Here is a 103,159-nt window from a genome sequence, read left to right on the forward strand (position 1 = left end):
TTCCGCCTGGCGTTCGCTGAAAAGCGGCAATCTGAACATGGACGTGCTGATCTCCATGGGCTCGCTGCCGCCCTACCTGATCGGGCTGGTTGGTTTCGTCTATCCGATGACCTCGTTCATCGAGATGGCCGCGACCATCATGGCCTTCCACATGCTTGGGCGGTATCTGGAGTACCGCGCCAAGGGCGAGGCCTCCTCGGCGATCCGCAAGCTGCTGGATCTGGGTGCGAAGACCGCCCGGGTCGAGCGTGATGGCGAGGAGGTCGAGGTGTCGGTCAAGTCGCTCCAGGTGGGGGACGTGATGATCGTGCGCCCGGGCGAGAAGGTACCCACCGATGGCGAGGTGGTGGCGGGCGAGAGCACCGTGGACGAGTCTATTGCCACCGGCGAGTCGGTCCCGGTGGACAAAGGCGAGGGCGACACCGTGCTTGGCGCCACCCTGAACCAGCAGGGGCGCCTGAAGGTGCGCGCCACTCGGGTGGGGGCCGATACCTTCCTGTCGCAGGTGATCCGCCTGGTCAACGAGGCGCAGGGCTCGCGCGTGCCGGTGCAGGAACTGGCGGATCGCATCACCGCACGCTTCGTGCCGGCCGTACTGGTCATCGCGCTGGCCGCTTTCGCGGCCTGGCTGGCGTTCTCCGGGGCGTTGCAGCCGATCCTGATCTGGGGCGAGGGCTTTCTGCCCTGGGTCGATTCCGAACGTCCGCCGCTGGTGCTGGCGATCCTGGCGGCGATCGCCGTTCTGGTCATTGCCTGCCCCTGTGCGCTGGGGCTGGCCACGCCCACCGCGCTGATGGTCGGCTCCGGCATGGGGGCCGAGCGCGGCGTGCTGATCCGCTCGGGCTCCGCGATCCAGACGCTGAAGGACATTGCGGTGATCGTGCTCGACAAGACCGGCACCATCACCCGGGGGAAGCCCGCGCTGACCGACGTCATCGCGGCCGAGGGCTTTGATGAGTCCCGCGTGTTGCGGGCGGCGGCAGCCGTCGAGGCCGGTTCCGCGCACCCGCTGGCCGACGCCATCGTGCAGGGCGCGCGGGACCGGGAGCTGGAGGTCGCCGAGGTCGAGCAGTTCCAGTCGCATACCGCACGTGGAGTGGAGGCCCACCTGGACGGCGAGCGGGTGCTGGTGGGCAGCCAACGGCTACTGGAGGAGCAGGGGCTGGACCCGTCGTCTCTACTGGGTTCGTTGCGGGAACTGGAGGATGCCGGCAAGACCGCGATGCTGGTGGCCATTGGCGACCAGGCGGCCGGCATTGTCGCGGTGGCCGATACGCTCAAGGAAGAGTCGCAGGCCGCGATCGAACAACTGCATGCCCTCGGCATCCGCTGCGTGATGGTCACCGGCGACAACGAGCGCACCGCGAATGCCGTGGCCGCTCAGGTAGGGATCGACGAGGTGCGCGCCGGCGTGCTGCCGGAGGGCAAGGTCGAGGCCATCCGCGAGTTGCAAAAGGAGTACGGCGAGCACGTGGCAATGGTCGGCGACGGCATCAACGACGCCCCGGCCCTGCAGCAGGCGAATGTCGGGATTGCGATCGGGGCCGGCGCGGATGTGGCCATCGAGGCGGCCGACGTGACCCTGGTACGCGGAGAATTGACCAAGGTCGTGGAGGCCGTGCAACTGTCGCGGCTGACCTTCCGCAAGATCGTGCAGAACCTGTTCTGGGCCTGGGGCTACAACTCCGCCGCGATCCCGATCGCCGCGGCCGGGCTACTGCACCCGATGATCGGTGTGGTCGCGATGACCGCAAGCTCGCTCTCGGTGATCGGCAATTCCATTCTGCTGCGCCGGAGCATGCCGGCATCCCGTACTGGAGAAAAGCAATGATGAAACGACGTCAGTTTCTGGGGCTGGCCGCGGCGCTGCCCGTCATCACCACATTCGGCGGCTGGAGCCTGTTCAACCACGCGGTGTCCGCCCCCCGGTTCGACAACGCCCTGTTTCTGCCCGGCGCCGACGGCCCGTTTGCGGTGCTCGCACCCAACGAGCCGTTCACTCTGGTCGCGGAGCAGGGGTGGTTGCCGGTGCCGGGGCGCGAGGAGACCCCGTTCCTCTGGTACCGGACGCAGATGAACGGCCATGACTACCAGAATCCGATCCTCTTGTTGCGCACCGGCGATGAACTGGACGTGACCCTGGACAACCAGCTCGACGAGGGCACGATCATCCACTGGCATGGCCTGCATGTTCCGGGCCGGGTGGACGGCCATCCGATCCATACGGTCGACCCCGGTGAGCAGTACGAATACCGCTTTAAAGTGACCAACCGTGGCGGTACCTACTGGTATCACACCCATGCCCATCACCGGACTGCGCGCCAGGCCCACCAGGGGCTGGCGAGCTTCCTGCTGGTGAGCGATGACGACAACGACGCGCTGAACGAGGCGCTGGGGCTGGAACTCGGCACGACCGACCTGCCGCTGGTACTGCAGGACAAGCGCTTCGACCGGCTTGGCCATCTGGTGTACCAGCCGAACCCGATGCAGCGGATGATGGGCTATCTCGGCGACGAGGTGCTGGTGAACATGACACCGTCGGCGACCCATGAAGTGGCGCGGCGCCTGCATCGCCTGCGCCTGCTGAACGGATCGACCGCCAGGATCTACCGCCTGGCCCTGCGAGTGGACGGCGAGGCGGTCCCGTTCCGGGTGATTGGCACGGACGCGGGCCTGCTGGACTCGCCCCGGGAGGCCCACGAGGCCTTCCTGTCGCCGGGAGAACGCCTGGAGGTCCTGGTCGACTTCGCCGCGTTTGCCGGAGGCGACCGGGTCGAGCTGCACAGCATGGAATTCGACCCGATGGCCGGTGGCGGCATGATGGGAGGCGGTATGGGCCGCATGATGGGTGGCAATATGCACGACGGCGATCCGCTGGCGCTGCTCGAGTTCGTGGTTCAGGAGGGCGAGGCGGTCACCGCCGAGGTGCCCGAGCGTTTGTCGCGGATCGAGCCCATCGACGTGACGGATGCCGGCGAACGGGATATCCGTCTGGACATGGCGCCGATGCAGTGGCGCATCAACGGAGAGACATACGCTCCTGACCGGGTGCCGATCGAGGTGGATGCCAATACGCGGGAGGTGTGGACGATCCGCAATGCGGACCGCAGTATGCCGCATCCGATGCATATCCATGGCTTCTCGTTCCAGGTGCTGTCACGCTCGGGCGGTCCGGACTTTGTGCGCCAGCAGGCCGTGAACGATGAAGGCCTGACCGTCACGGACCTGGGCTGGAAGGACACGGTCCTGCTGTGGCCGGGCGAGACGGTGCGTATCGCGCTCGACTTCACCCATCACTACGCTGGCGATCAGCTCTACGTGTTCCACTGTCATAATCTGGAGCACGAGGACAACGACATGATGGTGAACGTGCGCGTCCGCGCCTGACCGTGCGTAGCGACAGAGGGATGCCATGAGCGAAAGACCGCGGCCGCACCCGGCCGTCTACCGCGCGGCCGAGGCCGCATTGCGCGAACGGGACCCGGAGACCAAGTGCGAGCGGGCGCTGGAGCTCATGCGCGGGTGGTGGGCGGACGAGCTGGAGGCCGGGAGTGCCCCGGCACCGGAACGCATGGAGGTGCCGGGGCGGCCCGAGCACCCCGTGCTGGTGCACCCGAAGGAACTGCCGCGGCGCGGGCTGCACACGACGGCCGGGCGGGTGGCGCTGGTGCACGCGGTCGCGCATATCGAGTTCAACGCGATCAACCTGGCGCTGGATGCCGTGTATCGCTTTCGCGACATGCCGGCGCCGTTCGTCAGCGACTGGTTGCAGGTCGCGGCGGAGGAGGCGCGGCACTTCCGGCTGCTGCGGGCGCGCCTGCACGAGCTGGGTGCGGACTACGGCGACCTGCCGGCCCATAACGGCCTGTGGGAGGCGGCGCTGGCGACCGATCACGACGTGATGGTGCGCATGGCGCTGGTTCCGCGCGTGCTGGAGGCGCGCGGGCTGGATGTGACGCCCGGCATGATCGAGCGCCTGACGGCGGCGGGCGATCACGCGACCGTGGCGCTGCTGGAGATCATCCAGCGCGAAGAGGTCGCGCACGTGGCGATCGGCACCCGCTGGTTCCGCGAGCTGGCGCATGCGCGAGGGTTCGATCCCGAGCCGCTGTTCCTGGCGCTGCTGGCCGAACATATGCCGGGGCGGGTCCGGCCGCCGTTCGCGCACGAGGCCCGCCTGGCGGCGGGGTTCACCGAGTCGGAGATGGGGGCGCTGGAGCAGCAGGGTCGGCGCTGAAGCAGCCCCGGGGTAACCCCGCGACAGTCTCAGGCGTGGAGCAGGTGTGCGGGGTAGGGCGTTTCGTCCAGCTGGCGCAGGACCGGGCCTTCCGGGCCGAGCTCCAGGAAGCCGGGGTGCTCGTCCCAGGCCGGCAGCACGCAGCGCTGACGCGGCTGGCCGGCGATCTCCAGGTCGTGGATCGCGGGGCGGTGGGTGTGTCCGTGGATCAGCAGCGGCACGTCGCCGTCGCGAAAGGTCGCGGCCACGGCTTCGCCATTCACGTCGGTGATCGCGGCGGCCTTCATCTGCCCGTTGTGACGGCTGGCCTCGCGCATGGTTTCGGCCCGCGCGATGCGCTGTTCCAGTGGCTGGCCGAGGAAATCCCGTTGCCAGGCCTCGCTGCGCACCATCTGGCGAAAGGCCATGTGTTCGCTGTCGTCGGTGCACAGGGAGTCGCCGTGCATCAGGAGGGCCGGGCCGCAGGGCAGCGTGGCGTGCAGCGGCTCGGGGGCGAGTGTCATGCCGGCGCGGGCGGCGTAGTCCGGGCCCACGAGGAAGTCGCGGTTGCCATGGATGAACATGACCGGCGCCTCCAGCGCGGAGAGCGCCGCCGCCAGTTGCTCTGCCGCCGGATGCGAGGCGTCGTCGCCGACCCAGTACTCGAACAGGTCGCCCAGGATGTACAGGGCCGAGGCGGCCCGCGCCGGGCCGTCGAGGAACGCCAGCGCGGCGTTCAGCGTCGGGCCGGGTTCGCGCTCCAGGTGCAGGTCGGAGATGACCAGGGCGGGCGCGGTCTCGCTCACGGGATCACTCGGCGCGGCGGGCGTTTTCCAGGACCACGGGTTCCTGCGGCACGTCCTGATGCATGCCGGAACGGCCGGTGGGCACGCCCTCGATGGTGCGCACGACGTCCATGCCCTCGACCACTTCGCCGAACACCGTGTAGCCCCAGCCCTGCGGGTTGGGTGCGGTGTGGTTGAGGAAGTCGTTGTCGTTGACGTTGACGAAGAACTGGGCGGTGGCCGAATGCGGGTCCTGGGTGCGGGCCATGGAGACCGCGCCGACCTTGTTCTTCAGGCCGTTGTCCGCTTCGTTGCGGATCGGGTCGCGCGTGGGCTTCTGGCGCATGTCCTTGTCCATGCCGCCGCCCTGGACCATGAAGCCGGGGATCACGCGATGGAACAGCGTGCCGTCGTAAAAGCCGTCGTCGACGTACTGCAGGAAGTTGGCGACGGTCTCCGGCGCGGCTTCGGCATCGAGTTGCAGGACGATGCGGCCGTGCGTGGTTTCAAGCGCGACCTTGGGGCTGGATTCGGCCATGAGGGCTCCCGGAAAGCTGAGGACGAGGATCAGGAGGGCCGCGGCGATGCCGGCCGGCAGAACAGGACGGGGCATGACGACACTCCGGAATCAGGAGCCGGCATGGTAACCGCGGGCCCCCGCCGGTTCCAGTCACCCGGATGCTCGGCTACCATGCGCGCCATGACGACAACCGTGACCCGCACCCGTTTCGCGCCCAGTCCCACCGGGCTTCTGCACCTTGGCAATCTGCGTACCGCGCTGTTCAGCGCCCTGCTGGCGCGGGCGCGCGGCGGGCATTTCCTGCTGCGTATCGAGGACACCGATGCGGAACGCTCGCGTGCGGAGTTCGTCGAGGCGCTGCAGCAGGATCTGCAGTGGCTGGGGCTGGACTGGGACGAGGGGTACGGCGCGGCCGCCGGCGACGCCGGCCCCTATGCCCAGTCACAGCGTACGGGGCTCTACCAGGCCTACTACGACCGGCTGATCGCGGCCGGCCTGGCGTATCCCTGTTTCTGCACGCCGGAAGAACTCGAGCGCGGGCGCAAGCGCATGCGTGCCCAGGGCAAGCCGCCGCGCTACCCCGGCACCTGTGCCGGACTGGACCCGGAGGAGGCGCGACGCCGCGAGGCCGAAGGGCAGCGCCCGACCCTGCGTTTTCGGGTGCCGCTGGGGCGTACGGTGCGCTTCGAGGACGGAGTGCGCGGCGCGGTGAAGTTCCGCACCGACGAGATCGGCGACTTCGTGATCCGGCGTTCGGACGGCACGCCGGCGTTCTTCTTCTCCAACGCGGTGGACGATGCCCTGATGGGGGTAACCGACGTGGTGCGCGGCGAGGATCACATCGCCAATACCCCGCGCCAGCTGCTGTTGCTGGAGGCGCTGGAACTGCCGGCGCCGGGGTATCACCACCTGCCGCTGGTCAACGGCGATGACGGGGCCCCGCTGTCCAAGCGCAACGGTTCGGCCAGCATCCGCGAGCTGCGCGAGGCCGGGGTGCTGCCGCTGGCGATCCTCAACCACCTCGCGCGGCTGGGTCATCGTTACGAGGAGGAGGGCCTGCTGTCGCTGGAGGGGCTGGCGCAGGGTTTCGACCCGGCACGCATCGGCCATTCGGCTGCGCGCCACGATCCGCGTCAGCTGGAGCACTGGCAGGCCGAGGCCCTGCGCGCGCTGTCGGACACGGATCTGCGGGCGCATCTCGCAGGGCTGGGCGTGCTGGAACCGCTGCCGGAGGCCGGGCGCGCGGAGTGGATTGCGCTGGCGCGCGACAACATCGCATCGGTCGAAGACGCGCGGTGCTGGGTGGCCGCCTTCGCCGAGGACCCGCCGCCGTTGAGCGAGGCGGCCCGCGGGGAGATCGAGGCCGCCGGGCCGGCGCTGTTCGAGGTCGCGCTGGAGGCGCTGGACACCAGCAGGGATTTCCCTGAAATGGCGAAGGCCGCGGGGGCGGCCACGGGTCGCAAGGGTCGCGGTCTGTTCATGCCGCTGCGCGCGGCGCTGTCCGGGCAGACCTTCGGGCCGGAGCTGCCGCGCATCCGCGAATATCTGGGCCCGGAGCGCACCCGTGTCCGGTTGCAGGCCGCGCGCGACGTGGCGGCCGCGGCCGCCGACTGATCCGCCGGGTCGGCGGGGTGGCCGTTCAGGCCGCCTCGTGGGTGCCGAACGCGCGCGCCCGCAGGGTGTTATCCAGCAGCATGGCGACCGTCATCGGGCCCACGCCGCCGGGCACCGGGGTAATCCAGTCCGCCTTTTCTGCCGCGCCGTCGAACTCCACGTCGCCGCACAGGGTGCCGTCGTCGCGCCGGTTGATGCCGATGTCGATGACCGTGGCCCCCGGTTTGACCCAGTCGGCCTTGACCAGCCCGGGCTTGCCAACCGCCGCCACCAGGATGTCGGACTGGCGGGCGATGGCCGCGGTATCCGGGGTGAACCGGTGACAGATGGTCGGCGTGGCGCCGGCCAGCAGCAGTTCCAGCGCCATTGGCCGGCCAACGATGTTGGAGGCGCCGATGATGCAGGCCGTGCGCCCCTTGAACGGCTCCTCGATATGGCGCAGCAGCTGGATGACGCCCCAGGGCGTGCAGGGCCGCAGACGCGGGATGCGCGCCACCAGTCGCCCGACGTTGTAGGGGTGGAAGCCGTCCACGTCCTTGGCCGGGGAGATGCGCTCGATGATGGTCTCCGGGTCGATGTGCTCCGGCAGCGGCAGCTGGACCAGGATCCCGTCGATGGTGCGGTCGGCGTTGAGCTGGTCGATCAGCGCCAGCAGATCGGTCTGCGGCGTGCCCGACGGCAGGTCATAGGAGTGCGAGACCACGCCCACCTGTTCACAGGCCTTGCGCTTGTTGCGCACGTACACCTGCGAAGCCGGATCGGCCCCCACCAGGACCACAGCGAGACCCGGCGGGCGCAGATCGCGCGAGGTCATGGATTCGATCTCGGTGGCGATGCGGGCGCGGTGGGTCTGCGCGATGGCGCGTCCGTCGATGATCTGGGCTGTCATTCGGTCTCGTCCGGCAGGAGGGCTGAACGTGATGATCCCACGGCACAGGCGGGTCCTCAAGGAAGGTCGGAGACGATTCACGGGGCTGCGACGCGGGCCATGGCTTGACCCGGGGGCCTCCCGGCGCTACGATTTCGCACTCGCTGTGCAGGACCCATTGCGGGAACGGCTCGACGGGGTATAGCGCAGTCTGGTAGCGCGCCTGCTTTGGGAGCAGGATGTCGGGGGTTCAAATCCCTCTACCCCGACCATGGCGGACGCAACCGGCTGGAACAACCCGGATGCCCGGCGGCAAACGCGCTCGTAGCTCAACCGGATAGAGCACCGGCCTTCTAAGCCGGCGGTTGCAGGTTCGAGTCCTGCCGGGCGCGCCAGAGCCCGGATCGGCAATGGCCGAAGCAGTGAAACAATACGGTGGTGACCGTAGCTCAGTTGGTAGAGTCCCGGATTGTGACTCCGGTTGTCGTGGGTTCGAGTCCCATCGGTCACCCCATCCCTCGCTTGTACTCGTCCGTACCGGGGGCCGTTAGCTCAATTGGTAGAGCAGTGGACTCTTAATCCATTGGTTGAAGGTTCGATTCCTTCACGGCCCACCATCCTTATCTTTCTTTCTGCATTTCCTCGGATCGCACGGGGTCCGGATTCCGTGTGCGCGCGCAGGGCCGTTACCGCTCCTCGCGGAATTCGCGCGCCGTGCGGCTGGCCGTCTCGCGCTTGTCCTCGATGCGCTGGCGGTCGCGCTCGCTGGCGTCTTCCGCCTCCAGCGCCACCTCGAACTGCCGCACGGCTTCTTCGTACTGGCCGCGATGGAAGAAATACTCGGCCATGGTTTCGTGGCGCAGGGCCTCGCGGCCGGCCTCGCTGGCGATGTCCGCCTGCAGGCGCAGCAGGGCCGGTTCCGGTGCTTCGGTCTCGCGGATCATGCGCGAGGTGATCCGCAGCGCCCGGTCGTAGTTTCCGATATCGCGCTGGACGCGGGCCATGCGCTCGCGCACCACCGGGTGGCCGGGGTAGACGGTGTCCAGGTCCTCGAGGCTGTTGAGGGCTGCTTCGTGTTCCCCGGTTGCGCGTTCCACGGCGATCCGCGCCAGTTCCAGGGTGAGTGTGGGGGCGTCGGGCGCGTCGATACGGTCCAGGAGCTGGCGGGCCTCGCGCGGATTGTCGCGTTCCAGCTGTGCGATCGCGCCCCCGTACAGCTCCGCGGCGGAGGCATCCTCGCCGATTCGGTCCAGTGCGCGCCGTGGATCGCTCAGCGCCCGGGCGCGGGCCTGCATCCAGGCGAATTCGGGGCCCTGGTTGCGCACGCCTTTGGGCTTGTCGCGTGCGCGGTTGCGCGTGTCGGTGATGCGGTCGAGCGTGACCGGGTGGGTGCGCAGATATTCGGGTACCGCGTCGCCCGCCCCCCGGGAAAGCTCCTGCATGCGCTCGAAGAAATCGGCCATCGCATCAGCGTCGAAATCGCTGGCGGCCAGAATGCGCATGCCGACCCGGTCGGCTTCCGCCTCGTTGGCGCGCGTGAAGTTGATCCGGGACTGCATGCCGCCGGCGACGCCGCCGGTGATCACCGCCTGACCGAGCTGCGGGTCGATCCCCGCTGCCAGGACCCCGGCGAGGATCGCCAGGCCGGTGCGGAAGTTGATCTCGCGGCCGCGGGCGAACATGCGTGCGAGATGGCGCTGGGTCACGTGGGCGATCTCGTGCGCCATGACCGCGGCGAGTTCCGCCTCGTCCCGCGTTTCCAGCATCAGCCCGGTGTGCACCCCGATGATGCCGCCCGGCATCGCGAAGGCGTTGACCTGATCGTTGTCGATCGGGATGAAGTGGAACGTGATGCGTTCGCCGTCACTGTGGCTGGCAAGCTGGCGGCCCAGCGATTCCACGTAGAAGCGGATTTCCGCATCGTCCACGACCGGCAGGGAGCGACGTACTTCGCGCAGCAGGGAGCGGCCGAGCTCGCTTTCTTCGGCGGGTGTCAGGACGCCGCCCGAGGCTTCGCCGAGGCGCGGGAGGGAGGTATCCGCAGAGGTGCTCGCCGGTGCCAGAAAGAGCACCAGAAGAAGCGGGATCAGGAACGTGAGGAGGGTCTTTTTCATGATACGGGGGCCGGTGGTGGGCCGACCCCCGCAGCGTGATGCTGCCGCTTGCGTATTACTTGCCCAGCCCGGGGGCCGAGGAGTAGGCCCGCATGCTGTCGCGGTCCTTCCACAGCTTCGGTTGCAGCACCGACTCCGGGACCATGAATTTCTTGCGGTCCAGGACCTTGTGGGTGCGAGCAATCTTCACCACGTTGTCGTACTTGAGCTTGAACAGCAGGCCCACGTCGCCGCCGGAGGTGTAGCGAACGATCATGTGATCGTCCTCCATGCGATGGACGTAGATGTTCGCCGGGCGCAGCTTGCCCTGGCCATCCTTCATCGTCACGGCGTAGTGGCCGTCTACCTGGAAATCACTCTTTTCCACCGGAAAATCCTCCGCAGGACTGTTTAGGCGGGCGTGACCTTACCACGTCTGACCGCCGCGGGCGAGACCGGTTCCCTCGGCCGGTGTTGCCGAATGGTAACGTCAGTCGCCCGCAACCATTTGCAATTGTGCGCGGTTTCGATATGCTCCGCGCCCACCGTGTGCGTGGCCTTTATGCATGGGTAGCGCGCACCTGCTACACCGCCCGGAAATCAACCGGAAACTGGAGCTGGCCGTGTACGGATTCTCGGAAATCACCCCGGATGAACTGGAGCAGTGGCGCACTGAGGGTCGGGATTTCCGGCTGGTGGATGTGCGTCAGCCGGCCGAGACCGGCCGCGGGGTGATCCCGGACGCCGAACTCGTGCCCCTGGCGGCCGTGCCGCCGCGCAAGGACGAGTTCAGCGGAGATGAGACCCCCGTGGTGTTCTATTGCCAGAGCGGGGCGCGTTCGGCCCAGGCCTGCGCCTTCATGTCCCAGCAGGGCGTGGAGGGCGTGTATAACCTGCGGGGCGGCATCATGGGCTGGGCGCAGTCCGGCCGCTCGATTGTCACGCCCGATTAGCATCTGGTTGTATTCCGATTCCGTTTCCCCTATAAGGGGGAGTTCGGCGGATCCACGACCGGTAACGGTCAACCATTACGAAGACTCACAAAGAAGAGAAAGCCATGGCCAACTTCGATCAAGAGCTCGACGCCTCCGGCCTGAACTGCCCGCTGCCCATCCTGCGTGCCAAGAAGGCGCTGGCCTCCATGGATGCCGGTCAGGTGCTGCACATCATCGCCACCGACCCGGGCGCGGTGAAGGACTTCCAGGCGTTCGCCAAGCAGACCGGCAACGAACTGATGGAGCACAAGGAAGAGGGCGGCAAGTTCTACTTCCTGGTCAAGAAGGCCTGAGGTCTCCTGACGCATCGAAGCCCGGGGCCGGTCTCGCGAACGGCCCCGGGCTGCCGGTAGACGCGGTTACCGTGAGGTAACTGGATTGATGCCTGGACCCGATCTAGGCTGGCTGCAAGGTCCGTACAAAAGAGGCCTGCTCGCCCACAGCGAAGAGGTGACATATGGCGACATATGCTGAGATGCAGCAAATCTTCGACGACATCCGCGGAGATTTTCGCTACGACCATGATCTCAACGGCTGCCTGAACTGCGGGATCTGCACGGCGACGTGCCCTTCCGCCCAGTTCTACGACTACTCCCCGCGCGAGATCGTCCAGCTGCTCTGGACCGAGAACGTCGAGCAGATCTACGACGCGATGCAGGAAAAGATCTGGGCCTGCGCCCAGTGCATGACCTGCGCCGCCCGCTGCCCGTTCAAGAACTCCCCCGGCGGTCTCGTCGCGATCATGCGCGAGGTGGCCATCAAGCACGAGATGCAGTCGGCCAAGGACGTTCTTCGTCCGTTCGGGCGCGTGATGCTCAAGCTGATCACGACGGGTAACCAGCTTTCGCCCGACATGATCCAGCCCGATCACTTCCCGGACTGGGGTCCCAATATCCAGAAGGTGGAAGGCGATCTCCAGGTGCTGCGCAAGGCCATCCCGGTGAAGACCCTGCAGACCGTGGAAACGGCCTGGGAGGTCTCGCTCAAGACTTCGGTCGAGATGTACACCATCTGGGAAATGACCGGCGTTCTGAAGTCCCTCGAACTGATGGATGAAAACCTCTTTGACGTGATCGAGGACTTCATCGACGAGAAGCGCGAGGATTACGAAGACTGGCTCGAGGAGCAGGAAGAGGAAGACGACGAGTAATCGTCGGCGTCCCTCCGGTTCCGCGACATCAGGAGAAGCGTTATGAGTGAACAGACCCCAGGCAATCACAACCAGAACGGTGAGGGTGCCGGCGCCGGCGCCATGAAGCCGGGCTATCACAACACCGACGGCCAGGGTGTTGCCGGTCACGGCTCCTTCTTCCAGGCGACCGATCTGTCGCAGGAAGAGGCGGTCAAGGCCACCGACTGGGTGCGCAAGCATGTCGACCGCCGCACCATCGACCTCGGCGACCGCATGGATGACGTCCGCGAGCACATGTACGAGCTCGAGAAGGACGGCCAGATCATTATCCACCGGATCAAGGACGAGCATGATCCCAAGACCGTGCAAACCCTGTTCGGCTGGGACAAGCAGATCCCGACCAAGCAGCTCTGGCACCACAAGTCCTGCGGCCAGTGCGGCAACATCCCGGGCTATCCGACCTCGCTGCTGTGGTTCATGAACCAGTTCGGTTTCGAGCCCGGCAAGGACTACCTCGACGAGACCGACCAGACGTCCTGCACCGCGTGGAACTACCACGGTTCCGGTATCGGCAACGTCGAGTCGCTGGCCGCGGTATTCCTGCGCAACTTCCATCAGGCCTATGTCTCCGGCAAGCAGCACGGCCACGAGCTCGGCCACTTCTACCCGCTGGTCCACTGCGGCACCTCCTTCGGCAACTACAAGGAGATCCGCAAGTTCCTGGTGGAGTCCGCGGAACTGCGCGAAAAGGTCACCAAGATCCTCGGCAAGCTGGGTCGCCTGGTCGACGGCAAGCTCGTGATTCCGGAAGAGATCATCCACTATTCCGAGTGGGTGCACGTGATGCGCAACCGTATCGCCTCCGAGCTGCAGACGATCGATGTGTCCAACATCCGGACTACCGCCCACGTGGCCTGCCATTACTACAAGATGGTCCACGAGGACGCGGTCTATGATCAGTCCGTGCTCGGTGGTAACCGTACCGCCATCATCACCTCCACCGCCCAGGCGCTGGGTGCCCAGGTGATCGACTACTCCACCTGGTACGACTGCTGCGGCTTCGGCTTCCGGCACATCATCTCCGAGCGCGAATTCACCCGCTCGTTCACGATGGACCGCAAGATCCGGGTGGCGCGCGAAGAGGCCAATGCCGACGTGATGCTGGCCAACGACACCGGGTGCGTCACGACCATGGACAAGAACCAGTGGATCGGCAAGGCGCATAACCAGAACTTCCAGATCCCGATCATGGCGGAAGTCCAGTTCGCGGCCCTGGCCTGCGGCGCGGATCCGTTCAAGATCGTCCAGCTGCAGTGGCACGCGTCGCCCTGCGAAGATCTGGTCGAGAAGATGGGCATGTCCTGGTCCGAAGCCAAGAAGACCTTCCAGGAGTACCTCAAGGAGGTCGAGGCCGGGAACATCGAATACCTCTACAATCCTGAACTCGCATACGGGGGCAAGGTGTGATGCAAGATACAGTACTGGTTGTTGGCGGAGGTCCGGCGGGCCTGTCCGCCGCCGCGAACGTGACCTCGGCCGGCTACAAGGCCGTCATGGTCGAAAAGGAAGACGTCCTGGGCGGTGCCCCGATCCTGTCGGGCTATGCCAAGCTGGTCCCCTCCGGCGAGTGGGCTTCCGAGGCGATTGGTCGCATGGTCAAACGCGTCGAGGATGACTCCAGCGTGGCCGTGCACAAGAGTGCCAAGGTCGAGAAGCTGGATGGCGAGGCGGGCAACTTCACCGCCACGCTGACCAACGGCGAGACCGTGCAGGCCGGCTCGGTCGTGCTGGCCACCGGCTTCACCCATTTCGACTCGATCAACAAGCCGGAGTGGGGCTTCGGCACCTACGAGGACGTGCTGACCACCACCCAGGTGGAACAGATGGTTGCCTCGGGCAACATCGCCTGCCCCTCCGACGGCCGTGTGCCCGAACGGGTCTGCATCCTGCTGTGCGTGGGTTCGCGTGACCGCCAGATCGGTCGCGAGTGGTGCTCCAAGATCTGCTGCACCGTGTCCGCGAACATGGCCATGGAGATCAAGGAACTGTCCCCCGAGACCGACGTGTTCATCTACTACATGGACATCCGTACCTTCGGTCTGTACGAGGACAAGTACTACTGGAAGTCCCAGGAAGAGTTCAAGACCAAGTTCGTCAAGGCGCGTATCGCCGAAGTGACGTCCTCCGGTGATGGCCGCCTGCTGGTCAAGGGCGAGGACACCCTGGTCAAGCGCCCGATCGTGATCCCGTTCGACATGGTGGTCCACGCGATCGGCATGGACCCCAACGCCGACAACCCGGAGATCTCCCAGGTGTTCGGCGTTGGTCTCGAGAAGCACGGCTTCCTCGAGAAGGCCGAGCAGTACACCAACACCTGCGGTACCACGCGCAAGGGCATCTATGCCTGCGGCGCGGCATACGGCCCCGAGACGATCGACGACTCGATCGCGCAGGGTGCGGCCGCGGGTGGCCGGGCCGTGGCGGACCTGCATGCGCTGGTTCAAAAAGCCGGCTGAGGTGGTCAAGGACGAGGCGGTGCCGGATCTGACGCCGGTACCGCCTCGTGTCACCTTTGACAGGGACATCCTTGCAACGAAGCTGAACACGCTGCAGGAGAACATCGCCGACGCCGGCGGGGTTCAGGGATTGCAGACCTTCATTGAGGCGCTGCAGTCCAAACACGAGGTGTTCGCCGGGGTCGTCGCCAGAGGTGACGAGATCGACGACACCGACGTGCGGACCCTGGGCGGGCTGGTGTTCTCGGTGCGGCGCAAGCTGGGGCCGCTGCTGGCGGAGCGTCAGGGCGCGGTGGTCGAAGGCGTACGCAGCCTGGTACGGCCGGATTTCCATCCGGATGAACGGCTGCAGTCCTTCGCCGATCTCGCCGGCGATGACCGTAAGCTGCGGCGCGGACTGTGGGACTTCGGTTCGGAGATCCTGCACTTCGCGGATCCGGAAGCGCTGCCACTGGCCAATCGCTGGGTTTGGGACTCCGGTACCACGGCCGGCGCGATGCGGGAATTCATCCGCGGGAACGACACCCTGCGGGAGATTCCGATCGACGATGGCTATGCAGCGTTGCTGGGCATGCGGCAATGGTTCTACGAGGCCCTGCACGATATGGGGTTCTATCGTGATCTCCATTTCGTCACGGATCTGCTCTGGGTGCAGGCGTATTCCGACTACGCCAAGTCGCTGTCGATGAGCCTGGGGCTGATCGATGCCCAGTTCGGGGCCCGCGAGGATCCGCTGGAGCTTGTGGTAAAACTGCTGGGGATCGATTCTCCCGAGGGGCGCCTGAAGGGCGAGCAGGCTTCGTTGCACTGAATAATAACTGAATCGAGTTTGAGCCTGGTTGGACAGGTTTTCGGAGAGACGTCATGGCAATACACGAGAAGGCACTGATCGAGGACGAGCGGCTCCAGCAGCACGACGAGCTGGTGGTCGACGGCGTGGACGTGTCCGGGCACTGGAACACCATGATTGCCCCGCGCACGGTCCGCGACTACGACGACGATTTCGAGACGAAGATCCAGAGCTACACCGGCGGCGAGTACGTGCACCGCTGCTGGCAGTGCGGGTCCTGCACCAACTCCTGCACCATGTATGCGCAGAACGTACAGTTCAATCCGCGCTACTGGATCTACCTGACCCGGCTGGGCATGAAGGAAGAGCTGGTCAAGGACAAGGACATCATCTGGCAGTGCGTGTCCTGCAACAAGTGCACCAATATCTGCCCGAAGGACGTGAAGCCCGAGGGCGTGATGAAGGCGCTGGCGCACTGGATGGAGGAAGAGGGGATCACCGAGAAGGCCCCGTCCACCATCTTTGACGAAGAGTTCGCGGACCAGATCTACAAGACCGGGCGCATCGAGGACGGCAAGGTCATGCAGAACTTCTTCAAGAAGACCGGCCAGCCGTTGCTGCAGGAATGGCTGAAAGTGTTCGTCTTCCGCATGATGAAGCACCTGCCGGTGAAGCACCTCATGGCGATGGGCTTCAATACCGTTCATACGCCGCGCACCAAGTCCTGGGGCAAGACCGGGGATGTGCTGAAGAACTACGTGCGCGAACAGAAGGAGGCCGCTCATGGCTAAGGTTGCTTACTATCCCGGGTGCGCACTCGAGGGTTCCGGCGGTCCGTATGACCGGTCGACCCGCGTGCTGGTCAAGGCGCTGGGCCTGGAGATGGAAAACCTGCGTGACTGGAACTGCTGTGGCGCGATGGAGGTGAAGAACGTTCACCCCATGCTGCAGACCTACCTCTCGGCCCGGAACATGGCCATCGCCTCCGAGCAGATGGGCATGGATACGGTGATGGCGCCGTGTAACGGTTGCTATCACAACCTGAAGAAGGCCGAGTACGAGACCGCGACCTCCGACGACGCCATGAATACCGTTCAGGATCTGGCTCGCCAGTCGGATGACCCGGTGTATTCCGGCGACGTGCGCACCCTTCACCTGCTGGAATGGCTGATGGAGGAACTGGGCCCCGAGGGCATCAAGCAGAAGATGACCAAGAGCCTGAACGGCCTGAAGATCGCCAACTACTACGGGTGCATGTACACCCGTCCCCGGCAGATCTTCCCGGAGAAGGACAACGGCCCGGGTTCGGAGTCCAGTTATCAGCCGCACTTCATGGACGATCTGCTGGGCGCTGCGGGCGGCGTGAACGTGGACTTCCCGCTGAAGACCTCCTGCTGCGGCGGTGCCCATACGCTGTCCGACTCGGATACCTCGACCCAGCTGGTGCTGAACCTGCTGCAGTCGGCCGAGGACTCCGGCGCCGAGGTGATCGCGACTGAATGCCCGACGTGCCACTCCGGTCTGGAGATGCACCAGGTGCGTGCCGAAACCGAGTTCGGCATCAAGACCGACGTGAAGGTGCTTTACTTCACGCAGCTGCTGGGCCTGGCCATGGGTCTGTCGCCGCGCAAGCTGGGCATTCACGAGAACGTGAGTGACTCGATCGGCCTGCTGAAGGAGAAGGGGGTCCTCTGATCCCCTTCTTTCGGCATTCAGGCTTGATACGACAAGACGGGCGCGCTGCGCCCGTTTTTTTGTGGAGCACGGGCGCGCGGGCGTCCGGGAACGAGGCGAATCATGGATTGCAACGGCTGCGAGTTCCATCCTGAACTGTTCTACGATGACGAATACCAGATCTGGCTTCGGCGCGAGGACGACGACACCCTCACAGTGGGGATGACTGACCTGTCACAGACGATCGCCGGCAAGATCATCCATGTGCGGGTGCGCCGGCCGGGGACGCGGCGGCCGCCGGGCAAGCCGGTGGCCACCATCGAAAGCGGCAAGTGGGCCGGTCCGATCCCCAACTTCATCGACTGCAAGATCGTCGAGGGGAACGAGGAGGTGCTGGAGAATCCGGTGCTGCTGAACTCGGACCCCTACAATGCGTGGATCGCGCGGGTCGAGGCGACCAACGGCGCTGATGCGGCACTGGCGGAATTCGTCACCGGCGACAAGGCGCACGAAGGTTACTGCCGGCGGGCGCGTGAAGATGATATCGAGTGCCAGCGCAAGCTGCGCTGAGGGGTAAAGATGGCCGATCTCGACGACGACTACTATCTGGACAACGACGAGCAGACCGTCGTGTTCGTGATGACCTCGGGGCCGTCCACCCCTGGCCGCTGCGCCACGCCGTTCTATCTCGGCGCGGTGATGGCGTCGATGGACGTGGACGTGTACATCTTTTTCACCATGGAAGGGGTGAAGCTGATGGAGCAGGGTGTCGCAGAGAATCTGCGGGCAATGGAAGGCGGCAAGCTCATCAGCGAATTCATTCAGGACGCCAAGCGTGCGGGCGTGCGTCTGCACGTTTGCCAGCCCGCTTTGCCGGGGTATAGAATCGACCCGTCTTCCGATCTCGTTGCCGAGGTCGATGAAGTCAATCGGGCCAGCGAGCTCGCTGACCTGATCCTGCGTAGTGATAAAACGATAACTTTCTAGTCTTTCCCGCTTTTTTATCCAGGAGGTATTTATGGGCGCTGTTCGGGGTTGTGATATTCCGGAAGATCTGATGTACAACGTTGAAAACAACGTCTGGGTGCGCAAGGAGAGCGATGGTACCGCCACCGTCGGCCTGACCTCCTACGCCTGCTCGCTGGCCGGCACGATCGTGTCGTACACCCCCAAGAAGGTGGGAAAGTCGGTCAAGAAGGACAAGTCCTGCACGACGGTTGAATCCGGCAAATGGGTCGGTCCGGCCAAGACTCCGGTCACCGGCGAAGTCACCGAGACCAACGACAAGGTCGCCGCGAACCCGGGCCTGATCAACGAAGATCCCTACGGTGAAGGCTGGCTGATCAAGCTGAAGCCGGAAGACTGGGACGGTGAAAGCGCCGAACTCAAGACCGGTTCCGACGCCCTGGCGGCGTTCGAAGCCAAGATGGAAGCGGACGGCTTCGGCGGCTGCTGAAGGTCTTTCGCGAAGAGGCCGTCGTTCCCGAGGGATCGGCGGCCTCTTTTTTGTCACTAATACCGCAGTAAAACGTTCAACAAATTGCGCGCACCCGGAGAGAGCCGATGACGAGCTGGAACGATGTGATCCGGCGGGTTGAACCCCTGGAAGACGTCCCCGTGGATCCGTTGCTGGTGGAGGATCTTCAGGCCCGGGGAGGCGGCGCGACTGCGGGCAGTGACTCGGTCCATTTCTACACCCCGACGTTCAAGTCCTACCAGACGAGCGAGATCGCCGACTGCGGCAAGAGTGCCTGGCCGGCCATGTCGATCACTGGCGGGGACTGCAAGCTGGCCTGCGACCACTGCAAGGCCAGGATCCTGGAACCCATGATCCCGGTGCGCAGCCCCGAAGACCTGTGGCGGGAGGTCAATCAGGTGATCGAATCCGGCGCCCAGGGGATGTTGCTGACTGGCGGCTCGAACCACCGCAACGAGGTGGAGTACGGGCCCTATTACTCGACCATCCGCCGGATCAAGGACGAGTTCCCGGATTTCCGTATCGCGATGCACACCGCCCTGGTCGACGACGACATCGCGCTGTCCATGGAGCAGGCCGGGATCGACGCGGCGATGATGGACGTGATCGGTGCGCAGGACACCATCACGCAGGTCTACCATCTGCGCCGTAGCGTCGACGATTTCGAGCAGACCCTGGAAAGCCTGGTGAAGACCAACATGAAGGTGGTGCCGCACATCGTGGTGGGCCTGCATTACGGCAAGTTGCTGGGCGAGTGGAACGCGCTCGAGATGCTGGCCCGGCATCTGCCCGATGCGGTGGTGCTGGTGGTGGTCATGCCGTTCTACGCGCCGGCCAGTCGGCCGTTCGAAACCCCGGACGTGCACGCGGTGGGCCGGTTCTTCCATGACGCCCGCGAACGCCTGGGCGACACCCCGCTGCTGCTCGGGTGCGCCCGGCCGCCGGGCGAGGCCAAGAGCCAGATCGACAGCTATGCCGTGATGGCCGGGCTGTCGGGGATCGCTCATCCGGCCGAGGGCGTGGTCGAGCTGGCCGCACGCCTGGGCAAAAACGTCCGCGTCACGCCCGCATGCTGTTCCATCGCGGTGGGCGACGAGGTGATGGCCGAGGCCGCGGACAACGCCAGCGGGGTTGAACTGGATCTGGACACCATCGTTGCCGAAGAGGCCCGCCGGCGCGAACAGGAGCGCAAGGCGCGCGAGGGCCTGGGTGGCATTCGCATCGTGACCGAAGGCGGGGCCGTAGCCTCGGGGGGTGGCTGTCATGCCTGAACGTGATCAGAAGACGCTGCGCATCCTGGATACCGGACTGCGCCCGGCCGCAGAGAACATGGCGTTCAACCGCGCCCTGCTGGAGTGCCACCAGGAGGGCCATTCGCCGCATACCCTGCGCTTTCTTCAGTTCGAGCCCTGCGCGCTGGTGGGCTTCCACCAGAACGTGGATCAGGAGATCCACGCCGATTACTGCCGCGAGCAAGGGATCGCGATCCAGCGCCGGATCACCGGCGGTGGCGCGATCTACTTCGACAGCACCCAGCTGGGCTGGGAGCTTTACCTCGACAAGCAGTTCCTCGGCACCGCCGACATGGGCCGGATCGCCGAACGGATCTGCACTGCAGCGGCCGAGGGCATGCAGAAGCTGGGCGTGGATGCCCGCTTCCGCCCGCGCAACGACATCGAGGTGGACGGGCGCAAGATCTCCGGTACCGGCGGCGCCTTCGACGGCGAGTCCATCCTCTATCAGGGCACGCTGCTGATCGAGTTCGACGTCGAGGATATGCTGCGCATCCTGCGCATCCCGGCGGAGAAGCTCTCCGACAAGGCGATCGAGTCGGCGCGTGATCGCGTGGCCAACATGGCGACCCTGCTGGGCGAGACCCCGGATCTGGACCACGTGAAACGCACCATCGCCGAGGCGATCGCGCGCGAGTTCGCGGTGGAGGCGGCACCGGCCGACCTGCTGGCGGAAGAAGACGCCGCGTTCCGCGAGGCGCTGGCCGAAATCGACAATGACGAATGGGTCTACCAGCGCAACCGTCCCGCGACCGATGCCCCGCTGCACGAAGCGGTGTATCGCTGCGACGGCGGCCTGATGCGCGTGGGCGCGGCGGTGGACCCCGAGCGCAGCCATCTCAAGCAGGTCTGGATCACCGGCGATGTCTTCGTCAAGCCGACCCGCACCATCGCGGATCTGGAGGCCAGCCTGAAGGATACTCCCGTCACCGAGATGGAGGACCGCGTGCGCGCCTTCTTCGCCGAGCGCGAGGTGGAGATGCTGCAGCTGACGCCGGAAGACTTCATCGCCGCCCTGCGCGAGGCCCTGGCGCAGGCGGAAACCGACGAGGCCGCCGAATAATGAACGGTATCCCCAACCCGGCGGGGTGTGCCTGATGCTGCCCGCTTCGGTCGACGTACTGGTGGTCGGGCTGGGGCCCGGCGGGGCCTCCGCCGCCCGCGTGGCGGCCGAAGCGGGGCTGTCGGTGCTGGCGGTGGAACGCAACCGCGCACGCGGCGAGCCGGTGCAATGCGCCGAGTTCATCCCCAACCCCATGGGCGCCTATGCGAAGCCGGACGGCGTGCTGCATCAGCGCATCGATTCCATGCAGAGCTTTCTGCCCTCCGGCGCGGTAGAGCAGTCCGACTTCCCCGGGCTGATGGTGGATCGCGGCGAATTTGACCGCGCAATTATCCGCGCCGCGGAGGCCGCCGGGGCGCAGGTGGCGATGTCCTCTCCGCTGACCGACGTGGATGCGGACCGACGTGTGGCGCGGGTGAAACACGCGGGTGAGGCGGTCGAGGTCGGCTTTCGCTTCCTGGTGGCCGGCGACGGCCCGCATTCCCCCGTGGCCGCGGCCCTGGGCCTGGATCCGCTGCCGGTGGTGCAGACCCGTCAGTACACCGTGCCGCTGCTGCGGCCGTACACCGCGACCGACGTCTGGCTGTCGGATGATTTCCCCGGCGGGTACGCCTGGCTGTTCCCCAAGGGCGAATGGGCGAACCTGGGCCTGGGCGCCGACAAGCGTCTGGAGCGTGACATGAAGACCCCGCTGGAGACGCTGCATGCGCAGCTGGTGGAGCAGGGGCTGCTGGGCACCGAGATCGTGCATCGCACCGGCGGTGCCATCCCGGTGGGCGGTCTGCGCGAGCAGCTGGTCCACGGGCCGGTGCTGTTCGTGGGCGATGCCGCCGGGCTGACCCACCCGATCACCGGCGCCGGGATCGCCGCGGCGGTGGTCTCCGGCGAGGCCGCCGCGCAGGCGATCGTGGATGATCTGGGCGGCGATGATGAGGCCCTGGAGGACTACGACGACGAGATGCGCAGCCAGTATGGCCCGGCGCTGGAGCGCGCCTGCCGCCGGCGTGCGTTTCTCAATCAGCACTGGCGCACGCCGCGCGCGAACGACGACGCAACGCAGCGCCGTGGATGGATTGCATTTTCCGAGTATTTCGACGATGGTGATCGGGCCGCGTAATCGGGCCCGGTCGATGGATGCCCTGCATCCCCGAGACAACGCTGGAGGAAAACAATGAGTGCAAGTGCAGAGGAGATGGTCGCGCCGGTAAACTTCTATCGGCCGGACTATCACATCAAGACCCCGGACATGCGTTCGCCGGAGTACGTGCAGATGTCCACGGCGGCCGCGATCACGCTGGGCCTGGTGCCGGGGACTATGCATCGCACGTCCTGCACCCACTGCCTGAACCTGCTGGTTACCTATCCGGAAGGCTGCCGCGCCAACTGCTCCTACTGCGGGCTGGCGCGCCACCGCGAGGAATCGCGTGACTACGCCGACCGCAACTTCATCCGCGTCGACTGGCCCACCGCCAAATACGACGAGGTGATCGAGCGCGTGAAGAACAACGCCGACGCCGGCCAGTTCGAGCGCATGTGCATCTCCATGATCACCCATCCCAACTCCGATGCCGACACCGTCGAGCTGCTGGAGAAGTGGGTCGCCGAGGTCAATCACATCCCGGTGTCGATCCTGTCCAACCCGACCACCATGAGCTATGAAGACCTCCAGCTTCTGCGGGACAAAGGCGCGGACATCTTCACCGTCGCGCTGGACGCGGTGACCCCGGAGATCTTCGAGCGCACCCGCGGCAAGTCGGTCGAGAGCCCGCATACCTGGGACAAGTACTGGCAGTCCATCGAGTGGGCCGCCGAGATCTTCGGCCCGGAGAAGTTCGGCGCCCATCTGATCTGCGGCATGGGCGAGACCGAGGAAGAGATCCTGCAGGTCTGCCAGCGCATCCGCGATCTGGGTGGCCACAACCACATGTTCGCGTTCTTCCCCGAGGAAGGCTCGCTGATGGAGGACTGGAAGCCGGTCCCGCGCGACCAGTGGCGCCGCGTACAGCTGGGCCGCTTCATCATCGATTACGCCGGCGGCCGCATCGACGACATGAAGTTCAACGACGACGGCCAGGTGGTGGACTTCGGTCTGCCGCAGTCCGAGGTTGAGGAACTGATCGCCTCCGGCAAGCCGTTCCAGACCTCCGGGTGCCCCGGCAAGTCGGACGAGGAGGTCTCGGCCTGCAATCGCCCCTATGGTGATTCCAGCCCGACGGACATCCTGTCGTTCCCGTTCGCGCTGAACAGCAGCGACGTCGGATTCGTGAAGCGGCAGATGGATGGCGAAGACGTGGGCACCTTCGACTTCGACGCCGACGATGAGGCCGAGGACGAGACATCGGTCCGGTAAGCAATAACCATCAAGTCCCCGACGAAAGCCCCGCCCTGCGGGGCTTTCGCACGTCAGGGCGCCGATAAGCGGTTTTGAATATTCAGGTTTCGAGCGGCAGGGGGGCCGCCGAAATTTCGCGCGGCAGGGGGCCGCCGAAAAAGATGCCCGTCCGTATGGTCAGCGGTGCGGGTATCCCGAGCCGATGGGGGAGCCAATCCGCCCCCGGCTACAACAAGAAGACCACCAAAGGAGACAACAATGAAAGCACGCTTCATTCGCCGCAGCGCGATCACGATGGCGGTCGGCCTGGCCCTGGGCGCCGCCGGTACCGCACAGGCCACCAACGGCTACTTTGCCCATGGCTACGGCATCAAGGCCAAGGGCATGGGTGGCGTCGGCATGGCTATCTCGCAGGACAGCTACGCCCCGGGCATCAACCCGGCCGGCCTCGCTGGCATGGAAACCCGCTTCGACGGGGCTCTGACTTACTTTCGGCCCGAACGTTCTTATGAGGCGGGCCAGCCCGGGCAGGCGGGTACCTTCCCTCTGGCCCCGGGCGAGGTCGAGAGTGACAGCAAGAACTTCTTCATCCCGTCGCTGGGCTTTGTCCAGCAGATCGATGAAGACCGCTCCTGGGGCATCGCCTTCCTCGGCAACGGTGGCATGAACACGAATTATCCGGGGTTCGAGAACAGCCAGTTCTGTCAGATGCCCGAGATGGATCCGAACACCGGGCAGCCCACCGGTAACATGCTGCCCATCGGTAGCCAGACCGGTGTGTTCTGCGATGGATCCGCCGGCGTCGACCTCGAACAACTGGCGATCATTCCGACCTACGCGCAAAAGTTCGCTGACGGCCGGGTGAGCGTGGGCTTCAGCCCGATCATCTCCTATCAGCGGTTCGAGGCGAAAGGGATCCAGACCTTTGCCGATTTCGGGGCGTCCGACGATTCGGAGAATTTCAGCGGCAACGGCACGGACGATTCCTGGGGCTACGGCGCGCAGATCGGCATCCAGGCCCAGGTGGCCGAAGGGGTGCGGCTGGGTGCCAACTACCGCTCCAAGATCCGCAACTCCGACTTCGACGACTATGCCGGGCTGTTCGCCGAGAGCGGGTCATTCGACATCCCGTCGACCTGGGGCATGGGGGTGGCCTGGGAGGTGACGCCCACCGTGACTCTGGTGGCCGACTACCAGCGCATCAACTACTCCGACGTGGACGCGATCTCCAACTCGGGCCCCGATGCACAGGACCTGCAGGCCGCCATGGGTGCGCAGATGCAGGGAGGGTCGGCTCCGTTCTTCGGCACCTCCGACGGTCGCGGCTTCGGCTGGGACGACATCAACGTCTACAAGATCGGTGCCCAGTTCGAGCTGCCGAACGACTGGCAGGTGCGCGTGGGCTACAACCGCGGCGACAACCCGATCGATTCGGACGAGGTGACCATGAACATCCTCGCCCCGGGGGTGATGAAGCATCACTACACCGCGGGCTTCACCAAGTCCTTCGGCGACCAGCACGAGCTGAGCTTCGCGGCGATGTACGCGCCCAGCAATTCGGTCTCCGGATCGAACGCGTTTGATGAGGACCAGGACATCGAGATCGAGATGAAGCAGTACGAGCTGGAGCTGGGCTACAGCTATCGCTTCTGAGGCCGGTCCGTCGATCCCCCGGCGCCGGGGTTGCGGCCCCGGCCGGGGTCGACGGCGATGTCCCGCTTCCCAATGATCGAAGGAGCAGTATCCATGTCATTGTTTCATCGCAAGCCGCTGCAAGCCGGCGGCTCGACCGGGATCGTCCGGTCACTGACGGCCGGGCTGGCGGCCGTGACCCTGATGGCCGCGGCGGCGTCCGCCACCGCGGACGAGTATCGCCCGTTCGTGCTGGCCTGGACCGACGGCGGGGCCGGCGTCTCCGAGGTGGCCGACGAGGCGCGCGAGCGTCTGGAGGGCGCGGATTTCGAGATCCTCGGTGAGTACGACGTCACCGACTCGGCCCGTGTGCTGGTGGCGACCAGCGACGACCTGCTGGAGGCGGCCGCCTCGCATGACCGTGCGGCTTATATCGCGCCGATGCGTGTCGGCATCACCGAGGTCGACGGCGAAGTGCAGGTCAGCTACACGCATCCGGTTTACTTCCAGCACGCCTACCGTGTCGAGGTCCCGCTGGACGGTGTCGCGGCGTCGCTGGAAGAGGCCCTCGGGGCCGAGGAGACCTTCGGCCACGAGGATGGCAAGAGCCAGCGCGACCTCAACCGGTATCGCTATGCGTTCGGCATGGAACGTTTCGACGCGCCCTACGAGCTGGGCAGCCGGGGTTCGCGTGCGGAAGCGCTCGAGGCGCTTGGCGCAGGTCTGGAGGAGCGGGCCGGCGGTGTCAGCGAGGTCTATCGCGTGGACATCCCGGGGCGCGACGCAACCCTGGTCGGCGTGGCGATCCGCGCCGTGGACGGGGCCGAGGAGGATGCGTCCGATCGCAACGCCCTGGAGACCGTGGACGTCAACGCACGCCGCCACACCGCCTACGTGCCCTACGAGGTCCTGGTCAATGGCGGCGACGTGGAGGCGCTCCACATGCGCTTTCGCATGGCGCTGCATTTCCCCGACCTGAGCATGCTGGGGTCGAACAGTTTCATCCAGCTGCGCAATGCCCCGGGAGCCGTGGAAGAGGCGCTGCAGGAGGCCGCCGGATTCGCGTCCTCCGGCTTCCAGTGGGACGACTGAACCCCGGCCCGGGAAAAAACCCCTGGTTGCACTCAAGAACCCCGGTCCGCCGGGGTTTCTTACGTACGGGGGCCGGGGTTGTTTATCCTCCCCGTTCACTCGCGGCAGGAAGCAGGCCATGAAATCAATGAAAATCGCCAACATGGGCGAGATCCGCAACGAACTCAACAAGTACAAGAAGGGTCGCAAGCTGGACATCCATCAGTTCAACCAGGTCGCGCGTCAGGCGTGGCTCGGCAAACTGGTGATGCAGCCGCTGGACCTCGAAGATCCCGAATGCAAGGCGTTCCTGGTGTTCGTGCAGGAGCCCGAGGAGCTGGCGCAGCATTTCCTCGACACCGACCAGGAGCTGCTGGGCGGCATGCACATCATCGACGGCCAGCAGGCCGAGGCGCTGGTGGATATCATGCGCACCGGAGTCGAAGAACGGGCCAAGTTGTACGAGGATCTGTCGCGCTCCGACTTCTATTTCCGTTACTTTTACAAGCCGGGGAACGATGACAAGGATCAGGAGCAGCAGGGCGACGCGGCCTCCGGCCAGCCGTCGGAGGAATAAGGCGCGATGACGACCCCGGCCGCTCCGGAATGGATCGATGCCGGGGAGCGGTCGGCGACGGAGCTGCATGCCCTGTATACCGGGCTGGCGGCGTCCACCCCGCCGGACGCTCCGCCCCGGGTGTTGTGGATGCGCTCGCGCGAGGCGCATGTCTCGGTGGGCGGCAGTCAGGATCCCGAAGCCGATCTGGATCTGGATCACTGTGCCGCGCGTGGCATCCCGGTGGTGCGGCGCCCGCTGGGCGGTGGTTCGGTATGGGTGGATGCCGACCAGGACTGCTTCTTCGTGATCCGGCCGAGTCGTGTCCTCACGCGTGGTCCCCGGCATCTGTTCGCGCAGGGCCTGGCCATGGCCGTGGACGTCTTGCGCGAGCTGGGCCTGCAGGGGGTGGAACCCCGCGGACAGGATGTCTGGGTGCAGGGCCGCAAGATCATGGGTACCGGTGCGGCCACCCTGAACGAGGGCTCGGTATTCGGCGCGAGCTTTCTCGGTCGTTTCCCGGTGGAGGATTTCCTCGCCTGTGTGCGGGCCCCCAGCGAGGGGTATCGGGAATGGCTGCGCCCGGTACTGGAGGCCGGCATGACCGACTGCGCCGGGGAGCTGGGGCGGGCGCCGGATTCCGCGGCTCTGCGCGACTCGCTGCGCCGGGTCACGGAACGCCGCTTCGAGGCGCCGCCGGTGGAGGTGACGCCGGACGCGGCGACCCTGGAAGCCTGGCTGGCGGCCGGCTACGAGGAACTGGACGATCTCGCGGACGGGGATGCGCGCCCGTCCGTGCCGGAGGGGATCCGGGTCAATCGTGACAATCACGTGTTCGAGACACGGGTGGCCTGCGGGCGCCTGCGCCTGCACGTGGAAGGACAGCATATCGCGCGGGTGTGGTGCGAGGACCCCGCGGTGGACCGCGTCCTCGGCGAGCGCGTGGCGGGCGAGCTGCCGGAGCGTCTGCATCTGCGTTCGCGCCTGGCCGGCTGCCTCGACCCGGCGGTGGCCGATGCGGTCAGCGCCCGCATCGATGCGCTATACCGTGGCATCGCCTGAATTTCCAAGGAGACACCGAGATGGCCGAACCGACGATCCAGCGCCGGCTGGAAAAGCGCATGATCCTGATGAGCCGGGACGGCGACATGATCGAGCGCCTGCGGGCGCCATTGCCCGACGATTGGCACATGGAAGCGACCACCGATCTGGAGGGTCTGGGAGACTGGAACGAGGTGCTGCTGTATCGCTTCCTGCTGCTGGACCTGGACGAGATCGAGGTGTTCGATCCGCTGGACGTGATCCGCACCCTGCGCATGGAATACCAGATCAACCTGCCGGTGTTCTGTTTCGGAGGGGATGCGGACATTCGTGACGAGATGCGTCTGGCGCGGGCGGATCGCTTTTTCGACCGGGACGAGATGGTCGAAAAGCTCCCCGAATTCATCCGCATGTACGACTGGGGCTGAGTGCCCCGTCAGAAAGGCCTCCAACAGAAAAGGCCCCGGGCTCAAGCCACGGGGCCTTTTCGATTCGCCGGCCGGGCGCGAGCCGCGGACCGGCAAATGGCGCGGCCTTCAGCCGATCCAGGCGTGCTCGAGGACGTCGATCCGGATCTTCTGGTGGTAGGTCTCGCCGTTGCCCTCGATCTCCAGGTCACCCATGCGGGTCCCCGCGGTGTCGTAGCTGAACTTGCAGTCGAAGCTGCCGGGCAGGGACACGCTGCTTTCGCAGAGGGTCTCGCCCTCCACGGTGAAGCGGCACTGCGCGGTGCCCGAGCCGTTCAGCATGGCCTGCAGGCGGAATTCCTCGTTCACCGGGCGACGGTACACTTCCGGGTCGCGGTTCGGGTTGTACTGCAGGTTGTTCAGCTTGACGAGTTTGACAAGTTTCATTGCGGGTCCTCTATTTACGCGCTGAATCCGAGTGAACTGGTTGGGTATAATCAAACCCGAAATCATACAACAATCCCCGCGCGATGACGATTCCGGGGGTGCGCCCCCCGGGAATGTGCCCGGAATCGTCATGCGACGCGACATACGAGGCGGCCTACAGGAGCCAGCATGAAGAACCTGATCAACCGCATGCGCGGAGTGGAACGCGACGTCATCGACAAGCCCGGCCAGGATGGCAGCCAGGGCGGCGCGCCCTTCTACAAGCCCCAGGCCGACGAGGTCGAGATCTTCCAGGCGGCCTATGCCAAGCGCCTGCCGGTGATGCTCAAGGGACCGACCGGCTGCGGCAAGACCCGGTTTCTGGAGCATGTTGCGCATACCATCGGCCAGCCGCTGGTCACCGTGTCCTGCCACGAGGACCTCACCAGCTCGGATCTGGTCGGGCGTTTCCTGCTCGAGGGTGAGGAGACCGTGTGGCAGGACGGGCCGCTGACCCGCTCGGTCAAGGAGGGGGCGATCTGCTATCTCGACGAGATCGTCGAGGCGCGCACCGACACCACCGTGGTCATCCACCCGCTGACCGACCACCGGCGCCAGCTGCCGCTGGACAAGAAGTCGCAGATCATCGATGCGCACGAGGACTTCATGCTGGTGATCTCCTACAACCCCGGTTATCAGACCGTGCTGAAGGACCTGAAGCCGTCCACCAAGCAGCGCTTCGTCGGCATCCATTTCGATTACCCCTCGGAAGAGGTCGAGCGGGAGATCGTGGCGAAGGAATCCGGCGGCCTGGACGCCGACCGGGTGGAGAAGCTGGTGGCCGCCGGGCGCAAGGCGCGCGCGCTGAAGGACCATGGCCTGGAGGAGGCGACCTCCACCCGCGCGCTGGCCTATGCCGGGGAGCTGATGCAGGCGGGTCTGAGCCCGCGCGTGGCCTGCCGCGCGGCGATGATCGCGCCGATCACCGATGACCCCGAGCTGATCCAGGCGCTGGAGGAGATCTTCGACGCCCACTTCCCCGAGTCGGAAGCCGCGTGAGCGAGCAGGTCCGCAACGACGGAGGCGCGGATACCGAGGCCGGGGATCTGGTCGAGATCGAGGAGATCCTCCAGCACCTCGAGGACATGAGCTTCGTCGCCCACCGCGACGCGAAGGAGGCCCTCCCGGCGATCCGCGAGTTCGGTGCCGGTCCCGCCCGGCGCTGGATCGAGACCGCGCGCGACCTGTTCTTCCACGACCGCGAGGCCGGCAAGAGCTTCATGCGTCATTCCGCGCGGATGGCCGAACACGTCGGCGGGGTGGAGCCCTGGCGCGCGCAGGCCGCCGAGTTCGCCCGCTGGGTGAATTCCGCGGATGCGCTCGAGGGGTTCATGAGCCAGGCCGACCGGGTGTTCGCCGCCTGGGGCGAGGAAGGCGAGCGCGAATGGTACGCAACCGGTCTGCGCTGGTGCGAGCGCAGCCTGCCGGACGCGCGGGCCTATTTCGAGACCGATTTCGACAAGCTCGCGGCCGGGCGTGGCATCGAGGGGCTGCGGGCCCTGATCGACCCGGCCGAGACCCTGTTCGACGAACGCGGCCTGACCCTGGACTGCTACCTCGAAGGGGCGCCCATCGCCCGCAACCTGGTCGGCGACGGCGGTCTGCTTTCCTGGGCGCGGCGCGGGGCCGACCTGCTGAAGGCCGGGCGCTCGCGCGGCGAGGCGTATTTCCGCCTGGAGAGCGACGAGAGTCTGAAGCTGCTGCTGGACGCCCTGCCGGGGTTCCGTCCGCGCATGCACGGGCGCTTCCTGCGGCTGGTGATGCTGGCCTGGCTGGACGCCGACATCCCGCTGGCGGATTCCAGCTGGAAGCCCGGCGAGGGCCGGCCGATGCTGGAGACCGACGGCCGCCGACTGTTCATGCCGGCGGTCATGGACTCGCGCGAGGAGGCCCTGGTGGCCACGCAGCATGCGGCGGCCCACCTGGCGTACGACACCTATGCCCTGCCCCGCGTGGAGCGCCTGTTCGAGCGCGCGGGCAGCGAGCACCCGCCGCTGGACGACCGCTCGCGCATCACCTGGCGGCCGCTGTTCGCCGCCTTCGGCGAGCGCATGTTCCGTTTCCAGATCCTGTTCGACCTGGCCGAGGACCTGCGGGTGAACGCCCGGGTCGCGCCGCGCATCCCGCGCTTTCTCGAACGGCTGGTGCGGCTGGCCGAGGCGTACGAGCGTCCGGCCGAACCGGCCGGCACCTACTTCGATTTCGCCCTGCGGGCGCACCGGGCGCTGCTGGAAGGACGCGAGCCGGAGGATCCTCGGCTCGCGCGCATGCTGGCGCCCGATGCCGACGTGGTGACCGCCTGGGAGGTGGCCGAGGAACTGTTCGCCGACGGGGCCTTTCCCGAGATCACCATCGAAGAACGCGCCGAGGCCTACCTGCCCGGGCTGTCGCTGAACGCGGCGCTGCCGGTCTATCCTCAGCGCGAGCGCAACGGCGAGCTGGCGGACTTCCGCGACCACGAGGCGCACGACGAGCACAAGTTCGAGCACGAGAAGCAGGAAGAGCAGCCGCAGCAGGCCCCGGAGGACGCGCAGAAGGACCCGGACGCCGACATCCAGACCCCGCAGCAGGAGACCTCCGGCACCGGCGGGCGGATCGGCACCGGGATCCCGCAGCCGGCCCAGGTAGCCAAGCGCGCGGCCCCGTACACGCCGAAGAAGGACGGCATCCTGTACCCCGAGTGGGATTATCGCGAGCAGCGCTACATCTCCGACTGGGTCAACCTCTACGAGCGCGTGCTGGACGACGAAGAGCCCGACCGCGCGGCGGAGATCCTCACCCGCCACGCCGACACCCTGAAGCGCCTGACCCGGGGGCTGGAGATGCAGCGCCCGATGCGTCCGGCTCCGCTGCGCAAACAGATGGACGGCGACGAGCTGGATACCGAGGCGGTGATCGATTATGTCGCCGACAAGAAGGCGGGGCTGTCGCCCAAGGCCTTCATCTACCGCCGTCGCGCGGTGCAGCACCGCGACACCTCGGTGCTGATGCTGGCGGACATGTCGACCTCCATCATGGCGCGGCATCCGGGCGGGCAGGGCAAGATCGTCGACCGCGTGCGCGAGGGCATGATGCTGTTCGCCGAGGCCATCGACCGGGTCGGCGATCCCTGTGCGATCGCCGGGTTCGCCTCCAAACAGCGCGATCAGGTCAACTACTACTGGCTGAAGGACTTCAACGAGGACCTGAGCGCCACCGTGCGCAACCGTATCGCCGGGGTCTCCGGGCGCCTGGCCTCGCGCATGGGCGCGGGCATCCGTCACTCGCTGGAGGCCTTCCGGCGCAGCTCGGCCCAGCGCCGCCTGCTGCTGATCCTGTCCGACGGCCGCCCGGCCGACTACGACGACGGCGGCGACCAGCGCTACCTGCACGAGGACACGCGCATGGCCATGAAAGAGGCGGTGGACGCCGGCGTGCACCCGTTCTGCGTCACCCTGGACCCGTCCGGCTCGGAATACCTGCCGGCGATCTTCGGCCCCGGCCACTACACCATCATCGACCACGTGGACGAGCTGCCGCGCCGTCTGCCCGAGATCTACCTGAGGCTGCGCCACCAGTGAATGCCACCCCCGAAGCCGCCCCCGTCGCTGCCCCGGACGCCGCATCCGGTCCGGCGCGCCGCCATGCGACGCTGCTGCACGCCCCGCGCTATCGCGGGCACAGCTACGGCGACAACCATCCGCTGGGGATCCCGCGGGTGTCGCTCACCCTCGACCTGATCGAGGCCTACGATGCCGTCACCCCCGGCGAGATGGCGGTGACCCGCAAGGCCATGCCCGCCGAGCTCGAGTGGCTGCATACCCGCGACTACGTGACCGCCATGCAGCGCGCCGAGGCGCTGGGCAAGGTGTTCCAGCGCTACCGCGACCGCCACAACATCGGCAACTTCGAGAACCCGTTCTTCGCCGGCTTCTTCTCTACCCCGGCTACCGCCACCTATGGTTCCATCCAGGGCGCCGAGGTCGTGCTGGAGGGCGGCATGGCCTTCAATCCGGCCGGGGGCATGCATCACGCCGCCCCCGACCAGGCGCGCGGCTTCTGCTACTTCAACGACTGCGCCCTGGGCATCATGCGCCTGCGCCAGAGCGGGGCACGGGTGCTGTACCTGGATATCGACGCCCATCATGGCGACGGCGTGGAAGCGGCATTCGCCGACGACCCGGACGTGCTTACCGTGTCCCTGCATATGGATACCGAATACGGCTATCCGTTCCAGGGCGGGCGCATCGAGGACACCGGCCGGCTGGGCAACGCGGTCAACCTGCCGCTGCCGAAAGAGACCAACGACACGGAATTCCGCAGCGCCTTCAGCCGCATCTGGGAGGCGGCGCGTACCCGCTGGCAGCCGGATTACGTGGTCGTGCAGGCCGGCACCGATGCGCTGCTGCCCGACCCGCTGGGCAAGTTCGGCATCTCCACCCAGTGTTTTCTCGCCTGCATCGACGACGTGATCGAGACCAGCCCCCGCCACGCCGACGGCACGCCGAAGCTGCTGGTGCTCGGGGGCGGCGGTTACCACCCGCTGGCGCTGGCCCGCTGCTGGACCGGCGTATGGGCGCAGCTTACCGGCCGCGAGCTGCCCGCCCGGCTGCCCGAGGCCGGGCAGGCCCTGCTGCGCGAGGTCGACTGGGACATGGACGAAGAAGAGGAGTGGTACGACAACCTGTTCGTATCCCGCCTCGATGCCGACCGCAGCGGCCCGGTGCGCGCCGAACTGGAACAGCGCCTGGAGCGGCTGTTCTGCACCCACCCCCTGCTGCGCAGTCCCGGCTGAGGGATGATAGCCCGCCGGCGCCGTTGATCGTGGCCCGTCATGGTATAAGCTCGAACAATGGCCCCGCGCAGGCGGGCATGGATCAGGTGCCCCGGATGGACGATGAATCCGAGTCGCAGCTGCGTGCGGCGCTTCCCTTTACCGATCTCCCCGAGGAGCCGATCCCGGTCGCCTGGCGACGGGTGCTCCGGGACGCGGCGGAACGTATCCGCGAGCTGGAGGAGTGCCGGGAGTACTACCGTCAGCTGACGGACGCCGGTCAGGTCCTGATCTGGGTCTCCGGGGCCGACGGGGGCGTGGAACATGTCAACGAGCCCTGGCTGCGTTTCACCGGGCGCAGCCAGGCGCAGGAGCAGGGCGACGGCTGGCTGGAGGGGGTCCATCCCGACGATCGCGCCGCCTGCATCGAGGGCTACCGGGCCGCCTTCTCCGCGCGCCGGCCCTTTACCCTGGAATACCGCCTGCGCCGCGCCGACGGCGAGTACCGCTGGATCCTCGACGAGGGCGGGCCGCGCCATGACCCGCACGGCGAGTTCCGGGGCTATGTCGGCTTCTGTTACGACATCACCGCGCGTCTGGCTGCGGAACAGGAGCTGCACCGTTCCCTGCACCATATCCAGGTGCTGCACGAGGCCCTGGACCGTGTGCCGGTCGCGGTCTACGTGAAGGATCGGCAGCGCCGTTATACCTATGGCAATCGCGAGACCCTGCGGGTGTTCGGTTGCACGGCAGACGAGCTCTACGGACGCGGCGACGAGGATTTCTTCCCGCCGGCCACGGTCGCCCGCCTGCACGAGGTGGACAGCCGGGTGCTCGCCGGCGAGGACAGCCGCGAGGAGATCGAGGCGGTCGAGGAGGACGGTGGCCACCGGGTCTACTGGGAGGTCAAGACCCCGGTCTACACGGACGCGTCCCGCACCCTTCCCGACAGTCTGCTGGGCATCTCCACCGACATTACCTGGCAGAAGGACCTGCTGCGCGAGTTCGAGCACGGTGCCCATTACGATGCCCTGACCGCATTGCCCAACCGGGTCCTGCTGCTCGATCGCCTGCATCAGGCCATGGTCCGGGCCCGGCGCCGGGACACGCAGCTGGCGGTGGTGTTCCTCGACCTCGACGGCTTCAAGGCGGTCAACGACGGCTACGGCCACGATGCGGGGGATCGTCTGCTGCGGACGGTCGCTGAACGCATGCGGGCCTGCCTGCGCGAGGGCGATACCTTCGCCCGGCTGGGGGGCGACGAATTCGTCGCGGTCCTCGAGGACGTGGACCCCGGACTGACCGTCCCGCTGCTGGAACGCCTGCTGGCGGCCGCCGCAGCGCCCGTGGAGGACGGTGAAAACGTGTTCCGGGTCAGTGCCAGTCTGGGGGTTGCATTCTACGTACACGACCCCGAACCGGGCCCGGAACAGCTGCTGCGCGAGGCCGATCAGGCGATGTACCGGGCCAAGGCGGCCGGGCGCAACCGCTACGTGATCTCGCGACCGCCCGGACCCTGAGGAAACACTGATCAGTGTTTCCTTAACGGACGTCGACTACGCGGCTGGCGCGCTGGAAGCGGACGTGCCAGCCCTGCCAGGCGGGCAGTTCCCAGCACTTCGGGTCGTCGCGGCGGTTGCCGTCGATCTTCTCCGCGGTGACGGTACGCCGGGCGACGTCATAATGGATGCGCATGTGCAGGCCCGAGAGCCGCACCTCGCGCGGATAGCGGCGATCGAAGCGTTCGCGTTCCCACTCGGGTACGCCCTCGAACGCCAGATCCTCCGGTTCCAGCAGGACCACGTCCTCGTCCGACTCCACGCCCAGGGTCTGCAGGCGGCGGGCCAGCCAGTCGCGGGCGTCCGGGATCTCGCCCTGGTCGAAACCCAGCGCGAGATACAGTGCCCAGGCGTCGAGGTCGTCGCGCAGGCGCGAGCCGGCGGGGGCGAGCAGCCGGTCGTCGAGGATCAGCGAGGCCAGTGCCTCGCGCGCCTGAGCGCCTGCGGGGCGGGTGTGGTCGCTGCGCAGTACGCGCCCGGCATGCCACCAGTCGCGGCGGACCACGAGTCCGTCCGCGGACCATTCGGGATCGGCGATGGCCGGCGTGGCCACCCCCGCGTCGATCAGGGCATTGGGTTCCAGCGGCGCGAGCACGGTAGCGATGGTGCGGGTGTCGCGGGTGCCCTTGCCGGGCAGGCTGTGGCTGTCGAGCACCACGGCTGCCTCGGCGTCCTCGGCCAGCAGCGAATCGCGACCGATCTCCGCTTCCTCGCCGCCGTTGCCCAGCGCGAAGCGGCGGCGCTCGCGGCGCACGAACGCCAGCTCGGGGGCGGCGGCGACTGCAGCGGTCAGCGCCCGCGGCGCGGTGGCCGCGAGCGGCTCCGACTCCGGTTCCTGCTGCGGTTCCCGGGCGGACAGGCCGGCCAGCTCGCGCACCTGACGGGCCAGATGGCGCGCCTCGCGGCGTTCCTCCCGGCGAATGCGGATCCCCTCGGGTGTGTGGCCGCGCACCGCGGCGACCCGCAGCGTCGCGTCGCAGGCCCGGCCGAGGGCGGTGAGTGCATCCTGCCGCTCGCGTTCGTCGTCGGGCGGCACCGCGACCGCCCGGCGGCTGCCGAGGGCGCCGGCGAGATCGGCCATGAACGCGGCCGTCGCCGCATCCGGCATGGCCAGCACCAGATGGGCCAGCGCGGTGTCCACCGGCAGCGCGAACAGGCGTCGGCCGTGCGCGGTGGCGCGACCATCCGCGTCGATCGCGTGCATCGCCCGCAGCCAGTTTTCGGCGCGCTCCAGGGCCTCCTCGCGCGGGGCATCGGGGAATGCGAGTTCGCGCGCCGGGCGGTCGCAGCAGGCGGCCGCCAGTACCGGTTCGGTGAGGTCCTCGCGCTGCAGCTCCGGCGGCGTGTTCGTGGCCAGCGGGGCATTGCGCCCCCACAGCCGCAGGCACAGACCCGGTGCGGTGCGGCCCGCGCGCCCGCGGCGCTGCTCCGCGCTGTCGGCAGCGATCGCCTGCAGCGCGAGCACGGTGCGGCCGTTGCGCCGTCCGGTGCGGCGTTCCAGGCCGCTGTCGACCACGGCGGTGACCCCGGGCACGGTCACCGAGCTTTCGGCGACGTTGGTGGCGAGGATCACCCGGCGTTCCTGCCCCGGTTGCAGGGCATGGCGCTGGGCCTCGGCGCTGGCACCGGCGTGCAGCTCGATACACGCCACCGGCTCGTTCGTCAGGGCCCGCGCCGCCGCGGCGATCTCGCCGCGCCCGGGCAGGAACGCGAGGACGTCGCCGTCGGTGCGCGCCAGTGCGGTGCGTACGCCTTCGGCCACGCGGGCGGCCAGGTCCTTCGCGTGGGGCATCGCCTGCGGGTCTGCGCCAAGGTGCTTCAGCGCGACCGGCCAGGAGCGGCCGGGGCTCTCGAGATGGGTGCCGCCGAGTTCGCGGGCGAGGCGCGCGCCGTCGATGGTGGCCGAGGTGATCACCAGGCGGTGGCGTCCGGCCTCGGTGAGCAGGGCGTAGAGGAGATCGGTGTCCCAGCGGCGTTCGTGGAACTCGTCGAGGACCACCACCGCGAAATCCGCGAGGCCGTTGTGCGCCAGCCACTGCAGGGCCATCCCGGGCGTGGCGAACACGATCTGCGTGTCGCGGTCGCAGCGCACCTCGCCGCGCACGGCGAAGCCCGCTTCGCGCCCCGGCTTTCCGCCGAGCAGGCCGGCCACCCAGTGCCCCAGGCTGGTGGCCGCCACTCGGCGGGGTTCCACCACCAGCACGCGCCCCTGGTCCCGCGCCCACACCGGCAGGCGCGTCGACTTGCCGGAACCGGTGGCCGCCGACACCACCACCGGCCCGTCGGCCAGCGCCGCGGCAAAGTCCCCGTGCAGGGCGTCGATGGGCATCTCCTCGCTCATGCGGCCGAAGTGTCCACACAGCGACCGACCTATCAAGAGGGCGCGCCGGGGTCAATGGCCCGGCGCCGGCATTCACTCTCGAGCCCTGGCCAGCGAGATCCCGGATCGGGGCTGGCTGCGCCCGGACCTCATGCGGGTGCCGGGCGCCGGGCGTGCGTCAGACGAACCCGGGTCGGGACCTCCAGCGGGCCCTCCAGGGCCTGGTGGATCGGGCACTGGGCCAGCATGCGTTCCAGGCTGGTCTGTTCGCCTTCGTCCAGACCGATCGCCAGGCGCAACTCGGCCTGAAGGGTGGAGACCCGGCAGCGCCGGGCATCGAAGGTCCAGGTGACCTCCAGTTCCGCGGCGCGCGGGTAGCCGCGCCGGCTCAGAAAACGGTCGGCGAATTCCAGCAGACAGGACGCGAGGCCGATGGCCAGGTGTTGCAGGGGGTCGTATCCCAGCACCCCCGGCTTGTCGCTGTGGTCGGCACTCCTCATCGCGAGGTTTCCGTCATGGTCGCGCGCGAGTATCACGCTGCGGGTCGAATCATTCGCCATGCTGTCTCCATGCAGTTGCGGGCGGAAGGATCACGGGACCGGGTCGTTCAGCCTGCACCGACCGGCAGCGGGTGGTCGAAGGCGGGGAGCGACGGGGGGTCCCTGCGGATGTGCCGGGCCGGTGCGGTTTCCTCGCTGCATGCGGCCAGCGCCTGGTTCACGCGCGCCAGGTTGCGCTGCAGTTCCGCGCGGCGTTTTTCCAGGGTCTGGCGGTCGGGTCGGGACGGGATGGTTTCAGTCTTCATGGTCTTTCTCCTGCTCGGGTGTCGGATGGGTTCCGAGGCCTCGAGAAAGACTCTAGAGGGAGATATATAGAATGGAAAAGAATAATAAATTCTGTTTTCATGTTAAAAGGGAATAAAAGGGTCGTGCTACCCGGCCCGCAACCGGTCGAGAGATCACACCCGGGCCATGAAACTGCAACAACTGCGCTGTCTGAAAGCGGTGGTGGAATCGGGCCTCAACGTGACCGAGGCCGCGGAGCGGCTGTTTACCTCCCAGCCCGGGGTGAGCCGGCAGATCCGCATGCTGGAAGACGAGCTGGGGGTGCTGATCTTCCAGCGCAGCGGCAAGCACCTGACCCACGTGACGCCGGAGGGACGCCAGATCCTGGCCCGCGCCGAACGGATCCTGGCCGAGGTCGACGGCATCCGCTCCCTGGCGGCGGATTTTTCCGATGAACGCCGCGGACTGCTGCGACTGGCGACGACCCATACCCAGGCGCGTTACTTCCTGCCACCCCGCATCGACGCCTTCCGTCACGATTACTCCGAGGTCAGGCTGCAGATCGAGCAGGGCGGCCCCGCGGACATCGCGCGGATGGCTGCGAGCGGCGAGGTCGATTTCGGCATCGCGACCGAGGGTGTCGCCCAGAACCGGGAGCGGGTGATGCTGCCGGCCTACCGCTGGCATCACTGCCTGGTGGTGCCCCGCGACCATCCTCTGGCCCGGACGCCTCCGGCGGATCTGGCGGCGGTGGCGGCCCACCCGCTGGTGACCTATGTGCACGGATTCACCGGGCGCGGTCAGCTGGAGCGGGATTTCCGGGCCGCTGACCTGGAGCCGGACGTCGTCCTGAGCGCGGCGGACTCCGATGTCATCAAGGCCTATGTCCGCCTCGGCCTGGGCGTGGGCCTCATCGCACGCATGGCCTACGAGCCGGACGAGGATGCCGACCTTGTCAGTATCGACGCCCGCCACCTGTTTACCGAGCAGGTAACCCGGGTCGGCTTCAACCGCGGGATGTTCATGCGCGGCTACATGTACGACTTTCTCGCCCTGCTGGCCCCCCATCTGACCCTGGAACGGGTCGATCGCGCCCTGCATGCCGCCGACCAGAAGGGGGTGGACGCCGTCTTTGCGGATGTGGCACTGCCGCGCTACTGACGGCGGCAGGGGGGCGGATGGAGCCAGGCCCGGGGAAGCACGGCACCGGCGGCTGACGCGCGAATCGATTGGGCGCTCAGCCTGTCGGTTGGCGCCGGCGCCAGCGGCGGATGCCGCGCCACAGCACGAAGGCCGCTCCGGCCGCCAGCAGGGCGGCGACGACCCATTCCCCGATGACGCGGGCCATGGAAGGTTCGCTCTGTTCGCTCAGATAGTCGACGATCGGACCGCGCTCGCCGAACCCGACCCCGGCGCCGTTGACCCAGTTCATCCGCGTGACCGTGGCGTGCCAGCCCAGGCGCCCGAACCCGGCCTCGCTGAGGGTGCGTTCGCCGTGGCAGTTGAGGCAGCGCTGTTCGACCAGTTGCCGGCCCTCGGGGGATTGCGGCGCATCATCGGCACGGGTGGTGGCTTGCGGGGTGTCGTTGTCCGCGCCGTCGGCTGCCGGGGCGGATCCGGCCGCGAGCAGGAGGATCAGGGCCGGCAGGGTCAGTGCCGCCCGCGGCCGGCTCGACGGCATGGGCGGCGGGCGGTCACTCACGCGACTTGCGGGCCAGGGCATCCTGCTGCTGCTCCAGTGACAGGTGCTGGTGGACGTAGTCGCGGGCGTCGGCGGCCGAGGGGTGTCCCTGGTCGGCCGCGCGCGAGAACCATACCCAGGCCTCGACCAGATCCTGTTCCACGCCATGGCCTTCGGCCAGGAAGATGCCCAGGTTGTACTGCGCCTGCATCTGCCCCTGGCGGGCCGCCAGCCGGTACCAGTGGGCGGCCTCGCGCTGGTCCCGGGCGATCCCGTGACCGCGGTCCAGCAGCACGCCCAGGTTGGTACGCGCCGCGGGATGGCCGTCATCGGCGGCGACGCGATACCAGTGCGCTGCCTGCGCCGGATCGCATTCCACTCCCTTGCCGTCGCGGTACAGGTTGCCGAGGCGGGCGGCGGCCTCGCCGTCGCCGTCCTCCGCGGCCTGGCGGTACCAGCGTACGGCCTCGGCCAGATCGGCGATCACGCCGTGCCCCTGTTCCAGCAGCTGGGCGAGGTTGCAGGCCGCCCGGGCATGACCGGCGCCGGCGGCCCGCGTATACAGCCGGCCGGCTTCGGCGGGGTCGGCAGCGCAGCCGCGGCCGGTTTCGTACGCCACGCCCAGACTGTTCAGGGCATCGGGGTCGCCCTGCTCGGCGGCTTTCTCCCACCAGGCGACGGCCTCCGCGGCGGCTTCCGGGCTGATCTCGCTGGCGAAGCGCAGCACGCCCAGGTTGTACTGGGCGTTCGCGTGCCCGGCCTCCGCCGCGCGGCGATACCAGGTCTCGGCCTCCTCTGCGGGATCACCCTCGGCGATCCCCTGTTCGGCCAGCAGGCCGAGGTTGAAGCAGGCATCCAGCAGGCCCAGCTCGGCCGCGCGTTTCCAGTGCTCGCGGGCCCGCTGCACGTCCGATTCGACGCCCAGGCCGCTGGCGTACAGCACGCCCAGGCCGAGATGGGCGCCGGCATACGGTCCGTCGGCGCGCTCGCTCCAGATTCGATGGGCTTCGGCAAAGTCGCCGCGTTCCAGGGCCTCGAAGCCGGCCTCGTCTTCCGGTTCGACGGTGGTCTGCGGGGCGTGTTCGGGGTCTTCGGGGGCGGTCATCTCGGGCGGTATTCCGGGCGGCACGATGGGTTTGCAAGCTTCGCAGCATTCCGGGGGTGGCCGCAAACGACCGGGGGACGCCGGACAGGCACCCTCCGTCTGTCGAGGGAAACGTGCACATCGAGCGGTGTTTCCCTAGGATTCGCATTCCCGATGCGATGCGCCGGAAGACCAGGATCCGGCGGTTGCCCTTGTTGCGGCGGTTCGAGAGAGGAATATGGAAGCTTCGCAGAAACTGATTCCCGGCTATGCCAACGCCAAGGCGACGCGCAAGTATGCCGAGTCGTTCCTCGCCGACGGGCGCGCGGCCGAGGGCCATTACAGCGAGTTCTCGCGCGCGCGCATGCGCCTGTCGAGTCTCGGCATCGGGACCTTCGGCGGGGCGGCTACCGCCGAGGTGGATGCCGCGATCTCCGCGATCGTTGCCCGCGGGCTGACCGAGGGCATCAACGTGGTGGATACCTCCGCGCATTACCGCTATGGCCGTTCGCTGGCGGCCGTGGGGGCGGGCGTGCGCACGGCGCTCGAGGCCGGGGTCCTGCGCGAGGCGATGTTCCTGATCTCCAAGGGAGGCTTCCTGACCCTGCGCGGCGGTCAGCCGGACGACATGGACGCCTGGTTCCAGCGCGAGATCGAGGCCCCGGGCATGGGCACGAAGGAGGACCTGGCCAAGGGCGCGCATCTGCTGACGCCGGAATACATCCACTACCAGATGGAGCTGTCGCGCTCGCTGATGGGCGTGGAGACCCTGGATGCGTTCATCATCGACCAGCCGGAGGTGCATATCCACGAGATCGGCAAGGAACGCACCAACTGGAAGCTGGAGCCGGTGTTCGAGATGCTGGAACGTGCGGTGCGCGACAAGAAGATCCGCGCCTACGGGATCTCGACCTTCGAGGGTTTTCGCGAGGAGACCGATGCCCCGGTGTTCCAGTCGCTGACCTCCATCCAGGGGCTGGCGCAGCGCGCGGCGCAGACCGTGACCGGGGACGATTTCGCGCGCGATCATTTCAAGATCGCCATGCTGCCGTTCAACCAGGTGATGCTGGAGGGGTTCACCCGCTTCAACACCGCGACCGGGCAGGGCAACGTGGCCAGCCCGCTGCAGGCGGCGCATCAGCTGGAGATCTACATGATGGCCTCGCACACGATGCTCAAGGGGCATCTGGCGCAGCAGTCGGTGGACGTGGTCGAGCGCGAACTGGCGGGGCTGGCCAGTCCGGCGCAGCGCGCGATGCAGTTCAATCGCTCCACGCCCGGTCTGGGGACCTCGCTGGTGGGCATGAGCACGCCGGAGCATCTGGACGACATGCTGGCGGTGATGCGCGAGCCGATGCTGGACAAGAAGGCCTACCTCGGCATGTTCAAGAAGGCCGAGGAGTAGGCCGGGCCATCGTTCCTTCCCTGTGGGAGCCGGTAGAGATTTCATGAACAAGGGGATGTCATGCAGGTCGATCTGAAGGCCCTCGAATTTCCCGCGATCCAGCGCCTGCTGGAGCGCCTGACTGCCACGCCCTACGGCGCCGACGCTGCGCGCGGGCTGGAGCCTGCGCCCAACCTGGAGGCCGCGCGCGCGCTGCAGAAGGCGGTGACGGTGGCCCGCCAGCGCCTGGACGCGGGCACGCTGCCGCGCCTGGGGCAGCTGCCGGACGTGCGGGCAGCGCTGCGCCAGGCGGGTAATCCGGGTTCGGCGCTGCCGGTGCAGGCGCTGCACAACCTGCAGACCATCATGCGCCATGCGCGCGAGCTGGCCGACCAGCTGAAAGACACCCCGGAAATCTACCCGGCGGACCTGAACAAGCTGTATCCGCCCGAGGGGCTGGAGCAGCGTCTTTCGGGCTGCCTCAATCCGGGCGGTTCGCTGCGCGAGGATGCCAGCGAGTCGCTGGTGGACTCCTTCGGCGAGCGCAATCGCCTGCGTGGCGAGGTCGAAGCCGTGGTGCAGAAGCGTCTGTCCGCGTCGGATGTCGCGCAGAAGGGCGACGAAACCCTGAAGGTGCAGTGGCATCAGGAGCGCGCGGTGATGGTGTTGCGCGGCGATGCCGCCGGGGCGGTCAAGGGCGTGCGCCGCGGCACCGCCATGGGCGGGCGCGATCACATCATCGAACCGATCGAGGCGGTGCCGCTGAACAATCAGCTGGATACCGTGAACGGGCAGATCAACAATGAGCAGCAGCGCCTGCTGCGCGAGCTGACCGACACCGTGCGCGAATACGGCGAACCGCTGGACCTCATGCTGACCGCGCTGACCTGGATCGACCTGGCCTCGGCCGCCGCGCAGCTCTCCGCGCAGATGAATGCCCATGCCCCGGCCCTGGAAGACCGCCCCGGGGTGGAACTGGACGAGGCCTACCACCCGCTGTTGCTGCTGCAGTTCGCGGAGGGCAACGGGCCGCAGCCGGTGCCGCTCTCGATCCGGCTGGATGACGAACAGCCGCTGCTGCTGATCACCGGCCCCAACACCGGCGGCAAGACCGTGGCCCTGAAGACCCTGGGCCTGCTGGTGACCATGGCCTGGTGCGGGCTGCACATCCCCGCGGAGCAGGATTGCCGCATCGGCCGTTTCGACCAGGTGATGGTGGACGTGGGCGACAACCAGAGCCTGCTGCACCACCTGTCGACCTTTGCCGGGCACGTGGCGGTGCTCAAGCGCATCCTGGATAACGCGGGTCCGGAGAGCCTGATCCTGCTGGACGAGCTGGGGACCGGTACCGACCCGGACGAGGGGGCCGCCCTGGCCATGGCGATGCTGGACGAGCTGCGCTCGCGGGGCACCCGCGGGATCGTCAACACTCATCTTGCGCCGTTGAAGGATTACGCCGCTCAGCAGGCGGGCATCGTTAACGCCTCGATGCAGTTCGATCCGGACACCCTGTCACCGACCTACCGCCTGCTGATCGGCGAGCCGGGGGTGTCCTTCGGGCTGACCATCGCGGAGAAGGAGGGACTGCCGGGGGATCTGGTGGCGCGGGCGCGCCAGCATTTCGCCGAACTGCCCACCGCCCAGGCCGGCGCCGAACCCGACTGACGATCGGCTCCGGGGTCGCCCCCGGAGATCGCCACGGCGCTGCGCGCCTCGCGATGACGGTGCTGGTTGCGTCCCGTCATCGCGAGGCCCCGCCAGTTGTCTTTCGCCCTTGCGGGGCCCCGCGGGTTGCTTCCTGTCATTGCGAGGCCCCGCCAGGGGCCGTGGCAATCTCCGGACGGGGCCTCCGGCGTTGGGTTCCGCCCGCCCCGGGAAGGGCGGGGGTGCCGTGGCGTTGCGCGCCTCGCGTGGACCGTGCTCGCTGGCGCGCCGTATGGCGTGAAGCGCGGGCGATTTCATATTAGTATGGTGGGCTATTTTGATTCGGCGTGTCCGCTCGGATCACGATCGCCCGACAGCCCCTGGTAAGGAACAACCGTCATGTCCGAGACCTCTGCATCGTCCACCGCCATCACCGGTGCCGAAATCTTCGTCCGCAGTCTGCAGGCTGAAGGCGTCGATCTGGTATTCGGCTATCCCGGCGGCGCGGTCCTGCACATCTACGATGCGCTGTATCAGCAGAGCGAGGTCTCGCACGTACTGGTCCGTCACGAGCAGGGCGCGGTGCACGCCGCCGAAGGGTATGCCAAGTCCTCCGACCGGCCCGGCGTGGCCCTGGTGACCTCCGGTCCGGGTGCGACCAACGCGATTACCGGCATCGCCGACGCCTACATGGATTCGGTGCCGCTGGTGGTGTTCACCGGCCAGGTGCCGACCAGCATGATCGGCAACGATGCCTTCCAGGAAGTGGACACCGTGGGCATCACGCGCCCCTGCGTGAAGCACAACTTCCTGGTCAAGGACGTGAAGGATCTGGCGACCACCATCAAGAAGGCCTTTTACATTGCCACCACCGGCCGGCCCGGCCCGGTGGTGGTGGACATCCCCAAGGATGTCACCGCCGACAGCTGCGAATTCGAGTACCCGGAGAGCATCCACATGCGCTCCTACAACCCGAAGGTCCGTGGCCATACCGGGCAGATCCGCCGTGCGGTGGAGCTGATCCTGTCGGCGAAGCAGCCGATGATCTATACCGGTGGCGGGGTGGTGCTGGGGCACGGCTCCGAAGCGCTGACGGAATTCACCCGCAAGCTGGGCTACCCCATCACCAACACCCTGATGGGCCTGGGCGCCTATCCGGCCTCGGACGATCAGTTCCTGGGCATGCTGGGCATGCACGGGACCTATGAGGCCAACATGGCCATGCACCATGCGGACGTGCTGATCGCGATCGGCGCGCGTTTCGACGACCGCGTGACGGGCAACATCGAGAAGTTCTGCCCCCATGCGAAGATCGTCCACGTGGACGTCGACCCGGCCTCCATCTCCAAGAACGTGAAGGTGGACGTGCCCATCGTCGGCGAGGTGGAGCCGGTGCTGCGCGAGCTGATCCGCGCGCTGGAGGAAAACGGCGGCCAGCCGGACGCCGATGCGCTGAAGGCCTGGTGGGACCAGATCCGCGAATGGCGCGGCCAGGACTGCCTCAAGTACGATCGCGATTCCGAGCTGATCAAGCCGCAGTACGTGGTGCAGAAGTTCTGGGAGCTGACCGGCGGCGACGCCTTCGTGACCTCCGACGTGGGCCAGCACCAGATGTGGGCGGCGCAGTTCTACGGTTTCGACAAGCCCAACCGCTGGATCAACTCCGGCGGCCTGGGAACCATGGGCGTGGGACTGCCGTTCGCGATGGGCGTGCAGTTCGCGCATCCGGACGCCACGGTGGGCTGCATTACCGGCGAGGCCAGCATCCAGATGTGCATGCAGGAGCTGTCCACCTGCTATCAGTACCAGCTGCCGCTGAAGATCCTGAACCTGAACAACCGCTATCTCGGGATGGTGCGGCAGTGGCAGGAGTTCTTCTATCAGGGCCGTTATGCGATGTCCTACATGGATGCGCTGCCCGACTTCGTGAAGCTGGCGGAGGCCTATGGTCACGTCGGCATGCGGATCGACAAGCCGGCCGACGTGGAAGGCGCGCTGAAGGAGGCCCTGGCACAGAAGGACCGCCTGGTGTTCCTGGACTTCATCACCGATCAGTCCGAGAACGTCTACCCGATGATTCCGGCCGGTGCCGGTCAGAACGAAATGATCCTGGTCTGACAGGGAAGGATTCCGTATGCGTCACATCATCAGTGTCCTGCTGGAGAACGAATCCGGCGCCCTGTCCCGGGTCGCGGGGCTGTTCTCCGCGCGCGGCTACAACATCGAATCGCTGACCGTCGCGCCCACCGACGATCCCACGCTGGCGCGCATGACCATCGTCACCAGCGGATCCGAGGAGATCGTCGAGCAGATTACCAAGCAGCTGAACAAGCTGATCGACGTCATCAAGCTGCTCGATCTGACCTCCTATCCTCACATCGAGCGCGAGATGGCGATGATCAAGGTCAGCGTGGACGAACCCGGCGATCGCGAGGAGGTGAAGCGCCTCGCCGACATCTTCCGCGGCCGCATCATCGACGTCACGCGCAAGACCTACGTCATCGAGATCACCGGGGAGGGCTCCAAGCTGGACGCCTTCCTCGAGGCCCTGGAGCCCTTCCCCGTGCAGGAAGTGGTGCGCTCCGGGGTCATGGGCATCGCGCGCGGGGACGTCGCGCTCCAGATCTGAACACCTTTCACCGATTGCCAAGGAAACCGCAATGAAGCTCTACTACGACAAAGACGCCGACCTCTCCATCATTCAGGGCATGAAGGTGGCCATCATTGGCTACGGCTCGCAGGGGCACGCCCATGCGAACAACCTGAAGGATTCCGGCGTGGACGTCACCGTCGGCCTGCGTGCCGGTTCCGGTTCGCGTGCCAAGGCCGAGGAAGCCGGCCTCAAGGTGGCCGACGTCTCCGACGCGGTGGCCGCCGCCGATCTGGTCATGGTGCTGGCCCCCGACGAATACCAGGCGAAGCTCTACAGCGAGGAGATCAAGCCCAACCTCAAGCAGGGCGGGACCCTGGCGTTCGCCCATGGCTTCACCATCCATTACAACCAGATCGAGCCGCGCGGCGACCTCGACGTGATCATGATCGCGCCCAAGGCGCCGGGTCACACCGTGCGCTCGGAATTCGCCCGCGGCGGCGGCATCCCCGACCTGATCGCCATCGAGCAGGACGCCTCCGGCAAGGCGCGTGACATCGCGCTGTCCTATGCCTCGGCGATCGGCGGCGGCCGCACCGGCATCATCGAGACCAGCTTCCAGGACGAGACCGAGACCGACCTGTTCGGCGAGCAGGCGGTGCTCTGCGGCGGCGCGGTGGAGCTGGTCAAGGCCGGCTTCGAGACCCTGACCGAGGCGGGCTACGCCCCGGAGATGGCCTACTTCGAGTGCCTGCACGAGCTCAAGCTGATCGTCGATCTGATGTACGAGGGCGGCATCGCCAACATGAACTACTCGATCTCCAACAACGCGGAGTACGGCGAGTACGTGACCGGCCCGAAGGTCATCAACGAGCAATCCCGTGCGGCCATGCGCGAGGCCCTGCACAACATCCAGACCGGCGAGTACGCCAAGCGCTTCATCCAGGAAGGGGACACCAACTATCCTTCCATGACCGCGAATCGCCGCCGCAACGCTGCCCACGAGATCGAGCAGGTGGGCGAGCGGCTGCGTGCGATGATGCCCTGGATCCAGGCCAACCAGCTGGTCGACAAGTCGCGCAACTGATCCGCGGCACCACCGGCCCCGGGTGCGGGCCGCGGAGGGGACATGCTGTTTCCGGTAGCGAAGGAAGGCCGCCTGTTCGTCATCGTCACCGCCTGGATGGCGGTGATTACGCTGCTGTCCGGGCTGGCGGATCTGGGCCTGTTCCTGGTCATCCTGATGCTGGCCCTGATGGCCCTGTTCCGCGACCTGCGGCGCCGGGCGCCGGCCCAGGCGCTGGGCCTGGTGGCCCCGGTCGACGGCGTGGTGGAATCGGTGGAGACCACCACCGACCCGTTCACCGGGCGCGAGGCCGAGCGCATCCGCATGCGCCAGCGCTATCTCGGCGAATACAATATCCATGCCCCGCAGGAGGTCGAGGTGCGCGAGCGCGTCTGGCCGGGGCAGGAATCGGATCGCGAGCCCGACCTGCAGCTCGCCGGTCGGCTTGCGTTCGCCCTGGCCACCGACGAGGATGACCGCATGACCCTGGCTCTCAGCGTGACGCACTGGCCGCGTTTCATCCGCATGGTGGAGGTGCTGCCCGGCAATCGGCTGGGGCGCGGCAAGCGCATCGGCTTTGCCGGCTTCGGCGGGCGTGCGGAGCTGTGGCTTCCGCGGGGATCGCACGTGATGGTGCGGCCGGGGCAGGTCGTGCTGGCGGGGACCACCCTGCTGGGCGGGCTCCCGCCGCGCGAGCCGGGCGATCAGGGCGGCGCCGTGGAGCTGGCCGAATGAATCCCGACGAAGACCCCGACATCATCCGTGGCGAGGACGAGCTGGACGACGATCGCCCGCGGTCGCGGCGGCGGCGCGGGGTGTTCCTTCTGCCCAACCTGTTCACTACCGGGGTCCTGTTCTCCGGATTCCTGGCGATCGTCTCCGCGATCGACGGGGAGTTCATTACCGCGGCCATCGCGGTCTTCGTGGCCATGGTGCTGGATACCCTGGACGGCCGCGTCGCGCGCATGACCGATACCCAGAGCGAGTTCGGCGCGCAGTTCGATTCGCTCTCGGATCTGGTCTCCTTCGGTCTGGCCCCGGCGCTGGTGGTGTACCTGTGGCAGCTGCAGGACCTGGGCAACTTCGGCTGGGTGGCCGCGTTCTTCTTTGCCACGGCGGCGGCGCTGCGCCTCGCGCGTTTCAACAGTCGCCTGGCGGTGACCGACAAGCGCTTCTTCCAGGGGTTGCCCAGTCCCGCCAGTGCGGCGCTGCTGGTGGGGACCGTCTGGGTGGTCGAGGACCTCGGCCTGGCCGCGGAGCTGGGGGACACCGGGGCGGTGGCGGTGCTGATCATCACCGTGCTCGCCGGGGCGGCAATGGTCAGTAACCTGACCTATTTCAGTTTCAAGGACATGGACTTCCGCCACCGGGTCCCGTTCCTGGCCATGCTGGGAGTGGTCGGGGCGCTGATGCTGGCGGCCCTGGATCCGCCCAAGATGCTGCTGGCCGGGTTCGTGGTGTACGCGCTGTCCGGGCCGCTGCTGACACTCGTGCGCTGGCAGCGCCATCGGCGCCGCGGCCGTGCCCCGCAAGCCTGAGCGGGGAGGCGGGCGTGGAACTCTCGCGGCGCAAGCGGCGCATCCTCGCCGACATGGGCATCCCGTTGTGGCGGGCGCGCCCGTCGGCGGATACCGGCGCCGCGCCGGAAGCGTCTCCGGAGCCACCACCTGAACCGGTGGCCGGCCTCACCGTGGAGCAGGAACCACGGGAGTCGTCCGTGCCGGCCACGGGCATCGACTGGCAGGCCCTGCGTGACGAAGTCGCGGGCTGCACTGCCTGCAGCGAGCTCGCGGCCAGCCGGCGGCAGACGGTCTTCGGGGTGGGCGATACTGGCGCCCGCTGGCTGTTCGTCGGCGAGGCCCCGGGTGCCGAGGAGGACCGTCGCGGCGAGCCCTTCGTCGGGCGGGCCGGGCAGCTGCTGGACAACATGCTGGCGGCGCTGGGACTGGATCGCGAGCACGATGTGTTCATCGCCAATATCCTGAAGTGCCGGCCGCCCGACAATCGGGATCCGAAGCCGGAGGAGGCACGGGCCTGCCGCGGATTCCTGGATCGCCAGATCGAGGCGCTCGCCCCGGAGGTCATCGTGGCGCTGGGGCGGGTCCCGGCGCACCAGCTGCTGGAGACCGAGACCGCGGTGGGGCGCCTGCGCGGGCGCGTCCACGAGTATCGCGGCATTCCGCTGGTCGTGACCTGGCACCCGGCCTATCTGTTGCGTTCGCCGCGGGAAAAGGCGCGGGCCTGGGAGGACCTGCAGCGGGCGCGTGCGTGCCTGCCGTCCGCGGCCACCGACTGAACCACCGGCTCCATCCGGGGGGCGACTCCTGCACGAGGGAAGATGACCGATGAGTGCCGAAGCCCGAACCCGACCTGAACTGCGGCGCATGCAGCTGGCCGACATCGATCGCGTGATGGTGATCGAGCGCCAGGCGTATGACTATCCCTGGACCGCGCGGATCTTTCAGGACTGCCTGAAGGTCGGTTACGACGGCTGGGTCCTCTCCGTGGATGGCCGCCAGGTGGGGCATGCGATCCTGACCGTGGCCGCCGGCGAGGCGCATCTGCTGAACCTGACGGTGGATCCGCGCTGGCAGGGCTACGGGCTGGGGCGTTTCATGTTGCGCCGTCTGCTGGGCTACGCATGCGGCGAGAGGGCCGAGGCGCTGTTCCTGGAAGTGCGCCCGTCCAATGCCGCGGCCGTGCAGCTCTACCGGTCGGAGGGCTTCGAGCACATCGGCACCCGACCGCGTTACTACCCGCTTCCCAGCGGCCGCGAGGATGCCTGGGTCCTGCGCCGCAGCTGCGAGGAACCGGCGGGGGCCTAGGGAAACGCTGATCAGCGTTTCCCTGGCGCATTCTGCGGTCAGGGTGCGCAAAAATGCATCGCCGGTTTTGCGGTTCCCCCAGCATGTGTCTATTCTCAGGGTCTTACGACTGACTCCGTATCGAGGCCGTGATGAAAAAGTCCCTTCTTGCCCTGGCCGCGGCCCTGCCGCTCGTGTTCACCGCCGGCCCCGCAGCGGCCACCGAATTCGGTTACGACGAAGCCGAACGTCAGCAGGAACTGCTGGGCGTCTGGTTCGGCATCCGTGAACGCAATGCGCAACGCGGCGACCGTGACGCGCAGTTCGACGTGGGCATGGCCCATTACACCGCGCGTGGCACCGAACAGGACGACGCGGCGGCGGCCGAATGGTTCGCGCGGGCCGCCGAGCAGGGGCATGCGCGCGCGCACTACTTCCTCGGCTACCTCCATGCCACCGGACGCGGGGTTCCCGTGGACGCGGAGAAAAGCGGCGAACACTACCGTCGCGCGGCGGAACTGGGCGACATGGATGCCCAGTATCACCTCGGGCGCGACCTGCTGGCGGATGAATCGGCCGATCCGGCCGAAGCCGCGGAATGGATCGAACGCGCCGCCGGTCAGGGGCTGGCCTCCGCCCAGTATCACTGGGGCTACCTGCTGGAGACCGGGCGCGGGGTCGAGCGTTCGGTGGACGACGCCGTCGAGTGGTACGTGCTCGCGGCGGAGCAGGGCAACGACCAGGCCCAGCGCGGGCTCGGGCGCCTGCACATGGCCGGCCGCGGCGTGAATCGTGACCGGATCCAGGCCTGGGTCTGGTACAGCCTCGGCGACGACGCCGAGCACGTGGAACGCCTGGAGTCCCGCATGAGCGAGGCCGAACTGGCGGCAGCGCGCGAGAGCCTCGCCGAACAGCGCACGGCCATGCGCACCGAGGCCGCCGTGCGCTGAACCGCTTGCGCGGTGGGCGAGGCCGCGCCGCCCAATGCGGCGGGCGGAATACGTTAGAATGTCGGGCTTTCTCCCCGTACGGGACCCGACCGATGTCCTTTGTCGACGAGACCGCCCGCCGCCGGACCTTTGCGATCATCTCGCATCCGGACGCGGGCAAGACCACCATGACCGAAAAGCTCCTGCTGTACGGCGGCGCGATCCAGCTCGCCGGTACGGTCAAGGGGCGCAAGTCCGCGCGCCACGCCACCTCCGACTGGATGGCGATGGAGCAGTCGCGCGGGATCTCGGTCACCTCCTCGGTGATGCAGTACCCCTACAAGGGGCGCATGGTGAACCTGCTGGATACCCCGGGGCATGCGGACTTTTCCGAGGATACCTACCGCACGCTGACCGCCGTGGATTCCGCGCTGATGGTCATCGACGCGGCCAAGGGCGTGGAGGACCGCACCATCAAGCTGATGGAGGTCTGCCGCCTGCGCGACACCCCGATCATGACCTTCGTCAACAAGATGGACCGCGAGGGGCGCGAACCGATCGAACTGCTGGACGAGGTCGAGGAGGTGCTGAAGATCCAGTGCGCCCCCGTCACCTGGCCGATCGGCAGCGGCAAGCGTTTCCGCGGCGTCTATCATATTCGCCGCGATGCGGTGCACTTGTACGACCCGGAGCAGGGCGGCAAGAAGTCCACCGGCGAGATCATCGAGGGCCTCGACAACCCGCGCCTCGACGAGGTCCTGGGGACCCAGGCCGAAGAGCTGCGCGAGGAACTGGAGCTGGTGCAGGGCGCCTCGCACGAGTTCGACCCGGACGCCTATCTGCGCGGTGAGCAGACCCCGGTATTCTTCGGCTCGGCGATCAACAACTTCGGCATCGAGGAGCTGCTGGACGACTTTGTCGAGTACGCCCCGGGGCCGTTGCCGCGTCCGACGTATTCGCGCAGGGTGGAACCCACCGAGGAGAAGTTCACCGGGTTCGTGTTCAAGATTCAGGCGAACATGGATCCCAATCACCGCGACCGCATCGCGTTCATGCGCATCTGTTCCGGCACCTTCGACAAGGGCGCGAAGCTGCGTCACGTGCGCATCGGGCGCGACGTGAAGGTTCCGGACGCGCTGACCTTCCTGGCCTCCGACCGCGAACACGTGGAGACCGCCTATCCCGGCGACATCATCGGCATCCACAACCACGGGACCATCCGCATCGGCGACACCTTTACCCAGGGCGAGGACCTGACGTTCAAGGGCATCCCCAACTTCGCGCCCGAGCTGTTCCGCCGTGCGCAGCTGAAGGATCCGCTGAAGATGAAGCAGCTGACCAAGGGGCTGCAGGAGCTGTGCGAGGAGGGCGCGACCCAGCTCTACCGCCCGCTGACGAACAACGACCTGATCCTGGGGGCGGTGGGGGTGCTGCAGTTCGACGTGGTCGCCGAACGCCTGCGCACCGAGTACAAGGTGGAGGCGCAGTTCGAGAACGTGAACGTGCAGACCGCGCGCTGGGTCGAAAGCGACGATCCGAAGAAACTGGCGGAGTTCAAGGAAAAGGCGGCGAACAACCTCGCCCTGGACCATGCCGGGGATCTGGTCTATATCGCTCCGACACGGGTCAATCTGCAGATGGCCGAGGAAAAATGGCCGGAGATCCGGTTCCTCGCCACCCGCGAGCACGGACAGCCGGGCGACTGACCCGCGCCGATCGCGGCGCGGCGCTGGAGGCAGCGATGATATTTCGACACCGGGCCGCACTGGCGGTCGTGATGGTTCTGGCCCTGGGGGGCTGCTCGCTGGAGACCGGGGAGCGCGGCGGCAACGGCTTCGAGCCGCGGCCGGGAACGGTCGAGGAGCTCGAGCCGTTCCATGCCTTCATCGACACCCGCCCGACCCCCGAGGAATTCCGGCGGGTCTATCCCGATGTGACGCTGGTGCTCCCGGGCGACATCGCCACGCACGAATACCGTACTGACAACAGCCGCTTTTTCGCCGAACTCGACGACGACGGCCGCATCGTCGACGGCGAGTTCCGCTGAGCCTCCCGATGCTGAAGATCTCCGGTAATGTGAGCATCCCCGACGCGGAGATCGAGCTGACGCCGATCCGCGCACAGGGCGCCGGCGGGCAGAACGTCAACAAGGTGGCCACCGCCATCCATCTCCGCTTCGACATCCATGCCTCCGCGAGCCTGCCCGAGGTCTATCGCGAACGCCTGCTGCGCCGGCGCGACCGGCGCATCACCCGTGACGGCGTGATCGTGATCAAGGCACAGCAGTACCGCACGCAGGAGGCCAATCGCGAGGATGCCCTGGAGCGCCTGGCCGAGCTGCTGCGCGAGGCCGGACAGCCGGTGAAGAAGCGGCGCCCGACGCGACCGCCCCGTGCCGCCAAACTGCGCCGGCTGGACGCCAAGACCCGCCGCGGGCGCAGGAAGGCCCTGCGCGGGCGCGTCGACCCCGGCGACTGAGCTCGTCAGGGCAGCAGCGCTTCCAGGCTTTGCGCGGGCATGGCGCGGTGGAACAGGAAGCCCTGGAAACGTCTGCAGCCGCGCTGTCCGAGGAAGTCCTGCTGGGCGGGCGTCTCGACCCCTTCGGCCACGACCTCCAGCCCCATGGTGCGAGCAATGGCGAGGATGGTGGTTACGATCTCGGCGTCGCCCGGATCGTGTTCGAGGTCGCGCACGAAGGAGCGGTCGATCTTCAGTTCGGTCACCGGCAACCTCTTGAGATAACCGAGCGACGAGTAGCCGGTGCCGAAATCGTCCAGTGCGAGGCCGATGCCCAGCGCCCGCAGCTCCTGCAGGTTGGTCATTAACTGTTCGGATTCGTCGGCCATCACGCTTTCGGTGATCTCCACGACCAGGCGTTGCGCCGGGGCACCGGTTTCGTCCAGCAGCTGGCGCACCTCGTCGAGCAGCCGGGCATCGCGCAGGTGCGGAGCGGAGAGATTGACCGCGAGCTGCAGGGCCTCGGCGCCGGGGATGTTGCGCCAGCGGGCCAGGTGCTCGCAGGCCTGGCGCAGGGCCACCCGGCCGATCGCGAGGATCTGACCGCTCTGCTCTGCCACGGGGATGAATTCGGCGGGTGAAACCTCCCGGGGATCGCCCGGGTTCCAGCGCATCAGGCCTTCGGCACCGATCAGGTGGCCGTCGGCGTCCACCTGCGGCTGCAGGTGAAGGAGCAGCTCATCGGCATCCAGTGCGTCCCGCAGGGCCCGTTCCAGTTCCGCCCGCCGCTGCAGCTGACGCTGCATCTCCGGGTCGTAGAAGCGCATTGTGTCGCGACCGTCATGCTTGGCCTGATACATCGCGAAATCCACCTGCTTGAGCAGTTCCTCGCTGGTGTCGCCGCCCTGCGGGAACACGGTGACGCCGATGCTGGCCTGGATGACATGCTGGATCCCGTCCAGTATCAGCGGCTCCCGAATATGGTCCAGCAATTTGGCGGCGAGCTTGCCGGCATCCGCGACCGCCTGATCCTGGTCGGGCTTGAGCTCTTCCAGCAGGACCACGAATTCGTCTCCACCGATGCGCGCCACCGTGTCCTGCAGGCGGACCTGTCCCTGCAGGCGCTGTGCGACCAGCGTCAGCAGCCGGTCGCCGACCGAATGGCCGCGAGTGTCGTTGAGGGTCTTGAAGTTGTCGAGGTCGATCAGCAGCAGGGCCGAGGGCCGCCCGGACTGTTCGGCGGCGCGGATGGCGTGGTCCAGGCGCTCGTGCAGCAGGCGGCGGTTGGCCAGGCCGGTCAGCGGATCGAGAAAGGCGAGGCGGGCGTCTTCTTCGACTTCCAGCATGCGCCGCAGCCGCTCCACCATGTCCAGAGTGGCGCCCTGGAGGGTGGCGACTTCCCGCAGCCGCGAATCGCGGCGGATGCGGGTGGTGAACCGTCCCTGGCCCACGTCCTCGAGAGTGGCCACCGCCTCGCGCAGCGGTCGCAGGGCGCGCCCCAGCCAGAAGTACAGCGCCCAGCCGATCAGGAGGAGGGCGACGATCGCCCCGGCGCGCGTGGCGTTGTTGATGAAGCGCTGGGTTGTAACCGAGTCGGTGATGTCGCGGATGACCACGATGTTGCCGGTGACGTCCTCGCCATCGAACGGGGTCAGCGGCAGGTGCACCGCGAGTTCATGACGTCCGGCGGCGGTCGTGCGTCGTGCCGCGGCCCGGTTCAGCATGGGGCCGGGGTTGGGCAGGGCCGCGGCGGGTGCGGTGTGTTCCACCCGCCCCCCGGCGTCCAGCAGCGCCGCGCGGGTATCCGCCTTGCCCGCCAGGGTGTCGAGGGCGGACCCGGCCAGCGATTGCAGCGGCACGACCACGCCGACCAGCTGCCCCTGGTCGTACAGCGGGATGGTCAGGCCGGCGAAATAACGCCCCTCCGGAGTGCGGTGCAGGCCCTGGTGGATGCGGCCGTCGTCCAGCGTGGCACGAGCCAGCGGACACTCGGTGGAATCCTCGAGAACGGAGGCAAAGCGGCGTTCGCCTTCGGCGTCATAAATGACCAGGCCGCTGGCGACGCCCGCGGCGGTCAGTCGGTTGTGCAGCGGGTCGGCATAGCCCGCCACCGGTTCGTCGCCGGCAAGCGCCTCGCGCAGCGCCCGGTTGCGGGTGACCGCGGTGGCTTCGCTGCGCAGCGCCTGCAGTTCGGCCCCCAGCACCTGTTGCCAGGCGGCTTCCTGGGTTTCCATGGCAAAGTGGTCGAGCCGCTGGTCCGCCTGCTGCAGGGCCAGGTGGGCGCCGGTAGCCAGCGCGGCAGCCAGCAGGGCCAGGCCGGTGAAAACAGCCAGAGCAATCGCTGTTCGCAGCCGAATCACCCGCGCCTCCGCTCCGGACTCCATCTCATTCGAAGGGGTAGTTCCGGCGGCTCCACTCGGGGTAGCCACCGGGGAAGTAGTGGAGGTCGTCGAAGCCCCATTCCAGTGCGCGGCGGATGGCGGCCTCGGTGCGCCAGCAGTCGAATTCGTTGCAGTAGAGGGCCACCGGCCGGTCCCGGCCTCCGGCGACTTCGAGCAGGGCCTCGCGGGTGAAGCGGTTCCGCGGGTCGTCGGCGTCGCGCATGATGGTCAGGTTGATGGCTCCGGGAATGCGGCCGGCGCGATAATCCGCGGCCAGCCGCACGTCCACGAACGGCACCTCTTCGCGAAACAGTCTCCAGGCGTCGTCCGCATCGATCCGGGTGGTGTCCGCGATGGATTCCGGGGCCCGGTAATCGTCATCGGCATCGGCGGTCGCAACCGTCAGGGCCAGCAGACACCAGAGCAGGAGGATCGGGGGGTTCATCGCCACCGCGGTTCACGAGTTTTGAGAAATGTATCACGAGTTGTCGGTGAATTCCGAGGCGTCACCGGCCTCGGACTGCTGGTGGTGCCACAGGCGGGCATAGGTGCCGTTGCGGGCGAGGAGTTCCCGGTGGGTGCCGGTTTCGACGACCCGCCCCTGGTCCAGGACCACGATGCGGTCGGCGTGTTTCACCGTGGAGAGGCGGTGGGCGATCACCAGTGTCGTGCGGCGCGCGGAGACCTCGTCCAGCGCCTGCAGGATGCCCTTCTCGGTGTCCGAGTCCAGCGAGGAGGTGGCTTCGTCGAACACCAGGATGGGCGGGTCCTTCAGCAGCATGCGGGCGATCGCGATGCGCTGTTTCTCGCCGCCGGACACCTTCAGGCCGCGTTCGCCGACCACCGTGTCCAGGCCATCGGGCAGACGCGCGATGAACCCTTCCAGATGCGCCAGGCGCGCCACCCGCTCGATCGCCGCGTCACTGGCGGACGGATCGCCGTAGGCGATGTTGTAACGGATGGTGTCGTTGAACAGCACGGTGTCCTGCGGAACCATGCCGATCGCCCGGCGCACGCTGGCCTGGGTCACGTCGCGCAGGTCCTGACCATCGATGGTGATGCGCCCGCCGGTAACGTCGTAGAAGCGGAACAGCAGGCGTGACAGGGTCGATTTGCCGGCCCCGCTGGGGCCGACCACCGCGACCCGTTTCCCGGCCGGCAGGTCGATGGTCACGTTCTCGAGGATCGGTCGGTCCGGCTGGTAGTGGAAATCCACGTGCTCGAAGCGCACGTGCCCGGCGCCGACCTCCAGGTCCGGGGCATCAGGCCGGTCCTCGACCTGCACGGGCTTCTCCAGTAGCCCGAACAGGCGCTCGATGTTGGCCAGCGACTGACGGATCTCGCGATAGACGAAACCGAGGAAATTCAGCGGAATGAACAGCTGGATCATGTAGGCGTTGACCATCACCAGGTCGCCCAGCGACATCGAGCCGTCGGCCACCCGCGCGGCGGCGAGCAGCATCATCACCGTGATGGCTACCGCGATGATCAGGGCCTGCCCGGAGTTCAGCAGCACCAGCGACAGCACGTTCTTCGTGCGTGCCTGCTCCCAGGCCGCCAGTCCGCGGTCGTAGCGTTCGGCCTCGTAATCTTCGTTACCGAAGTACTTGACCGTTTCGTAGTTGAGCAGGCTGTCGATCGCCCGGGTATTGGATTCGTTGTCGCGCTGGTTGGCCTCGCGCACGAAGCGCGTGCGCCACTCGGTGATCCAGATGGAGAAGGCTGCGTAGACCGCCACCGCGATCAGCACGGTGAACATGAACACCGGCCCCACGGCGAACAGCAGGATGACGGCCACCAGCAGGATCTCGATCAGCGTCGGCAGGATGTTGAACACCATGAAGCGCAGCAGGAAGCTCATGCCGCTGGTGCCGCGCTCGATGTCGCGGGCCAGGCCGCCGGTCTCGCGTGCCAGATGGAACCCCAGCTCCAGCCGGTGCAGGTGCTGGAAGACCCGCAGCGAGGCGCGCCGCATCGCGCGTTCGGCCACGCGCACAAAGACCGCGTCGCGCAGCTCGCCGAAGAAGGTCCCGCCAAAGCGCAGCAGACCGTAGCCCAGCACCAGCGCTACCGGCACGGTCACCAGGGCCTCCGCGCCGGCCTCCTCGAAATGCTCGACGATGTATTTCAGCGCGATCGGCACCGTCACGGTGGCCAGCTTGGCCAGCGCCATCAGCCCCAGCGCGAGGAACATCCGCCCGCGGAACTCGGACAGGTAGGGCAGCAGGCTGCGGACGATGCGCCAGTTGACCGCGTTGTCGGGGGCGTCGTGGACCGAAGAGCCGAAACCGCGCATGGAAAGTCACCCGGATGAAGGGAGCGCGTAGCCTACTATGCACACCGGGAAGCTGCCCGTTCTTGCGCCCGGCGCGGGGCCTGGGGCAGTCTGAACAGCTTCATGGCAACGCAGGTGGACCGTCCGGTGGAAGGGAATCAGACCGCAGCAACACCGGCGCAGGGAAGCGCCCCGGAAACCATCCTGCGCGAGACGTTTGGCTACCAGGCCTTTCGCGGACAGCAGCAGGCGGTGGTGGAGCATGTCGCCGGGGGCGGCGACGCCCTGGTGCTGATGCCCACCGGAGGGGGCAAGTCGCTCTGCTACCAGATCCCGGCACTGGCGCGGCGTGGCTGCGCCATCGTCATCTCGCCCCTGATCGCGCTGATGCAGGACCAGGTGCAGGCCCTGCGGCAGAACGGCGTGGCCGCGGCCGGGCTGGATTCGGGGCAGGACGAGGCCACCGCGCGCGGCGTGCTGGCGGCGCTGCATGCCGGGGAGCTGGATCTGCTTTATCTCTCTCCGGAACGGCTGTTCGCCCCCGGGATGCTGGATCGCCTGGAAGGGCTGGAGCTGGCGCTGTTCGCGATCGACGAGGCGCATTGCGTATCCCAGTGGGGGCACGATTTCCGTCCCGAGTACGGGCGCCTGGCGGTGCTGGCGGAGCGTTTCCCGTCGGTGCCGCGCATCGCCCTGACCGCCACCGCGGACGAACCCACGCGCGAGGAGATCCGCGAGCGCCTGCGCCTGGAGTCGGCGCGGATGTTTGTCAGTTCCTTCGATCGGCCCAACATCCGCTACCGGGTCGGGGCCGCCGACGGATCGTCCGGCCCGCCGCGCGAGCGCCTGCTGCGCTTCATCCGCGAGGAACACCCGGGCGAGGCGGGCATCGTTTACTGCCTGTCGCGGCGCAAGGTGGACGAAACCGCCGAATGGCTGGCGGCGCGCGGCGTGACCGCGCTTCCCTATCACGCCGGCTTGCCGGCGGCGACGCGCGCCGAGCACCAGCGTCGCTTCCTGCGCGAGGATGGCGTGGTGATGGTCGCGACCATTGCCTTCGGCATGGGCATCGACAAGCCGGACGTGCGCTTTGTCGCCCATCTGAGTCTTCCCAAGAGCCTGGAGGGCTACTACCAGGAGACCGGCCGTGCCGGACGCGACGGGCTGCCGGCCGATGCCTGGATGCTCTACGGGCTGCAGGACGTGGTCACGCTGCGGCAGATGCTGCAGGACTCGGATGCCGGCGAGGAGCGCCAGCGAATCGAGCAGCAGAAGCTGGAGGCGATGCTGGGCTTCAGCGAACTGACCACCTGCCGCCGTCAGGCCCTGCTCGCGTGGTTCGGCGAGACCCTGCCCGAGCCCTGCGGTTACTGCGACAACTGCCAGGACCCGCCGGCCACCTGGGATGCCACGGTGGCGGCGCAGAAGCTGCTTTCATGCATCTACCGCACCGGCGAGCGCTTCGGCGCCGGTCACGTGATTGCGGTCCTGCGCGGCAGCCGCAGCGAGCGGCTCACCCGCCTCGGCCACGACCGGCTGAGCACCTTCGGGATCGGGACCGAACTGGATGAGCGCCAGTGGCGCGGCATGGTGCGCCAGCTGCTGGCGCGCGGCCTGCTGCGTCTGGATCCCGAGGGTTACGGCGGGCTGCGGCTGGATCCCGCCTGCCGCGGCGTACTGCGTGGCGAGGAAGCCCTGCATCTGCGCCACGAGGCCGCCGCCGGGGGGCGTCCCGCGCCCGCCTCGCGCCGCGAGACGGCGCGTTCGGTCGCCGGTCTGGATGCGGAAGACCGGGCCTTGTGGGACACTCTGCGCAGGCTGCGTCAGAAACTCGCGGCGGACCAGGGCGTGCCGCCCTACGTGATCTTCAACGACGCCACCCTGCTGGAGATGGTGGCCGGCATGCCGCGTACCCCCGATGAGCTGCTGGGCATCTCCGGGGTCGGGCAGCACAAGCTGGATCGCTACGGCGAGGCCTTTCTGGCGGCGATCCGCGAACACCTGGGACTGGAAGTCCGGGAATAACGAGAACGAAGTTCGGGGAGAGTCGAGTGACCCGCATATCATTTCTGGAAGATTTCTACCGCTATCAGGACGGGCAGCTCGTGGTGACCCCGGAGCAGGGGAGCCGGTTTGCCAAGGCCGTGGCCGGGGACTTCAACCCCATCCATGACGCCGATTCGCGGCGGTTCTGCGTACCCGGTGATCTGCTTTTCGCCCTGGCGCTGGACGCCTGGGGCGCCAGTGCCTCGATGAACTTTCGCTTTACCGGCATGGTGGGTGGTAACGCCCCGGTATATTTCCCGGAGACGCCCGGCGAACAGGTGGCGATTACCGACGAAAACGGCAAGAGCGTGGTCGAGATCGAGCGTTCGGGAGCGGTGGTCGATGACCCGGCCGCGATCGAGTCGCTGATCCGCAGCTACGTGTCGTTCTCCGGGCAGAATTTTCCGCACGTGCTGGTGCCGCTGATGCGCGAGCATCAAGTGATGGTGAACCCCAAACGCCCGCTGGTGATGTACGAGCGCATGGGGTTCGAGCTGCCCGAACCGCTGGCGGCCGCGGACGCGCGGCCCGAACCGCGCCTGAAGGACGCGGTCATGACGGTCAATGGCAAGCGCGGCGAGATCCGGCTCGACTACGAACTGGTGACCGACGGTGCGGTGGTCGCCCGTGGCAGCAAGCACCTGGTCCTGAGTGGCCTGCGGCCGTTCGACGAGGCCGATGTCGAGCAGCTGGTCGCGGACTACGAGGGCTGGAAGGCGGCCTGGGCGCAGTCGGGGTCGGCGACCGCCTGAGAATCCGGGCGGCCGCCGGTGCCGCCTCAGGCGCGCACCGCCTCCGCGAACTGCTCTTCTTCCATCTCCCGGATCTTCCTCTCCAGCGCGTCGAGGTGGTGCACCACGCTGCGCGAGGCCTCCTCCAGTGCCTCCATGTGCATCCGGATCAGCGGTTCGTTCCGCTCGTGCTGGCGCCGGGCGAAACCCAGCAGTTTCGAAAACATCGAGGCGTTCTCTTCCTCGGTGACCAGCTTGAAGATCTCGGCGTACGCCTGATGCAGGTGGCGGTGGGCCTCGTCGATCGATTCGAACTCGGGAAAATCGTTGAGCGCCTGCCCGTCACTGAAATACCACTGCCCGAACGGGCAGTCGGTGTGCAGCACGGGGATCTGATCCTTTTCCACCGGTACGCCCTGGGTGAGAAGTTCGGCGCGGCCGACCCAGGCGAGGTGGGCACGTTTGGCCTGGTGCAGACGGTCCAGGACTTCCTGCTTTTCCATGTCGTTGTCCTCGTCAATGAGCACGATTCCGGGCGAAGGCCGGAAATTGATCCCACACTAGCAAAGTCCATTTGATTATTGAAGGAATAGGCGTGCATTCATGTTGCACGCGCCTGCATGTTCTCCGGGGGGCGGGACCCTCGGGCCCAAAAAAGCCCGGGTCCCCCAAGGGGAGCCCGGGCCGGAAGCTCGCCGGAATCCGGCCATCGCGGCCGGATCCGGTGAGGGGCTGCCTCAGTAGCGGTAGCCGAAGGCCTTCTCGAACTTGTCGGCGAATTCCTCGGCCGAGAAGTGGTGGTTCTGGGTGCCGGAGTGGGCGATCTTGATGGAGCCGATCAGCGACGCGATGCGGCCGGTCGTCTCCCAATCAAAGCCCTTCTCCAGGCCGAACAGCAGGCCGGCACGGTAGGCGTCGCCGCAGCCGGTCGGGTCCTTGATCGCGGCCGGTTCCACCGACGGGATGGTGATCTTCTTGCCGCCGGTGTAGATGTCGGAGCCGTCGCCGCCACGGGTGACGATCATCGCGTCCACCATCTCCGCCAGCTGCTCCATGCTCATGCCGGTGCGATCGGCGGTCAGCTGCGCCTCGTAGTCATTGAACGCGGCATAGGTGGCGTTCTCCATGAAGCGCTTCAGGTCGTCGCCGTCGAACATCGGCAGGCCCTGGCCCGGGTCGAACATGAACGGGATGCCGGCATCGGCGAACTGCTGGGCGTGCTCGATCATGCCGTCACGGCCGTCCGGCGAGACGATGCCGACCTTGATGCCGTCGGCGTCGGTGACCTTCTGCTGGTGTGAGAAGCCCATCGCGCCCGGATGGAAGGCGGTGATCTGGTTGTCGTCCTGGTCGGTGGTGATGAAGGCCTGACCGGTGTAGGTGTCCCGCAGCTCCTTCACGAACTTGCGCGAGATGCCGTGCTTGTCCATCCAGTCGGCGTAGGGGGCGAAATCGCCGCCCACGGTGGCCATCACGGTCGGATCGGCGCCCAGCAGCTTCATGTTGTAGGCGATGTTGCCGGCGCAGCCGCCGAACTCGCGACGCATGTCCGGGACCAGGAAGGACACATTCAGCATGTGCACCTTGTCCGGGAGGATGTGGTTCTTGAAGCGGTCGGGGAACACCATGATGGTGTCGTAGGCCATGGACCCACAGATCAGAGCGGACATGTTGACTCCTTGCGTTGTTGAAGCGGTTCGGATGATGCCGATGTGGCGTCAAAACGGCCCTGCGGCGCGCGATTGCGGGGTGCGCGGCGCGTCTGCGGCGGGCCGGACGGTGCGCACAGGGTAAATATTTGGGCGCAAAACAACAAATCGGGGTCTCGCGCAACTCGCGATGAGGGGGGCGGGGCGCCGCCATGTGGGGGCCTTTGTGGCAGCATTGGGGTATTGCCGCGAGCGAGGGCCTGTCCGATGAAACCACGCATCCTGATCCCGATCCTGATCCTCCTGCTGTTGCTGCTGAGCCTGTGGTCGGCGGGTCTGGACGGCAACGGCGGCGGTCTGCTGCCGGGTGCGCCGGACAGCGGGGCGGCCCCGGCGGCTGAACCTCCGGCCCCGGTGGCGCGGGTAACGTCGATTCAGAAGTGAACGCCATCGTGGCTCCGGCCGCCGGTTCCGGCCGGCGTGAGGTCATCTTCCATGCGAGCGGGGTGACCCGGGTCTATCTCATGGGCGAGGTCACCATCCGGGCGCTGCGTGGGGTGGACCTGGAGGTCTACGCCGGCGAGCTGGTAGTGATGCTGGGCGCGTCGGGCTCCGGCAAGTCGACGCTGCTGAACATCATGGGCGGGCTGGATACCGCGTCCGAGGGCGAGGTGCGCTACCGCGACCAGGATCTGGCGCAGGCCTCCGAGCGCACGCTGACGGCCTTTCGCCGCGACCATGTGGGCTTCGTGTTCCAGTTCTACAACCTGATCGCCAGTCTGACCGCGCGCGAGAACGTGGCCATCGTCACCGAGATCTCGCGCGATCCGATGCCGCCGGAGGAGGCGCTGGCGCTGGTGGGGCTGGAGGACCGCATGGACCACTTTCCGTCGCAGCTCTCCGGCGGCGAGCAGCAGCGTGTGGCCATCGCCCGCGCGATCGCCAAGCAGCCGGCGGTGCTGCTGTGCGACGAGCCCACCGGCGCGCTGGACTCGCAGACCGGGATCCGCGTGCTGGAGGTGCTGGCGCACATCAACGAGCGGCTGAACACCACGGTCGCGATCATCACCCACAACGCGGTCATCGGCGAGATGGCCGACCGGGTAATCCATCTGCGCGATGGCCGGGTCGATTCCATCGAGGAGAACCCGCAGCGCGCGGACCCGGCCACCCTGCGGTGGTGACGCGTACCCGTGCGCACCCTGCATCTCAAGGTCCTGCGCGATCTCGCCCGGCTGCGCGGACAGGCGGCGGCGATCGCGCTGGTCATCGCCAGCGGGGTGCTGACCCTGGTGTTCTCGGTGATGGGCCATGACGCACTGAGCCTGACGCAGGAACGTTTCTACGCCGAGCGCCACTTTGCCGATGTCTTCGCCGAGGTGAACCGGGCCCCGCGGCGGGTCGCCGATCCGCTGCGCGAGATCCCCGGGGTGGCCGAGGTGGAGCCGCGGGTGCGCGCGCCGGCGCGGCTGGAACTGGACGGCTTCGACGACCCGATCCGTGGCCAGGTGCTGTCGCTGCCGGACGGGCGCCAGCCGGCCCTCAACCAGCTGCACCTGCGCGAGGGACGCCTGCCGGAACGGGCCCGCTCCGACGAGGTGGTGGTCAGCGACGGCTTCGCCGAGGCCCACGGGCTGGTCGCCGGGGACGCGCTGCGGCTGATCATCGGGGGGCGGCTGGTGGAGGTGCGCGTCAGCGGCATCGCACTGTCGCCTGAGTTCATCTACCAGGTCTCGCCGGGGCATCTGATGCCGGACTACGAGCGCTACGCGATCCTGTGGATGAACGAAAGCGCGCTGGCTGCCGCCTGGGGCATGGAAGGGGCGTTCAACAGCCTGAGCGTGAGCCTGCAGCGCGATGCCGACCGCGCGGCGGTGATCGACGCGCTGGACGTTGCCCTCGCGCGCTATGGCAGCACCGGCGCCCATGGCCGCGACGAGCTGTTCTCGCACGAGTTCGTCACCCTGGAGATCCAGCAGCTGGGCATCATGGCGGTGGTGGTGCCGGCGATTTTCCTGCTGGTCTCGGCGTTTCTGCTGCACGTGGTGATGGGGCGCATCATCCGCGGGCAGCGCGACCAGATCGCGATCCTCAAGGCGTTCGGCTACGGCAACCTCGCGATCGCGTGGCATTACGTGCTGCTGACGGCGCTGATCGTGCTGGCGGGCAGTGTCGCGGGGATCGCCCTGGGGGCGTGGACCGCGCACGCCCTGGTCGATCTGTACATGGAGTACTTCCGTTTTCCGGAGCTGAGCTTTCGCCTGCAGGGCTGGCTGGTGCTGCTGGCGCTGGGGGTGGCGATGGTTGCGGCCCTGCTGGGCACCCTGCAGGCGGTGTGGCAGGCGGTGCGCATGCAGCCGGCGGAGGCGATGCGCCCGCCGGCACCCGAACGCTTCCGTCGCGGCTGGCTGGAGGGTTCGGCGCTGATGCGGGGGCTGGGGCAGTCCTCCCGCATCATCCTGCGCAATCTCGCGCGCCACCGGCTCAAGGCACTGGCGTCGGTGATCGGGATCGGCCTGTCCGGCGGGCTGCTGCTGATCGGGGCCTATCAGCTGCAGGCGGTCAGCCACATGATCGACCAGCAGTACCGCATGACGCTGCAGATGGATGTCGACGTGGCGTTTACCGATCCGGTGCCGCCGCGGGTGGCGGGGGAACTGCGCCACGAGCCGGGCGTGCTGGCGGTGGAGACCTGGCGCAGTGCGCCGGTGCGCCTGCATGCCGGGGCGCGCAGCGAACGCATCGGGCTGTTGGGGATGGACCCGGAGCCGCGCCTGCGCCGTTTGCCCTCCGCGCAGGCCGGGGAGACCGGTCTGCCCGCCGCGGGCGTGGTGCTGACCGACTATCTCGCCGACCAGCTGGGGCTGGAGGCCGGCGATGCGCTGGAGATCGAGTTCCTGGAAGGTCGCCGGCGCACGGTCACCACGCAGCTGGCCGGCGTGGTCGACGAGCCGATGGGTACCGGGGCCTATATCCGGCGCGATGCGCTGCATCGGCTGAAGGGCGAGGGTCCGGCGGTGACCGGCGCCTGGCTGCTGGTCGACTCCGAATACGAAGACGCGCTGTATGCCTCGCTGTCCGAACAACCCGAGGTGGCCAGCGTGGAGCGGGTGCGCGAGGCCGAGGCCAACGTGCGCGAATACATGGAGGAAACGGTGCTCGCGTTCGCGGCGGTATTCGTGCTGCTGGCCGGGTCGATCGCCTTCGCGGTGACCTACAACAACGCCCGCATCGCGTATGCCGAGCGCGAACGCGAGCTGGCCACGCTGGAGGTGCTGGGCTATTCGCGGGCGCAGGTCAGCTGGGTCCTGCTGGGCGAGATCGCGCTGGTCAGCCTGGCCGCCATCCCGGTGGCCTGGGCCAGCGGTACCGGGTTCGCCTGGCTGCTGAACCAGGCCCTGACGCTGGAATTCGTGCGCCTGCCGTTCATCATCACGCCGCAGCTGTACGGCTTCGCCGCGCTGGGGGTCATCGTGGCCTCCACGCTGTCCGGCCTGCTGATCCTGCGCCGGCTGCGCGGCCTGGACCGCGTGCAGGCCCTGAAGGCCGCGGAATGACCCGCGGTGTCCGGAACGCTCGTCTGCGGCGCGCGAGCGCGGGATCTGCGAGACTGAGGAAATGGCGTTGAAGAAGCGAATCACGGCGGGACTGGTGGTGCTGGCGGGGGCGGCCGCGCTGGTGTGGGCGCTGAGCCCGCGGCCGGTCGCGGTGGCGGTCAGCGAGGTGGAGTCCGGGCCGTTCACCGAGACCCTGCGCGAGGAGGGGCGCACGCGGCTGCGCGATACCTGGGAGGTGTCGGCGCCGATCGCGGGGTTCCTGCATCGCGTGCACCTGGAAGAGGGCGATGCGGTAGCCGCCGGCGATGAACTGTTCCGCATGGAGCCGCTGCCGGCGCCGGGGCTGGATGCGCGCTCGCGCGAGCAGGCCCGCGAGCACCTGGCCGCGGCACGCTCGCGTCTGCAGGGGGCGCGGGCCAGCCTCGAGGAACTGCGGGCCGAGGCGCGGCTGGCGGAATCGGAGTACCGGCGTCACCGCGAACTGTTCGAGGACGGGGCAGTGTCCGCCAGCGACCTGGAGCGGGTGGAGACCCGGCGTGATCGTGCCCGCTCGGCGGTGGAGGCGGGCGAGTCGGCGGTGGAGGTCGCACGCAGCGAGGTCGAGGCGGCGCGGGTGGTCCTCGACATCGCCACCGGCGAACGCAGCGAGGACGAAACCGAATCGCTGGCCGTGCGTGCGCCGGTCGGCGGCGTGGTGCTGCACCGGCATCGCTGCTGCGAAGGCTCGGTCGCGGCCGGCGAACCGGTACTCGAGCTCGGGGACCCGGCGGATCTGGAGGTGCAGGTGGACCTGCTGTCGATGGATGCGGTGCGGGTAACGCCGGACATGCGTGTGCGTCTGACCGACTGGGGCGGCGATGAGGCGCTGGAGGCCCGGGTGCGCCGGCTTGAGCCGGCCGGCTTCACGCGGACCTCGGCGCTGGGGGTGGACGAGCAGCGCGTGCCGGTCCTGCTCGAAGTGGATGCGGAAGAGGCCCGCAAGGCGGGGCTGGTGGTGGGCTACCACGTGGAGGCCGAGTTCCTGCTGTGGGAAGGCGAGGACGTGTTGCAGATCCCCACCAGTGCCCTGTTCCGCGAGGACGGGGAATGGGCGGTGTTCGTGGTGGAGGAAGGCCGGGCGCAGCCGCGCCGGGTCGAGGTCGGCCGCCGCAGCAACTTCACCACGCAGATCCGCGAGGGTCTGGAGGCCGGGGACCGGGTGGTGACCCGCCCCGGGGATCATGTGGAGGCGGGGGCCCGGGTGGCCCCCGACTGAATGCGGGTGTGCTGAGTCCGGGCGTGGCCGTCAGGCCTTGCCCTGCAGCTGCGGGATGACCGCCTCGTTCTCCAGGGTGGAGGTGTCCGAGGTGATCTCCTCGCCCTTGGCGATGGAGCGCAGCAGGCGCCGCATGATCTTGCCGGAACGGGTCTTGGGCAGGCCGTCGGCGAAGCGGATGTCGTCGGGCTTGGCGATCGGGCCGATCTGCTCGCCCACCCATTCGCGCAGTTCCTTGACCATCTTTTCGGCTTCCTCGCCGGTCAGGCGGTCACTCTGGAGGATGACGAAGGCGACGATGGCCTCGCCCTTCACATCGTGTGGACGGCCGACCACCGCGGCTTCGGCGACTTCCTGGTGGGCCACCAGTGCGGATTCGACTTCCATGGTCCCCATGCGGTGCCCGGAGACGTTGAGGACGTCGTCGATGCGGCCCATGATCCAGAAGTTGCCTTCCGCGTCGCGGCGCGCGGAGTCGCCGGCGAGGTAGTACTTGCCGCCGAACTTGGGCCAGTAGGTGTCCTTGTAGCGCTGGTCGTCGCCCCACACGGTGCGCAGCATGGACGGCCAGGGCTTCTTGATGACCAGGTAGCCGCCCTCGTCGGCGCCCAGGCTGTTGCCGTCCTCGTCCACTACGTCGGCGTCGATACCCGGAAGGGCGCGGGTGCAGGAGCCCGGGACCAGGGTGGTGGCGCCGGGGATCGGGGCGATCATGTTGGCGCCGGTCTCGGTCTGCCACCAGGTGTCCACGATGGGGCAGCGCTCGCCGCCGACCTCGCGGTAGTACCACATCCACGCCTCGGGGTTGATGGGTTCGCCCACGGTGCCCAGCAGGCGCAGTTTCGACAGGTCGTACTGCTCGGGCAGCTCGGGGCCGGCCTTCATCAGCGCGCGGATGGCGGTGGGGGCGGTATAGAACACGGTCACGCCGTGGTCCTGGCACATCTTCCACCAGCGCCCGGCGTCCGGAACGGTGGGCACGCCCTCGTAGACCACCTGCGTCGCGCCCACCGCCAGCGGGCCGTAGGCGACGTAGGTGTGGCCGGTGATCCAGCCGACGTCGGCAGTGCACCAGAAGATATCGTCGCCCTGCAGATCGAACACCCATTCGTTGGTGATGATCGCGCCCAGCAGGTAGCCGGCGCTGGAGTGCTGGATGCCCTTGGGCTTGCCGGTGGAGCCGGAGGTGTAGAGCAGGAACAGCGGGTGTTCGGATTCCACCCATTCCGGTTCGCAGTCGACCGATTCGCCGTCCACCGCCTCTTCCCACCAGACGTCGCGGCCTTCGTGCATGGTCACGTCGTTGCCGGCGCGCCGGCAGACGATGACCTTCTCGACCTCGGCGGGGTTGCTGGCCAGCGCCTTGTCCACGCCCGCCTTCAGGCCCACGACCTTGCCGCCGCGCTCGCCGCCGTCGGCGGTGATGATGACGGTGGCGCCGGAGTCCACCACGCGGTCGCGCAGCGCATCCGCGGAGAAGCCGCCGAACACCACCGAGTGGATCGCGCCGATGCGGGCGCAGGCCTGCATGGCGATCACGGCCTCGGCGTTCATGGGCATGTAGATGACCACGCGATCGCCCTTCTCCACGCCCATGCCCTTGAGGGCATTGGCCAGCTTGCCGACCTCGTTGTAGAGCTCGCGGTAGGTGAGGTTGCGGGTATCGCCGTTTTCGGCCTCGAAGCGGATCGCGGTCTTGTTGCCGCGGGCCTCCAGGTGGCGGTCGATGCAGTTGTAGGAGACGTTCATGCGCCCGTCGGCGAACCAGCGGAAATGCGGGGCGTTCGAGCTGTCCAGGCCCTCGGTGAAGTCGGTCTGCCAGTCGATCTTCTGCCGGGCCAGATCGCACCAGAACCCCTCGTAGTCGGCCCGCGCCTTGTTGTGCAGGGCCTCCACGTCCTCCGGCTTCAGCCGGGCGTTCGCGGTGAATGCCGCCGGCGGATCGAAATGGCGGGTCTCGGTCAGGGTGGACTCGATGGTGTCGCTCATGCGGGCCTCCATGTTCTGCGTGGTTCCAGCGGATTCGTCGGGGTTGGGTCTCACGGGCGCGAGGATAGCATGCCTGCCGGCCGTGTCCGGCCTACCAGAGCCGTCGCGGCCGGAACAGCACGCGTCCCAGCGGCAGCTCGCCCGTCGGATCGCGTTCGGCGATCAGCGCGGCGAACAGTTCGGCGGCCCCGAGTGCGTCCAGCAGGGCGTCGTGGGTGCGCCGGGCGGGCAGATTGTATTGGCCGCGCAGTACGTGCAGCCGCAGCCCCCGGGCCGGGATCGGGCGGCCGGCGCGCCGCCGCGAGGTTTCGGCCAGACGCAGGGTGTCGACCACCGCCAGTGGGGGGCGCGTGCCATAGTGACGTTCGCAGGCGCGGGCCAGAAAGCCCAGCTCCAGGGCTGCGTGATGGGCGATCAGAACGCGGCCGTCGAGGGCCCGGAACAGCGCATCCAGGGCCTCGCCGGGCGTGCCGCCGGTCGCTGCCCGGTGGTCGGTGATGCCATGGATCACCGCACTCTGTTCCGGTACCTCGCGTTGCGGTCGTACCAGTACGTGTCCGGCGGTCGCCAGGTCGATGCTGGTGCCATCCAGCGCCACCCAGCCAATGCTCAGGATGGCGTCGCGTTGCGGGTCCAGACCGGTGGTCTCGATGTCCACCGCGAGAAAGCGGGTGCGGGCTACCGGCTGTGCCGGGGCGGGCGGCGGCGTGCTCAGGCAGTCCCGCAGCGCCCCGGCGGGGGCCTGGCTCCGGGCGTGGTCTCGTGCACGGCAGAAGCGCCAGTAGCCCGGCGCCAGCCAGAACGCGGCGCGACCGGGGGCGCAGGCCTCGCGTTGCGGGGCGGCGGCGCGGGTCATACCTCGCCTTCGCCTCCCAGGGCCGCCCGGGTGGCTCGATCCACGCGCACGAAGGCGGCCTTCAGCCGGCTGCGTTCCAGCCCGGAGAGTTCCGTCGGGTCCACGTGGTTGTCCGGGGCTTCGCCGGCGGCGATCCGTCGCGCCTGATGGCGGGCCCGGACCCCGGCAATGAAGCGGAATGCCTCTTCCAGCTCCCGGGTACTGTCCGGGTCGAGGACCCCGGCGTGAGCGGCGGCGCGCAGGCGTTCCAGGGTCCCGCGGGCATCGGCTCCGGCGCGCAGGGCGCAGACCCGCGCCAGGGCCACCACCGGCAGCAGGCCGCGTTTCTTCAGGTCCAGGGCCGGAGTGTGCTCGCCATCGTGTTCGAGCACGAAGCGGCGGAAAAAACCCAGCGGGGGGCGTACTTCGCGGGCCTGCACCGCCATGGCCGTGTGCGCCGCCTCGTGGCGGCAGCCGTCGTCCAGCGCCTGCTCCCGCAGGGGCGTGAAGAGATCGCCACGGCCGTGGATTACCCGCAGGTCGAGGTAATGCGCGGCCAGGCGGGCCTCCTGCGCGTCCGGCCGGGTGAAGACGCGCCGGAAGGTTTCCTGCCAGGTGCTGGCGGGGCCGCGCCAGGCCGCGTGGGTGGGATCGACGCCGCCCGGGCAGCGCCGGATGCCGCAGGCGTCCAGCCCGTCGGTGACCTCGCGCGCCAGTTCGGCGAACCAGTCGTCGGCGTCGTTCGGGGCACCGTCGTCCCAGATGAGAGCCGTGTCCTGGTCGGTATGGGCCAGCTGTTCGTGGCGGCCCTGGCTGCCGCTGGCCAGCCAGGCCCATGCGGCCGGAGCGGGCCCCAGACGGGCTTCGGCCAGTTCGATCAGGCATCGGGTCAGGGTGTCGACCACCAGCGTGATTACCTGCGCGGTGCGCAGGGCGTCCACTCCGGCCTCGGTGAGCCGGACCTGAAGGCGGGCCAGGGCCTGCATGTGCTGGCACAGTTCTTCCTGCGAGCCGGCCCGGCGCAGGTCACGGATCAGATGCACCGCGCTGGTGCCCTGGTGCCGGATCAGGTCGGTCCCGGAGAGGATGCCGGCCAGACGGCCTCCGCCCGGTTCCACCACTGGCAGGTGATGGATGTCGCGGCGTGCCATCTCCAGCAGAGCCTCGAAGACCGGGGTTTCTCCGGTAACGGTGACCAGATGCCGGGCCATGCACTGATGCACCGGGGTGTCCGCGGGCAGGCCCTGCGCCAGGGCATGGCGCAGGTCGGTATCGGTGAGCAGGCCGGCGGGTCGGTCCGGGTCTTCGGCCGTGTGCAGGACCAGGGCCGAGACATCCGCGTCGGTCATGAGCCGGGCCGCCTCGCGCAGCGAGATGTCCGACTGCCCCTGCAGAACCTGCGGGCTCATCAGGGTGGAGACCGGCGTGGTCAGCAGGGCGTCCGGTCCGCCCTCGGTGGCGTGCATCACCGCGTTCTCGCCGTCCGGTGCCACCGGCGCGCCCGGGGTACGCAGGAAATCAGCCAGTTCCGGATGACGGGTCGCGAGGTCCTCGGCGCGGGGCCCGGGAAGGTGATAGACCAGTGCGTCCTCGGTCACGCGTCCGTGCTCACCGGCCACTCCGCTTCCCCAGGCGCCGTCGGCGACCCGGGCCACGTCGCCTTCGCCCAGCCGGTCGTGCAGCCGGTCGCCGGCGTCCAGCAGGTCGATGGCGCCGGTGTGCACGATCCACAGCCCGTCGCTGTCCCCTTCGGGCGGGAACGGCGCGCCGTGGCGCAGGTAGCGCAGGGTCAGGCGGCGCACCATCGCGGAGCGGGTCTCCGCGGACAGCTCCGCGAGATCCGGCGACTGATCGAGGAATTCGCGGATCTCGTCGAGTTCGGCGTTCATCCCGGTACTCCGTGGATGGCTGGCTGGGGTGTCGCGAGGATCGTCCGCAAGCCCACCCGCGTGGATTTGCGGACGATCCCCGAGAGAAATACCTCGGGGATCGTCCCGGGCCCGGCCTGGTGGCCGGCCCCGGAAGCGGATCCCAGGAACGGATCAGTCGGCGCGCGGCACGCGCACGCTTTCCACCAGGTCCTGGATGTCCTTCGGCGGCGGAGCGGTCATCTTCATCACGATGAAGGCGGTGATGAAGTTCAGGGCCGCACCGATGGGACCGAAGCTGGAGGGGTTGATCCCGAAGATCCAGCCCTCCGGCGTGTCCGGCAGCATGGCGGTCTCGGGGAAGAAGAACCAGCCCTTGTACATGAAGATGTACAGCAGGGTGCTCACCAGACCCACCAGCATGCCGGTGATCGCGCCTTCGCGGTTCATCTTCTTCATGAAGATGCCCATCATCAGGGTCGGGAACAGCGACGCGGCCGCGAGTCCGAAGGCCAGTGCCACCACCTCGGCCGCGAAGCCCGGTGGATTGAGCCCGAGATAGCCGGCGAACAGGATGGCGACGGCCATCGATATGCGTCCGGCCAGCAGCTCGCGCTTCTCGCTGATCTTCGGCGTGAAGACCCCCTTGAGCAGGTCATGCGAGATGGCCGAGGAGATCGCCAGCAACAGCCCGGCCGCGGTGGACAGGGCCGCCGCGATCCCCCCGGCCGCCACCAGGGCGATGACCCAGCCCGGCAGACCGGCGATCTCGGGGTTGGCCAGCACCATGATGTCGCGGTCCAGCTCGACGATCTCGCTGCCTTCCCAGCCGTATTCCTCCTCGGCCATGGCGGCGAATTCTTCGTTCTCGTCGTTGTAGTACTGGATCACGCCGTCGTCGTTCTTGTCCTCGAACTCCAGCAGGCCGGTCTGTTCCCAGCGCTCCATCCAGGCTGGCTTGTCCTCATAGGCCAGGTGGCCTTCCTCGGTGCCGATCTCGCCCGGATGCACGGTGTTGACCAGGTTCCAGATGGCCATCGCACCCACCGCCGGCGCGGTGGTGTAGAGGATGCCGATGAAGACCAGCGCCCAGCCGGCCGACTTGCGGGCATCCCGCACGCGCGGGACGGTGAAGAAACGGATGATGACGTGCGGCAGGCCCGCGGTACCGATCATCAGCGCCAGGGTCAGCAGGAACATGTTGAGCATGCTCATGCCGCCCTCGGTGGCGGTGTACTGGGTGAAGCCCAGCTCCACCATGGTGTTGTCCAGCGCTTCCAGCAGGTAGGTGTCGGAGCCCTGCAGGGTCGACCCCAGGCCCAGCTGCGGGAGCGGGTTGCCGGTCAGGGTGATCGCAATGAAGATCGCCGGCACCGTGTAGGCGAAGATCATGATCACGTACTGCGCGATCTGGGTGTAGGTGATGCCCTTCATCCCGCCGAGTACGGCGTAGATGAACACCACTGCCATCCCGGCGACCAGGCCCACTTCCAGCTGCACCTCGAGGATGTTGGAGAAGGCGATCCCGACGCCGCGCATCTGCCCGATCACGTAGGTGATGGACATCGCCAGCAGCGAGATCACGGCCACCACGCGGGCCGGCTTGGAGTAGAACCGGTCGCCGATGAATTCGGGCACCGTAAACTTGCCGAACTTGCGCAGATAGGGGGCCAGCAGCAGGGCCATCAGCACGTAGCCGCCGGTCCAGCCCATCAGATAGGCACCCCCGGTGAAGCCGAGGAAGGCGATCAGGCCGGCCATGGAGATGAAGCTGGCCGCGGACATCCAGTCGGCCGCCGTGGCCATGCCGTTGGCGACCGGGTGGACGCCCTTGCCCGCCACGTAGAATTCGCTGGTCGAGCCGGCGCGGGCCCAGATCGCGATCCCGATGTAGATCGCGAAGGTGATGCCGACCACGATCAGGCTGAGAGTCTGTTGATCCATGGCCGGATTACTCCTCGTCGACGTTGAACTTGCGGTCCAGCACGTTCATGCGCCAGGCATAAACGAAGATCAGGACGATGAAGGTGTAGATCGAGCCCTGCTGGGCGAACCAGAAGCCCAGCGGATACCCGCCCAGATGGATGTTGTTCAGTGGCGCGGCGAGCAGGATGCCGAGCACGAACGACACGAAGAACCAGATGCCGAGGCAGATCGCCAGAAGGCGAAGGTTCGCCTTCCAGTACGCCTCGCGACTGAGGTCTTGCGACATGGTGTTGCTCCTCTTTTCGTAGGTATGGCGCTGTGGTGGCCTCACAGCTGGTACTGCACCGCGAGCTGCCCCTGCAGCTTGCGGGCCTGGCGGAAGGATTCCTTGAGCACCCGTCCCTCCAGGGCGCCCAGTTCTTCCGGCCGGATGCGGCTGTCGTCCTCGCGGCCCTCGCGCAGGGCCTTCTGCTGCGCGCGCAGGCGCAGCATCTGCAGATAGCGCAGGGCCGCGTGATAGTCGGCGGCATCGCCGGGGCGCATGGCCTCGGCGCTGACCGCCTGATCCATGCGCTCGTGGCTGCCGGTGGCCGGCAGTTCGGCGGCCAGTGCGATCACCCGTGCGCCGTCGACGAACGGGGTCAGGCCCTGTTTCTTCACGTCGATGCCCTCGGCCCCGGCGCGGATCTCGCCGAACAGACCCAGCGGCGGGCGGAAGGCCTGCTGGTTGGCGGCCATCTGCCGGCGAAAGCGCGAGTTGTAGGCGGTCTTCTGCAGCAGGAAGGTGCGTAGCGCCTCCACCGGCGAGGCGTCGCCGTCCACCGCGCGCAGGTCGAAGAAGATGGTGCTCTTGAGCAGGTGTTCCGGGGTGCCCTGTTCGATCCAGCGGGTGAAACGGGCCTCCCATTCCGGGCCGCTGAGGCAGCACTCCGGATTGCCGGCCATAATGTTGCCGGGGCACAGGGTGAAACCGCACTCCGCCAGCGCCCGGTTGGCGGCCTGCGCCCAGGGCAGCAGGCGCGCGCGGACGGCGTCCTCCTCGCCCGGCTCGGCATCGAACAGGATGCCGTTGTCCTGGTCGGTGATCAGCGCCTGCTCCTCGCGCGCCTGCGAGCCGAACGCCAGCCAGGTGAAATCGATGCCCTCGATGTCGTACTGCGGGCGCAGCAGGGCCAGCACCCGGCGGGTCGCGTGTTCGTTCAGGCGAGTGATCAGGCGCAGGACCTGGTCCGCCTCGGCGCCCTGGGTGATCACCGCCTCCACCAGCCGCGGGACCTGGCGCAGGCGCGCGGCGATCTCGTCGACCGCGGTCGCCTGGCGGATCTCGCGCACCAGCCCGTCCAGGGTCAGCGGCTGGCGGGTGAGCAGGTCGCGTTCGCCCAGCACCCCGGTCAGGCGGCCGTCGCGGACCACGCACAGGTGGGTCATCCCGTGCTCGGTCATCGCCTCGATGCCCTCGAAGCCCGGGGCGTTCTCCTCCAGCGCGACCGGGTCCGGGGTCATCACCGCGCGCACCGGCGTATCCAGCCCGACCCCTTCCAGGGCCACTCGGTTGAGCAGGTCATGCAGGGTGAAGATGCCCACCGGTGCGGCCTGGTCGTCCACCGCGACGATCGATCCCACCCGCTGGTCGCGCATGGTGGTCAGGGCCTCGCGCAGCGGGGTGTCCGGGCGGCAGGTGACCGGTTCGCGCGCCAGGCGCAGTGCCAGCGGGGTGTTCAGCTGGCCGCCGCCGGCCGCGTCATGACTGGCGAGGCTGTCGAGGCCCTGATGCAGGCGGTCCAGCAGGTTGGCCAGACGCCGCGTGCAAAAGTCGTTGAATACCCGCGAGCGGGCCCGCAGGCGGTCGAAATCCTCAAGGCTCAGTTCCAGGCACAGGGTGTCCTCCGCCGCGCGATGCACGGTATGCACCGCGCGGCGGCCGAGCAGGGCCCCGATCGGGAAACACTCGCCGGGGATCAGCTCCCAGGCGTTCCCGGAGAGCTGTTCGTCCTCGCTCGGGCTCTCCCCGCGGATGCGTCCCTGACGGATGATGTGGAAGCGCTGCGCCGGGCCCGCTTCCGGGTCGGTGATGCGCGCCCCCTGTTCGTAGAAGCGCGTCTGCAGACGCGGCAACAGGAATTCCAGCGCCTCGGCCTCGAGCTGGTCGAAGGGCGCGTGGGCGCTGAGGAACTCGCGGGTGCTGTCGAGGGCGTCGGACATCGTGTCGGCTGCGGGAATCGGCGTCCCGCGCCCGATGCAAGTCGCGGGCCAGTGATTCCGGGCTTGTAAAAACAGTGGCTTGTGAAGCAGAAGGGGGTTACGGGTGTTACGCCACGTAACACCCGTCGTTACGCCGCGTAACGGCCCGTAACGGCCCGGCGTAACACCCCGGTTGACCCCCTCGCGGGGGGTATCGATGATGGGAGCCCGTCCCACAGCCACCGGAAGGTCCCCATGCGCCGCTTCGTGCTGGACACCAGCGTCTTCACCAACCCGCACGTCTCGGCGCAGTTCGGCGAGACCCCCGAGGCGGTCCTGCAGCAGTTTCTCCGGCTCGCGCGCGACTGCAGCGCGGAGTTCTACATGCCGCTGTCGGTCTACGAGGAATTCCGCACCATGCGCGACCTCGAGCCGCTGGCCGCCGATTTCGAGACCGTGGTGTGGGTCCGTTCGCCGCGGCGTTTCGCGCTGACCCTGCCCAGCGACATCCTCTACGAATTCATCGACGAGGTGCGCACCCGGATCGACCGGGGCCTGCGCATCGCCGAGGAGCACACCCGCGAGGCCGGCGCGGCCGAGTCCCTGCGCCCCGAGCTGATCACCCAGCTGCGCGAGCGTTTTCGCGAGGCGATGCGCAAGGGCCTGGTGGATTCGCGCGAGGACGTGGACGCGGTGCTTCTGGCGATGGAACTGGATGCCGAACTGGCGACCGCCGATCAGGGGATGCGCAAGCTGGGCAATCGCATGGGGGTCAAGCTGGTGACCGCCGAATACCTCGCCGGCGTGATGCAGAACCTTGCCGAGGGCGCGGGTTTCACGCGGGGCTTGTCCGCGGGGTCGTGACAGCCAATACTGGGCCCTGGTCCCCCTGCTGGATGGTCGCCGCGTCCATGAACCGCCGTACCCCTGCCCTGCTGGCAATCCTGCTGCTCGCGCTGCTTCCGGCCATTCCCGGGGGCGCGTTCGCCTCCGAGTACGAGTATCTGCCCACCCCGCTGAAATCCGCGATCGATGCGCAGGGCCTGCCACCCGGGTCCGTGGGGCTCTGGATCCAGCGCGCCGGGGACAATGCCGTGCTCGCGCAGCTTAATGCCGACCGGCTGTTCAACCCGGCTTCCACACTCAAGCTGGCGACCTCGCTGGCGGCGCTGGACCAGCTGGGGCCGGACTACACCTGGAAGACCGAGCTGTGGGCCGTCGGCGAGCTGCGCGAGGGGGTTCTGGACGGCGACCTGGTGGTGCGCGGCACCGGCGACCCCGGCATGGTCAATGAGGAGCACTGGCGCATGCTCGGGCAGCTGCGTCAGGCGGGCGTGGAACGCATCGCCGGCGACGTGATCCTGGACGCCTCGCATTTCGACGTGGGGCCGCAGGATCCTTCCGTGTTCAACGGGAAGCCGCTGCGGGCGTATAACCAGGGCGTGTACGCCCTGCACGTGAACTCCAACGCCCACCGCATTCGTGTGCGGCCCGGGCGCAATGGCGAGGCCGTCCGGGTGAGCCTGGATCCCCCACTTCCGGACGTGGAGATCGACAACCGGCTGCGGCCCGGGCGTGGTCGTTGCGGTGACTTTCAGCGCGGGATCGAGATCGATGCCGACCGCAGCAACGGACGCCTGACGCTCAGGGGCGAGTATCCCGTGCATTGTGGTGAATACGAATTGCTGCGTTCGGTAACCGAGCCCGAACGCAATCACGCCGGGCTGTTCCGTCTGCACTGGTCGCAATGGGGCGGGGAGCTGGACGGCGAGATCCGCCCGGGGCGCATGACGCCCCTGCAGGAGGAGCCCCTGGTGACGCACCGCTCGCGGCCGCTGGCGGACCTGATCCGGGTCTCCAACAAGTGGAGCTCCAACGTGATGACCCGGCATCTGATGCTGAGTCTGGGCGCGGAGCGCCACGGCGCCCCGGTGACCAAGGAGCGTTCGCGTCAGGCACTGCTGCAGGCCCTGCGCGAGCTGGACGTGAACCCCGGTGGCATGCGGGTGGACAATGGTTCGGGGCTGTCGCGTGACGCACGCATGTCGCCGTACCAGCTGGGGCAGATCCTCAAGGCCGGGTGGGAACATCCACTGCGGCCCGAGTTCCAGTCCTCGCTGGCCCTGGCCGGGGTCGACGGCACCCTGCGCAACCGCTTCAACAACGGGGCCGAACGCGGGCACATGCATCTGAAGACCGGACACCTGCGCGAGGTCTCCGCCGTGGCCGGCTACGTGCGTACGCAGAGCGGGGATGACGTGCGCGTCGTTCTGCTGGTGAACGACCCGCGCGCCCATATCGGGCCGGGGCGCAGCCTGCAGGAGGCCGTTCTCGGCTGGGTGCGCGCGCTGTAACCGGTGCGGTCAGGGCGTCCGGTCAGCAGTCCGGTGCGTCGTCGTCTTCCGGTGCGTCGTCGTCTTCCGTTGCGTTCCCCGGGGCCACCGGACACACCTGCCAGCGTGACAGGATGGGCGACCGTGATACCCGAACCTCCAGTTCGGCCAGCCACAACGCGATCATGCGGTTGGAATTGTGGCGCAGGCTGTACGGAATCGGGTGCCGCACGAACGCCATGTCCCACACGGCCATCTCGCGCCGGTCGTCCTGCCCCGTGCGCCACAGTTCTTCCAGATCCTCGCGCAGTGCGGCGGCCTCGTCGGCATCGACCGTGAGGGCAAGCACCTCGCGCACCGGGACCCGGAGGTCACGTCGCAGGGCTTCTTCCGGATGGTCGCCGGCAAGCACCTGGCGTCCCAGCGCGGCCCGGGTCGGCCAGGCCAGCGCGGCCAGCGCGCTGAAGGGCCCGGTACGGCGTTCGGCATAGAACCGCCAGTCCCCGTAGGAATAACGCAGCCAGTGCCGGCCGTCCGCGTCCGGCAGCAGCAGACTGCTGTGTCGTCCATGGTCGATGATCAGCACCTGTGTCGCGGGGTCCGGATCGGGAGGCGGCTGCACCTGTACCGGTGCGCAGCCGGCGAATGCCACCACCAGCAGGACCAGGAGAACGGTCCGGGGGGCGCGGAGGTACGGGACAGCGGGCCGGGGCATGGGTCGCTCGCGGTTTCCGTCAGTGACGTTCCAGCTTGCCCAGTTCGCTCAGGATGGACTGCACCAGGTTCTCGCCCTGCGGACCCATGCCCTGACACAGCACCTCCGGATCGCGTTCGCCATCCACCAGGCGCTTGGCGATGCCGCCCAGGCGGGCCATGTCGCCGCCCGCGCGGGTCATCTGTTCGGCCATCTGCGACAGCCAGTGCAGCGACTGCGGATCGCCGCGGGATGCTCCGTGGATCATCTGGGCAAGGCCCGGCGCGGCCTGCGCGGCATCGGCGGTCTGGTTCGGGTCCGGCAGCGTGGCCGGGTCCTGCAGGCCGGTGAGAATGGACGAAAGAATGGTGTTGTCTTCCTCGTCCAGACCGTTCAAAAGAGACGGGTCGCGCTGGCCGTCCAGCACCTGACGGATGCGGGCGACCAGGTCCGTCCAGCCGCCCTGGATCGCCTGTTCCAGGACGGGCTCCAGCTCCTGTCGGCTCTGCGGGTTCTGGCAGGCCTGCACCACCAGATGGATCAGCGTGGCATGGGCCTGCCGGATCTGCTGCGCGCGCGGCGAATCCTGCATCGTGGGAATCCTTGCTTTCCGGGGGTTTGTGCGAGGGTAGCATGTGCGTTCGCACGGAGCGTGGGGCACAATGGCCCCGGGACGCCCCGGGGAAAGGCCCGGGGCTCCGGAAGCAACGCCGGCGGCGCGCCGGAGCGAAAAAAGGTGACAGCGGTGGAAGAACAGACGGCAGTCGGGCTGTGGGTGGCCCTCGGCATCCTGGCGATCGTGGTGGCGGCGCTGGTCGGCTTCTGGGTCGGTCGGGTGACCAGCGATGAACGCAAGCTGATCCGTCAGCTGGAAGAAGAGCTGGATCAGCGCATGCAGGAGCTCACGCGCTACCGCTCGCAGGTGAACGATCATTTCGACCGTACGGCCACGCTGTTCGCCAGCATGGCGGGCACCTACCGCGATCTCTATCACCATCTGGCGCAGAGCGCCGAGGAGCTGGCCGACAAGCCCACCCGCGAACGCCTGGAGGATCGGGCGGGCAAGATGCTGGCGAACACCCACCAGCGCGATTTCGATCCCGGTCAGGGCGGCGGCGAATCTTCGGAGTCGGGCGACCGGGGCCCGCAGGAGTCCGGACGCCTGTCCGATGCCTCCGATCCGGAAGAGGCCGGGCAGCGCGAGCGCCGGTCCGATCCGGAGCGCCCGCGCCCCGATTGAGCCGCTCCCGGTCCAGCCCCGGAACCGACCCGTGCGGATCCCGGGCTACCGGCGCGAGAGCTCGGCCCGGATCTGGTTGTCCAGGTTCTCGATCCAGCGGTTGTAGTTCGGGTGGATCTCGCCGTTGGTGTGGTTGAGGTTCGTGCTGTCCTTGTAGTCGATGCGGTACTGCCCGGCGGAATACGGGATCTCCACCACGGCCGTGTGATCGCGCACGCGGATTGCCCCTTCCATCACGCCCGGTTCGACCTCCTCCATGCGCCAGCCGAGCCGTGCGCCGGCATCGCGGATTGCCTGCGACATCACCTCGGCACCGGGACGTTCGCCCTGCGCATTGGTGATGGTGGTGTCGCTGACGTTATACACGGGGGCGGTGCCCCGGCAGCCGGCGATCAGGAAGAGGCCGGCGATGATCACCAGGATCAGGGTTCTGTATCGCATGGTTCCCTCCGGGATCTGTTTGTACATCGCATGGGATCCTTGAGTGTAGGGCGAGGATCAGGGGCTTTCCACGGGGTCTTCGACGGTCGGCCGGCGCAGGGAGCGCCACAGCCCGAGCGGGCGCATCCCGCGGCGCAGCAGATGACCGGCGACCATGAAGATGATGCGCAGGGTGTCGGCCGCCGGCCGGAAATGGCTGGGGCGGCGATCCTCGGGATAGATGCAGCGTACCGGTACCAGACGCGCCGGAAAGCCGTGCCGTTCGGCCGCGATCAGCGCCTCGCTCTCGAACACGAACGAGCGGCCGCGCCCGTGGGGGATGCGCATCTGCCGCAGCAGATCGGCGGGGTACAGGCGAAAGCCCGACTGCGAATCGCGCAGCGGCTGCGCCGAGGCCCAGCCGATCCAGAAATCCGCGACCCGGTTGCCGAACAGGCGCAGCGGCGGGGTGCTTTCGCGTTCCTTCAGCCGGGCACCGAGGATCAGGTGGCGGGGTTGTTCCCGCCACGCGGCGATCAGCGCCGGGATCTCCTTGGCGTCGTGCTGGCCGTCGCCGTCCAGGGTGACGACCGCGTCGGCGCCCTCGGCCACCGCCTGCTGCATCCCGGCCCACAGGGCACCGGCCTTGCCGCGGTTGGGTTCCAGGCGCAGGACCTCGGCATGGGTGGCCGCCAGGGTGGCGGTGTCGTCGGCGGAGCCGTCGTCCACCACCAGTACCCGATCGACCTGCTCCCGCGTGGCGGCGGCCACCGCCTCGATGGTCGCGGCCTCGTTGTGGGCCGGGATCACGGCGAACACGACGGGCTCGGTCATGGTTGCGCGGTCCGGGGCATCAGGCCAGAGCACCGTTGATGCCGATGACCTGCCCGGAGACGTAGCCGGCGGCCTCGGAGGCGAGATAGCCCACCAGCCCGGCGACCTCGGCGGGCTCGCCGGCGCGGCGCATGGGCACCATGCGGCGGATGGTGTCGGCATCGAACGCGGATTCGCTCATCGGGCTCTCGATGATCCCGGGCGCGACCGCGTTGGCGGTGATGCCGCGGCTGGCGACCTCCTGGGCCAGCGACTTGATCGCCCCGTGGAGCCCGGCCTTGGCGGCGGCATAGTTGGCCTGGCCGCGGTTCCCGGTGACACCGGCCACCGAGGTCACCGCGATGACCCGGCCCCAGCGGGTGGTGATCATCGGTAGCAGCGCCGGCTGGATCACGTTGTAGAAGCCGTGCAGCGAGACCTCCAGCGGTCGGCGCCACTGTTCCGGGGTCATGCCGGCCAGCGGGGCATCGTCGTGGATCCCGGCGTTGTGCACCAGGATCTGGAACGGGCCGCGGGCGATCTCGGCCTCCAGCGCCGCGCGGGTGGCGTCGGCGTCGGTGATGTCGAAGCCCAGCACCTCGGCCCGCCCGCCGTCGGCGCGGATCTGTTCGGCAATGCTCGTGGCGGCGTCGGTATTGCGGTTGGCATGGACGAAGACCTCGCAGCCGGCGGCGGCGAGATCCCGGGCGATGGCCGCGCCGATGGCGCCGCTGCCGCCGGTGACGAGTGCGCGTCGCGTCATGGGGTTTCTCCGGATTCCAGGATGACCGTGGCGCGGGCCGCCAGCAGGCGTTCGCCGCCGGCTTCCACGGCGAGATCGTAGATCGAGCTGTGGGCGTCGGCCATCACCCGCTGCGCGTGGATGTCCAGTGCGGTTTCGACGGTGTCCAGGCGCCGCGCGTGGATCTGCAGGTCACGCACTGCAGCGAGATAGCCCGCGCGGGGTGGTGCGCTGTCCGCCGCGCCCAGGCTGCCGTGCACGGCCATCGCCTGGGCGCCGTATTCCAGTGCCGCCAGGGCGTGCAGGCCGGGTTCGCTGCGCAGCGGGTTGTCCGGATCGTGGTGCGAACGGGCGCGACAGTGGATGCGGTCGGCATCGTGGGCGACCACCTCGTCCAGCAGGCTCATCGCCCCGGCATGCGGCAGGCGCTCGCGGATGGCGGCGGCGTCCAGGATCATGGCGTGGTTTCCTCCACGTGCAGCCCGAGTACCCGCCCGGCGGGGGCTTCCAGGACCACTGCGTCATGGTGGGCGCCGGCCAGACGTTCCAGCAGGGGCAGGGCCCGGGCCGCGGGGTTGGTGGCGCGCAGGGCTTCCAGCGCCGGCGCCCGGCACGGGGTATCGGGACCGTTCCCCCCGGGGTCCAGGCGCAGCTGCCACTGCGCGCCCGCGACCGGTCCCAGGCGCAGGCCAAAGGCAAAATTCTCGGTGACCGGACGGACCGTGCGGAACAGCTCCATGGACGGGACGTCGTAGGAGACCACCAGGACCTCCCCGCCCTCGGACAGCTGCAGGGTGACCGCCTCCAGCAGCCCGGCGGCCACCGTGCCGGTAAAGCCGGACAGGGCGGTGGCCGGGGCCGGGTTGCGGGTGGCGATGGACCAGTTGCCGGCCGGGGCGTTGTGCACCGAGTTGTGAAACTGCATGGGCGAGACCGCCGGGTCCGGGTGGGTCAGCGCCTCGCAGATGCGGTCGATGATGTCCATGTCGCCGCTGGAGGAGGCGAACACGCTGCGCATCGACGTGCGGTCACCGCCCTCGCTGGCCTCCTCTGCCGCACGCAGGGCCAGACGGATGGTCTGTGTGGTGCGACGGCGTTCGTTGGCCGGAAGCAGGCTGGTGGGCGGGATCTGCACCGGTGCGTACAGGTGCTCCTCGCGCCCGGCGAGGATCTCCCGCGCCGACGGGAAATCCGCCAGCCCGGGCCCGATCAGCCCGACCGCGTGGATGCCGACGGGATTCAGCACGGGGCCTCCAGCAGCAGCGAGCAGTTGTTGCCCCCGAAACCGAAGGCGTTGAGCAGCACCCGGCGCACCGGGCGTTCTTCGCTGGCCGCGCGCGCATCCAGACCCAGTTCGGGGTCCGGGTCGGTCAGTCCGGCGGTGCCGGGCACGAAGCCGCCGGCCAGACTGGCCAGGGCCTGGGCCGCGCCCACCGCCCCGGCCGCGCCCAGGGTGTGGCCGGTGAGGCCCTTGGTGCCGGCGCAGCGTGCCCGCGGGCCCAGGACATCGGCCAGCGCACGCGCCTCCGAGCGGTCGTTGGCGGGGGTGGCGGTGGCATGCATCAGCACGTAGTCCAGTTCGTGTCCTTCGCGCCCGGCGCGCTGCAGGGCCTCGCGCATGGCCCGTGCGGCGCCCGCACCCTCGGGGTGGGGCGCGGACATGTGATGGGCGTCGCTGGATTCGCCGTGGCCGGTCAGGCGCGGGGCGTCCGCCGGGCCATCCTCCGCGCGTTCCAGCAGGAAGAAGCCCGCCGCCTCGCCGATGGAGATCCCGCGCCGCTGCCGGTCCAGCGGGGTGCAGGGCTCGGGGGCCACCAGCTGCAGGGCGTTGAAGCCGTACAGGGTCATCCCGCACAGCGAGTCGACCCCGCCGACGATGGCCGCGTCGCAGACCCCCGCCCGCAGATGGCGCCAGGCATCGGCGAACACCTTGGCGCTGGAGGAGCAGGCGGTGGAGACCACCATCGCCGGCCCGCTCAGACCGAGGCGCGTGGCCACGTAGTCCGCCAGCGAATACATGTTCTGGGTGTGGCGGTAGTCGTAGTCGGGGGGCAGGGCGCCGGTCTCCGGATCGCGCCGCCGATAGGCCTCCTCCGTGGCCGCGATCCCGGAGGTGCTGGTGCCCAGCAGCACCGCGATCCGGTCGGCGCCGTGGCGACGTATCGCGGCATCCACCGCGGCGAGGAAGCCGTCCTGCTGCAGGGCGAGTTCGGCCAGCCGGTTGTTGCGGCAGTCGAACGGCGCCAGCTCGCCTTCCAGCAGGTGATCTTCCAGGCCTTCGACACGGCCGACGAAGGTCTCCAGGTCCACGTCGGGCAGATCGCAGCGGCGCAGGCCACTGCGGCCCGCGCGCAGCGCGGCCGCGCCCGCGGCGTTGCCGGTGCCGGCGGCGCTGGTCTGGGTGTGGGCGGTAATGGCCAGGGCATTCATGGAGACGGTTTGATCCTCGAGCGCAACAACCCCGGCCCGGGGCCGGGGGCCTCGGGCGTCGGGGGCGGGTTCACGGGGCGGGCCAGCAACAGGGCCGCCACGTAGGAAAATACCACGCCCAGGGCCACGGTGAGACCCAGGGCACGCAGCACCGGCAGGCTGGACAGGGCCAGCAGAGCAAAAACCAGACCGGTGGACAGGGCGCACAGGGTCACCGAGCGGCGGGTGCGCCGGGCCTCGTCCGGTTCCATGGCGCCCGGGCGGCCGAGGAATACCGCGTAGTCCAGCCCCAGCCCGATCACCAGCATCAATGCGATCAGGTGGAACAGGGTCAGCTCGATCCCGAGCAGCAGCAGGCTGGCGGTAGTCAGCAGCAAGCCGGCCGCGACTGCAGTCACGATGCGCAGGCTGCGCCCGGGATCGCGCGTCAGCAGCCACAGCAGGGCGGTGACCGCCAGCGCGGCCAGGGCCAGGCGAGTCAGGGCCGCCTTGCGGAAATCCGCGACCATGGCCTCGGTGGTGGTGCGCAGGTCGACCAGTTCGACCTGTGTGCCGGCGGTCGCGCCGTGGCGGTCGATATGCCCGCTCACGGCGCCGGCGTCGCTCAGCCCGCGCAGCAGCACCTGTCCGATCCAGGCCCGTTCATGTCCCGCCGCCGAATGTTCGCCCGGGGCCAGCAGCAGCGGTTCCAGCGCCTGGCGCAGCGGCCCGTCGGGCAGGCTGGCAGGGGTCACCGGATCCATCTCGCGACTGCGTTCCACGTCGTCGAGAAACGGCGTGAAGGCCTCGGCCTGAAAGCCGTGGTCCCGCACGGCCCTTTCCACGTGTTCGGCCAGGGTGTCGCGCTCGGGCAGGGCCGCCTGGCGTTCGCGCTGGGTCGCGGTATCCGGGAGGATCTGTGCGGGATGGTCGAAACCGGTGATCGCCCCCGCGTCGCGCAGCGCCTCCAGCGGTTCGTCCAGCGCGCGCGCGGCCTGCAGCACGGCGTCGGCGGATTCCCCCCGGATCAGCACCAGATGGCGCACGTCCGGCAGCCCCAGCGCGTCGCGCAGTTCGCGATCCAGGGTGATGGCCTCCTCCGGCACCGGATTGAGCGCGGTGAGCTGGTCGTTCCACGGGAAGGGGTCGCGGCTCAGCAGCACGGCCAGCGCCGCGAGTACCGCCACCAGCAGCAGACCGAGGCCCGCTCGCTGTCCGCGCGGTCGCAGCGAGGGCAGGGGCAGCCGCGGTTCCGGCAGGCCCCGTTCGCGTGCGCCGCGTGGTAGCAGGGCCGGCAGGACCCAGCGGGTCACCGCGGCGGCGACCAGGATCCCGGTCAGCACGAACAGACCCAGCTGGGCCATGCCGGGGAACGAGGTCGCGGCCATCAGCGCGTAGACCAGCGCGGTGGAGCCGGCTCCCAGCACCAGCGCCGGCCACAGTTCCCCGGCGACCCGTGCGGCCCCCCGGCGGCCGGTGTGTGCGAACAGATGCAGGGGATAGTCCAGCGCGACCCCCAGCACGGTGATGCCGAAGGCCAGCGCGATCCCGTGCAGATGGCCGAAGACCAGCGTGACCACGGCCGCGCCGGCGAGGATCCCGCTGCCCAGCGGGATCGCCGCCAGCCACACCGGATGGGGGTGGCGGAAGACCACCAGCAAGAGCACCGCCAGCGCCAGCGAGGCGGCCAGGCTGAAGGCGGTGACCTCGGCGCGGATGCGCTCGCGCGATTCCACGGCGATGGCGGGTGGCCCGGCCTGCAGCAGATTCAGTTCATCGGCGGCCAGGGCCGTGAACTCGCGGTCGACGCGTTGCAGCAGTTCCGTCTGTTCCTCCAGGCCCGCGGCCTCGGGCGCGATGCGCACGACCAGCAGGGCCCGCTCGCCCGCCGGGTCGGTCCATACGCCGTGCTTGCCGCGAATGGCGTTGCCGAACGGGTCGCGCAGGCGTTCGCCCAGTTCCAGCAGTTCACCGGTGGGGTCGCGCGGGATCAGCTCGCGCGGCATCGCGGGTACTGCGCTGGAGAGGTCGTCGCGGCGCTCGGCGAACGCGCTGTCCAGGTGTTCCCGGGAAAAGCGCTCGGGCGTGACCGCCGGGCTCAGCAGGTAGCGCAGGTCGAGGATCGCTTCCAGCGCCTCGGGGTCGAAATCGCCGCGTCCGTTGTGGACGCCGGCGACCGCCGGATCCCCGCGCAGGGCGTCGGCGAGTCCGTCGGAGGCCGTGGCCCGCCGTGCGGCATCGCCGCCCTCGATGGCCAGCAGCAGCTGGCGGGCGCCCGGCCCGGCGTCGACGTCCAGCGGCAGCCCGGCCTCGGCTCCGGGGTCGGGCATGAATCGTCCCAGGTCGGTGGCCATCTCGCCGCGCAGGGCCAGGACCAGGGCCGCGATCAGCAGGCCGGCCAGCCACAGCGTGACCGCGGCGCGCGAGGGGAGGGATGACATGCGCGGTCAGTCGCGTTCGCTGGAGGGGTCGCCGGATGCCGGGGCTTCGAAATGCATGCGGCTGGTGCGGTTGCCGGATTCCCAGGTGTCCATGCGCCGGATCTCGCCTTCGCGGCCGCGGATGGTGATCTCGATGATCGCCCGGCGCAGCGCGCGGTCGCGCGGGCGCAGCTCCAGTTCCCAGGCGTCGAGATCGCCGTCCAGTTCGACCTCGAAGCCCGCTTCCAGGGCCTCGCGGTCGCCCTGCAGCAGGCTGCGGAACAGCCCGGCGAAGGCCTCCAGCCCGGGTTGTTCGTCCAGACGGATCTCGCGCACCGAATCGCCGCGGGTCAGGGTCAGCTCGCGGCCCTCGATGCGCACGTGCTCGCCGCGCCGGCCGTCGGTCTCGCGGATCAGGGTATCCGGGGGCTCGAAGGCGATGCGGCCGCTCTGGCGGTCCTCCGACTGCAGCATCGGGTCCTGGCGGACCTCGCGAAAGGCCATCTCCGCGGGCGCGTCGAGGCTCAGGGCCGCCAGGATCGCATCCAGCGTGTCCGCGGCGGCCGGCAGCGGCAGCCACAGCAGGGGCAGAAGGGCCAGCCATGCGAGCCGGGCGGGCCCGCGGGTGCGGTGATGGTCAGTCGTCATGCCAGAAATCATAGAAGTTGAACCAGTTCCACGGGGCGTCCCGCACATGGGCCTCCAGGCGCCGGGCATAGTGGCAGGTCCAGTCCTGCAGCACCGCGTCGCGTTGTGCCCGCGGCGCCTCGATCGCGTCGGCAAAGTGTTCGAAGACGATATCGTAGCGGTTGCCGCCGCGATAGAGTCCGAAACACAGGATCACCGGCACCTTCAGCACCGTCGCCAGCAGCATCGGGCCCATGGGGAAGACCGCGCGGTCGCCGAGAAATTCGCACTCCACCGTGCGATCGTTTTCCACCACCCGATCGCCCAGCATGCCCACCATCTCGCCGCGTTCCACCGCCTCGCGGGCGCGGATCAGGGTGTCGGTACGCCCCAGCGGGATCACGCTGTGCGCGACCTCGGGGTTGAGCGAATCCAGCAGGCGGGTGATCACCTGGTTGTGGTCGGCATCCATCAGCACCCGGACGGGGAAGTCGTGATGGCCCACGGCCAGCGCCCGCAGGGCCTCGAAACTGCCCAGATGGGCCCCCAGCAGGATCGCGCCGTCCCCGGAGTCCAGTGCCTGGTGGAAGATGTCGGCGCCGTGCACGCGGATATCCAGGGCCTGCTCGCGCCCGGCGAGCAGGAACACCCGGTCGAGGATCACCGCAGCGAAGCTGTGCAGGTGGCGGGCGACATCGCGTACGCGCGGCGGATGCCCCAGCACCCGCCGCAGATACTGCCGACTGTGGCGGCGGGCGCGCGGTGCCAGCAGCAGGAAATAGGCGGTAATGGGGTACAGAAGCAGGCGCCCGGCCGGGCGTCCCAGGCGCAGCGCGACCCACAGGATGATGCGCAGGGCGAGGGGACTGCCGCGTTCCTCCTGAGCGCGCCAGTCCCCGCTCATGACGGGTCGGCCGGCGGTTCGGGGTCCAGCTGTCCCGCGCACAGCAGGGTGGCGGACCCGTCATCGAGTACGCAGCGGAAGGCCCGGGAGCCGCGGCGCCCGGGCTCGTCGATCTCCACGCGGAACGGTGCTTCGGGGTGCAGCGGCGCCACGAACTTCACCTGCGGGAACCGGCCGGGGGCGGCCAGCCCCAGTTCTCCGGCCGCGTCCAGCACCTGTTCCAGGATGATCACGCCGGGCACCACGGGGTTCCCGGGGAAATGACCCGGAAGTGCCGGGTGGTCCTGCGGGACCCGGCGGGGCTGACTGGTCAGGGTGGGCATCTCAGACGGGCTCCCCGTGGCTGGCAAGCAGCTCCAGCAGTGCCTGACGCGGCAGCTTGCCGGTGGTCGAGCGCGGCAGGCGCTCCACCCTCACCAGCGGGCGCGGAAGGAACGCCGGGTCGAGGCGTTCGGCGAGCTGCTCCAGGATGTCGGTCTCGCTCAGCTCCGGGGCCACCACCAGCGCCGCCAGCCGGGCGATCCCGGCGGCATCCGAACTGTCTGCGGGCGGAATGAACACCCCGTCCTCGACTCCGGGGAGGGTCTGCAAGTGGCGATTCAGTTCGACCAGCGAGGCCCTCTTGCCGGCGATATTGAGCATGTCGGCCAGGCGTCCGGTCATGCGGAAGCGGCCATCCTCGGCGACCTCGATGCAGTCCGGCAGGGGAACCGGCTCGCGATGCTGCGGACCATGCGCGAGAGCCAGACCGGAGGCATCGCCGTCGGCGCGGACATGCACACCCGGGTACGGGGTCCAGTGGTGTTCCCGGACCGTGCGGCGGGAAGCGATGGCACCGGCCTCGGTGCAGCCGTAGATCTCGTTGACCGGGGCGCCAAAGTGCGCCTCGAGCTCCTTCGCGGTGCTGGCTTCCAGCGGTGCGGTGGCGGAGAGGATGCGGCGCGGCGCGGACGGGGCCGACTGGCCGGAACGCAGGCAGGTCCCCAGGTGGAAAGGCGTGGAGATCAGCACCGGACCGGTCTCGCGCTCCAGTGCCGCGTGCACGTCGGCAGGGTAGAACGGACGTTCGGCGAGCAGGGTATTGGGGCCCAGCAGGGCCGGGAGCACCGTGGACTCCAGCCCGTACATGTGCTGCGGCGGCACGGTGGCGACCAGGGTATGCCCGGGGGTGCGGTCCAGCTTCAGGCGCTGCAGCGCCTGCTTGGTGACCGCGACCAGATCCCCCCAGCGTCGTGGATGGGCGGTGGGCGTCCCGGTGGAGCCGGATGAAAAACCGAGGATCGCAGTGCGATCCCGGGGGATCATCGGGATGTCCGCGGGACGGTCTTCGTTCCCGCCCCCGGCGTCGCCACGCGCGCTGACCGCCAGGGTGTGCAGGGGGAAGTCCTCCTCGCAGGAGTCCACCAGTGCGACCGCTTCGGGATAGCCACGGGCGATCTCGCCCAGCACCGTGCGCCCGCGCGCCGGCGGCAGCAGGTTCATCTGTCCGCGCAGCAGGATGGCGCCGAACGCGACCGAGAACCGGTAACGGTCCTCGCACAGGTTGAAGGCCGCCGGCGCCTCGGGCAGGCGGGCGGCCAGTTCGCGGACGTCGGCCAGCCAGGCGGCGCGCGACACCGGGCGTCCGCCGACCCGGGCCAGAGGCGTGTCGGCGTCCGTCAGCAGCGGGCAGGCGAGGGCAGCGGCTTCGCTCATGGCTGCCTCAGGAGACGTCGATGATCGGCCCGCGCCAGTTCCATCAGATAGGCGAGAAACCCGTCACGGGGTTCATCCGGCAGGAAGCGGGCACGCAGCGGATATTCCAGCATGAACAGGACTCCCAGCAGAAGATAGTTCAGGCCGTTGGCCACGACCGCCCATACGGTCGTCGGCGCGAACAGCGACAGTCCGGCGGACACTAGCGCCAGCAGGGCGCAGGTACTCGCCCAGATGGCGGTGATGACCCGGGTATAGCGATGGACCGCGGGGCTGTCCGAGGCCCCCATTTCCAGGGCATACCGCGTGATCAGTGGCGTGGAGCCGGACCGCAGCGAGCGCGCGAACAGCGCCGCGATCAGGCCCGGGACCAGCACCGGCACCGCGTGGATCAGCCACTCGCCGGCCGGGGTCAGACCGAACAGGGCCAGCGCCGCCAGCAGCCCCGTGCCCAGCAGCATGCGTGCCCGCGGGCGCAGCGACGTGGCCACGGCGAGAAACACCAGCAGCGTCAGCAGGACCAGCGGCAGCGGCTGCAGCTCGACCCATTGCCCGGCGATCACTGACACCGGGTAGGCCAGCGCGACCGCAGCGGCCGGCCGTGCCGTCACGAGGACGTCCGGTTCGCCTCGATATGTTCGCTCAGCGCACGCAGGGATGCGAAGATCCGCAGGTTGTCCTCGTCGTCCGAACGGATCTGCACGCCATACGCGCGACCGATCGCCAGAGCCAGCTCGAGGGCATCGATAGAATCCAGCCCCAGACCCTCGCGGAACAGCGGGGCCTCCGGCTCGATGTCCTCCGGCGCCGTTTCCTCGAGGTTCAGGCTGTCCACGATCAATCGGGCGACTTCCTGCTCGAATGCCGTCTGCGCCCCCATAACTTCCCCCTGATGTCCCTGGTCGGGGGCGATGATACCGGTAAGACCCCGGGCTTGGTACCCTTCAAACGAAGGTGTTACTCCGGCGTCGGGTTGTGTCAGCCTTCGGCAAGGCCCGGATGCCGATCATTCTCATCCTGATCATGGAGGTCACATTGGCGCAGCATCGCCGGGTAACCCTGGAGCGCGTGGGTGCGGACGGGCTGGCGATGTTCGCGCTGTCGCAGGTCGTGATCCTGGCGACCCTGGGGATCAGCCTGCTGCTGGCGTGGCACGGCGTGCGCTGCACCGCGCATGCAGCCTGCCGGCCGCGGGAGGTGGGTACCGTGCTGGTGGCGGGGATGCAGCTGGAAGAGGAGCATCCGACCCCCGGATATCGCCTGCGGCTGCTGCGGGCGCTGCGGCTGCTGCGCCGGCATCCGCAAGCCCGGGTGCTGCTGCTGGGCGGGCAGACCGCGGCACAGGGGCCCAGCGAGGCGGCGGCCGGGGCGGCGTTCCTGCGTGAACGGGGCGTCGCGAACGCGCGCATCCGCATCGAGGACCGCTCCACGCATACCCTGGAGAACCTGCGCCATGCGCGCGATTTGATGCGCGAGGAGAGCGCCGGCTCGGACGATCCGCCGGCGGTGCTGGTGACCAGCCGCTATCACCTGGCCCGGGCGCTGGCGATCGCGCGCGGGCTGGGTCTGCACCTGCAGCCGTGCCCCGCCGAGCCCGGCCGTCATGCTGCCCGGGGACCGGTATTGTGGCGCGAGGCCTGGCTGCTGCACTGGTACCACACCGGGCGGGTATTCGCCCGGGTGTTCCGCCGGCGCGGCATGCTCCGGCGGATCACCTGACCACGGACGCGGGTCCGGGTCAGCCGCGGGCGGCGAGGGCCTCCTCGTTGTAGGCGGCATCGATGGTGGTGATGGTCTTCTCCACCAGGCGGAAACCCTCCACCGGGGCATCGTCGGCCATGTACTTCAGGCGCACCGGGCCGATCGACTTGACCGCCTCGGCACGCTCCAGCGTGGTGTCGGGGCCGTCGGCACCGGCCCCGTCCATCAGCGCGGTGAGGATTTCGGCCACGATCGGGTCCTTGTGTTCGCCGTTGCGGGCCTTTGCCAGGGTGCCGGCGGCATCGCCGTCCAGGAATTCCGTGTCCATGTGCCGATCCAGGTAGTTCAGCAGTTCGCTCAGGGTCATCAAAGCCTCCTCGGGTCGTTTGTTCAGCCGGTGCTGTCGGTGGCATCCATGCGGGCATAGGCCGCACGCGCCGCCGCCATCGCCCGGCCGGGTTCCACCACACCACGATCCGCCAGTACCGCCTCCAGAGCGGACAGGCAGGTCAGCACGTTGCGTTCGTTCGCGCCATAGCCCATCAGGCCGATGCGCCACACCTTGCCGGCGTACGGCCCCAGGCCGGCACCGATCTCCAGGCCGTAGCGTTCCAGCAGCTCGCCGCGCACCGCCGCCTCGTCCACGCCCTCGGGGACATATACGGAATTGAGCTGCGGCAGACGGTGTTCCTCGGCCACCAGGAATTCGAGGCCCATGGCCTCGAGGCCGGCGCGCAGAGCGTCGTGGTGACGGCAGTGGCGCGCCCAGCTGTTTTCCAGGCCTTCTTCCTGCAGGATCACCAGTGACTCGTGCAGAGCGTACAGGGCGTTGATCGGGGCGGTGTGGTGATACGCGCGCTTGCTGCCGCCACCCCAGTAGCCCATGACCAGGTTCAGGTCGAGGAACCAGCTCTGCACCTTGTGGCTGCGCGCCTGGATGCGGTCCACCGCGCGCTGGCTGAAGCTGACCGGCGACAGGCCGGGGGTGCAGGACAGGCATTTCTGGGTGCCGGAATAGATCGCGTCCACGCCCCAGTCGTCGACGTACAGCGGGCTCCCGGCGAGGCCGGTCACCGAGTCTACGATGGTCAGGCAGTCGTGCTCACGGGCCAGCCGGCACAGGGTCTCGACGTCCGAGCGCGCGCCGGTGGAGGTTTCGGCGTGGACGAACGCGAGGATCTTTGCATCCGGATTGCCCTTGAGCGCGTCCGCGACCTTGTCCGGGGAGACCGGGTTGCCCCAGTCATCTTCCACCACCACGGCGGTGCCGCCACAGCGTTCGACGTTCTCCTTCATGCGTGTGCCGAACACGCCGTTGATGCAGACGATGACCTTGTCCCCCGGTTCGACGAGGTTCACGAAGCAGGTCTCCATGCCGGCCGAGCCGGGGGCGGAGACCGGCAGGGTCAGCGCGTTTTCGGTCTGGAAGGCATACTGCAGCAGGCCCTTCATCTCTTCCATCATGCCGACGAACACCGGGTCCAGGTGGCCGATGATCGGGCGACTCATCGCGCTCAGCACGCGCGGGTTCACGTCGGAGGGGCCAGGCCCCATCAGGGTGCGTTGCGGCGGAAGAAAGGAGGAGGTGGTCATGATTTAACCTTCTGCAGTACTCGGGAATCGGATGGCGCGAATGTAGGCCCCGCCCGGGGTGCGGGCAAGCGCCCCCACCGCGCGGCGGGAGTTCCCCGCGCCGGTTCATGGTCACCCTTCCCGGCGGTGGCGGTCCAGCAGGCTCAGCCAGTGTTCCACCCCGCGCTCGGTGCCCGACTGCAGGTGACTCAGGCAGCCGATGTTGGCCGACACGATGCGCGCCGGGGCCGCGGCCTCCAGGTTTCCCAGCTTGCGGTCGCGCAGCTGCCGCGCCATGGCCGGCTGCGTGATGGAATAGGTCCCGGCCGAGCCGCAGCACAAATGCCCCTCGGCGACCGGCAGCACCTCGCAGCCGGCCGCCCGCAGCAGCGGTTCCACGCGTCCGGCCAGGCCCTGGCCGTGCTGCAGGGTGCAGGGGGTGTGCCACGCGATCCGGCGGTCCTCGCCGGTGACCTCGATCCCCAGCGCACGGACGGTGTCGGCGTCGAACAGCTCGGCCGGGTCGCGCACCAGCGCGGTGAGTTCGCGCGCCCGCTCGCGGTATTCGTTGTCACGGTCCAGCAGGTGGGCGTAGTCGCGCAGCATCGCGCCGCAGCCGCTGGCGGTGGAGACCACCGCGTCCACCCCGCGATCCAGTGCCGGTGCCCAGGCGTCGAGATTGGCGTGCAGGCGGGCGCGGGTGCGGTCCGCATCACTCAGGTGATGTTCCACCGCGCCGCAGCAGCGCGCGGCGGAGACCCGTTCCACCGCGATGCCGCGTGCGGCCATCAGGCGCTCGAACGCCGCGTTGATGCGGGCGTCGATGGCATCGTGCACGCAGCCGGCCAGCAGCAGTACGCGGCCGTGCTCGAAGGGTACGGCCCCGCCCTGCAGCACCGGGGCGCCGGCGGGTCGCCCGGGACGCGGCGGGGCCGGAAGGGCGGCCGGCACCTTGGCCCGCAGCTCGCCCCGCAGCAACGGGCGGGCCAGGCGCCCGGCGCCCAGGGCCAGGCGGAACGGCCACCCGGCCGGGAGCGTGCGCTTGAGGGCCGCGCGCAGCAGGCGTTCGCGCCAGCCGCGCGGGACGTCGCGTTCCACCGCCTCGCGGCCGAATTCCACCAGATGCGCGTAGTTGACCCCGGAGGGACAGGTGGTCATGCAGTTGAGGCAGGTCAGGCAACGGTCCAGGTGGCGGCCGGTGGCCGTGTCGGCCTCGCCCTGTTCCAGCACCTGCTTGATCAGGTAGATGCGTCCGCGCGGGCCGTCCAGCTCGTCGCCCAGTTCCTGGTAGGTGGGGCAGGTCGCGTTGCAGAAACCGCAGTGGACGCAGTTGCGCAGGGCCTGTGCGGCGATGCGGGCGGCCGGGTCGTCGGCGTAGCGTTCGTGGATACGGGTGTCCATGGGAGTGCTCGCTTCAGGTGCCGGTGGCGCGGGGCGGGGATCCGGGCAGCAGCGGACTGTGGAACACGCCTTCGGGGTCCATGGCCTGCCGCACCCGGGCTTCCAGCCCCTCCAGGGCGGTGCCGCGCGGATGCAGGCGCGGTGCGCCGGCCGGGTCCCCGTGCCAGATGCGGGCATGTCCGCCGGCGGCCTCCACTGCGGCGCGCACCCGTGCCGGCTCGGCCTCGCTGCGCAGCCAGCGTTCCCCGCCGCCCCAGTTCAGCAGCCACTCGCCGGGCAGCTCCAGCGGGGGCGTGGCCGGGGGCACGGTGATGCGCCACAGGCGTTCGCCGGGCAGTGGGTCGGGCCCGAACAGGTCCGCGCGGTGGTCGCGCAGGCCGCGCCAGAACCCTTCGTCTTCCACGCAAGCCGCGTCGCCCAGGCGCTCCGCGGCTTCCGTGACCGCCTGTTCCCCGCCGCTCAGGCGCAGGTACATGCAGCCGCCACTCCAGGCCAGTCCGGACAGCGGGAGGGCCGTACGACCCAGCTCGCGACAGGTTTCGATGAAGCCGGCGGCATCCAGCTCGCGCTGCAGGTACTGTTCATGCGCCGGGCGCGGCAGGAGCTTGAAGCTGACCTCCAGCAGGACCCCGAGACCGCCCAGGCTGCCCGCCATCAGGCGCGAGACATCGAAGCCGGCGACGTTCTTCATCACCTCGCCGCCGAAGCGCAGGATCTCGCCGGAGCCGTTGATCACGCGCGTGCCCAGTACGGCATCGCGCAGGCTGGAGGTCCACGGCCGGCGCGGACCCGACAGCCCGGTGGCTACCATGCCCCCCACGGTGGCGCCCGGCCCGGGATCCCCCGGCTCGAACGGCAGCATCATGCCCACTGCGGCCAGCTCGGCCTGCAGTTCGGCCAGCGGAGTGCCGGCCCGCACGCTGACCACCAGTTCGCTGGGGGCGAGATGGGTGATGCCGCGATGTGCGGTCACATCGAGGGACTCGACGTCACCCGGCAGGGGGTCGGGGCGGGCGATGGCCGACCGGGTCCCGCCCCCGGCGATCCACAGCCGGCGGCCGCCATCGGCGGCCTCGCGGACCGTGCGGGCGAGTTCCTGGCTGTAGTCGGCGGTCTCGGACATCGGTCTCCCGCGGGTTTCGGGTGGCGGCGCGCGGGTGCGTTCGGCATCCGGCCGGTCGGGGTCGGCCCCGCGCGGTTCAGGCCGGGAGCGTCGGCGCCGCCGTTGCCGGGCCGGGGCCCGCAGGCGGATCGCGCCGGCGCTGGTTCCACACCACCACCAGCCCCAGGGCCAGCGCCGGCAGATAGAACCAGTACGGGCTCGGCCGGTCGGTGGGCACCAGCACCGCGGTGATCTCCCAGCCGCCTTCCAAGCCTACGCGGGCGGCGGGACTGCCGAAAGCAACCGTGCGGATGCGCGTTCTTTCCTCCGGATCCACGTCCAGACCGGCCTCGGACAGGCGCTCCAGCGGGTCGTCACGCCGCTCGCCCAGCGGGAACATCACCGTGCGGGTGACCTCGCGTCCCTCCAGATCCAGGCCGGTGGCCCGCAGGCGAAGGTTCGCCCCCTCCGGGGCTGCGTCCACTACCTCGGTCAGGGTCGCCGGGTCCTCGCTGACATGGGCCGGCGCGATGCGGTCCATCAGCACGGTGGGTGCGAGCAGGGTGAAGGCCACCACCAGCAGCAGGGCGGACTCCCAGTAGCGGCTGCGGGTCAGGAACCAGCCCTGGGTGGCCGCGGTGAACGCCAGGATCCCCGCCAGCGAGCCGAAGAACACCAGCGCCAGCTGGAACACGTTGTCCACCCCGATCAGCAGCAGCTGGCTGTTGAAGATGAAGAAGAACGGCAGGGCCACGGTACGCAGGCTGTAGGCGAAGGCCTGGAGGCCGGTGCGCACCGGGTCCGCCTTCGCGACGGCCGCGCCGGCGAACGAGGCGAGGCCGACCGGCGGGGTGACATCGGCCATGATGCCGAAGTAAAAGACGAACAGATGGGCGGCGATCAGCGGGATCAGGACGTCGTTCTGGGCCCCCAGCTCGACCACGATCGGGGCCATCAGCGTGGCCACCACGATGTAGTTGGCCGTGGTCGGCAGGCCCAGGCCCAGGATCAGGCTGATCACGGCCGTCAGCAGCAGGACCAGAAGCAGGTTGCCGCCTGACAGAGTGTCGACCACGTCGGTCAGCACCAGGCCGAGCCCGGTCATCGCCACCGTGCCGACGATGATTCCGGCCGCCGCCGTGGCCACCCCGATCCCGATCATGTTGCGCGCGCCGGTGGCGATCCCGTTGAACAGTTCCCAGATTCCGGCCCAGGTGGCCTGCAGCAGGCCGCCGCTGCGGCGGAACAGGGCCACCAGCGGCCGCTGGGTCAGTACGATGAAGATCATGAAGGCCACCGCCCAGAACGCGGCCAGGCCGGGGGACAGGCGCTCCACCACCAGAGCCCAGACCAGCACCACCAGCGGCAGGATGAAATGCATGCCCGCCAGCACCGTGGGGCCGATGCGTGGCAGCGGGCGGTCGGTGTCCAGCGGCTCGGGGTCCGGCTCGCGCGCGGCGATCCACAGCAGCACCAGATAGGCCGCGAACAGCAGTCCGGCGATGATCCAGGCGGCGCGCTCGTCCGCCACGTCCTTGATCCAGCCCAGACCCCAGTACACCGCGGCGGCGAGGATGATCAGGCTGCTCAGGGTCAGGCCGAAGGCGATCAGACGCCCGCGCAGGGTCCCGCCGACCGCGCGCTGCAGGCCTTCCATGCCACCCTTGCAGGCCTCCAGGTGCACGATGTAGAGCAGCGCGATGTAGGCGATCAGGGCCGGCAGGATGGCGTGCTTGAGGACCTCCACGTAGGTGATGCCCACGTACTCCACCATCAGGAACGCGGCTGCGCCCATCACCGGCGGCATCAGCTGGCCGTTGACCGAGCTGGCGACTTCGATGGCCCCCGCCTTGTGCGCGGGGAAGCCGACGCGTTTCATCAGCGGTATGGTGAAGGTGCCGGTGGTCACGGTATTGGCGATCGAGGAACCGGAGACCAGTCCGGTCATGCCCGAGGCGATCACCGCGGCCTTGGCCGGGCCACCGCGCATATGCCCCAGCAGGGCGAAGGCCACGCGGATGAAGTAGTCGCCGGCCCCGGCGCGTTCCAGCAGCGCGCCGAACAGCACGAACAGGAACACGAAGCTGGTGGAGACCCCCAGGGCGATCCCGAACACCCCCTCGTTGGACAGCCACTGCTGGGCCATGGCGCGCGGGTAGCTGGCGCCGCGATGGGCGATGATGTCCGGCATCAGCGGCCCGGCGAAGGTGTAGAACAGAAAGATTGCCGCGATGAGGGTCAGCGCCGGCCCCAGCACCCGCCGGGCGGCCTCCAGCAGCAGGATCAGGCCGATCCCGGCGACGATCAGATCGACTTCGGTGGGTGCGCCGGCACGCTGGCCCAGGGCTTCGTGGAACAGGTACAGATACAGCGCGCTGAACGCGGCGACCGCCGCATAGAGCCAGTCGAACGCCGGGACCCGGTCCAGCGGATCGCGCCCGCGCAGCAGCGGCCAGGCCACCGCCAGCAGGGCCGCGCCCAGCGCTGCGTAGACCTCGCCCAGACGTTCCAGCCCGGCGACCTGCCACGCGCCCAGTGCCAGCAGGGCGAGCCCGCCAAGGCCATAGGCAATGCCGAAGGCGCGCGTCGGCAGGGTGCACCGCGCGGTGGGCCGGAACGCCGGGAACAGCAGGAAGGCGAGGAACACCGCGAACGCGAGATGCACCGCCCGGGCATCGGTGTCGGACACCGTGAACCAGTCCAGCGCATCCGGCAGCGGCGAGGCGATCCACAACTGGAACAGCGACCACGCGACCGCGACCACGAAGATCAGGCTGCGCGTCGCTGTTCCGGGATGGCGCGCACCGGTCTCGATCTCCTGCGGGGCGGCGGATTGCGGGGGTGTGCGTTCGGGCTCAGTCATGGATCCATCCTGCCTCGCGGAAATAGCGCCGCGCCCCCGGATGCAGCGGCGCGGACAGGCCTTCGTCGACCATCGCCTCGCGCTCCAGTCCCGCGAACGCCGGGTGCAGACCGCGGAAGGTGTCGAAGTTCTCGAACACCGCGCGGGTTAGGGCGTAGGCGGCCTCGTTGCTGGTGCGCTCCGAGGTGACCAGGGTCGCGCCCACGCCATAGGTACGGATGGTGTCTTCCTGTCCGGGATAGGTCCGGGCCGGGATCTCGGCGGCCATGTAATACGGGGTTTCGTTTACCAGCCGGTCGATGGCTTCGCCCTCCAGCGAGACCAGCCGGGCGTTGCAGGTGGCGATGGGTTCCTGGATCGCGGCCGACGGGTGCCCGACCGAGAACACGAAGGCATCCACGCGGTTGTCGCACAGCGCCTGGGCCTGTTCGCGCGAGGGCAGTTCGGCGACCCGGGCGAAGGTGTCGTGGTCCCAGCCGAGTTCGTCCAGCAGTTCTTCCATCATCGCGCGCTGACCCGAACCGGGGTTGCCGATATTCACCCGCTGGCCGCGCAGGTCATCCAGGCTTTCGATGCCGGAATCCGGGTGCACCACCAGGGTCAGCGGTTCGGGGTGCAGGCTGAACATCGCCCGCAGGTGACGCGCCGGGCCGAAGGCCTCGAAGCGTCCGCTGCCGTGGTAGGCGTGGTGCTGCAGGTCCGACTGGGCCACGCCGAAGTCCATGTCGCCCGAACGGATCATGTTCAGGTTGAACACCGAGCCGCCGGTGCTCTCGGCGGTGCAGCGCATGCCGTGTTCGTCGCGCGCCGCATTGAACAGCCGGCACAGGTGCTGGCCGGCGGGGTAGTAGACCCCGGTGACCCCGCCGGTGCCGATGTTCACGAAGGCCTGACCGGCCGCGGCCGGCAGGGCCAGCAGTACCCCCAGCAGGCCGAGCAGCAGGACCGGACCGTTGCATCCGCCGTACCGGTTCATTCGCATTTCCTCGTGGGGCCTGATCGACGGGAGTCCAGGTGTGATCTCTCAACAGGGTGTCCACGGGGCGACTCCGAAGGATGCCGAGTTGGCCGACCTGGCCATTCCAGGGAGGACGCCCCGTGAACCTTCATCAAAATGCCTTAATGAGGCCCCGTGGTCGAGAGCGGATGGTTCGCCTGGTGGTGGATCATGGCCAGAGTCTTCGGGCCGCGGTCCGCACCCTGCGGCGAGCAGATCCTCGCGGGGCGGATTCGGGGGTGCACAGTGGTGCGAGCCAGGGAGGGGATGCGCGAAGGGGGCCGGTTTCAGTCGGATAGCGCCGGGTAGTCGGTGTAGCCGTGTTCGTCGCCGCCGTAGAAGGTGGCTTCGTCCCACTCGTTGAGCGGGGCGCCCTGGCGGAAGCGTTCGGGCAGGTCCGGGTTGGCGATGAACGGGCGGCCAAAGGTGACCAGGTCGCAGCGGCCGGCGTCGATGCGCTGGCGTGCCTCTTCGGCGGTGTAGGCGCCGTTGCCGATGTAGGTATGGCTGAAGCGCGCGCGGATCGCGTCGATGATGGATTCCGGGCGGCCGGATTCGTGGTTGCCCTGGAAGGAGTCCTCCACCACCTCGATGTAGGCGATGCCGGTGGCATCCAGGGCCTCGGCGAAGGCGCTGTAGGTCGCCAGCGGATCGTCATCGTGCATGCCGTTGAAACTGCCGGTCGGGCTCACGCGGATGCCCACGCGCTCCGCCCCCCAGATCTCGATCACCGCGCGCACCACCTCCAGCGGCAGACGGATGCGGTTCTCCACCGAGCCCCCGTAGGCGTCGGTGCGGTGGTTGCTGCCACTGCGGATGAACTGGTCCAGCAGGTAGCCGTTGGCGGCGTGGATCTGCACGCCGTCGAAGCCCGCCGCCTTGGCATTCTGCGCGCCCTGGCGATACTGCTCCACGATGCCCGGCAACTCGTCGAGTTCCAGCGCGCGCGGCTCCAGTACTTCAACCATGCCGGATTCGGCACTGATGAAGGTATAGGCGCCCTCCGGCTGGATGGCGGAAGGGGCGACTGGCTTCTGACCGTCGGGTTGCAGCTCCGGGCGCGAGATGCGGCCGACGTGCCACAGCTGCGCCTGGATGCGTCCCCCGCCGCCATGCACGGCCTCGGTGACCTTGCGCCATCCGTCCACCTGCTCCGGCGAGTGGATGCCCGGGGTGAACGCATACCCCTTGCCCTGCGGCGAGACCTGCGTCGCCTCGCTGATGATGAGGCCAGCATCGGCGCGCTGCGCGTAGTACTCGGCGTTCAGGTCAGTGGGTACGTCGCCTGGCTGCCCGGCGCGCGAGCGCGTCAGCGGGGACATCAGCACCCGGTTCGGCAACTCCAGCGGGCCGAGGACATAGGGGCGAAAAAGCGCGTCGTCGTGCTTGGTCATGGGGTCTTCCTTTGGGTTCGTATCGATCCGTGCTGCGAGTCGGACCCGGATCAACCGAACACGTTCCTTTCAGACGGGAGCATTCCGCTGATTCACGGTCGGATACCCGGCTCGGCCGCCTCGATCAGGGCACGGGTGCGCTCGGCGATGTAGTGTGCGGGGCGGGCCAGGGCCTGGTCCAGGGTGATGCTGCCGTCGCACAGGGCGCGGGCGCCGCTCAGGCCGAAGGCGCCGATCCCGGCCTCGTCGCAGGCGATGGAGCCGGCGATCGCCACCACCGGAACCCGCAGTTCTCGGGCGCGGCGCACGACTTCTGCTACCACCTTGCCGTGCGAGGTCTGGCCGTCCAGCTGGCCCTCGCCGGTGATGACCAGATCGGCCTCGCGGATCGCGGCGTCCAGCCCGATCAGTTCGGCCAGGTAGCCCGCGCCCATGCGCGCGCTACCGCCGAGGACGCAGTCCAGTGCGAACCCGAGCCCACCGGCGGCGCCGGCGCCCGGGGTGTCGGTGGGACGATGGAGGTGCCCGGCGGCATCAATGCAACGCGCCAGGTGCTCCATGTGCCCATCCATCGCCGGGATGTCGGCCGCCTTCAGGCCCTTTTGCGGGCCGAATACCGCCGCCGCGCCATGCGGCCCGGTCAGGGGGTTGTCCACATCGTTCAGCACGGTGATGTCGATGCGGCCCAGGCGCGGGTCCAGCGCGTCGAAAGCGACCCGTGCGAGACCGGCCAGGCCGGCGGGGTGGGGCGCAAGTGCGTGCCCCTCGGCATCCAGGAAGCGCACGCCCAGGGCCGCCAGCATGCCGGCGCCGCCATCCACCGTGCCGCTGCCGCCGAGGCCGATCATCAGGTGTTCGGCGCCGGCGTCCAGGGCCGCCCGCATCAGTTCGCCGACGCCGAAGCTGTGGAGCTGCCAGGGGTCGTGCCGGTCGTCGGGGATCCGGTCCAGCCCGCAGGCGGAGGCGACATCGATCACGGCCCGCTGTTCGCGGTGATCGCAGCCCCATCCGGCGCTCAAGTGGGCGCCGGTGGGGTCGGTCACATCCGACAGGTGCCAGGCCCAGCCAAGGGTGTGGCTGACCAGCCGCGCCGTGCCCTCGCCGCCATCCGCCATGGGCAGGGAGCGTACCCGGGCATCCGGTCGGGCGGCGTGCACTCCGCGGGCCATGGCGGCGGCCACGTCCTCGGCCTCCAGGCTGCCCTTGTAGCTGTCCGGGCAAACGACGACCCGGAGTCGTTCAGACAAAGATCAGGCCCTGGATGTAGATGGTGATCATGCCGGAGGCGGTGACCAGCGCCACGGTGGAGGATCCCCGGGCGGATTTCAGTGCGGCCACCGAGCCGAAATCAATTCGATAATCAGCATGTCGCGTCCTTTTGCCTTCTTATGAGTATCGATCCGGAGTCTAGGGAAACACTGATCAATGTACACGCTCGCGCTCGAGTCGCTTTTGCGTGCGAACAAGGCGCGGCGACCGCCGTGCAGTCATTCTGCACAAGGGAGCCGCAACGCCGTGCGCGC

Annotated in this window: 97 protein-coding genes and 4 tRNA genes (1 of these 101 cut by a window edge); 56 read left to right on the forward strand and 45 right to left on the reverse strand. The window is 68.4% G+C overall.

The window, feature by feature from the left end:
* The 3 genes in view from G020_RS0103855 to G020_RS0103865 are tightly spaced (at most 25 nt apart) and all read left to right on the forward strand, a layout consistent with a single transcriptional unit that may run on beyond the window.
* Positions 1–1,831 carry the 3' portion of a heavy metal translocating P-type ATPase gene (locus G020_RS0103855; RefSeq protein WP_024328724.1) on the forward strand. The gene continues 686 nt to the left of window position 1, outside the view, so only the last 1,831 of its 2,517 coding nucleotides appear in the window; its start codon lies off the left edge, out of view; its stop codon occupies positions 1,829–1,831.
* Entirely contained in the window at positions 1,828–3,387 is a 1,560-nt protein-coding gene (locus G020_RS0103860; RefSeq protein WP_024328725.1) for a multicopper oxidase family protein, read from the forward strand. Before G020_RS0103855 ends, G020_RS0103860 begins: the two co-directional genes overlap by 4 nt.
* A 25-nt stretch (positions 3,388–3,412) precedes the next feature.
* A complete protein-coding gene (locus tag G020_RS0103865; RefSeq protein ID WP_018946858.1) occupies positions 3,413–4,237 on the forward strand; it encodes a ferritin-like domain-containing protein in 825 nt (274 codons plus the stop codon).
* A 29-nt stretch (positions 4,238–4,266) separates the two neighbouring features.
* Here the strand turns inward: G020_RS0103865 and G020_RS0103870 are convergent, their stop codons facing one another.
* Both G020_RS0103870 and G020_RS0103875 read right to left on the reverse strand, forming a co-directional pair.
* The gene (locus tag G020_RS0103870) at positions 4,267–5,022 is read right to left on the reverse strand and encodes a UDP-2,3-diacylglucosamine diphosphatase (protein WP_024328726.1); all 756 of its coding nucleotides are present in this window, start codon (positions 5,020–5,022) and stop codon (positions 4,267–4,269) included.
* Between the two features lie 4 nt (positions 5,023–5,026).
* Positions 5,027–5,539: a peptidylprolyl isomerase gene (locus G020_RS0103875; protein ID WP_024328727.1), complete on the reverse strand. Its 513-nt coding sequence runs from the start codon at positions 5,537–5,539 to the stop codon at positions 5,027–5,029.
* Between the two features lie 153 nt (positions 5,540–5,692).
* On the opposite strand from G020_RS0103875, the gene gltX reads away from it, so the two are divergent.
* Positions 5,693–7,135, forward strand: coding sequence for a glutamate--tRNA ligase (gene gltX / locus G020_RS0103880; protein WP_024328728.1), 1,443 nt, complete (start codon positions 5,693–5,695; stop codon positions 7,133–7,135).
* 25 nt (positions 7,136–7,160) lie between these two features.
* Here the strand turns inward: gltX and folD are convergent, their stop codons facing one another.
* Entirely contained in the window at positions 7,161–8,024 is an 864-nt protein-coding gene (gene folD, locus G020_RS0103885; RefSeq protein WP_024328729.1) for a bifunctional methylenetetrahydrofolate dehydrogenase/methenyltetrahydrofolate cyclohydrolase FolD, read from the reverse strand.
* A 174-nt stretch (positions 8,025–8,198) separates the two neighbouring features.
* Between folD and G020_RS0103890 the strand changes: the two genes are divergently transcribed.
* The 4 genes from G020_RS0103890 to G020_RS0103905 all read left to right on the forward strand — a co-directional run bounded on the left by G020_RS0103890 (position 8,199) and on the right by G020_RS0103905 (position 8,620).
* Positions 8,199–8,275: transfer RNA gene (locus G020_RS0103890), tRNA-Pro, on the forward strand.
* Between the two features lie 46 nt (positions 8,276–8,321).
* A tRNA-Arg gene (locus G020_RS0103895) sits at positions 8,322–8,398 on the forward strand.
* A 43-nt stretch (positions 8,399–8,441) separates the two neighbouring features.
* Positions 8,442–8,517: transfer RNA gene (locus G020_RS0103900), tRNA-His, on the forward strand.
* Positions 8,518–8,544: 27 nt separating this feature from the next.
* A tRNA-Lys gene (locus G020_RS0103905) sits at positions 8,545–8,620 on the forward strand.
* A gap of 69 nt (positions 8,621–8,689) precedes the next feature.
* Here G020_RS0103905 and G020_RS0103910 read toward each other — a convergent pair.
* Together G020_RS0103910 and G020_RS0103915 are read right to left on the reverse strand one after the other, a co-directional pair.
* Positions 8,690–10,117: a M48 family metalloprotease gene (locus tag G020_RS0103910; RefSeq protein ID WP_024328730.1), complete on the reverse strand. Its 1,428-nt coding sequence runs from the start codon at positions 10,115–10,117 to the stop codon at positions 8,690–8,692.
* A 55-nt stretch (positions 10,118–10,172) separates the two neighbouring features.
* Positions 10,173–10,484 (reverse strand): hypothetical protein, encoded by a 312-nt coding sequence (locus G020_RS0103915; RefSeq protein WP_018946866.1) that lies wholly within the window; start codon positions 10,482–10,484, stop codon positions 10,173–10,175.
* Between the two features lie 235 nt (positions 10,485–10,719).
* Here G020_RS0103915 and G020_RS0103920 point away from each other — a divergent pair, with 235 nt between their 5' ends.
* The 20 genes from G020_RS0103920 to G020_RS0104015 all read left to right on the forward strand — a co-directional run bounded on the left by G020_RS0103920 (position 10,720) and on the right by G020_RS0104015 (position 28,095).
* On the forward strand, positions 10,720–11,049 hold the full coding sequence (locus tag G020_RS0103920) for a rhodanese-like domain-containing protein (RefSeq protein WP_024328731.1): 330 nt from the start codon (positions 10,720–10,722) through the stop codon (positions 11,047–11,049).
* A 104-nt stretch (positions 11,050–11,153) separates the two neighbouring features.
* On the forward strand, positions 11,154–11,384 hold the full coding sequence (locus G020_RS0103925; protein WP_018870325.1) for a sulfurtransferase TusA family protein: 231 nt from the start codon (positions 11,154–11,156) through the stop codon (positions 11,382–11,384).
* 182 nt (positions 11,385–11,566) lie between these two features.
* The gene (locus G020_RS0103930) at positions 11,567–12,241 is read left to right on the forward strand and encodes a 4Fe-4S dicluster domain-containing protein (protein WP_018870324.1); all 675 of its coding nucleotides are present in this window, start codon (positions 11,567–11,569) and stop codon (positions 12,239–12,241) included.
* A 42-nt stretch (positions 12,242–12,283) separates the two neighbouring features.
* Positions 12,284–13,690: a heterodisulfide reductase-related iron-sulfur binding cluster gene (locus G020_RS0103935; RefSeq protein ID WP_018946868.1), complete on the forward strand. Its 1,407-nt coding sequence runs from the start codon at positions 12,284–12,286 to the stop codon at positions 13,688–13,690.
* A complete protein-coding gene (locus G020_RS0103940; RefSeq protein WP_018870322.1) occupies positions 13,690–14,739 on the forward strand; it encodes a CoB--CoM heterodisulfide reductase iron-sulfur subunit A family protein in 1,050 nt (349 codons plus the stop codon). The genes G020_RS0103935 and G020_RS0103940 overlap by 1 nt, the downstream gene beginning before the upstream one ends.
* On the forward strand, positions 14,678–15,550 hold the full coding sequence (locus G020_RS0103945; protein ID WP_029681196.1) for a hypothetical protein: 873 nt from the start codon (positions 14,678–14,680) through the stop codon (positions 15,548–15,550). The genes G020_RS0103940 and G020_RS0103945 overlap by 62 nt, the downstream gene beginning before the upstream one ends.
* 53 nt (positions 15,551–15,603) lie before the next feature.
* Entirely contained in the window at positions 15,604–16,320 is a 717-nt protein-coding gene (locus tag G020_RS0103950) for a 4Fe-4S dicluster domain-containing protein (RefSeq protein ID WP_024328733.1), read from the forward strand.
* Entirely contained in the window at positions 16,313–17,224 is a 912-nt protein-coding gene (locus G020_RS0103955; protein ID WP_024328734.1) for a CoB--CoM heterodisulfide reductase iron-sulfur subunit B family protein, read from the forward strand. Before G020_RS0103950 ends, G020_RS0103955 begins: the two co-directional genes overlap by 8 nt.
* Before the next feature lie 102 nt (positions 17,225–17,326).
* Entirely contained in the window at positions 17,327–17,773 is a 447-nt protein-coding gene (locus G020_RS0103960; protein WP_018935767.1) for a glycine cleavage system protein H, read from the forward strand.
* Positions 17,774–17,782: 9 nt separating this feature from the next.
* A complete protein-coding gene (locus tag G020_RS0103965; protein WP_018946873.1) occupies positions 17,783–18,190 on the forward strand; it encodes a DsrE family protein in 408 nt (135 codons plus the stop codon).
* Between the two features lie 31 nt (positions 18,191–18,221).
* Entirely contained in the window at positions 18,222–18,659 is a 438-nt protein-coding gene (locus G020_RS0103970) for a glycine cleavage system protein H (protein ID WP_077244523.1), read from the forward strand.
* A 107-nt stretch (positions 18,660–18,766) separates the two neighbouring features.
* Positions 18,767–19,951, forward strand: a complete 1,185-nt coding sequence (locus G020_RS0103975) for a radical SAM protein (protein ID WP_018946874.1) — start codon at positions 18,767–18,769, stop codon at positions 19,949–19,951.
* A complete protein-coding gene (locus G020_RS0103980) occupies positions 19,944–21,035 on the forward strand; it encodes a biotin/lipoate A/B protein ligase family protein (protein WP_018946875.1) in 1,092 nt (363 codons plus the stop codon). The genes G020_RS0103975 and G020_RS0103980 overlap by 8 nt, the downstream gene beginning before the upstream one ends.
* Positions 21,036–21,069: 34 nt before the next feature.
* Positions 21,070–22,152: an NAD(P)/FAD-dependent oxidoreductase gene (locus tag G020_RS0103985; RefSeq protein ID WP_024328735.1), complete on the forward strand. Its 1,083-nt coding sequence runs from the start codon at positions 21,070–21,072 to the stop codon at positions 22,150–22,152.
* A gap of 54 nt (positions 22,153–22,206) precedes the next feature.
* Positions 22,207–23,385, forward strand: a complete 1,179-nt coding sequence (locus G020_RS0103990) for a radical SAM protein (RefSeq protein WP_024328736.1) — start codon at positions 22,207–22,209, stop codon at positions 23,383–23,385.
* Positions 23,386–23,625: 240 nt separating this feature from the next.
* The gene (locus G020_RS0103995; protein ID WP_024328737.1) at positions 23,626–25,020 is read left to right on the forward strand and encodes an OmpP1/FadL family transporter; all 1,395 of its coding nucleotides are present in this window, start codon (positions 23,626–23,628) and stop codon (positions 25,018–25,020) included.
* Between the two features lie 93 nt (positions 25,021–25,113).
* Positions 25,114–26,091: a hypothetical protein gene (locus G020_RS0104000; RefSeq protein ID WP_024328738.1), complete on the forward strand. Its 978-nt coding sequence runs from the start codon at positions 25,114–25,116 to the stop codon at positions 26,089–26,091.
* Positions 26,092–26,209: 118 nt separating this feature from the next.
* Entirely contained in the window at positions 26,210–26,647 is a 438-nt protein-coding gene (locus G020_RS0104005) for a hypothetical protein (protein ID WP_024328739.1), read from the forward strand.
* 6 nt (positions 26,648–26,653) lie between these two features.
* Entirely contained in the window at positions 26,654–27,688 is a 1,035-nt protein-coding gene (locus G020_RS0104010) for a lipoate--protein ligase family protein (RefSeq protein ID WP_024328740.1), read from the forward strand.
* Positions 27,689–27,708: 20 nt separating this feature from the next.
* The gene (locus G020_RS0104015) at positions 27,709–28,095 is read left to right on the forward strand and encodes a hypothetical protein (protein ID WP_024328741.1); all 387 of its coding nucleotides are present in this window, start codon (positions 27,709–27,711) and stop codon (positions 28,093–28,095) included.
* A gap of 108 nt (positions 28,096–28,203) precedes the next feature.
* Here the strand turns inward: G020_RS0104015 and G020_RS0104020 are convergent, their stop codons facing one another.
* The gene (locus tag G020_RS0104020; protein WP_018870306.1) at positions 28,204–28,521 is read right to left on the reverse strand and encodes a hypothetical protein; all 318 of its coding nucleotides are present in this window, start codon (positions 28,519–28,521) and stop codon (positions 28,204–28,206) included.
* Between the two features lie 168 nt (positions 28,522–28,689).
* Between G020_RS0104020 and G020_RS0104025 the strand changes: the two genes are divergently transcribed.
* From G020_RS0104025 to G020_RS0104040, 4 genes are all read left to right on the forward strand, one after another.
* Positions 28,690–29,559: a CbbQ/NirQ/NorQ/GpvN family protein gene (locus G020_RS0104025; RefSeq protein WP_024328742.1), complete on the forward strand. Its 870-nt coding sequence runs from the start codon at positions 28,690–28,692 to the stop codon at positions 29,557–29,559.
* On the forward strand, positions 29,556–32,120 hold the full coding sequence (locus tag G020_RS0104030) for a VWA domain-containing protein (RefSeq protein WP_024328743.1): 2,565 nt from the start codon (positions 29,556–29,558) through the stop codon (positions 32,118–32,120). Before G020_RS0104025 ends, G020_RS0104030 begins: the two co-directional genes overlap by 4 nt.
* On the forward strand, positions 32,117–33,334 hold the full coding sequence (locus tag G020_RS0104035; protein ID WP_024328744.1) for an acetoin utilization protein AcuC: 1,218 nt from the start codon (positions 32,117–32,119) through the stop codon (positions 33,332–33,334). Before G020_RS0104030 ends, G020_RS0104035 begins: the two co-directional genes overlap by 4 nt.
* 77 nt (positions 33,335–33,411) lie before the next feature.
* The gene (locus tag G020_RS0104040) at positions 33,412–34,833 is read left to right on the forward strand and encodes a diguanylate cyclase domain-containing protein (RefSeq protein ID WP_024328745.1); all 1,422 of its coding nucleotides are present in this window, start codon (positions 33,412–33,414) and stop codon (positions 34,831–34,833) included.
* A gap of 22 nt (positions 34,834–34,855) precedes the next feature.
* On the opposite strand, the gene G020_RS0104045 is transcribed toward G020_RS0104040, so the two are convergent.
* The 3 genes from G020_RS0104045 to G020_RS0104055 form a co-directional block, all read right to left on the reverse strand.
* On the reverse strand, positions 34,856–37,201 hold the full coding sequence (locus G020_RS0104045; RefSeq protein ID WP_024328746.1) for a helicase-related protein: 2,346 nt from the start codon (positions 37,199–37,201) through the stop codon (positions 34,856–34,858).
* A gap of 140 nt (positions 37,202–37,341) precedes the next feature.
* On the reverse strand, positions 37,342–37,752 hold the full coding sequence (locus tag G020_RS0104050; protein ID WP_024328747.1) for an OsmC family protein: 411 nt from the start codon (positions 37,750–37,752) through the stop codon (positions 37,342–37,344).
* 47 nt (positions 37,753–37,799) lie between these two features.
* Entirely contained in the window at positions 37,800–37,997 is a 198-nt protein-coding gene (locus G020_RS0104055) for a hypothetical protein (RefSeq protein ID WP_024328748.1), read from the reverse strand.
* Positions 37,998–38,163: 166 nt separating this feature from the next.
* On the opposite strand from G020_RS0104055, the gene cysB reads away from it, so the two are divergent.
* The gene (gene cysB / locus G020_RS0104060; protein ID WP_024328749.1) at positions 38,164–39,138 is read left to right on the forward strand and encodes an HTH-type transcriptional regulator CysB; all 975 of its coding nucleotides are present in this window, start codon (positions 38,164–38,166) and stop codon (positions 39,136–39,138) included.
* A gap of 76 nt (positions 39,139–39,214) precedes the next feature.
* Here cysB and G020_RS0104065 read toward each other — a convergent pair whose 3' ends face one another.
* Together G020_RS0104065 and G020_RS0104070 are read right to left on the reverse strand one after the other, a co-directional pair.
* Positions 39,215–39,679 carry a hypothetical protein gene (locus tag G020_RS0104065; RefSeq protein ID WP_231363040.1) on the reverse strand — a complete coding sequence of 155 codons (465 nt, stop codon included), beginning with the start codon at positions 39,677–39,679 and terminating at the stop codon, positions 39,215–39,217.
* Positions 39,672–40,763, reverse strand: coding sequence for a tetratricopeptide repeat protein (locus G020_RS0104070; RefSeq protein WP_018946891.1), 1,092 nt, complete (start codon positions 40,761–40,763; stop codon positions 39,672–39,674). The genes G020_RS0104065 and G020_RS0104070 overlap by 8 nt, the downstream gene beginning before the upstream one ends.
* Positions 40,764–40,980: 217 nt before the next feature.
* On the opposite strand from G020_RS0104070, the gene G020_RS0104075 reads away from it, so the two are divergent.
* From G020_RS0104075 to arfB, 13 genes are all read left to right on the forward strand, one after another.
* Positions 40,981–42,147 (forward strand): aldo/keto reductase, encoded by a 1,167-nt coding sequence (locus G020_RS0104075; protein WP_024328750.1) that lies wholly within the window; start codon positions 40,981–40,983, stop codon positions 42,145–42,147.
* 60 nt (positions 42,148–42,207) lie between these two features.
* Complete coding sequence (locus tag G020_RS0104080) at positions 42,208–43,791, forward strand: DNA mismatch repair protein MutS (protein WP_024328751.1); 1,584 nt, start codon at positions 42,208–42,210, stop codon at positions 43,789–43,791.
* 378 nt (positions 43,792–44,169) lie between these two features.
* Positions 44,170–45,888 carry a biosynthetic-type acetolactate synthase large subunit gene (gene ilvB, locus G020_RS0104085; RefSeq protein WP_024328752.1) on the forward strand — a complete coding sequence of 573 codons (1,719 nt, stop codon included), beginning with the start codon at positions 44,170–44,172 and terminating at the stop codon, positions 45,886–45,888.
* Between the two features lie 16 nt (positions 45,889–45,904).
* Positions 45,905–46,399, forward strand: a complete 495-nt coding sequence (ilvN, locus tag G020_RS0104090; RefSeq protein WP_018946895.1) for an acetolactate synthase small subunit — start codon at positions 45,905–45,907, stop codon at positions 46,397–46,399.
* A gap of 31 nt (positions 46,400–46,430) precedes the next feature.
* Positions 46,431–47,447 carry a ketol-acid reductoisomerase gene (gene ilvC / locus G020_RS0104095; RefSeq protein WP_018946896.1) on the forward strand — a complete coding sequence of 339 codons (1,017 nt, stop codon included), beginning with the start codon at positions 46,431–46,433 and terminating at the stop codon, positions 47,445–47,447.
* 42 nt (positions 47,448–47,489) lie between these two features.
* Complete coding sequence (locus G020_RS0104100; RefSeq protein WP_024328753.1) at positions 47,490–48,161, forward strand: phosphatidylserine decarboxylase; 672 nt, start codon at positions 47,490–47,492, stop codon at positions 48,159–48,161.
* Positions 48,158–48,964, forward strand: coding sequence for a CDP-diacylglycerol--serine O-phosphatidyltransferase (gene pssA, locus G020_RS0104105; RefSeq protein WP_024328754.1), 807 nt, complete (start codon positions 48,158–48,160; stop codon positions 48,962–48,964). The genes G020_RS0104100 and pssA overlap by 4 nt, the downstream gene beginning before the upstream one ends.
* A 14-nt stretch (positions 48,965–48,978) precedes the next feature.
* Entirely contained in the window at positions 48,979–49,722 is a 744-nt protein-coding gene (locus tag G020_RS0104110; protein ID WP_018946899.1) for a uracil-DNA glycosylase, read from the forward strand.
* Positions 49,723–49,771: 49 nt separating this feature from the next.
* Entirely contained in the window at positions 49,772–50,251 is a 480-nt protein-coding gene (gene rimI / locus G020_RS0104115) for a ribosomal protein S18-alanine N-acetyltransferase (RefSeq protein WP_024328755.1), read from the forward strand.
* Between the two features lie 131 nt (positions 50,252–50,382).
* Positions 50,383–51,180: a tetratricopeptide repeat protein gene (locus G020_RS0104120; protein WP_024328756.1), complete on the forward strand. Its 798-nt coding sequence runs from the start codon at positions 50,383–50,385 to the stop codon at positions 51,178–51,180.
* A gap of 92 nt (positions 51,181–51,272) precedes the next feature.
* Positions 51,273–52,865 (forward strand): peptide chain release factor 3, encoded by a 1,593-nt coding sequence (locus tag G020_RS0104125; protein ID WP_018946902.1) that lies wholly within the window; start codon positions 51,273–51,275, stop codon positions 52,863–52,865.
* A 35-nt stretch (positions 52,866–52,900) separates the two neighbouring features.
* Positions 52,901–53,206 carry a hypothetical protein gene (locus G020_RS0104130; RefSeq protein ID WP_018946903.1) on the forward strand — a complete coding sequence of 102 codons (306 nt, stop codon included), beginning with the start codon at positions 52,901–52,903 and terminating at the stop codon, positions 53,204–53,206.
* A gap of 8 nt (positions 53,207–53,214) precedes the next feature.
* Positions 53,215–53,637: an alternative ribosome rescue aminoacyl-tRNA hydrolase ArfB gene (gene arfB / locus G020_RS0104135; protein ID WP_018946904.1), complete on the forward strand. Its 423-nt coding sequence runs from the start codon at positions 53,215–53,217 to the stop codon at positions 53,635–53,637.
* 5 nt (positions 53,638–53,642) lie between these two features.
* Here the strand turns inward: arfB and G020_RS0104140 are convergent, their stop codons facing one another.
* Genes G020_RS0104140 through G020_RS0104150 form a run of 3 tightly spaced genes read right to left on the reverse strand, consistent with a single transcriptional unit; the run spans position 53,643 to position 58,293 of the window.
* Entirely contained in the window at positions 53,643–56,000 is a 2,358-nt protein-coding gene (locus G020_RS0104140; RefSeq protein ID WP_024328757.1) for a bifunctional diguanylate cyclase/phosphodiesterase, read from the reverse strand.
* A gap of 1 nt (position 56,001) precedes the next feature.
* Entirely contained in the window at positions 56,002–56,442 is a 441-nt protein-coding gene (locus G020_RS0104145; RefSeq protein ID WP_029681197.1) for a rhodanese-like domain-containing protein, read from the reverse strand.
* Between the two features lie 33 nt (positions 56,443–56,475).
* Entirely contained in the window at positions 56,476–58,293 is a 1,818-nt protein-coding gene (locus G020_RS0104150; RefSeq protein WP_024328759.1) for an ABC transporter ATP-binding protein/permease, read from the reverse strand.
* A gap of 102 nt (positions 58,294–58,395) precedes the next feature.
* Here G020_RS0104150 and recQ point away from each other — a divergent pair, with 102 nt between their 5' ends.
* The gene (recQ, locus tag G020_RS0104155; protein ID WP_018946908.1) at positions 58,396–60,297 is read left to right on the forward strand and encodes a DNA helicase RecQ; all 1,902 of its coding nucleotides are present in this window, start codon (positions 58,396–58,398) and stop codon (positions 60,295–60,297) included.
* Between the two features lie 26 nt (positions 60,298–60,323).
* Positions 60,324–61,070 (forward strand): DUF3581 family protein, encoded by a 747-nt coding sequence (locus tag G020_RS0104160; RefSeq protein ID WP_018946909.1) that lies wholly within the window; start codon positions 60,324–60,326, stop codon positions 61,068–61,070.
* Between the two features lie 26 nt (positions 61,071–61,096).
* Here G020_RS0104160 and G020_RS0104165 read toward each other — a convergent pair whose 3' ends face one another.
* Both G020_RS0104165 and G020_RS0104170 read right to left on the reverse strand, forming a co-directional pair.
* Complete coding sequence (locus G020_RS0104165) at positions 61,097–61,552, reverse strand: CZB domain-containing protein (RefSeq protein ID WP_029681198.1); 456 nt, start codon at positions 61,550–61,552, stop codon at positions 61,097–61,099.
* A gap of 234 nt (positions 61,553–61,786) precedes the next feature.
* On the reverse strand, positions 61,787–62,719 hold the full coding sequence (locus G020_RS0104170; RefSeq protein WP_018946911.1) for a carbohydrate kinase family protein: 933 nt from the start codon (positions 62,717–62,719) through the stop codon (positions 61,787–61,789).
* Between the two features lie 246 nt (positions 62,720–62,965).
* On the opposite strand from G020_RS0104170, the gene G020_RS15375 reads away from it, so the two are divergent.
* The 4 genes from G020_RS15375 to G020_RS0104190 all read left to right on the forward strand — a co-directional run bounded on the left by G020_RS15375 (position 62,966) and on the right by G020_RS0104190 (position 67,510).
* On the forward strand, positions 62,966–63,142 hold the full coding sequence (locus tag G020_RS15375; protein WP_196800301.1) for a hypothetical protein: 177 nt from the start codon (positions 62,966–62,968) through the stop codon (positions 63,140–63,142).
* A complete protein-coding gene (locus G020_RS0104180; protein WP_024328761.1) occupies positions 63,139–63,882 on the forward strand; it encodes an ABC transporter ATP-binding protein in 744 nt (247 codons plus the stop codon). The genes G020_RS15375 and G020_RS0104180 overlap by 4 nt, the downstream gene beginning before the upstream one ends.
* Before the next feature lie 9 nt (positions 63,883–63,891).
* On the forward strand, positions 63,892–66,255 hold the full coding sequence (locus tag G020_RS0104185) for an ABC transporter permease (RefSeq protein WP_024328762.1): 2,364 nt from the start codon (positions 63,892–63,894) through the stop codon (positions 66,253–66,255).
* Between the two features lie 61 nt (positions 66,256–66,316).
* On the forward strand, positions 66,317–67,510 hold the full coding sequence (locus tag G020_RS0104190) for an efflux RND transporter periplasmic adaptor subunit (RefSeq protein ID WP_024328763.1): 1,194 nt from the start codon (positions 66,317–66,319) through the stop codon (positions 67,508–67,510).
* 30 nt (positions 67,511–67,540) lie between these two features.
* Here G020_RS0104190 and acs read toward each other — a convergent pair whose 3' ends face one another.
* The 6 genes from acs to G020_RS0104220 all read right to left on the reverse strand — a co-directional run bounded on the left by acs (position 67,541) and on the right by G020_RS0104220 (position 76,330).
* Positions 67,541–69,499 (reverse strand): acetate--CoA ligase, encoded by a 1,959-nt coding sequence (gene acs / locus G020_RS0104195; RefSeq protein ID WP_024328764.1) that lies wholly within the window; start codon positions 69,497–69,499, stop codon positions 67,541–67,543.
* A 91-nt stretch (positions 69,500–69,590) separates the two neighbouring features.
* Entirely contained in the window at positions 69,591–70,355 is a 765-nt protein-coding gene (locus G020_RS0104200) for a 3'-5' exonuclease (protein WP_024328765.1), read from the reverse strand.
* Complete coding sequence (locus G020_RS0104205; RefSeq protein ID WP_024328766.1) at positions 70,352–72,223, reverse strand: putative nucleotidyltransferase substrate binding domain-containing protein; 1,872 nt, start codon at positions 72,221–72,223, stop codon at positions 70,352–70,354. The genes G020_RS0104200 and G020_RS0104205 overlap by 4 nt, the downstream gene beginning before the upstream one ends.
* Positions 72,224–72,376: 153 nt before the next feature.
* Positions 72,377–74,146, reverse strand: a complete 1,770-nt coding sequence (locus G020_RS0104210) for a sodium:solute symporter family protein (RefSeq protein ID WP_024328767.1) — start codon at positions 74,144–74,146, stop codon at positions 72,377–72,379.
* A gap of 7 nt (positions 74,147–74,153) precedes the next feature.
* A complete protein-coding gene (locus G020_RS0104215; RefSeq protein WP_018870270.1) occupies positions 74,154–74,414 on the reverse strand; it encodes a DUF4212 domain-containing protein in 261 nt (86 codons plus the stop codon).
* Between the two features lie 41 nt (positions 74,415–74,455).
* Positions 74,456–76,330, reverse strand: coding sequence for a DUF294 nucleotidyltransferase-like domain-containing protein (locus G020_RS0104220; RefSeq protein WP_024328768.1), 1,875 nt, complete (start codon positions 76,328–76,330; stop codon positions 74,456–74,458).
* A gap of 234 nt (positions 76,331–76,564) precedes the next feature.
* On the opposite strand from G020_RS0104220, the gene G020_RS0104225 reads away from it, so the two are divergent.
* Together G020_RS0104225 and dacB are read left to right on the forward strand one after the other, a co-directional pair.
* Entirely contained in the window at positions 76,565–77,173 is a 609-nt protein-coding gene (locus tag G020_RS0104225; protein WP_018946921.1) for an RNA ligase partner protein, read from the forward strand.
* 47 nt (positions 77,174–77,220) lie between these two features.
* Positions 77,221–78,663, forward strand: coding sequence for a D-alanyl-D-alanine carboxypeptidase/D-alanyl-D-alanine-endopeptidase (gene dacB / locus G020_RS0104230; RefSeq protein WP_024328769.1), 1,443 nt, complete (start codon positions 77,221–77,223; stop codon positions 78,661–78,663).
* Positions 78,664–78,685: 22 nt separating this feature from the next.
* Here dacB and G020_RS0104235 read toward each other — a convergent pair whose 3' ends face one another.
* Both G020_RS0104235 and G020_RS0104240 read right to left on the reverse strand, forming a co-directional pair.
* Positions 78,686–79,357 (reverse strand): DUF2459 domain-containing protein, encoded by a 672-nt coding sequence (locus tag G020_RS0104235; protein WP_024328770.1) that lies wholly within the window; start codon positions 79,355–79,357, stop codon positions 78,686–78,688.
* Between the two features lie 19 nt (positions 79,358–79,376).
* Positions 79,377–79,928 carry a hypothetical protein gene (locus G020_RS0104240; protein WP_024328771.1) on the reverse strand — a complete coding sequence of 184 codons (552 nt, stop codon included), beginning with the start codon at positions 79,926–79,928 and terminating at the stop codon, positions 79,377–79,379.
* Between the two features lie 153 nt (positions 79,929–80,081).
* Here G020_RS0104240 and G020_RS0104245 point away from each other — a divergent pair, with 153 nt between their 5' ends.
* Complete coding sequence (locus G020_RS0104245) at positions 80,082–80,576, forward strand: YhcB family protein (RefSeq protein ID WP_018870263.1); 495 nt, start codon at positions 80,082–80,084, stop codon at positions 80,574–80,576.
* A 45-nt stretch (positions 80,577–80,621) separates the two neighbouring features.
* Here the strand turns inward: G020_RS0104245 and G020_RS0104250 are convergent, their stop codons facing one another.
* The 13 genes from G020_RS0104250 to G020_RS0104310 are packed head-to-tail and all read right to left on the reverse strand — an operon-like array spanning position 80,622 to position 91,486.
* On the reverse strand, positions 80,622–81,017 hold the full coding sequence (locus G020_RS0104250; RefSeq protein WP_024328772.1) for a hypothetical protein: 396 nt from the start codon (positions 81,015–81,017) through the stop codon (positions 80,622–80,624).
* A 57-nt stretch (positions 81,018–81,074) separates the two neighbouring features.
* Positions 81,075–81,830, reverse strand: a complete 756-nt coding sequence (locus G020_RS0104255; protein WP_024328773.1) for a glycosyltransferase family 2 protein — start codon at positions 81,828–81,830, stop codon at positions 81,075–81,077.
* 19 nt (positions 81,831–81,849) lie between these two features.
* The gene (gene fabG / locus G020_RS0104260) at positions 81,850–82,572 is read right to left on the reverse strand and encodes a 3-oxoacyl-ACP reductase FabG (RefSeq protein ID WP_024328774.1); all 723 of its coding nucleotides are present in this window, start codon (positions 82,570–82,572) and stop codon (positions 81,850–81,852) included.
* On the reverse strand, positions 82,569–83,009 hold the full coding sequence (locus tag G020_RS0104265; RefSeq protein WP_024328775.1) for a hypothetical protein: 441 nt from the start codon (positions 83,007–83,009) through the stop codon (positions 82,569–82,571). Before G020_RS0104265 ends, fabG begins: the two co-directional genes overlap by 4 nt.
* Positions 83,006–83,794 (reverse strand): beta-ketoacyl synthase chain length factor, encoded by a 789-nt coding sequence (locus tag G020_RS0104270; RefSeq protein WP_024328776.1) that lies wholly within the window; start codon positions 83,792–83,794, stop codon positions 83,006–83,008. The genes G020_RS0104265 and G020_RS0104270 overlap by 4 nt, the downstream gene beginning before the upstream one ends.
* The gene (locus G020_RS0104275; protein WP_024328777.1) at positions 83,791–84,981 is read right to left on the reverse strand and encodes a beta-ketoacyl-[acyl-carrier-protein] synthase family protein; all 1,191 of its coding nucleotides are present in this window, start codon (positions 84,979–84,981) and stop codon (positions 83,791–83,793) included. The genes G020_RS0104270 and G020_RS0104275 overlap by 4 nt, the downstream gene beginning before the upstream one ends.
* Entirely contained in the window at positions 84,978–87,401 is a 2,424-nt protein-coding gene (locus tag G020_RS0104280; protein WP_024328778.1) for an MMPL family transporter, read from the reverse strand. The genes G020_RS0104275 and G020_RS0104280 overlap by 4 nt, the downstream gene beginning before the upstream one ends.
* A gap of 6 nt (positions 87,402–87,407) precedes the next feature.
* On the reverse strand, positions 87,408–88,028 hold the full coding sequence (locus G020_RS0104285; RefSeq protein WP_018870255.1) for a LolA-related protein: 621 nt from the start codon (positions 88,026–88,028) through the stop codon (positions 87,408–87,410).
* Positions 88,018–88,911, reverse strand: coding sequence for a lipid A biosynthesis acyltransferase (locus G020_RS0104290; RefSeq protein ID WP_024328779.1), 894 nt, complete (start codon positions 88,909–88,911; stop codon positions 88,018–88,020). The genes G020_RS0104285 and G020_RS0104290 overlap by 11 nt, the downstream gene beginning before the upstream one ends.
* Entirely contained in the window at positions 88,908–89,234 is a 327-nt protein-coding gene (locus tag G020_RS0104295; RefSeq protein ID WP_018946934.1) for a hypothetical protein, read from the reverse strand. The genes G020_RS0104290 and G020_RS0104295 overlap by 4 nt, the downstream gene beginning before the upstream one ends.
* A gap of 1 nt (position 89,235) precedes the next feature.
* On the reverse strand, positions 89,236–90,606 hold the full coding sequence (locus G020_RS0104300; RefSeq protein WP_024328780.1) for an AMP-binding protein: 1,371 nt from the start codon (positions 90,604–90,606) through the stop codon (positions 89,236–89,238).
* A complete protein-coding gene (locus tag G020_RS0104305; RefSeq protein WP_024328781.1) occupies positions 90,603–91,217 on the reverse strand; it encodes a ketosynthase in 615 nt (204 codons plus the stop codon). Before G020_RS0104305 ends, G020_RS0104300 begins: the two co-directional genes overlap by 4 nt.
* Positions 91,214–91,486, reverse strand: coding sequence for a phosphopantetheine-binding protein (locus G020_RS0104310; protein ID WP_018870250.1), 273 nt, complete (start codon positions 91,484–91,486; stop codon positions 91,214–91,216). Before G020_RS0104310 ends, G020_RS0104305 begins: the two co-directional genes overlap by 4 nt.
* 119 nt (positions 91,487–91,605) lie before the next feature.
* Here G020_RS0104310 and G020_RS0104315 point away from each other — a divergent pair, with 119 nt between their 5' ends.
* Positions 91,606–92,325: a YdcF family protein gene (locus tag G020_RS0104315; protein ID WP_051130318.1), complete on the forward strand. Its 720-nt coding sequence runs from the start codon at positions 91,606–91,608 to the stop codon at positions 92,323–92,325.
* 19 nt (positions 92,326–92,344) lie between these two features.
* Here the strand turns inward: G020_RS0104315 and G020_RS0104320 are convergent, their stop codons facing one another.
* The 8 genes from G020_RS0104320 to G020_RS0104360 form a co-directional block, all read right to left on the reverse strand.
* Complete coding sequence (locus G020_RS0104320) at positions 92,345–92,674, reverse strand: hypothetical protein (RefSeq protein ID WP_018946938.1); 330 nt, start codon at positions 92,672–92,674, stop codon at positions 92,345–92,347.
* A 23-nt stretch (positions 92,675–92,697) separates the two neighbouring features.
* Positions 92,698–93,900 carry an alanine--glyoxylate aminotransferase family protein gene (locus G020_RS0104325; protein ID WP_024328783.1) on the reverse strand — a complete coding sequence of 401 codons (1,203 nt, stop codon included), beginning with the start codon at positions 93,898–93,900 and terminating at the stop codon, positions 92,698–92,700.
* A 111-nt stretch (positions 93,901–94,011) separates the two neighbouring features.
* On the reverse strand, positions 94,012–95,280 hold the full coding sequence (gene glcF / locus G020_RS0104330; RefSeq protein ID WP_024328784.1) for a glycolate oxidase subunit GlcF: 1,269 nt from the start codon (positions 95,278–95,280) through the stop codon (positions 94,012–94,014).
* A 13-nt stretch (positions 95,281–95,293) separates the two neighbouring features.
* Positions 95,294–96,403 carry a glycolate oxidase subunit GlcE gene (gene glcE / locus G020_RS0104335; protein WP_024328785.1) on the reverse strand — a complete coding sequence of 370 codons (1,110 nt, stop codon included), beginning with the start codon at positions 96,401–96,403 and terminating at the stop codon, positions 95,294–95,296.
* 76 nt (positions 96,404–96,479) lie between these two features.
* Positions 96,480–99,245, reverse strand: a complete 2,766-nt coding sequence (locus tag G020_RS0104340) for a TRAP transporter permease (RefSeq protein WP_024328786.1) — start codon at positions 99,243–99,245, stop codon at positions 96,480–96,482.
* A complete protein-coding gene (locus tag G020_RS0104345; RefSeq protein WP_024328787.1) occupies positions 99,238–100,221 on the reverse strand; it encodes a TAXI family TRAP transporter solute-binding subunit in 984 nt (327 codons plus the stop codon). Before G020_RS0104345 ends, G020_RS0104340 begins: the two co-directional genes overlap by 8 nt.
* A gap of 308 nt (positions 100,222–100,529) precedes the next feature.
* Entirely contained in the window at positions 100,530–101,636 is a 1,107-nt protein-coding gene (locus tag G020_RS0104355) for an alkene reductase (RefSeq protein ID WP_024328788.1), read from the reverse strand.
* 92 nt (positions 101,637–101,728) lie between these two features.
* Positions 101,729–102,883, reverse strand: coding sequence for a glycerate kinase (locus tag G020_RS0104360; RefSeq protein ID WP_029681201.1), 1,155 nt, complete (start codon positions 102,881–102,883; stop codon positions 101,729–101,731).
* Positions 102,884–103,159 lie beyond the last annotated feature (276 nt).

Origin of the sequence: Thioalkalivibrio sp. ALR17-21 (assembly GCF_000420185.1) — a bacterium.
Taxonomy (GTDB): Bacteria; Pseudomonadota; Gammaproteobacteria; order Ectothiorhodospirales; family Ectothiorhodospiraceae; genus Thioalkalivibrio; species Thioalkalivibrio halophilus.

Excerpts from the sequence above, each read along its gene's own strand:
- G020_RS0103990 (WP_024328736.1), top strand. The coding sequence starts at position 22,207 with ATGAGTGCAAGTGCAGAGGAGATGGTCGCGCCGGTAAACTTCTATCGG.
- G020_RS0104140 (WP_024328757.1), bottom strand. The coding sequence starts at position 56,000 with ATGGAGTCCGGAGCGGAGGCGCGGGTGATTCGGCTGCGAACAGCGATT.
- G020_RS0104235 (WP_024328770.1), bottom strand. The coding sequence starts at position 79,357 with ATGCCCCGGCCCGCTGTCCCGTACCTCCGCGCCCCCCGGACCGTTCTC.
- acs (WP_024328764.1), bottom strand. The coding sequence starts at position 69,499 with ATGAGCGACACCATCGAGTCCACCCTGACCGAGACCCGCCATTTCGAT.
- G020_RS0104210 (WP_024328767.1), bottom strand. The coding sequence starts at position 74,146 with ATGGATCAACAGACTCTCAGCCTGATCGTGGTCGGCATCACCTTCGCG.
- G020_RS0104015 (WP_024328741.1), top strand. The coding sequence starts at position 27,709 with ATGGCCGAACCGACGATCCAGCGCCGGCTGGAAAAGCGCATGATCCTG.
- G020_RS0104020 (WP_018870306.1), bottom strand. The coding sequence starts at position 28,521 with ATGAAACTTGTCAAACTCGTCAAGCTGAACAACCTGCAGTACAACCCG.
- G020_RS0104130 (WP_018946903.1), top strand. The coding sequence starts at position 52,901 with ATGATATTTCGACACCGGGCCGCACTGGCGGTCGTGATGGTTCTGGCC.
- G020_RS0103925 (WP_018870325.1), top strand. The coding sequence starts at position 11,154 with ATGGCCAACTTCGATCAAGAGCTCGACGCCTCCGGCCTGAACTGCCCG.
- glcE (WP_024328785.1), bottom strand. The coding sequence starts at position 96,403 with ATGTCCGAGACCGCCGACTACAGCCAGGAACTCGCCCGCACGGTCCGC.
- G020_RS0104320 (WP_018946938.1), bottom strand. The coding sequence starts at position 92,674 with ATGACCCTGAGCGAACTGCTGAACTACCTGGATCGGCACATGGACACG.
- G020_RS0103960 (WP_018935767.1), top strand. The coding sequence starts at position 17,327 with ATGGATTGCAACGGCTGCGAGTTCCATCCTGAACTGTTCTACGATGAC.
- G020_RS0104165 (WP_029681198.1), bottom strand. The coding sequence starts at position 61,552 with ATGGAAAAGCAGGAAGTCCTGGACCGTCTGCACCAGGCCAAACGTGCC.
- G020_RS0104055 (WP_024328748.1), bottom strand. The coding sequence starts at position 37,997 with ATGAAGACTGAAACCATCCCGTCCCGACCCGACCGCCAGACCCTGGAA.
- G020_RS0104200 (WP_024328765.1), bottom strand. The coding sequence starts at position 70,355 with ATGACCCGCGCCGCCGCCCCGCAACGCGAGGCCTGCGCCCCCGGTCGC.
- G020_RS0104100 (WP_024328753.1), top strand. The coding sequence starts at position 47,490 with ATGCTGTTTCCGGTAGCGAAGGAAGGCCGCCTGTTCGTCATCGTCACC.
- G020_RS0104215 (WP_018870270.1), bottom strand. The coding sequence starts at position 74,414 with ATGTCGCAAGACCTCAGTCGCGAGGCGTACTGGAAGGCGAACCTTCGC.
- G020_RS0103935 (WP_018946868.1), top strand. The coding sequence starts at position 12,284 with ATGAGTGAACAGACCCCAGGCAATCACAACCAGAACGGTGAGGGTGCC.
- G020_RS0104075 (WP_024328750.1), top strand. The coding sequence starts at position 40,981 with ATGGAAGCTTCGCAGAAACTGATTCCCGGCTATGCCAACGCCAAGGCG.
- G020_RS0103975 (WP_018946874.1), top strand. The coding sequence starts at position 18,767 with ATGACGAGCTGGAACGATGTGATCCGGCGGGTTGAACCCCTGGAAGAC.
- fabG (WP_024328774.1), bottom strand. The coding sequence starts at position 82,572 with ATGACGCGACGCGCACTCGTCACCGGCGGCAGCGGCGCCATCGGCGCG.
- G020_RS0104170 (WP_018946911.1), bottom strand. The coding sequence starts at position 62,719 with ATGTCCGCTCTGATCTGTGGGTCCATGGCCTACGACACCATCATGGTG.
- G020_RS0104300 (WP_024328780.1), bottom strand. The coding sequence starts at position 90,606 with ATGAGCGAAGCCGCTGCCCTCGCCTGCCCGCTGCTGACGGACGCCGAC.
- gltX (WP_024328728.1), top strand. The coding sequence starts at position 5,693 with ATGCGCGCCATGACGACAACCGTGACCCGCACCCGTTTCGCGCCCAGT.
- G020_RS0104255 (WP_024328773.1), bottom strand. The coding sequence starts at position 81,830 with ATGACCGAGCCCGTCGTGTTCGCCGTGATCCCGGCCCACAACGAGGCC.
- G020_RS0103875 (WP_024328727.1), bottom strand. The coding sequence starts at position 5,539 with ATGGCCGAATCCAGCCCCAAGGTCGCGCTTGAAACCACGCACGGCCGC.
- ilvB (WP_024328752.1), top strand. The coding sequence starts at position 44,170 with ATGTCCGAGACCTCTGCATCGTCCACCGCCATCACCGGTGCCGAAATC.
- G020_RS0104310 (WP_018870250.1), bottom strand. The coding sequence starts at position 91,486 with ATGGGGGCGCAGACGGCATTCGAGCAGGAAGTCGCCCGATTGATCGTG.
- G020_RS0104340 (WP_024328786.1), bottom strand. The coding sequence starts at position 99,245 with ATGACTGAGCCCGAACGCACACCCCCGCAATCCGCCGCCCCGCAGGAG.
- G020_RS0103970 (WP_077244523.1), top strand. The coding sequence starts at position 18,222 with ATGGGCGCTGTTCGGGGTTGTGATATTCCGGAAGATCTGATGTACAAC.
- G020_RS0104265 (WP_024328775.1), bottom strand. The coding sequence starts at position 83,009 with ATGATCCTGGACGCCGCCGCCATCCGCGAGCGCCTGCCGCATGCCGGG.
- cysB (WP_024328749.1), top strand. The coding sequence starts at position 38,164 with ATGAAACTGCAACAACTGCGCTGTCTGAAAGCGGTGGTGGAATCGGGC.
- ilvC (WP_018946896.1), top strand. The coding sequence starts at position 46,431 with ATGAAGCTCTACTACGACAAAGACGCCGACCTCTCCATCATTCAGGGC.
- G020_RS0103955 (WP_024328734.1), top strand. The coding sequence starts at position 16,313 with ATGGCTAAGGTTGCTTACTATCCCGGGTGCGCACTCGAGGGTTCCGGC.
- G020_RS0104280 (WP_024328778.1), bottom strand. The coding sequence starts at position 87,401 with ATGTCATCCCTCCCCTCGCGCGCCGCGGTCACGCTGTGGCTGGCCGGC.
- dacB (WP_024328769.1), top strand. The coding sequence starts at position 77,221 with ATGAACCGCCGTACCCCTGCCCTGCTGGCAATCCTGCTGCTCGCGCTG.
- rimI (WP_024328755.1), top strand. The coding sequence starts at position 49,772 with ATGAGTGCCGAAGCCCGAACCCGACCTGAACTGCGGCGCATGCAGCTG.
- G020_RS0103860 (WP_024328725.1), top strand. The coding sequence starts at position 1,828 with ATGATGAAACGACGTCAGTTTCTGGGGCTGGCCGCGGCGCTGCCCGTC.
- folD (WP_024328729.1), bottom strand. The coding sequence starts at position 8,024 with ATGACAGCCCAGATCATCGACGGACGCGCCATCGCGCAGACCCACCGC.
- G020_RS0104285 (WP_018870255.1), bottom strand. The coding sequence starts at position 88,028 with ATGACGACTGACCATCACCGCACCCGCGGGCCCGCCCGGCTCGCATGG.
- G020_RS0104250 (WP_024328772.1), bottom strand. The coding sequence starts at position 81,017 with ATGCGATACAGAACCCTGATCCTGGTGATCATCGCCGGCCTCTTCCTG.
- G020_RS0104290 (WP_024328779.1), bottom strand. The coding sequence starts at position 88,911 with ATGAGCGGGGACTGGCGCGCTCAGGAGGAACGCGGCAGTCCCCTCGCC.
- G020_RS0103965 (WP_018946873.1), top strand. The coding sequence starts at position 17,783 with ATGGCCGATCTCGACGACGACTACTATCTGGACAACGACGAGCAGACC.
- G020_RS0104000 (WP_024328738.1), top strand. The coding sequence starts at position 25,114 with ATGTCATTGTTTCATCGCAAGCCGCTGCAAGCCGGCGGCTCGACCGGG.
- G020_RS0103930 (WP_018870324.1), top strand. The coding sequence starts at position 11,567 with ATGCAGCAAATCTTCGACGACATCCGCGGAGATTTTCGCTACGACCAT.
- G020_RS0104120 (WP_024328756.1), top strand. The coding sequence starts at position 50,383 with ATGAAAAAGTCCCTTCTTGCCCTGGCCGCGGCCCTGCCGCTCGTGTTC.
- G020_RS0103950 (WP_024328733.1), top strand. The coding sequence starts at position 15,604 with ATGGCAATACACGAGAAGGCACTGATCGAGGACGAGCGGCTCCAGCAG.
- G020_RS0104190 (WP_024328763.1), top strand. The coding sequence starts at position 66,317 with ATGGCGTTGAAGAAGCGAATCACGGCGGGACTGGTGGTGCTGGCGGGG.
- G020_RS0104145 (WP_029681197.1), bottom strand. The coding sequence starts at position 56,442 with ATGAACCCCCCGATCCTCCTGCTCTGGTGTCTGCTGGCCCTGACGGTT.
- G020_RS0104050 (WP_024328747.1), bottom strand. The coding sequence starts at position 37,752 with ATGGCGAATGATTCGACCCGCAGCGTGATACTCGCGCGCGACCATGAC.
- G020_RS0104070 (WP_018946891.1), bottom strand. The coding sequence starts at position 40,763 with ATGACCGCCCCCGAAGACCCCGAACACGCCCCGCAGACCACCGTCGAA.
- ilvN (WP_018946895.1), top strand. The coding sequence starts at position 45,905 with ATGCGTCACATCATCAGTGTCCTGCTGGAGAACGAATCCGGCGCCCTG.
- G020_RS0104225 (WP_018946921.1), top strand. The coding sequence starts at position 76,565 with ATGCGCCGCTTCGTGCTGGACACCAGCGTCTTCACCAACCCGCACGTC.
- pssA (WP_024328754.1), top strand. The coding sequence starts at position 48,158 with ATGAATCCCGACGAAGACCCCGACATCATCCGTGGCGAGGACGAGCTG.
- G020_RS0104325 (WP_024328783.1), bottom strand. The coding sequence starts at position 93,900 with ATGACCACCTCCTCCTTTCTTCCGCCGCAACGCACCCTGATGGGGCCT.
- G020_RS0104220 (WP_024328768.1), bottom strand. The coding sequence starts at position 76,330 with ATGTCCGACGCCCTCGACAGCACCCGCGAGTTCCTCAGCGCCCACGCG.
- G020_RS0104040 (WP_024328745.1), top strand. The coding sequence starts at position 33,412 with ATGGATCAGGTGCCCCGGATGGACGATGAATCCGAGTCGCAGCTGCGT.
- G020_RS0104345 (WP_024328787.1), bottom strand. The coding sequence starts at position 100,221 with ATGAACCGGTACGGCGGATGCAACGGTCCGGTCCTGCTGCTCGGCCTG.
- G020_RS0104005 (WP_024328739.1), top strand. The coding sequence starts at position 26,210 with ATGAAATCAATGAAAATCGCCAACATGGGCGAGATCCGCAACGAACTC.
- recQ (WP_018946908.1), top strand. The coding sequence starts at position 58,396 with ATGGCAACGCAGGTGGACCGTCCGGTGGAAGGGAATCAGACCGCAGCA.
- G020_RS0104025 (WP_024328742.1), top strand. The coding sequence starts at position 28,690 with ATGAAGAACCTGATCAACCGCATGCGCGGAGTGGAACGCGACGTCATC.
- G020_RS0103865 (WP_018946858.1), top strand. The coding sequence starts at position 3,413 with ATGAGCGAAAGACCGCGGCCGCACCCGGCCGTCTACCGCGCGGCCGAG.
- G020_RS0104045 (WP_024328746.1), bottom strand. The coding sequence starts at position 37,201 with ATGCCCATCGACGCCCTGCACGGGGACTTTGCCGCGGCGCTGGCCGAC.
- G020_RS0103940 (WP_018870322.1), top strand. The coding sequence starts at position 13,690 with ATGCAAGATACAGTACTGGTTGTTGGCGGAGGTCCGGCGGGCCTGTCC.
- G020_RS0104355 (WP_024328788.1), bottom strand. The coding sequence starts at position 101,636 with ATGACCAAGCACGACGACGCGCTTTTTCGCCCCTATGTCCTCGGCCCG.
- G020_RS0103980 (WP_018946875.1), top strand. The coding sequence starts at position 19,944 with ATGCCTGAACGTGATCAGAAGACGCTGCGCATCCTGGATACCGGACTG.
- arfB (WP_018946904.1), top strand. The coding sequence starts at position 53,215 with ATGCTGAAGATCTCCGGTAATGTGAGCATCCCCGACGCGGAGATCGAG.
- G020_RS15375 (WP_196800301.1), top strand. The coding sequence starts at position 62,966 with ATGAAACCACGCATCCTGATCCCGATCCTGATCCTCCTGCTGTTGCTG.
- G020_RS0104010 (WP_024328740.1), top strand. The coding sequence starts at position 26,654 with ATGACGACCCCGGCCGCTCCGGAATGGATCGATGCCGGGGAGCGGTCG.
- G020_RS0104205 (WP_024328766.1), bottom strand. The coding sequence starts at position 72,223 with ATGAACGCCGAACTCGACGAGATCCGCGAATTCCTCGATCAGTCGCCG.
- G020_RS0104240 (WP_024328771.1), bottom strand. The coding sequence starts at position 79,928 with ATGCAGGATTCGCCGCGCGCGCAGCAGATCCGGCAGGCCCATGCCACG.
- G020_RS0104080 (WP_024328751.1), top strand. The coding sequence starts at position 42,208 with ATGCAGGTCGATCTGAAGGCCCTCGAATTTCCCGCGATCCAGCGCCTG.
- G020_RS0104295 (WP_018946934.1), bottom strand. The coding sequence starts at position 89,234 with ATGCCCACCCTGACCAGTCAGCCCCGCCGGGTCCCGCAGGACCACCCG.
- G020_RS0103910 (WP_024328730.1), bottom strand. The coding sequence starts at position 10,117 with ATGAAAAAGACCCTCCTCACGTTCCTGATCCCGCTTCTTCTGGTGCTC.
- glcF (WP_024328784.1), bottom strand. The coding sequence starts at position 95,280 with ATGGACACCCGTATCCACGAACGCTACGCCGACGACCCGGCCGCCCGC.
- G020_RS0104150 (WP_024328759.1), bottom strand. The coding sequence starts at position 58,293 with ATGCGCGGTTTCGGCTCTTCGGTCCACGACGCCCCCGACAACGCGGTC.
- G020_RS0103995 (WP_024328737.1), top strand. The coding sequence starts at position 23,626 with ATGAAAGCACGCTTCATTCGCCGCAGCGCGATCACGATGGCGGTCGGC.
- G020_RS0104125 (WP_018946902.1), top strand. The coding sequence starts at position 51,273 with ATGTCCTTTGTCGACGAGACCGCCCGCCGCCGGACCTTTGCGATCATC.
- G020_RS0103985 (WP_024328735.1), top strand. The coding sequence starts at position 21,070 with ATGCTGCCCGCTTCGGTCGACGTACTGGTGGTCGGGCTGGGGCCCGGC.
- G020_RS0104315 (WP_051130318.1), top strand. The coding sequence starts at position 91,606 with ATGCCGATCATTCTCATCCTGATCATGGAGGTCACATTGGCGCAGCAT.
- G020_RS0104275 (WP_024328777.1), bottom strand. The coding sequence starts at position 84,981 with ATGAATGCCCTGGCCATTACCGCCCACACCCAGACCAGCGCCGCCGGC.